Origin of the sequence: Pseudomonas sp. M2 (genome assembly GCF_015751845.1) — a bacterium.
GTDB classification, from domain to species: domain Bacteria; phylum Pseudomonadota; class Gammaproteobacteria; order Pseudomonadales; family Pseudomonadaceae; genus Aquipseudomonas; species Aquipseudomonas putida_E.
The window spans coordinates 385,821-501,163 of the sequence record NZ_JADOUD010000001.1; the positions used below are offsets into that span (position 1 = coordinate 385,821).

At 63.2% G+C, this 115,343-nt stretch carries 92 protein-coding genes (2 of these 92 cut by a window edge); 65 read left to right on the forward strand and 27 right to left on the reverse strand.

All coding sequences use genetic code 11. The annotated features are described in order from the left end of the window. The 3 genes from IWW33_RS02040 to IWW33_RS02050 form a co-directional block, all read right to left on the reverse strand. A protein-coding gene (locus IWW33_RS02040) for a DUF4174 domain-containing protein (RefSeq protein WP_115275285.1) crosses the window boundary here: on the reverse strand, window positions 1-199 show its 5' end (the start). The gene continues 353 nt to the left of window position 1, outside the view; only the first 199 of its 552 coding nucleotides appear in the window; its start codon is at window positions 197-199; the stop codon falls past the left edge of the window. A 245-nt stretch (window positions 200-444) separates the two neighbouring features. Beyond that, on the reverse strand, window positions 445-2,805 hold the full coding sequence (locus IWW33_RS02045; RefSeq protein WP_174141654.1) for a DNA polymerase II: 2,361 nt from the start codon (window positions 2,803-2,805) through the stop codon (window positions 445-447). 73 nt (window positions 2,806-2,878) lie between these two features. Continuing rightward, window positions 2,879-3,799 carry a LysR substrate-binding domain-containing protein gene (locus tag IWW33_RS02050; protein ID WP_046787225.1) on the reverse strand — a complete coding sequence of 307 codons (921 nt, stop codon included), beginning with the start codon at window positions 3,797-3,799 and terminating at the stop codon, window positions 2,879-2,881. Between the two features lie 159 nt (window positions 3,800-3,958). Between IWW33_RS02050 and IWW33_RS02055 the strand changes: the two genes are divergently transcribed. The 8 genes from IWW33_RS02055 (at window position 3,959) to IWW33_RS02090 (ending at window position 9,566) form a co-directional block, all read left to right on the forward strand. After that, window positions 3,959-4,741 carry a YqcI/YcgG family protein gene (locus IWW33_RS02055; RefSeq protein ID WP_046787226.1) on the forward strand — a complete coding sequence of 261 codons (783 nt, stop codon included), beginning with the start codon at window positions 3,959-3,961 and terminating at the stop codon, window positions 4,739-4,741. A 2-nt stretch (window positions 4,742-4,743) separates the two neighbouring features. Continuing rightward, window positions 4,744-5,370: a LysE family translocator gene (locus IWW33_RS02060; protein ID WP_174141653.1), complete on the forward strand. Its 627-nt coding sequence runs from the start codon at window positions 4,744-4,746 to the stop codon at window positions 5,368-5,370. Between the two features lie 42 nt (window positions 5,371-5,412). After that, window positions 5,413-6,507 (forward strand): hypothetical protein, encoded by a 1,095-nt coding sequence (locus IWW33_RS02065; RefSeq protein WP_174141652.1) that lies wholly within the window; start codon window positions 5,413-5,415, stop codon window positions 6,505-6,507. A gap of 156 nt (window positions 6,508-6,663) precedes the next feature. Then, window positions 6,664-7,359, forward strand: coding sequence for a sel1 repeat family protein (locus IWW33_RS02070; RefSeq protein WP_161871550.1), 696 nt, complete (start codon window positions 6,664-6,666; stop codon window positions 7,357-7,359). 96 nt (window positions 7,360-7,455) lie between these two features. Further along, window positions 7,456-8,157, forward strand: coding sequence for an AzlC family ABC transporter permease (locus tag IWW33_RS02075; RefSeq protein WP_046787357.1), 702 nt, complete (start codon window positions 7,456-7,458; stop codon window positions 8,155-8,157). Then, window positions 8,154-8,468 (forward strand): AzlD domain-containing protein, encoded by a 315-nt coding sequence (locus IWW33_RS02080; RefSeq protein WP_012313792.1) that lies wholly within the window; start codon window positions 8,154-8,156, stop codon window positions 8,466-8,468. The genes IWW33_RS02075 and IWW33_RS02080 overlap by 4 nt, the downstream gene beginning before the upstream one ends. Continuing rightward, entirely contained in the window at window positions 8,465-9,298 is an 834-nt protein-coding gene (locus IWW33_RS02085) for an AraC family transcriptional regulator (RefSeq protein WP_174141651.1), read from the forward strand. The genes IWW33_RS02080 and IWW33_RS02085 overlap by 4 nt, the downstream gene beginning before the upstream one ends. 40 nt (window positions 9,299-9,338) lie before the next feature. Then, a complete protein-coding gene (locus IWW33_RS02090; protein WP_012313790.1) occupies window positions 9,339-9,566 on the forward strand; it encodes a hypothetical protein in 228 nt (75 codons plus the stop codon). A gap of 33 nt (window positions 9,567-9,599) precedes the next feature. Here the strand turns inward: IWW33_RS02090 and IWW33_RS02095 are convergent, their stop codons facing one another. The 5 genes from IWW33_RS02095 to IWW33_RS02115 form a co-directional block, all read right to left on the reverse strand. Further along, entirely contained in the window at window positions 9,600-10,088 is a 489-nt protein-coding gene (locus IWW33_RS02095) for a copper chaperone PCu(A)C (RefSeq protein ID WP_046787231.1), read from the reverse strand. After that, window positions 10,088-10,696 (reverse strand): SCO family protein, encoded by a 609-nt coding sequence (locus tag IWW33_RS02100; RefSeq protein ID WP_012313788.1) that lies wholly within the window; start codon window positions 10,694-10,696, stop codon window positions 10,088-10,090. Before IWW33_RS02100 ends, IWW33_RS02095 begins: the two co-directional genes overlap by 1 nt. A 213-nt stretch (window positions 10,697-10,909) precedes the next feature. After that, entirely contained in the window at window positions 10,910-11,494 is a 585-nt protein-coding gene (nfuA, locus tag IWW33_RS02105; RefSeq protein ID WP_012313787.1) for a Fe-S biogenesis protein NfuA, read from the reverse strand. A 58-nt stretch (window positions 11,495-11,552) separates the two neighbouring features. After that, the gene (locus IWW33_RS02110) at window positions 11,553-12,587 is read right to left on the reverse strand and encodes an acyltransferase (RefSeq protein WP_125923262.1); all 1,035 of its coding nucleotides are present in this window, start codon (window positions 12,585-12,587) and stop codon (window positions 11,553-11,555) included. A 112-nt stretch (window positions 12,588-12,699) separates the two neighbouring features. Further along, window positions 12,700-15,000, reverse strand: a complete 2,301-nt coding sequence (locus tag IWW33_RS02115; protein WP_174141650.1) for a fatty acid cis/trans isomerase — start codon at window positions 14,998-15,000, stop codon at window positions 12,700-12,702. A 169-nt stretch (window positions 15,001-15,169) separates the two neighbouring features. Here IWW33_RS02115 and metH point away from each other — a divergent pair, with 169 nt between their 5' ends. Both metH and IWW33_RS02125 read left to right on the forward strand, forming a co-directional pair. After that, on the forward strand, window positions 15,170-18,877 hold the full coding sequence (gene metH, locus IWW33_RS02120) for a methionine synthase (protein WP_174141649.1): 3,708 nt from the start codon (window positions 15,170-15,172) through the stop codon (window positions 18,875-18,877). 77 nt (window positions 18,878-18,954) lie between these two features. Next, window positions 18,955-19,173: a DUF2970 domain-containing protein gene (locus IWW33_RS02125; protein WP_115275295.1), complete on the forward strand. Its 219-nt coding sequence runs from the start codon at window positions 18,955-18,957 to the stop codon at window positions 19,171-19,173. Between the two features lie 266 nt (window positions 19,174-19,439). Here the strand turns inward: IWW33_RS02125 and IWW33_RS02130 are convergent, their stop codons facing one another. Next, window positions 19,440-20,516 (reverse strand): ABC transporter substrate-binding protein, encoded by a 1,077-nt coding sequence (locus IWW33_RS02130; RefSeq protein ID WP_115275296.1) that lies wholly within the window; start codon window positions 20,514-20,516, stop codon window positions 19,440-19,442. A gap of 215 nt (window positions 20,517-20,731) precedes the next feature. Here IWW33_RS02130 and IWW33_RS02135 point away from each other — a divergent pair, with 215 nt between their 5' ends. Both IWW33_RS02135 and IWW33_RS02140 read left to right on the forward strand, forming a co-directional pair. After that, window positions 20,732-22,384 (forward strand): nitrite/sulfite reductase, encoded by a 1,653-nt coding sequence (locus IWW33_RS02135; RefSeq protein ID WP_046787237.1) that lies wholly within the window; start codon window positions 20,732-20,734, stop codon window positions 22,382-22,384. Beyond that, window positions 22,368-22,862 carry a DUF934 domain-containing protein gene (locus tag IWW33_RS02140; protein WP_115275297.1) on the forward strand — a complete coding sequence of 165 codons (495 nt, stop codon included), beginning with the start codon at window positions 22,368-22,370 and terminating at the stop codon, window positions 22,860-22,862. Before IWW33_RS02135 ends, IWW33_RS02140 begins: the two co-directional genes overlap by 17 nt. Before the next feature lie 72 nt (window positions 22,863-22,934). On the opposite strand, the gene IWW33_RS02145 is transcribed toward IWW33_RS02140, so the two are convergent. Further along, window positions 22,935-28,169, reverse strand: a complete 5,235-nt coding sequence (locus IWW33_RS02145; RefSeq protein WP_174141648.1) for an NEL-type E3 ubiquitin ligase domain-containing protein — start codon at window positions 28,167-28,169, stop codon at window positions 22,935-22,937. 151 nt (window positions 28,170-28,320) lie between these two features. On the opposite strand from IWW33_RS02145, the gene IWW33_RS02150 reads away from it, so the two are divergent. The 18 genes from IWW33_RS02150 (at window position 28,321) to nuoN (ending at window position 49,704) form a co-directional block, all read left to right on the forward strand. Further along, window positions 28,321-29,898, forward strand: coding sequence for a hypothetical protein (locus tag IWW33_RS02150; RefSeq protein WP_115275299.1), 1,578 nt, complete (start codon window positions 28,321-28,323; stop codon window positions 29,896-29,898). Window positions 29,899-30,097: 199 nt separating this feature from the next. Then, the gene (gene dkgB, locus IWW33_RS02155) at window positions 30,098-30,901 is read left to right on the forward strand and encodes a 2,5-didehydrogluconate reductase DkgB (RefSeq protein ID WP_174141647.1); all 804 of its coding nucleotides are present in this window, start codon (window positions 30,098-30,100) and stop codon (window positions 30,899-30,901) included. 75 nt (window positions 30,902-30,976) lie between these two features. Further along, entirely contained in the window at window positions 30,977-32,158 is a 1,182-nt protein-coding gene (locus IWW33_RS02160) for an MFS transporter (RefSeq protein ID WP_115275301.1), read from the forward strand. A gap of 125 nt (window positions 32,159-32,283) precedes the next feature. Next, a complete protein-coding gene (locus tag IWW33_RS02165) occupies window positions 32,284-32,748 on the forward strand; it encodes a DUF1348 family protein (RefSeq protein ID WP_046787243.1) in 465 nt (154 codons plus the stop codon). Window positions 32,749-32,911: 163 nt separating this feature from the next. Beyond that, on the forward strand, window positions 32,912-34,021 hold the full coding sequence (locus IWW33_RS02170; protein WP_231386139.1) for a hypothetical protein: 1,110 nt from the start codon (window positions 32,912-32,914) through the stop codon (window positions 34,019-34,021). Between the two features lie 728 nt (window positions 34,022-34,749). After that, the gene (locus IWW33_RS02175; protein ID WP_003251427.1) at window positions 34,750-35,163 is read left to right on the forward strand and encodes an NADH-quinone oxidoreductase subunit A; all 414 of its coding nucleotides are present in this window, start codon (window positions 34,750-34,752) and stop codon (window positions 35,161-35,163) included. Window positions 35,164-35,173: 10 nt separating this feature from the next. After that, on the forward strand, window positions 35,174-35,851 hold the full coding sequence (locus IWW33_RS02180; RefSeq protein ID WP_012313769.1) for an NADH-quinone oxidoreductase subunit B: 678 nt from the start codon (window positions 35,174-35,176) through the stop codon (window positions 35,849-35,851). 79 nt (window positions 35,852-35,930) lie between these two features. Next, window positions 35,931-37,712, forward strand: a complete 1,782-nt coding sequence (nuoC, locus tag IWW33_RS02185; RefSeq protein WP_115275302.1) for an NADH-quinone oxidoreductase subunit C/D — start codon at window positions 35,931-35,933, stop codon at window positions 37,710-37,712. A gap of 2 nt (window positions 37,713-37,714) precedes the next feature. Continuing rightward, window positions 37,715-38,212: an NADH-quinone oxidoreductase subunit NuoE gene (gene nuoE, locus IWW33_RS02190; RefSeq protein ID WP_012313767.1), complete on the forward strand. Its 498-nt coding sequence runs from the start codon at window positions 37,715-37,717 to the stop codon at window positions 38,210-38,212. Continuing rightward, window positions 38,209-39,570, forward strand: coding sequence for an NADH-quinone oxidoreductase subunit NuoF (nuoF, locus tag IWW33_RS02195; RefSeq protein ID WP_039602696.1), 1,362 nt, complete (start codon window positions 38,209-38,211; stop codon window positions 39,568-39,570). The genes nuoE and nuoF overlap by 4 nt, the downstream gene beginning before the upstream one ends. Window positions 39,571-39,702: 132 nt before the next feature. Further along, on the forward strand, window positions 39,703-42,417 hold the full coding sequence (gene nuoG / locus IWW33_RS02200) for an NADH-quinone oxidoreductase subunit NuoG (RefSeq protein ID WP_046787245.1): 2,715 nt from the start codon (window positions 39,703-39,705) through the stop codon (window positions 42,415-42,417). After that, a complete protein-coding gene (gene nuoH / locus IWW33_RS02205) occupies window positions 42,414-43,421 on the forward strand; it encodes an NADH-quinone oxidoreductase subunit NuoH (RefSeq protein WP_012273297.1) in 1,008 nt (335 codons plus the stop codon). Before nuoG ends, nuoH begins: the two co-directional genes overlap by 4 nt. Before the next feature lie 11 nt (window positions 43,422-43,432). Then, window positions 43,433-43,981: an NADH-quinone oxidoreductase subunit NuoI gene (nuoI, locus tag IWW33_RS02210; protein WP_003251442.1), complete on the forward strand. Its 549-nt coding sequence runs from the start codon at window positions 43,433-43,435 to the stop codon at window positions 43,979-43,981. Between the two features lie 10 nt (window positions 43,982-43,991). Continuing rightward, entirely contained in the window at window positions 43,992-44,492 is a 501-nt protein-coding gene (gene nuoJ / locus IWW33_RS02215) for an NADH-quinone oxidoreductase subunit J (protein WP_012313764.1), read from the forward strand. Between the two features lie 3 nt (window positions 44,493-44,495). Further along, window positions 44,496-44,804 (forward strand): NADH-quinone oxidoreductase subunit NuoK, encoded by a 309-nt coding sequence (gene nuoK, locus IWW33_RS02220; RefSeq protein ID WP_003251446.1) that lies wholly within the window; start codon window positions 44,496-44,498, stop codon window positions 44,802-44,804. Beyond that, window positions 44,801-46,654 carry an NADH-quinone oxidoreductase subunit L gene (gene nuoL / locus IWW33_RS02225; protein WP_046787246.1) on the forward strand — a complete coding sequence of 618 codons (1,854 nt, stop codon included), beginning with the start codon at window positions 44,801-44,803 and terminating at the stop codon, window positions 46,652-46,654. Before nuoK ends, nuoL begins: the two co-directional genes overlap by 4 nt. 40 nt (window positions 46,655-46,694) lie before the next feature. Beyond that, the gene (gene nuoM / locus IWW33_RS02230) at window positions 46,695-48,227 is read left to right on the forward strand and encodes an NADH-quinone oxidoreductase subunit M (protein WP_046787247.1); all 1,533 of its coding nucleotides are present in this window, start codon (window positions 46,695-46,697) and stop codon (window positions 48,225-48,227) included. Window positions 48,228-48,234: 7 nt separating this feature from the next. Beyond that, a complete protein-coding gene (nuoN, locus tag IWW33_RS02235; protein ID WP_115275303.1) occupies window positions 48,235-49,704 on the forward strand; it encodes an NADH-quinone oxidoreductase subunit NuoN in 1,470 nt (489 codons plus the stop codon). Window positions 49,705-49,778: 74 nt separating this feature from the next. Here nuoN and IWW33_RS02240 read toward each other — a convergent pair whose 3' ends face one another. Beyond that, on the reverse strand, window positions 49,779-50,054 hold the full coding sequence (locus IWW33_RS02240) for an ogr/Delta-like zinc finger family protein (protein WP_080952154.1): 276 nt from the start codon (window positions 50,052-50,054) through the stop codon (window positions 49,779-49,781). 201 nt (window positions 50,055-50,255) lie between these two features. On the opposite strand from IWW33_RS02240, the gene IWW33_RS02245 reads away from it, so the two are divergent. After that, window positions 50,256-50,642 (forward strand): helix-turn-helix domain-containing protein, encoded by a 387-nt coding sequence (locus IWW33_RS02245; protein WP_196914180.1) that lies wholly within the window; start codon window positions 50,256-50,258, stop codon window positions 50,640-50,642. Here IWW33_RS02245 and IWW33_RS02250 read toward each other — a convergent pair. After that, window positions 50,639-51,001, reverse strand: a complete 363-nt coding sequence (locus IWW33_RS02250; RefSeq protein ID WP_115275305.1) for a hypothetical protein — start codon at window positions 50,999-51,001, stop codon at window positions 50,639-50,641. The genes IWW33_RS02245 and IWW33_RS02250 overlap by 4 nt on opposite strands. 7 nt (window positions 51,002-51,008) lie before the next feature. Beyond that, window positions 51,009-51,257, reverse strand: coding sequence for a helix-turn-helix transcriptional regulator (locus IWW33_RS02255; protein ID WP_119688648.1), 249 nt, complete (start codon window positions 51,255-51,257; stop codon window positions 51,009-51,011). Window positions 51,258-51,487: 230 nt separating this feature from the next. Here IWW33_RS02255 and IWW33_RS02260 point away from each other — a divergent pair, with 230 nt between their 5' ends. Beyond that, window positions 51,488-53,554: a TonB-dependent receptor gene (locus IWW33_RS02260; protein ID WP_174141645.1), complete on the forward strand. Its 2,067-nt coding sequence runs from the start codon at window positions 51,488-51,490 to the stop codon at window positions 53,552-53,554. 27 nt (window positions 53,555-53,581) lie between these two features. Here IWW33_RS02260 and IWW33_RS02265 read toward each other — a convergent pair whose 3' ends face one another. After that, window positions 53,582-54,646 carry an AI-2E family transporter gene (locus tag IWW33_RS02265; RefSeq protein WP_046787253.1) on the reverse strand — a complete coding sequence of 355 codons (1,065 nt, stop codon included), beginning with the start codon at window positions 54,644-54,646 and terminating at the stop codon, window positions 53,582-53,584. Between the two features lie 128 nt (window positions 54,647-54,774). Between IWW33_RS02265 and yegQ the strand changes: the two genes are divergently transcribed. The 9 genes from yegQ (at window position 54,775) to IWW33_RS02310 (ending at window position 63,575) form a co-directional block, all read left to right on the forward strand. After that, entirely contained in the window at window positions 54,775-56,136 is a 1,362-nt protein-coding gene (gene yegQ, locus IWW33_RS02270) for a tRNA 5-hydroxyuridine modification protein YegQ (RefSeq protein WP_115275307.1), read from the forward strand. Between the two features lie 116 nt (window positions 56,137-56,252). Then, complete coding sequence (locus IWW33_RS02275) at window positions 56,253-56,681, forward strand: DUF411 domain-containing protein (RefSeq protein ID WP_115275308.1); 429 nt, start codon at window positions 56,253-56,255, stop codon at window positions 56,679-56,681. Continuing rightward, window positions 56,681-57,118, forward strand: a complete 438-nt coding sequence (locus tag IWW33_RS02280; RefSeq protein WP_039604685.1) for a YqaA family protein — start codon at window positions 56,681-56,683, stop codon at window positions 57,116-57,118. Before IWW33_RS02275 ends, IWW33_RS02280 begins: the two co-directional genes overlap by 1 nt. Before the next feature lie 75 nt (window positions 57,119-57,193). Continuing rightward, a complete protein-coding gene (locus IWW33_RS02285; RefSeq protein WP_119688646.1) occupies window positions 57,194-58,192 on the forward strand; it encodes an alpha/beta hydrolase in 999 nt (332 codons plus the stop codon). Between the two features lie 250 nt (window positions 58,193-58,442). Then, window positions 58,443-59,732, forward strand: coding sequence for an FAD-binding oxidoreductase (locus tag IWW33_RS02290; protein ID WP_174141644.1), 1,290 nt, complete (start codon window positions 58,443-58,445; stop codon window positions 59,730-59,732). Beyond that, window positions 59,725-60,276 (forward strand): XRE family transcriptional regulator, encoded by a 552-nt coding sequence (locus IWW33_RS02295; RefSeq protein ID WP_012313746.1) that lies wholly within the window; start codon window positions 59,725-59,727, stop codon window positions 60,274-60,276. The genes IWW33_RS02290 and IWW33_RS02295 overlap by 8 nt, the downstream gene beginning before the upstream one ends. Before the next feature lie 9 nt (window positions 60,277-60,285). Next, window positions 60,286-61,638 (forward strand): glutamine synthetase family protein, encoded by a 1,353-nt coding sequence (locus IWW33_RS02300; RefSeq protein ID WP_174141643.1) that lies wholly within the window; start codon window positions 60,286-60,288, stop codon window positions 61,636-61,638. Window positions 61,639-61,756: 118 nt separating this feature from the next. Beyond that, window positions 61,757-62,587 carry an alpha/beta hydrolase gene (locus IWW33_RS02305; protein WP_174141642.1) on the forward strand — a complete coding sequence of 277 codons (831 nt, stop codon included), beginning with the start codon at window positions 61,757-61,759 and terminating at the stop codon, window positions 62,585-62,587. Between the two features lie 208 nt (window positions 62,588-62,795). After that, window positions 62,796-63,575 (forward strand): TSUP family transporter, encoded by a 780-nt coding sequence (locus tag IWW33_RS02310; protein WP_115275313.1) that lies wholly within the window; start codon window positions 62,796-62,798, stop codon window positions 63,573-63,575. On the opposite strand, the gene nudC is transcribed toward IWW33_RS02310, so the two are convergent. Then, entirely contained in the window at window positions 63,543-64,373 is an 831-nt protein-coding gene (nudC, locus tag IWW33_RS02315; RefSeq protein ID WP_119688642.1) for an NAD(+) diphosphatase, read from the reverse strand. The genes IWW33_RS02310 and nudC overlap by 33 nt on opposite strands. A gap of 33 nt (window positions 64,374-64,406) precedes the next feature. Next, window positions 64,407-65,219 (reverse strand): crotonase/enoyl-CoA hydratase family protein, encoded by an 813-nt coding sequence (locus tag IWW33_RS02320; RefSeq protein ID WP_174141641.1) that lies wholly within the window; start codon window positions 65,217-65,219, stop codon window positions 64,407-64,409. A 206-nt stretch (window positions 65,220-65,425) separates the two neighbouring features. Here IWW33_RS02320 and IWW33_RS02325 point away from each other — a divergent pair, with 206 nt between their 5' ends. Both IWW33_RS02325 and IWW33_RS02330 read left to right on the forward strand, forming a co-directional pair. Continuing rightward, complete coding sequence (locus IWW33_RS02325) at window positions 65,426-65,992, forward strand: lipocalin family protein (RefSeq protein ID WP_174141640.1); 567 nt, start codon at window positions 65,426-65,428, stop codon at window positions 65,990-65,992. Between the two features lie 62 nt (window positions 65,993-66,054). Continuing rightward, entirely contained in the window at window positions 66,055-67,020 is a 966-nt protein-coding gene (locus tag IWW33_RS02330; protein ID WP_046787269.1) for a ribonuclease Z, read from the forward strand. A gap of 76 nt (window positions 67,021-67,096) precedes the next feature. Here the strand turns inward: IWW33_RS02330 and IWW33_RS02335 are convergent, their stop codons facing one another. Together IWW33_RS02335 and IWW33_RS02340 are read right to left on the reverse strand one after the other, a co-directional pair. Further along, window positions 67,097-68,380 carry a Zn-dependent hydrolase gene (locus IWW33_RS02335; protein WP_174141639.1) on the reverse strand — a complete coding sequence of 428 codons (1,284 nt, stop codon included), beginning with the start codon at window positions 68,378-68,380 and terminating at the stop codon, window positions 67,097-67,099. A 13-nt stretch (window positions 68,381-68,393) separates the two neighbouring features. Beyond that, window positions 68,394-69,896 carry an NCS1 family nucleobase:cation symporter-1 gene (locus IWW33_RS02340; RefSeq protein WP_046787271.1) on the reverse strand — a complete coding sequence of 501 codons (1,503 nt, stop codon included), beginning with the start codon at window positions 69,894-69,896 and terminating at the stop codon, window positions 68,394-68,396. A 616-nt stretch (window positions 69,897-70,512) separates the two neighbouring features. Here IWW33_RS02340 and hydA point away from each other — a divergent pair. The 3 genes from hydA (at window position 70,513) to preA (ending at window position 74,755) form a co-directional block, all read left to right on the forward strand. Continuing rightward, window positions 70,513-71,952, forward strand: a complete 1,440-nt coding sequence (gene hydA, locus IWW33_RS02345) for a dihydropyrimidinase (RefSeq protein WP_046787272.1) — start codon at window positions 70,513-70,515, stop codon at window positions 71,950-71,952. 160 nt (window positions 71,953-72,112) lie between these two features. After that, window positions 72,113-73,480, forward strand: a complete 1,368-nt coding sequence (locus tag IWW33_RS02350) for an NAD(P)-dependent oxidoreductase (protein ID WP_174141638.1) — start codon at window positions 72,113-72,115, stop codon at window positions 73,478-73,480. After that, window positions 73,481-74,755, forward strand: coding sequence for an NAD-dependent dihydropyrimidine dehydrogenase subunit PreA (preA, locus tag IWW33_RS02355; protein WP_174141637.1), 1,275 nt, complete (start codon window positions 73,481-73,483; stop codon window positions 74,753-74,755). It abuts the gene before it with no gap. A gap of 77 nt (window positions 74,756-74,832) precedes the next feature. On the opposite strand, the gene IWW33_RS02360 is transcribed toward preA, so the two are convergent. The 4 genes from IWW33_RS02360 to gnd all read right to left on the reverse strand — a co-directional run bounded on the left by IWW33_RS02360 (window position 74,833) and on the right by gnd (window position 79,939). Further along, window positions 74,833-75,453 carry a TetR/AcrR family transcriptional regulator gene (locus tag IWW33_RS02360; RefSeq protein WP_012313733.1) on the reverse strand — a complete coding sequence of 207 codons (621 nt, stop codon included), beginning with the start codon at window positions 75,451-75,453 and terminating at the stop codon, window positions 74,833-74,835. Window positions 75,454-75,573: 120 nt separating this feature from the next. Next, entirely contained in the window at window positions 75,574-77,370 is a 1,797-nt protein-coding gene (locus IWW33_RS02365; RefSeq protein ID WP_119688637.1) for a glycoside hydrolase family 15 protein, read from the reverse strand. 47 nt (window positions 77,371-77,417) lie between these two features. Further along, window positions 77,418-78,923 (reverse strand): glucose-6-phosphate dehydrogenase, encoded by a 1,506-nt coding sequence (zwf, locus tag IWW33_RS02370; protein ID WP_115275321.1) that lies wholly within the window; start codon window positions 78,921-78,923, stop codon window positions 77,418-77,420. Continuing rightward, window positions 78,920-79,939 carry a phosphogluconate dehydrogenase (NAD(+)-dependent, decarboxylating) gene (gnd, locus tag IWW33_RS02375; RefSeq protein WP_323613676.1) on the reverse strand — a complete coding sequence of 340 codons (1,020 nt, stop codon included), beginning with the start codon at window positions 79,937-79,939 and terminating at the stop codon, window positions 78,920-78,922. Before gnd ends, zwf begins: the two co-directional genes overlap by 4 nt. Window positions 79,940-80,106: 167 nt before the next feature. On the opposite strand from gnd, the gene IWW33_RS02380 reads away from it, so the two are divergent. The 12 genes from IWW33_RS02380 to IWW33_RS02435 all read left to right on the forward strand — a co-directional run bounded on the left by IWW33_RS02380 (window position 80,107) and on the right by IWW33_RS02435 (window position 97,857). After that, window positions 80,107-80,274 carry a DUF6026 family protein gene (locus tag IWW33_RS02380; protein WP_168216561.1) on the forward strand — a complete coding sequence of 56 codons (168 nt, stop codon included), beginning with the start codon at window positions 80,107-80,109 and terminating at the stop codon, window positions 80,272-80,274. Window positions 80,275-80,401: 127 nt separating this feature from the next. Continuing rightward, window positions 80,402-80,911: a sigma-70 family RNA polymerase sigma factor gene (locus tag IWW33_RS02385; RefSeq protein WP_174141636.1), complete on the forward strand. Its 510-nt coding sequence runs from the start codon at window positions 80,402-80,404 to the stop codon at window positions 80,909-80,911. Then, the gene (locus tag IWW33_RS02390; RefSeq protein WP_119688635.1) at window positions 80,908-81,837 is read left to right on the forward strand and encodes a DUF4880 domain-containing protein; all 930 of its coding nucleotides are present in this window, start codon (window positions 80,908-80,910) and stop codon (window positions 81,835-81,837) included. Before IWW33_RS02385 ends, IWW33_RS02390 begins: the two co-directional genes overlap by 4 nt. 65 nt (window positions 81,838-81,902) lie before the next feature. Further along, window positions 81,903-84,230, forward strand: coding sequence for a TonB-dependent siderophore receptor (locus IWW33_RS02395; RefSeq protein WP_231386140.1), 2,328 nt, complete (start codon window positions 81,903-81,905; stop codon window positions 84,228-84,230). Between the two features lie 15 nt (window positions 84,231-84,245). Next, complete coding sequence (locus tag IWW33_RS02400) at window positions 84,246-85,076, forward strand: alpha/beta hydrolase-fold protein (protein ID WP_196914181.1); 831 nt, start codon at window positions 84,246-84,248, stop codon at window positions 85,074-85,076. A 535-nt stretch (window positions 85,077-85,611) separates the two neighbouring features. Next, window positions 85,612-87,171 (forward strand): glycogen synthase GlgA, encoded by a 1,560-nt coding sequence (gene glgA, locus IWW33_RS02405; RefSeq protein ID WP_115275324.1) that lies wholly within the window; start codon window positions 85,612-85,614, stop codon window positions 87,169-87,171. A 14-nt stretch (window positions 87,172-87,185) separates the two neighbouring features. After that, window positions 87,186-88,928: a malto-oligosyltrehalose trehalohydrolase gene (gene treZ / locus IWW33_RS02410; protein WP_174141634.1), complete on the forward strand. Its 1,743-nt coding sequence runs from the start codon at window positions 87,186-87,188 to the stop codon at window positions 88,926-88,928. Further along, on the forward strand, window positions 88,925-90,994 hold the full coding sequence (gene malQ / locus IWW33_RS02415; protein WP_119688632.1) for a 4-alpha-glucanotransferase: 2,070 nt from the start codon (window positions 88,925-88,927) through the stop codon (window positions 90,992-90,994). The genes treZ and malQ overlap by 4 nt, the downstream gene beginning before the upstream one ends. Next, on the forward strand, window positions 90,991-93,765 hold the full coding sequence (locus tag IWW33_RS02420; protein ID WP_174141633.1) for a malto-oligosyltrehalose synthase: 2,775 nt from the start codon (window positions 90,991-90,993) through the stop codon (window positions 93,763-93,765). Before malQ ends, IWW33_RS02420 begins: the two co-directional genes overlap by 4 nt. A 14-nt stretch (window positions 93,766-93,779) precedes the next feature. Beyond that, window positions 93,780-94,064 carry a DUF2934 domain-containing protein gene (locus IWW33_RS02425; protein ID WP_046787285.1) on the forward strand — a complete coding sequence of 95 codons (285 nt, stop codon included), beginning with the start codon at window positions 93,780-93,782 and terminating at the stop codon, window positions 94,062-94,064. A 144-nt stretch (window positions 94,065-94,208) separates the two neighbouring features. After that, on the forward strand, window positions 94,209-96,362 hold the full coding sequence (gene glgX / locus IWW33_RS02430) for a glycogen debranching protein GlgX (protein ID WP_046787286.1): 2,154 nt from the start codon (window positions 94,209-94,211) through the stop codon (window positions 96,360-96,362). 418 nt (window positions 96,363-96,780) lie between these two features. After that, window positions 96,781-97,857 carry an autotransporter outer membrane beta-barrel domain-containing protein gene (locus IWW33_RS02435; protein ID WP_046787287.1) on the forward strand — a complete coding sequence of 359 codons (1,077 nt, stop codon included), beginning with the start codon at window positions 96,781-96,783 and terminating at the stop codon, window positions 97,855-97,857. Window positions 97,858-97,913: 56 nt separating this feature from the next. On the opposite strand, the gene glgB is transcribed toward IWW33_RS02435, so the two are convergent. From glgB to IWW33_RS02450, 3 genes are read right to left on the reverse strand one after another with little or no spacing between them, the layout of a single operon-like run. Beyond that, window positions 97,914-100,124: a 1,4-alpha-glucan branching protein GlgB gene (gene glgB / locus IWW33_RS02440; RefSeq protein WP_115275329.1), complete on the reverse strand. Its 2,211-nt coding sequence runs from the start codon at window positions 100,122-100,124 to the stop codon at window positions 97,914-97,916. Continuing rightward, window positions 100,125-103,442 (reverse strand): maltose alpha-D-glucosyltransferase, encoded by a 3,318-nt coding sequence (gene treS, locus IWW33_RS02445; RefSeq protein ID WP_174141632.1) that lies wholly within the window; start codon window positions 103,440-103,442, stop codon window positions 100,125-100,127. Between the two features lie 42 nt (window positions 103,443-103,484). Next, on the reverse strand, window positions 103,485-105,503 hold the full coding sequence (locus IWW33_RS02450) for an alpha-1,4-glucan--maltose-1-phosphate maltosyltransferase (RefSeq protein ID WP_046787290.1): 2,019 nt from the start codon (window positions 105,501-105,503) through the stop codon (window positions 103,485-103,487). Between the two features lie 139 nt (window positions 105,504-105,642). Between IWW33_RS02450 and IWW33_RS02455 the strand changes: the two genes are divergently transcribed. After that, window positions 105,643-105,804 carry a hypothetical protein gene (locus IWW33_RS02455; protein ID WP_012313715.1) on the forward strand — a complete coding sequence of 54 codons (162 nt, stop codon included), beginning with the start codon at window positions 105,643-105,645 and terminating at the stop codon, window positions 105,802-105,804. 86 nt (window positions 105,805-105,890) lie between these two features. Here the strand turns inward: IWW33_RS02455 and IWW33_RS02460 are convergent, their stop codons facing one another. Further along, a complete protein-coding gene (locus IWW33_RS02460; protein WP_174141631.1) occupies window positions 105,891-107,573 on the reverse strand; it encodes an AMP-binding protein in 1,683 nt (560 codons plus the stop codon). 216 nt (window positions 107,574-107,789) lie between these two features. Between IWW33_RS02460 and IWW33_RS02465 the strand changes: the two genes are divergently transcribed. The 4 genes from IWW33_RS02465 to IWW33_RS02480 are packed head-to-tail and all read left to right on the forward strand — an operon-like array spanning window position 107,790 to window position 113,348. Then, window positions 107,790-108,953 (forward strand): isovaleryl-CoA dehydrogenase, encoded by a 1,164-nt coding sequence (locus tag IWW33_RS02465; protein WP_174141630.1) that lies wholly within the window; start codon window positions 107,790-107,792, stop codon window positions 108,951-108,953. Between the two features lie 19 nt (window positions 108,954-108,972). After that, a complete protein-coding gene (locus IWW33_RS02470; RefSeq protein WP_115275334.1) occupies window positions 108,973-110,580 on the forward strand; it encodes a carboxyl transferase domain-containing protein in 1,608 nt (535 codons plus the stop codon). Between the two features lie 3 nt (window positions 110,581-110,583). Next, on the forward strand, window positions 110,584-111,399 hold the full coding sequence (locus tag IWW33_RS02475; RefSeq protein WP_012313711.1) for a gamma-carboxygeranoyl-CoA hydratase: 816 nt from the start codon (window positions 110,584-110,586) through the stop codon (window positions 111,397-111,399). Next, window positions 111,396-113,348 (forward strand): acetyl/propionyl/methylcrotonyl-CoA carboxylase subunit alpha, encoded by a 1,953-nt coding sequence (locus IWW33_RS02480; protein ID WP_174141629.1) that lies wholly within the window; start codon window positions 111,396-111,398, stop codon window positions 113,346-113,348. Before IWW33_RS02475 ends, IWW33_RS02480 begins: the two co-directional genes overlap by 4 nt. A 33-nt stretch (window positions 113,349-113,381) precedes the next feature. On the opposite strand, the gene IWW33_RS02485 is transcribed toward IWW33_RS02480, so the two are convergent. After that, complete coding sequence (locus tag IWW33_RS02485) at window positions 113,382-114,044, reverse strand: S24 family peptidase (RefSeq protein WP_174141628.1); 663 nt, start codon at window positions 114,042-114,044, stop codon at window positions 113,382-113,384. 130 nt (window positions 114,045-114,174) lie between these two features. Here IWW33_RS02485 and IWW33_RS02490 point away from each other — a divergent pair, with 130 nt between their 5' ends. Beyond that, a complete protein-coding gene (locus IWW33_RS02490; protein ID WP_046787295.1) occupies window positions 114,175-114,486 on the forward strand; it encodes a hypothetical protein in 312 nt (103 codons plus the stop codon). Window positions 114,487-114,923: 437 nt separating this feature from the next. Continuing rightward, window positions 114,924-115,343, forward strand: the 5' portion of a protein-coding gene (locus IWW33_RS02495; RefSeq protein WP_174141627.1) for a DUF4880 domain-containing protein. Its footprint extends 96 nt past the window's final position; 420 of the gene's 516 nt are visible here — the first part of the coding sequence; the start codon lies at window positions 114,924-114,926; the stop codon falls past the right edge of the window.

Sequence of the window (115,343 nt, forward strand, 5' to 3'; positions counted from 1 at the left end):
CCTTGAACGCAGCCTGGGTGGCAGGGTCTTTCAAGGCATCGTTCAACCCCCGCAAGGTCGGGTCGGCGGAACTGGGGGCAATGATCACCAATGGTCGTGCCTTGCCCAGTTCCTTGGCCAGCGGAGCGTCGCTGTCGGCGGCGAACAGAGGGCCAGTGACGGCGAGCAGGGTGGCGAGGGTCAGTGACCGGACGAGCATACGCATCTCCTTATTGTCTCGATAAAACAGTGACTACAGATCACGGAGAAAAATCCGACCCGGAGCCTAAACCACTTCGAACATCAGAGGGCCAGGGAAAAGTAACTGGCAGTTTCCAATGGTGACCGATACCAGGATGGCAGCCTTTTCGGAAACGGCCGATACCCAAACTCAGCATAGCCCAAAGCCACTAACGGCAACCTGCGCTCCCTCCCGCTCGCCTGAAGGGGCGCTTGAGCCGGCACTCAGAACAGCAACAGCTGACGGTCGGTCAACGCCGCAAAGTCATCACCGACAAAGGGCAGGATGGCATCGGCCACAGGCTGTAACTGGCGGCTGAGGTAGTGGTCGTAGTCGATCGGCGACTGCAGGTTTTCCATGGGTTCAGGGCCGGCTGTGGTGATCACGTAACTGATCCAGCCGCCATTCTGATATTGCCGGGCACGCCCCAGGCGGCTGTTGTACTCATCGGCCAGGCGTGCTGCGCGTACATGTGGCGGGACATTGCGCAGGTAGTCGGCCAACGGGCGGCGCAGGCGTTTGCGGTAGATCAGCAGCTCATCCAGCTCACCGGCCAGGGTCTGTTGGACGAACCCGCGTACATAGTCACGGTACGGCTCGCCCCGGAAGATTCGCCCATATAACGCCTGCTGGAACTGCCTGGCCAAGGGCGACCAATCCGTGCGCACCGACTCCAGGCCTTTGTACACCATGTCCTCGCCGCCGTCGGCGCGCTGAACCAGGCCGGCGTACCGCTTCTTGCTGCCCTCGTCGGCGCCGCGGATGGTCGGCATCAGAAACCGCCGATAATGGGTCTCGAACTGCAACTCCAGCGCGCTTTCCAGGCCCAAGGTTTCACGCAGGTGCTGCTGCCACCACAGGTTGACCTCGGCCACCAGCGCGCGGCCGGTGCGCGCCGCCGCCTCTTCACCCTGTGCACCCTTGAGCCAGACGAAGGTGGAATCGGTGTCGCCGTAGATAACGTCGTAACCTCGTGCCTCGATCAGCGCGCGGGTCTGGCGCATGATCTGGTGCCCGCGCATCGTGATCGAAGACGCCAGGCGTGGGTCGAAGAAGCGGCAACCGCTTGAGCCGAGCACCCCGTAAAACGCATTCATGATGATCTTGAGTGCCTGCGATAGCGGCGCGTTGCCTTCACGCTTGGCCTCCTCCCTGCCCTGCCAGACCCGTTCGACGATCGCGGGCAGGCAATGCCGGCTGCGCGAGAAACGCCCGCCGCGAAAGCCTTCGACGGAGTGCGTGTCATCCGGCTGGCGCAGGCCTTCAACCAGGCCTACCGGGTCGATCAGGAAAGTACGGATGATCGAGGGGTACAGGCTTTTGTAGTCGAGCACCAGCACCGAGTCATAGAGCCCCGGGCGCGAGTCCATGACAAAACCACCCGGGCTGGCTTCATCCGGGCGACTGCCCAGATTGGGCGCGACGAAGCCCAGCCGATGCATCTGCGGGATATACAGGTGACAGAACGCTGCCACCGAGCCACCGCTGCGGTCTACCGCCAGCCCGGTCACCGATGAGCGCTCCAGCAGAAACTCCAGCAGCCGGGTATGCGCAAAAATACGCGTCACCAGCTCGCAGTCCTTGAGGTTGTAACGCGCCAACGACGGCTTGTCCTCGGCGAACATGCGGTTGATCTCGTCCATGCGCTGGTAAGGCGTGTCGATCGCCTTGCCTTCCCCCAGCAATGCCTGAGCGACGTTTTCCAGGCTGAACGAAGGGAAGCTCCAAGTGGCCGAGCGCAGCGCTTCGATGCCGTCGATCAACAAGCGGCCGGGCGCATCGGCGAACACATGGCTACGGTTGGCGTGGGCGCGCACAGTCATGGGCGCACCGTTACGCCCCAGGTTCAACGGCACCTGAAGCAGCTTGGCGTGCTCATGCAACAGGCGCAGGTCAAATTGCACCAGGTTCCAGCCGATGATCGCATCCGGATCATGCCTGGCCATCCACTGGTTCAGGCAGTCGAGCAGTGCCGCCCGGTCGTTGCAGTAGTGCAGGTCGAAATCCACGGCGTCGGGCTGGCCATTGGCGGGCCCTAGCATGAACACCTGCCGCTGGCCGCAGCCTTCCAGCGCAATGCTGTACAACTCGCCGCGCTCGCTGGTCTCGATGTCCAGCGATACCAGGCGCAGCGGCGGGCGGTAGTGCGCCAAGGGTTTGAGCTGAGCCTCGCAGATGACACCCTGGGCATCAGGCTGGCCGGTAAACTGCACGGCGGCGGTGATGAAGCGCTCCATCAGGTAGCGTTCGGGGGGGCGGATATCAGCTTCGAACACCTCGACGCCGGCACCGCGCAAGCGCTGTTCCAGTTGCATGAGTTGCCGGTGCTGACGGCAATACACGCCCAGCACCGGACGATGTTGGAAATCCTGCAGGCGCAGGGGCCTGATTTCGACACCGGCCTCGCCCGCCAGCAACAGCCGCGCATGCTCGACCTGCGCCTGCAGGATGAACGCCACCGACTCCTGCGGGGCCAGGCGCAACAGCCGCGGCCCCTGGTCGGTGGCCAGCCAGAACTCCACGCAGGTGCCTTGGGGCGTGTCATGCCAATGCCGGGTCAGGACAAAGCCCTGCTGCAACTCCACTGCGTTGTCCTCGGTGCGACGGATAGGTCGGATGCGACGATTCTACCCTTGCGCGGGGGGCCTGTGCGGGCAATCAGCCATACAGGTAGTTGATGTCCTTGTAGGCCAATGGCGGCACCTGCCCCAGCAGAAAATCGCGCAGCTTGTGCATCTGCCGCGCCTTGGGGCTGGACTTGAGCCAGGTCATGTAATACCCGTCTCCGGTCGCCACTGCATGCTTGAACGGGGTGACCAGGCGCCCTGCGGTCAGGTCGGCACTGGCCAGCACCAGGTCGACCACGGAAATCCCCAAGCCCTGCTGGGCCGCAGAAATGCCCTGGTCGAGGGTGTCGAACACCTGGCCCTGATCGATGCTGATGTCCAGGGCATCCATGCGCGCCAGCCAGCGCCGCCAGTCGCGCCGATCCGACGAAGGATGCAGCAGTTCACACTGGCGCAGGTCACCCAGTGCCGGCTGCTCATGCGCCATGTAGTCCGGGTGGCACACCGGAATCAGCCATTCGTCGAACAGCTTGAAACTCTCGATGTCGGCGGCAAACCGGCCGTTGGACAAGAGGAAGGCGCAATCGTAGGGCTCGGAGTAAAAGTCCACCGTGTCGATGTCCATCCAGACGCTCGACAATTGCACGCTGCAGCTGTCATCGACTTTCTTGAAGGCATCCAGCGCCCGCAACAACCAGCGAACTGTCAGCGTCGAGGGCGCCTTCAAGCGCAGGCCGTAGCGGTCCTGGCGCAACAGTGCACAGGCGTTTTCGATGATCTTGAAGCCGACCTTGAGCTCCTGGGCCAGCAGGCGCCCATGTTCGGTGAGGCTCAACTTGGGCCCACGTCGCTCGAACAGGTCGCAGCCGAACAGGCCCTCGAGGGTCTTGATGTGGTGGCTGACGGCGCCTTGGGTCAGTGCCAGCTCTTCGGCCGCGCGGGTGAACGACCCGTAACGTGAGGCGACTTCGAAGGCACGCAGAGCGTGCAACGCCTGGATCCGTTCCGACATGATTCCCCCGAAGCATGAGTGAGACTAATAGTAGGTCATAGTACCACGCGTTTTACAACGTAAGGTACGCCTCAGAAAATGCAGGTAAACAACCAAGATAAGCCAATAACCTGCCTGCATGTGTCTTGAACTTTCTGCTAATTCACGCCTGGGGAAATCATGTTTACGGGTTATGGAAACTGCTATCGCCTGGATGCGCTAGAGCTGGCCGCTGAACATGTCCGGAACACGCATCACTGGACGCACAAAACCATACAGCATTTTCGCAACATCCTCGCAAACCCTGACTTTCCGTGCCTGTTCGGGCGCAAGGCGGTGGCCGGTGAATCCTGCCACATCCTTTTCGCCCGCGCCGAACAGCTCGCCGATGACATCGCACAAGGCCTGGCCGAATACGTGCGCACCATAGCACCGGTGCCGGTCAAGCAACGCATTGGCAGCCCGCTGGTGGTGTTCCTCGAAACGGCCGCCGACAGCAGCCTGGCCGAACAGCAGGCGCTGGCCTGGAAGGTGCTGCGCGGCGTCCATGCCCGTGACCCGCACCCGTGGCCGCAAGCGATCCCGGCCGACCCGCACGACAGTGGCTGGTCGTTCTGCTACGCCGGCATGGCGCTGTTCATCAACATGAACTTTCCCGGCCACCATCAAATGAAAAGTCGCAACCTGGGCAATCACATCACCTTCGTCATAAACCCGCGGGAAAACTTCGACGAAGTGGCCAATGCCGGCACCGAAAGCGGCAAGCGCATCCGAGCCCGCATCCGTGAACGCGTGCAGCACTACAACGACGGCGTGATGCCCGACAGCCTGGGCTTCTTCGGCCAGGCTGACAACTTCGAATGGAAGCAATACCAACTGCAGGAAGCAGGCTCGCTCAACCCGTCGCGCTGCCCCTTTCATGCCCACGTCCACGCAACAACCGACACCCAGATCGAGAACTGACCGTGAATACCGCCCTGACCGCTACCTACGCCCTGACCGTACTGCTGCTGATCGCCACACCAGGCCCGGTGGTGGCATTGATCGTCAACACCGCCGCGGCCTCTGGCTCACGCAAGGCCATGTTCACCGCCGTGGGCACCAACTGGGCTTCCCTGGTGCTGATCGGCGCCGCGGCCTGGGTCATCCTCACCAGTGCAGCCATCGACAAGGCCTGGCTCAGCGGCATGAGCCTGCTCGGCTGCCTGTTCATCGGCTACATCGCCGTAGGTACCTTGCGCGAATGCCTGCAGGCGCCTGCCTGCGAGACGCTGACGCAAACGCCCAAAGCGGGGCGTGGCGGATTGTGGCAAGGCTTCATGGTCGGTATTTCCAACCCCAAGGACATCATCTTCTTCATCGCCTTCTTCCCACAGTTCATCCAGATCACCGAATCGTTCGGCAAAAGCATGATGGTGCTGTCCCTGTTGTGGGTAGCCATCGACTTCGCCGTGCTCAGCCTTTACATCTTTGCCATCGGCAAGATCGCCTCGCAGCGTAGCAACCGGATGATTTCGCTGGCCTCGGGGGTTGCCCTGTTGCTGATCGCCGTCGGCGGCCTGGCCTACAACATCAAAGAGCTGGCGGGCTGACGCCTCGGTGCGAGACGCCACGCCGGACAACAAGGAGCGCCCATGAGCCCGCCCAATACCGCAACATTCGGCCCGGGCCTCCCTGCGCCGCTGTCGCTCGACTACCAGCGCTTCCTGCAACTGGGCAGCCGCCGTGCCCCGCACACCCTGCACGTGCACGAAAGCGGCTACCGTTCCGGCACCATCAACACCGATGCGCTCGGTTTGCGCTACAGCCATTGCGCCGGCAAGCGATTCTCGGCCGCCGAGTATGGCGGCACCGGCCGTGTCAACTTGCTCGTCGGCGGTTCGACCGCATTGGGCATCGGTGCCAGTTCCGATGAGAATACGGTGGCGTCACACCTGTCGATGCTCACCGGGGAAGTGTGGTTGAGCCTGGCTGGCTGTGGGCTCAATGCGAGTCAGGAACTGCTGCTGTTTCTCACCCATCAGCACCGTTTTGGCGAAGTCGGCCACGTGGTGGTGCTCAGCGGGATCAATACCTTGGCCCACGAGGGCCTGGGTGAGGTGCTGGGCGGCCCACACGCTGCACTGCACGCCAAGGCCTATCAGCAATACCTCAACAGTTTCAACGAAGGCATGCTGCCTACCGGCCCGGCACGCCAGGACTCGCTGTGGCAACGCCTCGGCCAGGCCCTTGCCCCGCGCCGGCCCACGCCGGTGCCCGCCTGGCCCTTGTCCGCCCCGCAGAAGCGCCTGGCGCATGCTGCCGACAGCATTGGCCGCACCTTGCGCCAGTGGGAACGCATGCTTGCCGACAGCCACGCCACCCTTACCTTCATTCTTCAACCGCTGCTGCCATGGTGCCGTGAAACGCTGCCTGCCGGAGAGCGAGCCATGCTGTCGGCATTGGAACAGCAACCGACCAACTTCGACCGACTGCTTGAAGGCGCCTTCGACAGTCAACTGCACATGGCCTTCTTCAGGCGCATCAAGAGCCAGGCAGATCCGGTGCCGTGTTACGACATGAACAGCATGCTCAGCAGCTCCCCTGTATTCGGGGCCGAGCTGTTCATTGATCGCTTGCACCTGAACGATTTGGGCAACAATGCGCTGGCCAAGGTGATCACCGCCAAACTGGGCCTGGCCCAGGAAAAACATGCTCAACGCAAGGTCACACCGATCAAGCTCGTCTGACAAATGTGCGTTGCCCTTTCGGTCGGGGCTTCCGGTTGGCTAGAATAGGCCGTCGTTCCGATACGCCAGAGGCGAACGTGTACTTGTCATGAACACCCGAGCCGTCTACCAGTACCTTTCCACTTATCCGGGCTGTGGTGCCAGTGAGGCCTGCCTGTGAGTGGTTTCGCCCGCGTGCCCGCACTACTCATCTCGCTGATGCCGTTTGCCGCACAAGCGCTCGACGTGCGTATCGACCCGCATGCCGACCTGCTTTATCGCCAAGCCCTGCCATTGCTGGAGCAGGCCGATAACCAGGACGATAACGCCAACACGCTGCGCACTGCCATTGGCGGCGATCCGGAACTCAAACGCCAGGGCCAGGCCATGGCCCGTACGCTTCCAACTGCGGTAGCCCTGCTTGAAAAGTCAGTGGAACTCGGCCATCCCGTGGCCCAATACCGCCTGGCGCTGTACTACACGACCTACCTGCCAGCGGCGCAAATCCCTGATGCTGCATGCCCCTTGCTCGAGGCCAGCCTACAACAGGGCTTTGCCCCACCCGCGACGGCGATCGCCACCTGGTGCCCACCGTATAACGCCAGCCCCCGTTACCGCCAAGCGCTCGAAGCGATCCCGGGCATGGCCACGCTGTATGCGCCCTACTACCCGCAACCGGCCACTCGGCTGGCTTGCAGCCGCAGCCAGCCACAAGGGCTGGAAATGCAGTGGGGGCGTCAACGCGACTATCAGGCCGAGGTGTATCGGTTGCTGGGCGACCTCGATCCGCAGCACCGCCGGGACTTGCTGCAAAAGGCGGTGGAAATCAATGGTTGCGCAGCAGCACAACGGCGGTTGACCAGCCAGCGTTGAACGTTGTTCTGGCAGTGGCAAACCAGCAAGATCGTTCAAGCCACCTGCCCCGCCCTCTGGCATGCTGCGCTGCCGAACAACAGTGTTGCAGCCATCATGCAAAGCAGTCCGCCTATTGCCCGCCAAGCTTTTCTGCACGGCGCCATCGCCATTGTTCCGTTATCGCTGGCCGTTGCCCCTTGGGGCCTGCTTGCTGGCTCGATGGCCATCGAGGCCAACCTCAGTGCCTGGGAGGGTCAGGGCTTGTCGGCGATCGTGTTCGCTGGCGCCGCGCAACTGGTAGCCATCGGCATGCTCAAGGGCGGCGCCAACCTGCTGTCGATTTTGCTGACCACACTGCTGCTCACCTCGCAGCATCTGCTTTACGGCTTGTCGATGCGCCCGGTGCTGTCGAACCAGCCGCTGCGCTGGCGCCTGGGCCTGGGTTTCCTGTTGACCGATGAGTTCTTCGCGTTGACCAGCCACTATGACCAACAGCAATTCAACCGCTGGTACGCGCTAGGTGTCGGCCTGACCTTCTACGTGGCCTGGAACCTGTTCACCCTGGCCGGGATCGTGCTGGGCCAGAACATCCCGCATCTGGACCAGCTGGGTCTGGATTTTTCCATTGTCGCCACCTTTGTCGCCCTGATCGCCCCACTGGTGCGCAACCTCGCCACGGTAGTGTGCGTGGCGGTGTCGCTGTTCTGTTCAGTGCTTTTCAGCTACTGGCACTGGGAAACCGCGTTGGTAGCCGCTGGCCTGCTGGGCATGGCTGCCGGATTTGTCTGCCAGAAATTTTCCGGAGGCCGCGCATGACCTGGCTACTGATCTTTGCCATGGGCGCCGTAGTGTTCCTCAATCGCTACGCTTTCCTGGAACCGCGCCTACCGCTGCGCCTGAGCTCCAATGCCCGGCAGTTTCTGGGTTTTGCCGTGCCGGGCATGCTCACCGCCATTTGCGGGCCTATCGTCTTCCTGCCCGGCCACCAGCTGGACCTGAGCCCGCTCAACCCCTACCTGCTGGGGGCTGTAGTGGCCATCGTTCTGGTGTTGTTGACCCGCAGTGTATTGCTGAGCATGCTGGTGAGCATGTTTATCTTCTTCCTGCTGCGCAGCTGGCTGACATGAGCACGCCCCTGCGCGAACAAACCCACCTTTGGCAGGCGCCCGCGCTGGGCGATGTCGAGATGCTGCATGCGCGCTACATTCAGCAACGCTTCGCCCCACATGTTCACGAGGGTTACGTGTTCACCGTGATCGAGTCGGGTGCCCAGCGCTTCTGGCACCGCGGCAGCGAGCACCTGGCGCCCGTGGGCAGCATGGTGCTGATCAACCCTGACGAACTGCATACCGGCGCCACAGCCCATGAGGCTGGCTGGCGCTACCGCGGGTTTTATCCGGAGCATGAACGGGTGACCGGCGTGCTCGACGAGCTGGAACTGGGCCGCCACGGCATGCCCTGCTTCAAGGACAGCGTGATCCAGGACCCGGCCCTGGCCATGGCCTTCAGCAAGCTGCATCAGCTGTCCGAAGCCAGCGCCAGTGCCCTGCAGCAACAGACCGCCTGGCGCCAGGCGGTTCTGGCCCTGGTACAACGACACGGGCAATGCGCTGAACCCGCTCCCCCTGGCCACGAACCACTGGCCGTAGCCCGCGCCCGCGAGCTGCTGGAGAGCCAACTGGCAGAACCGCCATCGCTCGAAGCACTGGCGGGCGCGGTTAATCTATCGCCGTTCCATTTCGCCCGGGTGTTCCGCCAGGCCACCGGCCTGCCACCGCATGCCTGGCTGAAGCAACGGCGCCTGGCCCGTGCCCGGGAAATGCTCAAGAGCGGCGTGGCTGCGACCCACGTGGCTTTCAACCTGGGCTTCGCTGACCAGAGCCACTTAAGCCGGCAATTCAAACAGGCCTATGGCGTGACGCCAGGGGCCTATCGCACCGCCTGCCTGCAAAGGTAACTGCTGCTACACTGACATGGCTGAATTGGAGGATCCTGCCATGTCCGAAAGAGAGCTCACCACCCTCATATCGTTGATGAACCAGCGCCAGGCCTGCCTGAGCAGTGCCTGCAAAGAGATCGCCGACTGGATCGACCGGCAGGGTGACGTGCCCGCCGCTGGCAAGATCCGCGCAAGCCTCAAGGCCCTGGAGGCCGACGAAGCCCAGGTCCGCAAGACCTTGACCTCGCTGACCCTGGAAAGGCCGCTGCCGCGTTTTCGCAGCTGAATGAAGTGGGGCCGCTTAGCGGCCCCGGGTCAATCAGTGCTTCATGTGCATGTGGTCGTGCCCACCGCCCATCTCGGCGTTGAGCGCCCGTACCTCTGCCTGCACTTCCAAGGTTTCCTTGCCACCCTTGGCATCTTCCACGGTCAGGGTCAGCGGGACTTTGTCACCCTCCTTCACCTGCTGGGTCAAGCCCATCAACATCACGTGATAGCCATTGGGGTCCAGGCTTACCGGCTTGCCGGCTGGCAGCTGCACGGCCTCGACCTGTTTCATGCCCATCACATCACCGTTCATGGTCATCTCATGCACTTGCACAGTCTTGGCCACAGGCGATGCCACCCCTATCAGCTTGCTGTCGCTGCTGGCAGTCAGGGTCATGAACGCACCGGTGGACTGCTGGTGCGGTACGCTGGCACGTACCCAGGCATCACTGACGGTGGTCTGGGCCAAAGCCGGCAGCGCCAGGCCCAGCAGGGCAATAGCGGCCAGGCCGCGCTTGAACGGGTGCAGTGAAACAGCCATTAGCAGATCTCCATCAGGGTGACCAGGTCCTCGGCGCATTCCTTGGCGTTCAGGGAATGGCCCAGGCTCAGGCGCAGGGTGCCACGCGTGTCGTAGACGTAGCTGGTGGACGAATGTGAGATGGTGTAGGTATCACCGGCCGGGACCTTCTCGTAGAACACCTTGAACTCCTTGGCCACCTCGGCGATTTCCTCCGGGGTGCCAGTCAGGGCCATGAACGAGGGGTCGAAGGCCTTGACGTAGGCGTCGAGCACTTCGGGGGTGTCGCGCTCAGGGTCCAGGGTGATGAACACCACCTGGAACAGATCGCGGTCGCGGCCCCGGAGCTGCTTGCGGATTTGCGCCGCTCGCGCCAGGGTGGTCGGGCAGACTGCCGGGCACTGGGTGAACCCGAAGAAGATCATCGGCATGCTGCCGTAGAAGCTCGACAGGGTGACGTCGTTGCCCTTGGTATCCTTGAGACGGAACTTGCGCCCCAGGATTTCGTTGCTCATGTTCTTGCCGTACTTGAACTCGAGCCCTCGGGCCGGGTTGCAGCCTGCCAGCAGGCCGAGCCCGAGAACGCCCATCCCGGCGACGACTGCGCGCCGGGTCAACAGATCATTCATGGAACCATCCTTTAAAGGGAAGGTGCCGACCCTCGGGACGGGCCGGCCGAAAAACCGGGGCATTCTGGCATGACGCCCCAAGCGCTTCTACCCGACCAAGGCGGTGGTGGCCTGCAGCCCTTTAAACATGGGCTGCGGCCTGTTGTCGCAGGGGTTGAATCCGTAACAGTTTGTTGCTAGGCGCTTGTGGCCAGCCGTTCGCCGAACTACCGATCAGTAGTACGCGTTTTCTTTCTGGGTGTGGTCAGTCACATCCCGCACGCCCTTGAGCTCTGGAATACGTTCGAGCAGGGTCCGCTCGATGCCGTCCTTCAGGGTCACGTCGGCCTGACCGCAGCCTTGGCAACCACCACCGAACTGCAACACGGCAATGCCGTCGTCGACCACATCCACCAGGCTGACCTGGCCACCGTGGCTGGCCAGACCCGGGTTGATCTCGGTCTGCAGGTAGTAGTTGATACGCTCGTTGATCGGGCTGTCTTCGTTGACCATCGGTACTTTGGCGTTCGGCGCCTTGATGGTCAGCTGGCCGCCCATGCGGTCGGTGGCGTAGTCGACCAGCGCGTCTTCCAGAAACGGCACGCTGACGGCATCCAGGTAAGCAGTGAAGCTCTTCAGACCCACGGCGGTGTCGTCAGGTTTTTCTTCGCCCGGCTTGCAGTAGGCAATGCAGGTTTCGGCGTACTGGGTGCCCGGCTGGGTGATGAAAACGCGGATGCCGATGCCAGGCGTGTTCTGCTTGGAAAGCAGATCGGCCAGGTAATCATGGGCGGCGTCGGTAATGGTTATAGCGCTCATGGAAGTTCCTCACAGACTTGCGGCCAAGTGTACGCCAAGCTGGCCTTCGAACAAAGTCCTAGCATTTGACTCGGGAAAGAGCAAACGCCGGCGTTTGCTCCCGCGGTGCCGCCAGCCACGCCTGCATCCGCTGGTACAGGCCCCGTTCCAGCCACTGGTAGCTGAACCACGACATTAGTCCAATGGACGGCACGCACAGCGCAAAGACCAGGTAGGGGTTCAAGTGCAGGCGCTGGCTGGCGAACCAGCCCGCATACAGCACCAGCACGTGGATCAGGTACACCGAGTACGAGCAGTCCCCCAATGCCTTGAGCAGCCGGTTGCCCTGGAAGTACGGCTCAAGCGCTACAAATGCCAGCACTATCAGTGCACCGGGAAGGCCCCAATGCAAGAGCCGTTGGGACGCGTCCAAGTGGTAGATCGCGTAGCCCGCCACGCCCAGCACCGCCAGCGGCAACCACAACCCCTCGCGCACCAGGCCGCGGCGGTACAGCACACCGATGCCGATACCGAGCAGAAATTCGTAGATGATGCCGTTGTTGTAGAAGCGGCTGAGCACGCCAAGGCGGCCCAGCACTTCGCTGACCAGCAGCAGTGCAGCGGTCACCAGCAGCAACTGGTGGCGCTGCCGGACAAGGAATGCCAGGCCAAACAAAAGGTAGAAGAACATCTCGAAGTTCAGCGTCCAGCCAACGTTCAAGGTCGGGTACAGGCCGTAGCCACCGGGGTTCTCTGCCGGAATGAACAGCATCGAGAGCAGCAGGTGATGCCAGGTGAATGCCTGGTGTGGCATCCATTGGCTGAAGGCCAGCAGCAGTAGCGCCATCAACAGGGTGTAGAACCAGTAGGCAGGGACGATGCGCAACGCGCGGTTGAGCAGGAACCGACGCGGCTCAACGGGCTTGTCTCGGGTCGAAAGGTAGATTACCAGCCCGCTGATGACGAAGAAGATGTCGACGCCCACGGCGCCGCGGTCAGTGAGCAGTTGGCCGATGGGGCCAGTGGCATGGAAGTCGAAAAAGATCTGCATGAAATGGTGGCAGACCACCACCCAGGCGGCGAACGCCCGCAGTGCCTGAAGCGAATACAGCATGGATCACCCTGCGATTGCCTTGGTGCATTGAGGCCACAGTGGGGCTGCCTGGCAGCCCCGGACCACCCAACCTTTCCGACCGCAGGTGTGCCGGAAAGGTCAGCGCAACCGATCAGAGGTTCTCGTAGCGGTTCATGTCCAGCACCCCGGACTCCAACGGCTGGGTTTCCTTGATATAGGTGCTCAGGTCGTGGAAGTAACGCCAGAACTGCGGGTGGCTGCGGCGCACGCCCCAGCGCATGACGATACGTTCAAACCTGGCGGCATCGTCGCGCGCGTATTCCATGTCTTCGACGAACTCCGGCACATCCGCCGCCGGGATGTTGAAGATGAAGTTCGGGTAACTGCTGAGCACCCCGGGGTACAAGGTCAGGGTATCGAGCCCCGGCTGGTAGCGCGCGGCCTCGCCCAGCAGGAACGCGACATTGCTGTGTGCACGGTTGCGCAGCAGGCTGTAGACCTGACGCTGGCCGCCTTGCCCTTCGATGCGCAGCAGGGTGGCTTCAGGCAACTGGTTGATCACCTTAAGGCCTGCGGCCGGGCGTGATACGAGACGGCTGAGCGACTGCTCGACGTTACGGAATTCTTCATTCATCTGCGGCCGCGAGCAGTAAGCACCCTGGCAGCGGTTGATCGGGTCGGGCGCAGCGTTCAGGCTGCCGGTGCGCTGCAGCAGCTTGAGGCCGAAGTCGCGCTTGGGGTCGCGTGGGTCGAGCCTGATGCCGCTCGGCGTGTCAGTGTCGATGTCTTCATAGTCGAGCCACATCTTCACTTTGCCGCTGTTCTGGTACCAGTCGCTGAGAATTGCACCACGCTGGTCCGCTGGCATCAGGCGCAGGAAGTTGACCTCGGCACCATTGCGGATCAGGTCGAAGTACAGCCGCGTCTGCAACTGGTGCGAGACATTGCCGAATACATCGAAGTTGACCGCCAGCTGGTAATAGGTGCGTTCGAATAGCGGGTAGTCGAACAGCCACACCGTCAGCGGTACATCGCCGACCAGGCCCTTGGTCACCGAAGCGCTGTCGAAGTGGCGGAAGATGCTGAGCAGCGCATTGTCGTTGCCGGCCCACAGGGTCGACCAGCCCGGCGCCGGCATTTCGGCGTAGGCGTCGCGACGCAGTTTTTCATACTCGTTGCGCTTGTCACGGTAGGCATGCCAGAGGTTGAGCACACTGCCCACGTCATCGATCTGGCCCGGCATGGCGAGCAACGGTGTGGCCTGGCCACGGTACGCCGCATCGGTGACGTAGCGGTCGTGCGCCGGTTCCTGGAACAGCGCCCAGAAGTTATCGCGGATCACATCGGTAGCGATCTGCCCACGGCACACCGGTCCACGGATGAAGGTGCGGACGAAGTACTCGGCGTTGTCCAGCATGAACTGGTAGCGCGCCACCGCCGGGATCGCCTCGAAGGTCTCGAACGGGTTGGCCCGGTGGCGCGGCCCATACCCCGGCAGCGCGCTGGCGTGCCAGTCACCGGCATAGAACAGCTGCTTCACGCGCTTGAGCTTTTGCGGCCCCATCGGGTAGGTGATGTGGGTTTTATGCACGATCACACCCTGCACCGGAATCAACCGGTAATAAAAGTCGGTACCCGGCGGGTCGTTGGGGCGGCGCGTGGCAATCAGGTCGACCGGCTGGCCGCTGGGCGTGCGCGAGCGCACCCACTGGAAGAAGTGGCCCTGCTCGCCGCCGACGAAATGGATGTGCGCCAGGAACAGGTGCTCGTACAGCCAGCGCCCGACCAAGGCCTCGGTAGAGCCCGGTCGATTGAGCAGTTCTTCCCAGTCGGCAATCTGTTTGGCCTCGGCCGCGCTGGGTTGAATGGGCTCATACTCGACCGGCGCACCTGCAGCCAGCCAACCCTGCAGGGTCTGGTATTCCTTATCGGTCAGGCCAGTGACCGCCAGCGGCATACCCTCTTTGGGGTGGGCGCCGGCATAGGCATCGAACTCATGGGGCAACGGGCACATGTTGTTGCGCGCGAGCCCCAGGACGATATCGTCGGGCAGCTTGGCGTTGGGGGTAAGCGGCGCCTTGTGCCCCAGCTCCAGCATGCGTGCCATCAATGCGGCCTGGCTGCCCTGGCCGTCTAGCACGGAATAGAAGCCCTTCTTGCGCCACTGCTCTTCGCTGTGCGCATCGTAGAACAGCCGCGTGGTCGGGACTGCCTTGCTCCTTTCACCTTGGTACACCGGTACCTTGGTTGCACCACGCACTGCGCCTTCGGGGCTCTCCAGCTTCAGCTGGCAGGCGGCGTCGTTGCAGGCATGGCAGGCCACGCACTTCTCGGTGAAAATCGGTTGAATGTCCCGGGTGTAGGAAATTACCGCGCTCGATTGGGGGGCTTGTGCGAGCGCGACGCTGCTGAGCAGCAGCGCGAAAGCGCCGACAAGAAAACGATGCACCATGTGCCGAAAGTCCTGGGTTCTAGAAAAGCCATCACGTTTGCCTGGTCGACCATGGGTGCTTCACGGCGCAACATGAACGAAATTCATGCGAATGGCCAATGCGCCTAAAAACCGCGCAGCTTTGTTATGATTCCGCACCTTCTGATATTCGCCCGACCAGGTAGTTCCTATGTCCGACCGCAGCGCTCGTCTCCAAGCACTCCAGCACGCACTCAATGAGCGCATTCTGATCCTCGACGGCGGCATGGGTACTATGATCCAGAGTTACCGCCTCGAGGAACACGACTATCGTGGCACGCGCTTCGCCGATTGGCCAAGCGATGTAAAAGGTAACAACGACCTGCTGCTGCTCAGCCGCCCCGATGTCATCGCTGCCATCGAGAAGGCGTACCTGGACGCCGGCGCCGATATTCTCGAAACCAACACCTTCAACGCCACGCAGATTTCCCAGGCCGACTACGGCATGGAGTCGCTGGTCTACGAGCTGAACGTCCAGGGCGCGCGCATCGCCCGCCAGGTGGCGGACGCCAAGACCCTGGAGACGCCGGACAAGCCGCGCTTCGTTGCCGGCGTGCTCGGCCCGACCAGCCGCACCTGCTCGATCTCCCCGGACGTCAACGACCCCGGCTACCGTAACGTCACCTTCGACGAACTGGTGGAAAACTACATCGAGGCGACCCGCGGGCTGATCGAGGGTGGCGCCGACCTGATCCTCATCGAGACCATCTTCGACACGCTCAACGCCAAGGCGGCGATCTTCGCCGTGCAGCAGGTGTTCGAAGATGACGGCATCGAACTGCCGATCATGATCTCCGGCACCATCACCGATGCCTCGGGCCGTACCTTGTCCGGCCAGACCACCGAAGCGTTCTGGAACTCGGTACGCCATGCCAAGCCGATTTCCGTCGGCCTGAACTGCGCGCTGGGCGCGAAGGACCTGCGCCCTTACCTTGAAGAGCTGTCGACCAAGGCCGACACCCACGTTTCCGCCCACCCCAATGCCGGCCTGCCGAACGCCTTCGGCGAGTACGACGAAACCCCGGCCGAGATGGCTGCCGTGGTCGAAGAGTTCGCGGCCAGTGGTTTCCTCAACATCATCGGCGGTTGCTGCGGTACCACGCCCGGGCACATCCAGGCCATCGCCGAGGCAGTGGCCAAATACAAACCGCGCCAGATCCCGGAAATCGCCAAGGCCTGCCGGCTGTCGGGCCTGGAACCGTTCACCATCGACCGCCAGTCGCTGTTCGTCAACGTCGGTGAGCGCACCAACATCACCGGCTCCGCCAAGTTCGCCCGGCTGATCCGCGAAGAAAACTACACCGAAGCGCTGGAGGTCGCCCTGCAGCAGGTAGAGGCCGGTGCTCAGGTAATCGACATCAACATGGACGAAGGGATGCTCGACTCCCAGGCAGCCATGGTCCGTTTCCTCAACATGATTGCAGGCGAGCCGGACATCTCTCGCGTGCCGATCATGATCGACTCGTCGAAATGGGAAGTGATCGAGGCTGGCCTCAAATGCATCCAGGGCAAGGGCATCGTCAACTCGATCTCCATGAAAGAAGGCGTCGAGCAATTCAAGCACCACGCCCGCCTGTGCAAACGCTACGGCGCGGCCGTGGTAGTGATGGCCTTCGACGAGGTCGGCCAGGCCGACACCGCCGCCCGCAAAAAGGAAATCTGCCAGCGCAGCTACGACATCCTGGTCAATGAAGTCGGCTTCCCGCCGGAAGACATCATTTTCGACCCGAACATCTTCGCCGTCGCTACCGGCATCGAAGAACACAACAACTATGCCGTGGACTTCATCGAGGCCTGCGCCTACATCCGTGACCACCTGCCACATGCGCTGAGCTCGGGCGGCGTGTCCAACGTGTCGTTCTCGTTCCGTGGCAACAACCCGGTGCGCGAGGCGATCCACTCGGTGTTCCTGTTCCACGCCATCCGCAACGGGCTGACGATGGGTATCGTCAACGCCGGCCAGCTGGAAATCTACGACGAGATCCCGGCCGAGCTGCGCGAGCGGGTCGAGGACGTGGTGCTCAACCGCACCCCCGAAGGTACCGATGCATTGCTGGCCATCGCCGACGACTACAAAGGCGGCGGCGCCACCAAGGAAGTAGAGAACGAAGCCTGGCGCTCACTGCCGGTCGGCAAGCGCCTGGAACATGCGCTGGTCAAAGGCATCACCGCACACATCGTCGAAGACACCGAGGAGTGCCGCCAGCAATGTGCGCGCCCGATCGAAGTCATCGAAGGGCCGCTGATGAGCGGCATGAACGTGGTTGGCGACCTGTTCGGCGCCGGCAAGATGTTCCTGCCGCAGGTGGTCAAGTCGGCGCGGGTGATGAAGCAGGCCGTGGCCCACCTGATCCCGTTCATCGAGGCCGAAAAAGGCGACAAGCCCGAAGCCAAGGGCAAGATTCTCATGGCGACGGTCAAGGGCGACGTGCACGACATCGGCAAGAACATTGTCGGCGTGGTCCTGGGCTGCAACGGCTATGACATCGTCGACCTCGGCGTGATGGTACCGGCAGAGAAGATCCTGCAGACCGCCCGCGACGAGAAGTGCGACATCATCGGTTTGTCCGGCCTGATCACCCCGTCGCTGGACGAGATGGTTCATGTTGCCCGGGAAATGCAGCGCCAGGGCTTCGAGCTGCCGTTGATGATCGGCGGCGCCACCACGTCCAAGGCCCATACCGCAGTCAAGATCGAGCCCAAGTACAGCAACGATGCGGTGATCTATGTGACCGACGCCTCCCGCGCGGTAGGTGTGGCCACCCAGTTGCTGTCCAAGGAACTCAAGCCCGACTTTGTTGAAAAAACCCGCCTGGACTACATCGAAGTGCGTGAACGCACTGCCAACCGCAGTGCCCGCACCGAGCGCCTGAGCTACGCGCAGGCCGTGGCGGCCAAGCCGAAATACGACTGGGCCGCTTATCAGCCGGCGGTCCCTGCCTTCACAGGCGTCAAGGTGCTGGACAACATCGACCTGCGCACCCTGGCCGAGTACATCGACTGGACGCCGTTCTTCATTTCCTGGGACCTGGCCGGCAAGTTCCCACGCATCCTCACCGATGAAGTGGTGGGTGAAGCGGCAACCTCGCTGTACAAGGATGCCCGCGAGATGCTCGACAAACTGATCGACGAGAAGCTGATCAGTGCGCGCGCCGTGTTCGGCTTCTGGCCAGCCAACCAGGTTGCCGATGACGACATTCAGGTCTACGACGACAACGGTCAGCCCCTGGCCACCTTGCACCACCTGCGCCAGCAGACCATCAAGCCCGATGGCAAGCCGAACTTCTCCCTGGCCGACTTTGTCGCGCCCAAAGACAGCGGCGTCACCGACTACATGGGTGGCTTCATCACCACCGCCGGCATTGGTGCCGAGGAAGTGGCCAAGGCTTACCAGGACAAGGGCGACGACTACAGCTCGATCATGGTCAAGGCCCTCGCCGACCGCCTGGCCGAGGCCTGCGCCGAGTGGCTGCACGAGCAGGTGCGTAAAGAGCACTGGGGTTATGCGCGCGACGAGCACCTGGACAACGAGGCACTGATCAAGGAACAGTACAGCGGCATCCGCCCTGCCCCAGGCTACCCGGCCTGCCCGGACCATACCGAAAAAGAAACGCTGTTCCGCCTGCTCGACGGCACAGCCATTGGTGAAACCGGCCCCAGCGGCGTGTTCCTCACCGAGCACTTCGCCATGTTCCCGGCTGCGGCGGTCAGCGGCTGGTACTTTGCTCACCCGAAAGCGCAGTACTTTGCCGTGGGCAAGGTCGACAAGGACCAGATCGACAGCTACAGCGCACGCAAGGGCCAGGATGTCAGCGTCAGCGAGCGCTGGCTGGCACCGAACCTGGGGTACGACAGCTGACGTTCGTGGGGCCGCTTTGCGGCCCCATTTGCCATCTACACTGTCCCTGATTGCCTCTGAATATCCAAGGAGCCAGCATGGACGATTCCAGTCAAGGTAAACCCCCTACCTTCTGGCAGATGCTGCACAGCATCCTGGCCGCCGCGCTGGGTGTGCAGAGCGGCAAGAACCGCGCGCGCGACTTTACCCATGGCAAGGCCAGCCACTTCATCGCGCTGGGCGCACTGTTCACCTTGGTGTTCATCCTGATCCTGATCGGCCTGGTACGACTGGCGCTGCACCTGACCGCCCACTGAAACGCAACCCGCCCGCGTAATTCCCTTGCGCGGGCGGCTCAAGTTGCATCACGGCCTGGAGCTGAGGCTATTGGTGGCTGACCCAGTACACGGCAGTGACCACCACCAGGACGATCAGGCAGAGGATCGCCCAGGCATCGACGCTGCTGTCAGCTTTGCGGACCTTGGTTGTATTTCCCATTGCATTGCCTCTTGTAGTGGTTATGGGAATGCACTTCACAACCAGCAGTTAAGACGAGCAATGCCCTTCTCTCAAGCAGGGTTTTTCAGTAGTCGACAGGTGACGTCAGGAAGGGATACCGGTAAGTCGGCGGGCGTCCTTGGGCGCTGAAACGCTGGAAGTCGACACCATAGTCGTCCTGTTCCGCCAGCTTGAGCCAACGCTTTGCCTTGTCTGGATCGATCGACTGCAAAACCGGCATCACATGGTCGCGCTGACCATCCCGTGCGATATCCACACCATAGGCATCGTCATGCAGCATGACCATGGCCCAGCCGCCGAGACTGAAATGCCCACCCATCAGCACCCCCAGGCGCCCTTCGATACGCGCTCTCAAGGCCTCGGGGGAGCTGTTGACGGCGCTGAACACTACATCTTGCCCAGGCTTGCGCCCCGCAGCCTCGAACGCGCGCATGGCGCCAAAGGCCATTTCGTCGTTGGCCGACCACACCAGCTTGATATCCGGGTAGCGCTGCTGCAACTGCTGCGCCTGTTCAAAGGCGCGCTGGCGGTTCCAGCCACCGTAAACCACCTGCCGCAGGCGCACCTGAGGGAAGTCGGCCAAGGCGCGACGCATGCCTTCTTCACGCAACTGCGAGGCGGGCGTGGTCTTGAGCCCGGCGAAAGCCACCAGGTCCACCGGCTCGTTACTGGGCGGCAGCAAAGCGACCATCTGGTGCAGCATCTGGTAACCGGCCTGCTCGTCATTGGCCGTCAAGGCCCCTAACAAAGCGCCGTACTTTGCGGGCTGGGCTTGAATGCTGCTCGCCTGGCTGGCGGTCAGCCCGTTGTTGACCAGTAACAGCTTGACCCCGCTACCTTGCGCCAGGCGAATGATCTGCGGCGCAACGTACCGCTCGTTGACCAGCACGAGGTATTCCGGGCGCTGCGGGCCCTTGAGCACCGCCCGGGCCTGGCTCAGGGCGCGCTCGGGATTACGGGCGCTGTATTGCACCTGCAGCGCCATGCCCAGGTCATCAGCCGCCGCTTGCATGAAGCGCGAGTAACTGACCCAGAACGTCTCTGCGGGTAGGCCCGGATTGAGGAAAACCACCGAAGCGGCCTGAACGCTGGCTGCCAGCGGCAGGCTCAGGCACAAGCTGTAGCACAATGCCTTGAGCATGCGGTTACATCCTTACCAACAAACCCGCGAGTATAAACCTGCGGCGCTGAGTGACGGATAAACGCCAGTCAATCTCACTTAGTTCGTTTGGTTCTTTTCATATGCAAAAACATCACTTTAGCGCATAAACGCAACCTGATATCGTTTCCCCGCTCCGAACCGGAGTGCGCGGCCGTGCGCGCGAATAGCTGCATGCAGCCTGAGACAGGACTTTTATGTACGTATACGACGAGTACGATCAGCGGATCATCGAGGACCGCGTCAAGCAGTTCCGTGATCAGACCCGCCGCTACCTGGCCGGTGAGCTGAGCGAAGAAGAATTCCGCCCTCTGCGCCTGCAGAACGGCCTCTATATCCAGCGTTTCGCCCCGATGCTGCGTGTCGCCGTGCCCTACGGCCAGCTGAACGCCCGCCAGGTTCGCACACTGGCCAAGATCGCCCGCGATTACGACAAGGGCTATGCCCACATCTCCACCCGCCAGAACGTGCAGTACAACTGGCCGGCACTTGAAGACATCCCGGACATCCTTGCCGAACTGGCCACCGTGCAGATGCACGCGATCCAGACCAGCGGCAACTGCCTGCGCAACACCACCACCGACCAGTTCGCCGGTGTTGCCGCAGACGAAATCATCGACCCGCGCCCCTGGTGCGAGATCGTCCGCCAGTGGACCACCTTCCACCCGGAATTCGCCTACCTGCCGCGCAAGTTCAAGATCGCGATCAACGGCTCGAAAGAAGACCGCGCGGCCATCGAAGTGCACGACATCGGCCTGGAGCCGGTGCGCAACGCTGCCGGTGAGCTGGGCTTCCGCGTGCTGGTCGGTGGCGGCCTGGGCCGTACCCCGGTGGTCGGTTCATTCATCAACGAATTCCTGCCGTGGCAAGACCTGATCAGCTATCTGGACGCCATCCTGCGTGTGTACAACCGTTACGGCCGTCGTGACAACAAGTACAAGGCGCGGATCAAGATCCTGGTCAAGGCCCTGACCCCGGAAGTGTTCGCCGAGAAGGTCGAGGCCGAAATGGCCCACCTGCGTGGCGGCAGCACCACCCTGACCGAAGAAGAAGTACAGCGTGTTTCGCGCCACTTCATCGACCCGGACTACCTGGCCCTGGACAACGTCGACTACAGCGCCCAGGACGCCGAATACCCAGGCTTCGCCCGCTGGCGCTCGCGCAACACCCGCGCCCACAAGCGCCCTGGCTACGTGGCCGTGACCCTGTCGCTCAAGCCCACCGGCGTTGCCCCGGGCGACCTGACCGACAAGCAGCTGGACGCCGTGGCGGACCTGGCAGAGCGCTACAGCTTCGGCTTCCTGCGCACCTCGCACGAGCAGAACATCATCCTCGCCGACGTCGAGCAGCGTCAGCTGCACGCCCTGTGGCTGGAGCTGCGCGAAGGAGGTTTCGCCACGCCGAACATCGGCCTGCTGACCGATATCATCTGCTGCCCTGGCGGTGACTACTGCTCGCTGGCCAACGCCAAGTCGATCCCGATCGCCGAATCCATCCAGCGCCGCTTCGACGACCTGGACTACCTGTTCGACATCGGCGAGATCGACCTGAACATCTCCGGCTGCATGAATGCCTGCGGCCACCACCACGTCGGCCACATCGGCATCCTCGGCGTGGACAAGAAGGGCGAGGAGTTCTACCAGGTGTCCCTGGGCGGCAACGCCGCGCGCGACGCGAGCCTGGGCAAGATCCTTGGCCCGTCCTTCGCCCAGGACGACATGGCCGACGTGATCGAGAAGCTGATCGCCGTGTACGTGGAGCAACGTACCGAGGAAGAGCGCTTCATCGACACCTACCAGCGTATCGGCATCGACCCTTTCAAGGAACGCGTCTATGCAGCGAATCATTAAGAACAACCAGATCGTCGACGAAACCTGGCACCTGCTGCCCAAGGAAACCACGATCGACGAACTGACCAACTGCGACGACTACATCGTCCCGCTGCAACTGTGGCGTGACCATGCCCATATGCTCAAGGCTCGCGACGGTGGCCTGGGCGTGTGGCTGGACAGCGATGAACAAGCGGAAGAGATCGGTGATGACGTGCAGTACTTTCAGGTCATCGCCCTGAACTTCCCGGCCTTCACCGATGGGCGCAACTACTCCAATGCGCGCCTGCTGCGCGACCGCTACCAGTTCAAGGGCGAGCTGCGCGCCATTGGCGACGTACTGCGTGACCAGTTGTTCTACCTGGCCCGCTGCGGTTTCGATGCCTTCGCCATCCGTGCCGACAAGGACCCGGAAGATGCCCTGCAAGGGCTGAAGGACTTCTCGGTGACCTACCAGGCCGCCACCGACGAGCCGCTACCGCTGTTCCGCCGCCGTTGATCGTCTCCCGGCATGGCCCACCGCACGGTGGGCCATGCTCCAGTTCATGCAGCCACCTCGCTGCACGGCTTTTCAACCCCTGCGGTCAATGGGCCTTCTGCTTACCCCCCAGGGATCCAGTTCTGCAGCCCCGTCCCGTTCTGCCCGCAGCCGAGCCATTGCTTCACGCACGCGCTCCATGACCGCCTCACTCAGCTGGTTCTGTTCGAGGTTGACCGTGTGCGGGTGCGCTTCGACCCAGCTCAACGCCTCCTCGCTCAATGTCACGATCCGGTTGCCACGCAAGTCTACGACCAGGTTTGGCTGGCGCTGCAGCAACGCCAGAGGAAAACTGCGAAGGCCCGTGGCACGCAACGACACGTACTGCAGGTGAACGTTGTAGCGCAACTGTGGCGCTACCCCTAATGGGTTAGCGTCAAGGTTTAGCACCTCCAGCCTGGAGAACCATTCCAGCCGCAACTGGCTTTGCGCGTCGAGTGTTATGAGATTGTTCTGCATGAAGAGCTGGGTCAACCTGCCCAGAAGATTCAACTGTGCCGGGACAGTGAGCAAGCGGTTCGCTGCGACATCGAGAGTGCTCAGTTGCACAAGGTTGCCAATACTGTCCGGCAACGCACTCAGGAGATTACCGCTCAATTGCAAGCTTTCAAGGCTTGCCAGTTGCCCAATCCGCCCATCAAGCGCAGCGATCTGGTTGAAGGAGAGGTCCAGATGGGTCAGTTCGGTCAACTGCTCGATGCCAGCCGGTAGATCGGCAAGTTGATTGCCACTGAGGTCCAGAGCGTTCAATTCGCTCAAGTACTGCAACCCCGGCACCGTTTCGAGCATGTTGCCGCCAAGGTTCAATGTGCGCACCCGCGGCAAGTGCTCAAGCCCATCAAGCGTTCGCAAGCAATTGCCAGAGAAGTCGACTGTTTCCAGATTGGGAAAACGACGCAGGAAATCAGCCTCGATAACCGTAATCTGATGGTTGCACACTGACAGGTCACGTATTTGTTCAAACATGATGCCTGGGGGCAGCACGGGTAAAGAACTGACGGTCCACCCTTCGCTGCTCGAACGCCGGGGCGGGACATCATTGCTGTAATCCGACTGCCAGAAATGGCGCAGGACACCCGCCAGATAGGACCGCGCCAGATATTCCGGGTCGCCAGGCTCCCCGCACCACATCGCCAGGCTACTGTCCAGACGCCTCGACAGATGGGCAAACGCGCGCGAGCCAGGACCATGAGGTAGCTCGAGTCGATACCACGTCCGGTAGTTGCCGCGGGCCAGCGCCAGCGTCAACGCGACCTCCTCCTGCGTGCGCTGCTCTGCAATTCCAGCGCCTGCATTGCTCGGTGCCTGCTCTTGCTCGCCATTGGCCGCTAGTGCGGCTTGCCGTTCTGTGTAGGCTTGCCGTATGGCCGCGAACTGATCGGCGTACGCGAGCCGTACATGATCCTGCCAGAATGCCTGCTGAGCCAGGAACTGGCTCAGCGCCTCAGCTGTTTCGGCCTCGTACACCGCGGCCTCGGCTGCGACCAGTTGGTCCGGCGTCACGTTGGCGACATGCTTGAAACTCAGATAGGTCGGTTGGCCGTAGATACCCAGCGACTCTGCAAGCTGTACCCGGAAGGCCAGGTAAATCTCACTTGGCTTGAAGGGCACCGAGCGCTGGCTCAGGCTTTCGATGTACCGCTCAGCGAAGCGGTTCACCTGATCAAGCCTGAACAACTCACGGCCCAGGCTGCGCAGCGCTTGCTCGACTTGCCTACCGCGCACGCCATCGGTGCGCAACGCCACCTGCAGGTGGACGATCAAGGCATCGAGGTCGGCGCCTGCGCCTGGTACCGCTGCCTGATGGAATACCGCCCGTCGAATATGAGCATGGTTGTACATGGCATAAAGCAGCTCACCCACACGACGCCGCATGTCTTCGGTTTCAAGAGCAAATTTTTCGGTCTGCAGCAACGCTGTGAGAAAAGCAAAGAACTCTTCGCAGCCTGGCTCTTGCGCCAGCGCCTGCCAGTACCTGCGACGCGGCGCAGCCTCGCGCTCGGTCAGCCCTTCGAGCCACGGGGCAATGCCCTCTGCGCCCTGCTGGCCGATCGCTTCAGGCTCGATCGCCAGCCGCTCGAGTGCAACCGGTGATAGCGGATTGCCCTGCAAGCTTGCGCAGCCGGGGTTGGCGCGTAACCAGCCGGCCTGCGCTTCACTGATGTCGACGATGCGATTGTTACGCAAATCGAGCTGTTCCAGCTGTGCCAGTGCACTGGTATCCGGTATCGAGGTCAGCCGGTTGGAAGACAAGTCCAGGCGCCGTACATTGGGAAAGCGGGCGAGCAAGCCCTCGCTGAGCGCCGTCAGATCAAGATTGCGCAGTACCAGGGAAGTCACATGGTCGAAGTGAACGCGCTCCGGCAGTTCGGGCAGACTACCCAGGCGTGAACCCTCCAGAATCAACGCAGGATGGCCGTCAGTGTCGTGAGTGCGACGTTGCCAGGCGTGACGAATCCGCCGTGCCATGCGCGCCCGCCGGATCAACTGAATCGGCCCCGACGATTGCCGACGCCACAGCCCCAACGCCTGATCAAGCGTTCGCAGCTCTTCACACAGGCGCAGGTAGTGATTCCAAGGTGTCAGCCCAAGCGTGCGGGCGTTCTGCTCAAACTGCTCCATCGCGCTTTCGTCGAAATCGGGGAACAGCCGTTGAATACCCCGACGCAATGCGCGATTGCTGCTTTCGCCACGGCCACTCAAGGGGTAACCCAGGCGCCCGTCGCCCAGCCGTACCGGCGGCCTGAAACCAAGGCCGACTGGCGCCATGCGCAACAGTGAAGCGGCGAGCTCGCGTTCTTCGCTGGCCCATTGCGACATGGCCTGGGCCAGTGTTTCGGGGGCGTCGCTGGCATCGCCCAACATTCGTTTCTGCCAGGGATCGAGCTGCAGCAACAGGGCCTGGAACAGGCTGTCGTCAGCTCTGGCCAATGGCAACGGGTTTGCGCGCGCATCCAGCGCCTGATACCCCTGGGCCGTTCGAAGCACGGTGCGTACCTCGCTGGCCGCTTGCGCTCCGGCCGACGCAGTCATTTCACCCGACAGCGTGTCACCGCGCAGCTCGATGCGCACTCCTCGCCACGGTGCGCGCTCGGCGATCATGCCCAATGCCAGTTGCTCGGTATCACGATTGATTGCTGCGGTTTGAAGCAGGCCCGCACAAGCGCGGTCCAGGCGCGTATCGCGCACGTACCAGCGCGCCTGCTCGGCCAAGGCCAACGGCACACGCTGGTGCGCGAGCATATGCTCCACCTGGTCCTCGGGCGCATGTTCGATGATCTCACGCGCACCCATTACCGACAGGCCGGGAAAGTCCCGGCGAAGCAGGGTTTCGGCTTCGCCGGGCATGGGCTGCTGAGCCTGCAGCTGCCGCTCGAAGGCCTCCCCGTTCAGCTCTGGCCGCTGAGCGTGCAACTGCTGCCTCTGCACCGCATCGTGCAAGCGCGCCGGCGCCTGTGCCTGTTCCACATGCAAACGGCGCAGTTGGTCCTGGTTGAACCCCGTTGCCCGCATCACCGCGTGTATGGCCTGCTCATCGAGGTGCCCCCAGCCCGCGTCGAGGTCCTGAAACAGCTCAGCGCTGGCGTGCCATTCCTGGGGCGTCTCCAGTTCATGCTGCCAGCAAGCGCCCTCGTTGCCCTCGAGCAGCGGCGCATAAGCATTGGGACGCACGGGATGGCGGATGCGACGCTGCTGCGTTTGAGCTTCCAGGTAGGTCAAATGGCTGGCCAAGGGTGTACGCACATACTCTGCACCTTGCAGACTGATCAACTCACCGACTGCTCCTCGGTCTCGGACGGCATAGCCTGGCAGCCTGGGGTCACTCAACTTCAATGTATGTTCATCCGTGTAGACCGGCACTAGATCTGCGACGCGAGCATCCTCCACCAGGCGGTGCGAAGCCGCGCCTGCGCCGGCATTGACTGCTGTCATAGCCACGGTTTGCGCTACGCAATACAAGTGCTCCAGCGCGCTCTGGCGGTCCCCCAAGCGCCAATCGGCATAGCCCTCGTACACGTCGTCAGCCACCTGCAACGCGGTGATCCCCAGCAATGGCAAAGCCAGTGCAGGTAGCGCGAAGCTCGCCAGGCCCAACGCATCGATGGCAAAGCTCAGGTAGAAATGCAGGCGCCTGTCGCGCTGCTGCGCGTCCACTTCGGCAGTGGGTATGGCGTGCACTTTGGCATTGTCCAAAAGGGTGTCGATCAGTTGGCGGCGCAGGTATTCGAACAACGGCTGCTCGATAGGCTCGTAACGACCATCGAGCTGGACCGGCACATTCTCGGCAGTATCACTCAGCGCCTGGGTCAAGGCACGGGTGTAGGCACTCCGGTCACGCTCACCGATAAAGCGTTGGAAGAATTCGACGTAACCGGGCAAACGGAACTGTTTACCCAACGTCATGAACAGCGATGCCCAAGAGGTATACCAGGTCAGCGGGCCTTGAGGATCATCAGGGATCCAGCACAATATGCCCTCGAACTCGTCACCGGTCGCGCGCTGATGGGTTATCTCGAACGCCACCGCGCCCCGCACCAGCCGGCCGAACACACGCAGTTGCATGGGCCGCAGCCCAGAGATGGAGGGGGGTGTAGCTGAGATCAAGTCAATCAGCGGGGCACAGTGTTCATAGGCATGCCTTGCTATTTCACCATTGACCAGTGCCAGCCTCAGCGCCGCCTCGAGACTCGTGCGATAACCTGCCTCGATCAGCGTGCTCAGTTGTTTCCCCGCTTCACCACCGGGCGTCAACTGCGCGCGCAGGTACGCCTGGTAACGCCCCCCCAGGTCGAGCGAGCGGCACAGGGCAAAGAATGCTTTGGGCGAGAGCGCGCAAGCATTCCCTGATGCATCCAGCACCGCAGTGCCCTGCATGATGCTGGTGGCGAACGTTTCACCTTCGGTAAAGTTATGCAACGCCGATTGCAGCAGGCTGTGCTGGTAGATCTGCTCTTTGACCCCATCCGGCACTTGCGCAACATGCGAGGGATATCGCTGCAGGGTTCTGCGCCGCAGCGTGGCCCGACGCACATCGACACCAAGTTGATGTTCCGCCTGCAGAGCTTCTCGCAGCAGCGGCTCGGCAAATGCATCGAGTGGGGTGATCCGCGCCAGCCATTCGTGCAACTGATGCTGTAGCTGCTGTTGTCGCTGCTGGCTCTGGAGCAAGCTGTTGAGGGTGTCGGACGCAAGTTCGGTCAGCCAGGCGGGCAAGCGACTGGCAATCAAGGCATTGGTGGAGTCATCAGTGAACGGCTGACTGGGCATCGCGGGCTCCTAGGGCGCAAAACAGCGATTGCACCACCGCGTGACGAGGCTTTTGCGTTAACTATTGCAACCTGCCTACGTGACAGACGTTCACGTTTGCACAAGCCCTGCCGATAACAGTTACAACTGCTGACCAGAAAGGAAGCTGGCGATGAACCCGATCACCTCAGTGGTGCGCCTGACCCCTGTCGCCCACATCACCCACCGTGCACCTCAGGTACCAGCCACCCTGCCGACAGAAGCGCCGATGACATCCCCGAGCACGGTGGTAAGCCTTGGCCAGCAAGAAAGCCGCGTCGACACCCAGACCTACACGGCCAAAGGTACCCTCGGTAAAGCGCAGACACAGTATGTGTGGGAGCAGGACGGCATCGACAAACTCAGCATGTACATGCTGAGCGCCATTCAGGCTTCCTCCCCCGCAGCGCGCTTCCAAGGGCTTGGCGCTGCCCTGTTGGAGCAACTGGCGGCCAGCGGTGGCCAGCGTATCTCGCAATCCGGGCTGGCGATCGATGATGGCGCGACAACCGACCCGTTGCTGCTGGCCATGCAGCAGGCCAGGTTGCGCGAACACGCCACCAGCAGCGTCAGCTTCAACCTCACTACCGGCTCAGGCGCCACCGTGACGGTGGGGCTCTACAGCAGCACCAACGGCCTGGCCGTGGATGCCGACGTGCAAGGCGGTACGTTGACCACTGACGAGCTCAAAGGCTTGGCAGCGCTTGCGAACAGCTTCCAGGCTGCCCTCAACGGGCTGACCCAGGAACCACCCAGCCTGCAGCTGGGCGCACTGGTCAAGCTCGACCCGGCGCTGTTCACCGGCTTGCAGTTGAATGCCAAATTGCAGAATGCCGGCGGCGACCAGCAAACCTTCGACCTGCAACTGAACGAAGATTCCCGCAACCTCACACTGCAAGGCGCCAACGGCACGGTCAGGATGAACCTCGACACCCAGGGCGGCGCGCTGCTGGGCAGCCAGGCTCAGCGTCAGGCAGCTGTGGCCAATTACCTGACCCAGTTCGACGCAGCACAAAAGCGCGGCCATGGTGACGCGCAACTGATGGCACTGTTCAAGGATGCCTTCAGCCAGCTCAACAGCGTGGACGATACCAGCAAGCGCCCTGCAGGCCATGACCTGGCGCAGAACACGGCCAGCCGCCTGCTGTTGAGCGGCCTGGCCGACTTCGATGCCGCGATCACGCAGACCGAACAGAAGATCAATCCGATGCGGCCTGAAGAAGTGGACCACTTCGACTACAAGGTTTCGCAATCGACCACTCTGCAAGGCCCGGCAGCGAACCTGGCCGTGGAGCAGGCGCAACAGGCAAGCATGAAAGCCGCCTGGCATGAAGGCTTGAACCCGCTCGTCGGCCTGACCCTGACCCGCGACAACAAAACGCAGAACTACAGCTATCACACGATCGACGACCAATCACGCAGCAGCACTCGCCTGGCGTTCGCCGACAACGCCCTGGTCGAGGCGACCGCGACTCAAGAGGCCAGCCAGAAAGAGCGCGTGCGCACCTATCAGGAGGGCGTGCTGCAGGACGATACGACCCATAGCGCAGCGGCAGCCCAGTCTCGTGAACTGCTGGACATGCTTGACGAGATGCTCAGCCAGGATCGGGCTGCGCGGCGTGCAGGGCTGGCCTCTACGCTGCAAGAGCAAGTGGCTGGCATGGGCCATCTGTGGCGACTGCAGTCGGCTCCTGGGCAGATCACCACGTGAGTCGAGACTGACAGGGCTTATTCACGGCGTTCGAATCACGAGCCCAGGGATGACTCGTGATTTCTGGTCAAAAGACCTTGGCGTTGTGCCGTCTTAATCAAGCCCTGCAAAACTTGCACACTGCTCCCCATTCGAACGAGGTCGGCAGCAGGGCGCCCAAGCTCTGGTTCAACCTCAATCACTCAGCAGGAGCAGCCCCATGAGCATTCCATCCTTCGGCCTTGGCACCTACCGCCTCACCGGCCAGGCCGTCATCGACTCGGTAAAGTCCGCCCTGGCGCTGGGCTACCGCGCCATCGACACCGCGCAGATCTACAAGAACGAAGCCGACGTAGGCCAGGCCATTGCCGAAAGCGGCGTACCGCGCAGCGAGCTGTTCATCACCACCAAGATCTGGGTCGACAACCATGGCGCATACAAGCTTGCCCAAAGCTTGCGCGAGAGCCTTGCCAAGCTGCGTACCGACTACGTCGACCTGCTGCTGATCCACTGGCCAGCCCCAGGCAAGGGCATCGAACTGGCCGAGTACATGACAGCTTTGGCCGAAGCCAAAAAACTCGGCCTGACCCGTCAGATCGGCGTGTCAAACTTCAATATCGAACTCACCCGCCAAGCCATCGAGGTGGTCGGCAAAGACGAAATCGCCACCAACCAGGTCGAGCTCAGCCCCTACCTGCAAAACGCCAAACTGGCTGCCTACCTCAAGGATCAGGGCATCACCCTCACCTCGTACATGACCCTGGCCTACGGCAAAGTGCTGAAGGACCCGGTGCTGGCCGAGATCGCCGCCAAGCACAAGGCCACGGTCGCCCAGGTGGCCCTGGCCTGGGCCATGCAGCAGGGATACGCAGTGATCCCCTCCTCCACCAAGCGCGAGAACCTGGCCAGCAACCTGCTCGCCTGCAGCCTGAGACTGGATGCCGACGACATGGCGCGCATCGCCTCGCTCGAGCGCAATGGCCGTGAAGTCAGCCCGGATGGCCTGGCGCCCGCCTGGGACTGATTACCCGCTGCATGTCGGTACCGGCCTGTTCCTGGCCGGTACCACTGCTCATTGACCTTTGAACCGGAGCTCCTGATGAGCACGCTTTCCCCAAAACGGGTTTTGTTTGCCCTGGCTATCGGCGCCTTCGGCATCGGTACCACCGAATTCACGCCCATGGGCCTGCTGCCGGTAATCGCGCAAGGCGTCGATGTGAGCATCCCCAGCGCGGGCATGCTGATTACCGCCTATGCCATCGGCGTGATGGTCGGTGCGCCGATCATGACCCTGCTGTTCAGCCGCTTTGGCAAACGCGCCGCACTGATGGCGCTGATGGCCATCTTCACCCTCGGCAACCTGCTCTCGGCACTCTCCCCGGACTACTACACCTTGCTCGCCTCGCGGCTGGTCACCAGCCTCAACCACGGTGCCTTCTTCGGCCTGGGCGCAGTGGTCGCCGCCAGCGTGGTCCCCAAGGACAAACAGGCCAGTGCCGTGGCAACGATGTTCATGGGCCTGACCATCGCCAATATCGGCGGCGTACCTGCGGCGACCTGGGTCGGCCAGCAGGTCGGCTGGCGCATGGCCTTTGCCGGTACTGCAGTACTCGGCCTGTTGGCCATGGCCGCCCTGTGGTACGCGCTGCCCAAAGGTGAGCGTGGCAGCGTGCCCCACGTGCGCAAAGAGCTGGCGGTCATCGCCCGCCCCAGCGTGCTGCTGGCGATGGCTACCACCGTGCTTGGCGCCGGTGCCATGTTCACCCTGTACACCTACGTAGCGCCGGTGCTGGCGGAACTGACCGGCGCTTCAAACAGCTTCATCACCCTCGGCTTGGTGCTGATCGGTGTCGGTTTCACCTTGGGCAACAGCCTGGGTGGGCGCCTGGCCGACTGGTCGCTGGACGGCGCTGCGCGCATCTTCCTCGGTGCTCTGGCGCTGATCATGTTGCTGATGCCGCTGCTACTGGGCAGCCACATTGGTGCGGCCGTCGCGCTGCTGGTCTGGGGCGTGTTCACCTTCGCCGTGGTGCCGCCCTTGCAGATGCGCGTCATGACTGCCGCCATCGAGGCACCAGGGCTTGCATCGTCAATCAACGTCGGCGCATTCAACCTTGGCAATGCCGTTGGCGCGGCACTGGGTGGCACGGTGATCAGCCTGGACCTGGGCTATGCCGCAGTGCCCATGGCCGGCGGCGTGCTGGCGGCGGCGGCCCTGGTGCTGGTATGGCTGGGCGGGCGCGGCAAGGCTGTCGACAAGGCCTTGGGCGCCGCGGTTTAGCCGCTGGCGCAAGCGCTGCACTCTTGCAACGGGCGCAATTATGAAGTGCCCGTTGCAGCCATTCCCCCCAATGCCGCTACAGCAGTACTCTCCTCTACGCCAACCACCGCCAAGGAGCCCCCCCCATGTCCCGCCCTCCATTGCCTCCCTTTACCCGCGAAAGCGCCATCGAAAAAGTCCGCCTGGCCGAGGATGGCTGGAACAGCCGTGACGCGGCCAAGGTATCGCTGGCATACACCCCCGATACCGTATGGCGTAACCGTGTCGAGTTCCCGCGGGGCCGTGCCGAGGTCCAAGCCTTTCTGGCCCGCAAGTGGAACCATGAACTGGAGTACCGACTGATCAAGGAGTTGTGGGCATTCACCGACAACCGCATTGCGGTGCGCTATGCCTACGAATACCACGACGACAGCGGTCAGTGGTTCCGTGCCTATGGCAACGAAAACTGGGAATTCGCCGCCGATGGCCTGATGCACAATCGCCACTCGAGCATCAACGAGCAGCCTATCGCCGAAGCGGACCGCAAGTTCCGCTGGCCCTTGGGACGTCGCCCGGACGACCATCCGGGGCTCAGCGAACTGGGGCTCTGACCGCCTTGGGGGCAGAGGGTCGATGCGCCTGCTGGCAATGACATCAGGTCGTCCGCGTGTGGATCATGTCGAACGGCTACTGCCAAAAATGCCAGTTTCCGGCTTCTCTCCCTCCCATTACGCTTTTCTGCGCAACGTTCCCACTCCCACAAGGACAGTGCCCATGGAAAAGCGAGCAATTATCATGCTGGTTGCCGGCCTCGCCGGCGCAGCGCCCCACGCACCGGCAGCTGAACTGCCAGGACGCATTGCAACCGTCGAACATCACACTGCAGCGTGTTTTACCCCTGAAACCTCCGTCAACTGTGAAGTATCGGTAGTGGTTGAGAGCAATGGAAAACTGCTCTTGGCCAACGACAAACGCTTGCCTGCCACGGGGGGGCCGGCCCTGTTCACGCTTGACCTTGAGCAGGGCAAAATCAGTGGTGAGCCTGCGGTGCTGCCTGGGGATGCGTTAAAAGAAGCCGATAAATACGAGGCGCTGACGAAGACGCTGGATGGCCGATACATCATCGCCAGTACCGCCTTCAACAAAGCCGGTACCCAACAAGATCCACGTGCTGACACACTCAGCACCCTCTTGTACTGGCCCGTGGACGATCCTGAAGCTGCAAAACCCTTGTCGCCCTCATCACGAGGCGGGGTAACAAGCTCAATTAGACTGCGCAAACAGATCAGCGAAGCCATTGGTGCGCCTTACTTTCAAATCGAAGGCATTACCATGGCGCCGAGCGAACCGGCGCACGAAAAAGCGGCAGATGGCCAACTGATCATCGGCATTCGCAAACAGGGAAACAGCAGTGCTGACTCGTATTTCGGCTTTCTACTTATTTCAGCGCATGTGAAGTTCAATAATGGAACCATGGAGCTTGTGGAGGCGTTCAAAACCATCCAGAACTTCAACCTCCAGGCGCAAGGCAAGACACTCGGGCTATCAGGTATCGAGTATGACCGGTTCAACAAAGACAGACTCTACGCGGTGACCAGCTTCGAGCAGCAATCCGTTGATGCTGCGGGCAAAAAATCCACTGAAATAGGTGGTTTTCTATGGGCCGTACCGTTCACAGCGGGGAAGCCGGGCACGCCCAAACTTCTGACACGCGAAGACGGGAGTGCGCTGGTGTTCAGCAACAAGCCCGAAGGTGTAGAGGTCCTGGATGCGCACCAGATCATCGTTGTTCACGACGATGACCGCGTTGAGGTGACAACCTCCGAGGCAGGCATCAAACGGGGTGATAATGAGTTTGCCTACAGCAAGATCATTTTCCCGTAAACCCACCCTTGGCCTACCCTGACGCCGGGAGGCCTTTTTTGAGGTTTTCACGCCCTTGACGATGTGGGCGGGCGCCGCATTCCATTCGCTATGCCTCCAACGGCGCCCTCAAGCGCCAAAGGCATCAGCACAAACCGCAAAATAAGGTCTACGCTTGCGACAGCGCAGCAGTACGCCTGGCCATCAGTGCCATGCGCTGACGCGCCCTGGCGTGTGGCAGGCTGCCTGCACCCGGCGCCTGCCTCCTGGTACTGTCGAGCCGCCTGCCCCACCCGCTCATCAGCCGGTCATCGCTAAATCGATAAAGTATTGACCCAGAGCGGCACAAGCCGCACCGCAAGCTGCTAGAACACGAGTCTTTCGCATTTGCAAGCAGAGGGAAATTGCCAGACGAGCTTTACAAGCCACGGAACAGTCAATCAAAAGCACCAGAACAAATGCTATTAATTATCATTACTAAAGTTGCACTTCGTTACTCTTTGCAAGAAACATAATTGACAAAAACGCACGCAATGCCCGAATTTCAAGGCTTTCAGCCAGTTACGAGCGGATTTTGTTCTTAATCCTACGAATAAATTTGCGACAGAAATTTTACTTGCACCGGGTTTACCCATAAAATCAGCGCGATTGATTCAGCTGCGACATTTGGTCACTGCACCTGCGACACCACGTCGCCGCTCTACTTATTTCAGACTGCAGAGCTGGGTCTCTGTATAAGGATCTCTAGCATGTCCGATTCGGCAGGACTCATCGCCCACAACTGGGGCTTTGCCATCTTCCTCCTGGGTGTCGTCGGCCTGTGCGCCTTCATGCTCGGCCTGTCCAGCCTGCTCGGTAGCAAGGCCTGGGGCCGCGCCAAGAACGAACCCTTCGAATCCGGCATGCTGCCCGTCGGCAGCGCCCGCCTGCGCCTTTCCGCCAAATTCTATCTGGTCGCGATGCTGTTCGTGATCTTCGATATCGAAGCCCTCTTTCTCTTTGCATGGTCTGTGTCCGTCCGCGAAAGCGGCTGGACCGGATTCGTCGAAGCGCTCGTTTTCATAGCAATTCTGTTGGCAGGTCTTGTCTACCTTTGGCGCGTCGGGGCACTTGATTGGGCTCCCGAAGGTCGCCGCAAGCGGCAAGCGAAGCTGAAACAATGAGGCTTTGGCAATGCAATACAATCTCACCAGAATCGATCCGGATGCGCCCAACGAGCAGTACCCGGTCGGCGAACGGGAAACCGTTACCGACCAGCTGCTAGAGGACCAGGTCCACAAGAACATCTACATGGGGAAACTCGAAGATGTGCTGCGTGGCGCGGTCAACTGGGGGCGCAAGAACTCCCTCTGGCCGTACAACTTCGGCCTGTCCTGCTGTTACGTGGAAATGACCACGGCCTTCACGGCGCCCCACGACATCGCCCGCTTCGGCGCCGAAGTCATCCGGGCCTCGCCGCGTCAGGCCGACTTCATGGTCATCGCCGGTACCTGCTTCATCAAGATGGCGCCGATCATCCAGCGCCTGTATGAGCAGATGCTCGAACCCAAATGGGTCATCTCCATGGGCTCGTGCGCCAACTCCGGCGGCATGTACGACATCTACTCGGTCGTTCAGGGGGTCGACAAGTTCCTCCCTGTGGACGTCTATGTGCCTGGCTGCCCGCCACGCCCTGAAGCTTTCCTGCAAGGCTTGATGCTGCTGCAGGAGTCGATCGGCCAAGAACGACGCCCGCTTTCCTGGGTCGTTGGTGATCAAGGTATTTACCGTGCCGAGATGCCAGCCCAGAAAGACCTGCGTCGTGAGCAGCGCATTGCCGTAACCAACCTGCGCAGCCCCGACGAAGTCTGATCCAGCGACCTGCCGCCCGCTCCCGAAGGAGCCGGCGGCCTGGCTTCATTCTTAACGTTGACCCAAAGCGACCGAGACCATGACAGCGGACAACGCTATTTTCATTCCGCCTTACAAGGCTGACGACCAGGATGTGGTCGTCGAACTGCACAACCGTTTTGGCGCCGAAGCATTCGTCGCCCAGGAAACCCGCACCGGCATGCCCGTGCTGTGGGTCAAGCGCGCCCAGCTCAAAGAGGTGCTCAGCTTCCTGCGCGGCGTCACCAAGCCATACAGCATGCTGTACGACCTGCACGGTGTCGACGAACGCCTGCGCACACAGCGTCGCGGCCTGCCTGCCGCCGATTTCAGTGTGTTCTACCACCTGATGTCGGTCGAGCGTAACAGCGACGTGATGATCAAGGTGTCGCTCAGCGAAGGCGACCTGAACCTGCCGACCGTGACCGGCATCTGGCCAAACGCCAACTGGTACGAGCGCGAAGTCTGGGACATGTTCGGCATCGACTTTGCCGGCCACCCACACCTGAGCCGCATCATGATGCCGCCGACCTGGGAAGGCCACCCGCTGCGCAAGGACTACCCGGCCCGCGCCACCGAGTTCGACCCCTACAGCCTGACCCTGGCCAAGCAGCAGCTTGAAGAGGAATCGGCACGCTTCAACCCGGAAGCCTGGGGCATGAAGCGTCAGGGCGCCAACGAGGACTACATGTTCCTCAACCTGGGCCCCAACCACCCGTCTGCCCACGGTGCGTTCCGTATCGTCCTGCAGCTGGACGGCGAAGAGATCGTCGACTGCGTACCGGACATCGGCTACCACCACCGTGGTGCCGAGAAGATGGCCGAGCGCCAGTCCTGGCACAGCTTCATCCCCTACACCGACCGTATCGACTACCTGGGCGGGGTGATGAACAACCTGCCGTACGTAATGGCGGTAGAAAAGCTGGCAGGTATTCAGGTGCCGCAGAAGGTCGACGTGATTCGCATCATGCTCGCCGAGTTCTTCCGCATCACCAGCCACCTGCTGTTCCTGGGTACCTACATCCAGGACGTCGGCGCCATGACTCCGGTGTTCTTCACCTTCACCGACCGCCAGCGCGCCTACACCGTGATCGAAGCGATCACCGGTTTCCGCCTGCACCCGGCCTGGTACCGCATCGGCGGCGTCGCTCACGACCTGCCGCGTGGCTGGGACAAGCTGGTCAAGGACTTCGTCGACTGGCTGCCCAAGCGCCTGGACGAATACACCAAGGCTGCCCTGCAGAACAGCATCCTCAAGGGCCGTACCATTGGCGTTGCCGCGTACAACACCAAAGAAGCGCTGGAATGGGGCACCACCGGTGCCGGCCTGCGCGCCACCGGCTGCGACTTCGACCTGCGCAAAGCGCGCCCGTACTCCGGCTACGAGAACTTCGAGTTCGAAGTGCCGCTGGCCCACAACGGCGATGCCTACGATCGCTGCATGGTCCGTGTCGAGGAGATGCGCCAGAGTATCCGCATCATCGACCAGTGCCTGCGCAACATGCCGGAAGGCCCGTACAAGGCGGATCACCCGCTGACCACGCCGCCGCCGAAAGAGCGCACCCTGCAGCACATCGAAACCTTGATCACGCACTTCCTGCAAGTCTCGTGGGGCCCGGTCATGCCGGCCAACGAGTCGTTCCAGATGATCGAAGCGACCAAGGGCATCAACAGTTACTACCTGACGAGCGATGGCGGCACCATGAGCTACCGCACCCGGATCCGCACCCCGAGCTACCCGCACCTGCAGCAGATCCCTTCGGTGATCAAAGGCAGCATGGTCGCGGACCTCATCGCGTACCTGGGCAGTATCGACTTCGTTATGGCTGACGTGGACCGCTAAGCATGAACAGCACGCTTATCCAGACAGACCGTTTCGCCCTGAGCGAAACCGAGCGCTCGGCCATCGAGCACGAGATGCACCACTACGAGGACCCGCGCGCGGCGTCCATCGAAGCCCTGAAGATCGTCCAGAAGGAACGCGGCTGGGTGCCGGACGGCGCCATCTACGCCATCGGCGAAGTGCTCGGCATCCCTGCCAGCGACGTCGAGGGCGTGGCCACCTTCTACAGCCAGATTTTCCGCCAGCCTGTCGGCCGCCACATCATTCGTGTGTGCGACAGCATGGTCTGCTACATCGGCGGCCACGAGTCGGTGGTCAGCCAGATCCAGAGCGAACTGGGCATCGGCCTGGGCCAGACCACCGCGGACGGTCGCTTCACCCTGCTGCCGGTGTGCTGCCTGGGCAACTGCGACAAGGCCCCGGCGCTGATGATCGATGACGATACCTTTGGCGACGTGCAGCCTGCTGGCGTTTCCAAGCTGCTGGAGGGTTACGTATGACCATCACTTCCTTCGGCCCGGCCAACCGCATCGCGCGTTCGGCCGAAACTCACCCGCTGACCTGGCGCCTGCGTGACGACGGCGAGCCGGTATGGCTCGACGAGTACCAGGCCAAGAACGGCTACGCTGCCGCCCGCAAGGCACTGGCAGAAATGTCCGCCGACGACATCGTGCAGAGCGTCAAGGACTCCGGCCTCAAGGGCCGTGGCGGCGCGGGCTTCCCCACTGGCGTGAAGTGGGGCCTGATGCCCAAAGACGAATCCATGAACATCCGCTACCTGTTGTGCAACGCGGACGAAATGGAGCCCAACACCTGGAAGGACCGCATGCTGATGGAGCAACAGCCCCATCTGCTGGTCGAGGGCATGCTGATCAGCGCCCGCGCCCTGAAGGCCTACCGCGGCTACATCTTCCTGCGTGGCGAGTACACCACTGCGGCGAAGAACCTCAACCGCGCCATCGATGAAGCCAAGGCTGCCGGCCTGCTGGGCAAGAACATCCTCGGCTCGGGCTTCGACTTCGAGCTGTTCGTGCACACCGGTGCCGGGCGCTACATCTGCGGTGAAGAAACCGCACTGATCAACTCGCTGGAAGGCCGCCGCGCCAACCCGCGCTCCAAGCCGCCCTTCCCTGCCGCCGTGGGTGTGTGGGGCAAGCCGACGTGCGTGAACAACGTCGAGACCCTGTGCAACGTGCCGGCCATCGTCGCCAACGGCAACGACTGGTACAAGTCGCTGGCCCGCGAAGGCAGCGAGGACCACGGCACCAAGCTGATGGGCTTCTCCGGCAAGGTGAAGAACCCGGGGCTGTGGGAGCTGCCGTTCGGCGTGACCGCCCGTGAGCTGTTCGAAGACTACGCCGGCGGCATGCGCGACGGCTTCAAGCTCAAGTGCTGGCAGCCAGGCGGCGCCGGTACCGGTTTCCTGCTGCCCGAGCACCTCGACGCGCAGATGTACGCCGGCGGCATCGCCAAGGTCGGCACCCGCATGGGTACGGGCCTTGCCATGGCGGTCGACGACAGCGTCAACATGGTTTCGCTGCTGCGCAACATGGAAGAGTTCTTCGCCCGCGAATCGTGCGGCTGGTGCACCCCCTGCCGGGACGGCCTGCCGTGGAGCGTGAAAATGTTGCGTTCCCTGGAAAATGGCCAGGGCCGTGCCGAAGACATCGAGACCCTGCTGGGTCTGGTGAACTTCCTCGGCCCAGGCCGTACCTTCTGCGCTCACGCACCCGGTGCCGTCGAGCCGCTGGGCAGTGCCATCAAATATTTCCGCTCGGAGTTCGAGGCCGGTGTGGCGCCTGAAAGCGCTGGCACCCTGCGCCCGAACCTGGCAAAGCCGATTGTAGTCGGCGCATAAAAAGATAGAACGCGGGTGGTCCGTGCCACCCGCCAGCCTGCAGGCCGGCCCGAACGATTCGCGGCAGGCCGCAGGCTTACAGATTTCCATTAGCCACGCCCGCTCACGCGGGCCAACGAAGAACTTTGAACAATGGCCACTATCCACGTAGACGGCAAAGCGCTCGAAGTCAACGGTGCAGACAACCTGTTACAGGCGTGTCTGTCGCTCGGCCTCGACATCCCCTATTTCTGCTGGCACCCGGCGCTTGGAAGCGTTGGCGCCTGTCGGCAGTGTGCGGTCAAGCAGTACACCGACGAGAACGACACCCGTGGTCGTATCGTCATGTCCTGCATGACCCCTGCCTCCGACGGCACCTGGATTTCCATCGACGATGACGAATCCAAGGCATTTCGCGCCAGCGTCGTCGAATGGCTGATGACCAACCACCCGCACGACTGCCCGGTGTGCGAGGAAGGCGGCCACTGCCACCTGCAGGACATGACGGTAATGACCGGCCACAACGAGCGCCGCTACCGTTTCACCAAGCGTACCCACCAGAACCAGGACCTCGGCCCGTTCATCGCTCACGAGATGAACCGCTGCATCGCCTGCTACCGCTGCGTGCGCTACTACAAGGACTACGCAGGCGGCACCGACCTGGGTGTCTATGGCGCCCACGACAACGTGTACTTCGGCCGCGTTGAAGACGGCGTGCTGGAAAGCGAATTCTCCGGCAACCTGACCGAGGTCTGCCCGACCGGCGTGTTCACCGACAAGACCCACTCCGAGCGCTACAACCGTAAGTGGGACATGCAGTTTGCCCCGAGCATCTGCCACGGCTGCTCCAGCGGCTGCAACATCAGCCCGGGCGAGCGCTACGGCGAGCTGCGCCGGATCGAAAACCGTTTCAACGGTTCGGTCAACCAGTACTTCCTGTGCGACCGTGGCCGCTTCGGTTACGGCTACGTCAACCGCACCGACCGCCCACGCCAGCCACGCCTGGCCGATGGCACCAAACTGGGCCTGGACGCCGCCCTGGACAAGGCCGCCGACCTGCTGCGCGGCCGTACCATCGTAGGTATCGGCTCGCCCCGCGCCAGCCTGGAAAGCAACTACGGCCTGCGCGAGCTGGTCGGTGCCGACTACTTCTACTCGGGTATGGAAGCCGGTGAGCTGGCCCGCGTACGTCTGGCCCTGGACGTGCTGAACAACAGCCCGCTGCCAGTGCCGACCCTGCGCGACATCGAAGACCACGACGCGGTGTTCGTGCTCGGCGAAGACCTGACCCAGACCGCCGCCCGCGTTGCCCTGGCCGTGCGCCAGGCCACCAAAGGCAAGGCTGAAGCCATGGCCGAGGCCATGAAAGTGCAGCCCTGGCTCGACGCCGCGGTGAAGAACATCGGCCAGCACGCGCTGTACCCGCTGTTCATCGCCAGCCTGGCTGAAACCAAGCTGGACGACGTTGCCGAAGAATGCGTGCACGCCGCCCCCGCCGACCTGGCCCGCATCGGTTTCGCTGTGGCCCACGCCATCGACCCGAGTGCCCCGGCCGTTGCAGGCCTGGACGACGAAGCCCTGGCCCTGGCCAAGCGCATCGCCGACGCCCTGGTCGCCGCCAAGCGTCCGCTGGTGGTTGCCGGTACTTCGCTGGCCGACCCGGCGCTGATCGAGGCTGCCGCCAACATCGCCAAGGCCCTGAAGCTGCGCGAGAAAAACGGCTCGCTGAGCCTGGTGGTACCTGAGGCCAACAGCCTCGGCCTGGCCATGCTCGGTGGCGAGTCCGCCGATGCCGCGCTGGATGCGGTCATCAGCGGCAAGGCCGACGCCATCGTGGTGCTGGAAAACGACCTGTACACCCGCGTACCGGCCGCCAAGGTCGATGCCGCCCTGGCAGCTGCGAAGGTCGTGATCGTCGCCGACCACTCCAACACAGCCACCCTGGAGCGCGCCCACCTGGTGCTGCCGGCGGCCTCCTTCGCCGAAGGCGACGGTACCCTGGTCAGCCAGGAAGGCCGTGCCCAGCGCTTCTTCCAGGTGTTCGACCCGCAGTACCTGGACAGCAGCATCCTGGTCCACGAAGGCTGGCGCTGGATGCACGCCCTGCGTGCCACCCTGCTGAACAAGCCGGTCGACTGGACCCAGCTGGACCACGTCACCAGCGCCTGCGCCGAAGCTGCCCCGCAACTGGCCGGCATCGTCAACGCGGCGCCTTCTGCGGCGTTCCGCATCAAGGGCATGAAGCTGGCCCGTGAGCCGCTGCGCTACTCCGGCCGTACCGCGATGCGCGCCAACATCAGCGTGCACGAGCCACGCACCCCGCAGGACAAGGACACCGCGTTCGCCTTCTCCATGGAAGGCTACTCGGGCTCCGCCGAACCGCGCCAGCAGGTGCCGTTCGCCTGGTCGCCGGGCTGGAACTCGCCGCAAGCCTGGAACAAGTTCCAGGACGAGGTCGGTGGCCACCTGCGTGCCGGTGACCCGGGCGTGCGCCTGATCGAATCGCAAGGCGATCGCCTGACCTGGTTCAACACCATTCCGGGCGCCTTCAACCCGGCCCGTGGCACCTGGACCGCAGTACCGTTCTTCCATCTGTTCGGCAGCGAAGAAAGCTCTTCGCGCGCTGCACCGGTTCAAGAGCGCATCCCTGCCGCCTACGTGGCACTGGCCAAGTCCGAGGCCGACCGCCTGGGCGTCAACGAAGGCGCGCTGCTGAGCCTGAACGTGGCCGGTGTGGCCCTGCGCCTGCCGCTGCGCATCAATGAAGAACTGGGCGCTGGCCTGGTCGCGCTGCCCAAAGGCCTGGCCGGCATCCCGCCGGCCATCTTCGGTGCATCCGTCGAAGGTCTGCAGGAGGCAGCACAATGAGCTGGTTCACCCCCGAAGTGATCGATGTGATCATCCAGGTCGTCAAGGCTATCGTGGTGCTGCTGGCCGTAGTGGTCTGCGGCGCCCTGCTCAGCTTCGTCGAGCGCCGCCTGCTGGGCTGGTGGCAGGACCGCTACGGTCCTAACCGCGTCGGCCCGTTCGGCATGTTCCAGATCGCCGCCGACATGCTGAAGATGTTCTTCAAGGAAGACTGGAACCCGCCCTTCGTCGACAAGATGATTTTCACCCTGGCGCCGGTCGTGGCCATGAGCGCGCTGCTGATCGGCTTCTCGATCATCCCGATCACGCCGGGCTGGGGCGTTGCCGACCTGAACATCGGCCTGCTGTTCTTCTTCGCCATGGCCGGCCTGTCGGTCTACGCCGTGCTGTTTGCCGGCTGGTCGTCGAACAACAAGTATGCCCTGCTGGGCAGCTTGCGCGCCTCGGCACAGACCGTGTCGTACGAAGTGTTCCTGGGCCTGGCGCTGATGGGCGTGGTGGTACAGGTGGGCTCGTTCAACATGCGTGACATCGTTGAATACCAGGCCCAGAACCTGTGGTTCATCATTCCGCAGTTCTTCGGCTTCTGCACCTTCTTCATCGCCGGCGTTGCCGTGACTCACCGTCACCCCTTCGACCAGCCAGAAGCGGAACAGGAACTGGCCGACGGCTACCACATCGAGTATGCCGGCATGAAATGGGGCATGTTCTTCGTCGGTGAGTACATCGGCATCATCCTCATCTCGGCGCTGCTGGTGACCCTGTTCTTCGGTGGCTGGCACGGCCCGTTCGGCATCCTGCCGCAAGTGCCGTTCCTGTGGTTCGCGCTGAAAACCGCGTTCTTCATCATGCTGTTCATCTTGCTGCGCGCTTCGATCCCGCGCCCACGCTATGACCAGGTGATGGACTTCAGCTGGAAGTTCTGCCTGCCGCTGACCCTGATCAATTTGCTGGTGACCGCTGCGATCGTGCTTTACAACACGCCAGCCGTCGCGGCCCAGTGAGGATTTGACCCATGTTCAAATATATCGGCGACATCGTTAAGGGCACCGGCACTCAGCTGCGCAGCCTGGCAATGGTGTTCTCCCACGGGTTCCGCAAGCGCGACACCCTGCAGTACCCCGAAGAACCCGTGTACCTGCCGCCGCGCTACCGCGGCCGTATCGTCCTCACTCGCGACCCCGACGGCGAGGAGCGCTGCGTAGCGTGCAACCTCTGCGCGGTGGCCTGCCCGGTCGGCTGCATCTCGCTGCAGAAGGCCGAGACCGAGGACGGCCGCTGGTACCCGGAGTTCTTCCGCATCAACTTCTCGCGCTGCATTTTCTGCGGCCTGTGCGAGGAGGCGTGCCCGACCACCGCAATCCAGCTGACTCCGGATTTCGAAATGGCCGAGTTCAAGCGTCAGGACCTGGTGTACGAAAAAGAAGATCTGCTGATCTCCGGCCCCGGCAAGAACCCTGACTACAACTTCTACCGTGTTGCGGGTATGGCGATCGCTGGCAAGCCGAAAGGCTCTGCACAGAACGAAGCCGAGCCGATCAACGTGAAGAGCTTGCTCCCATAAGGACAGAAAGATGGAATTCGCTTTCTACTTCGCATCCGGGATCGCCGTGGTCTCCACCCTTCGGGTGGTCACTGGCACCAACCCCGTGCACGCCCTGCTCTACCTGATCATTTCGCTGATTTCCGTGGCAATGATCTTCTTCGCCCTGGGTGCGCCGTTCGCCGGCGCCCTGGAAGTGATCGCCTACGCCGGCGCCATCATGGTGCTGTTCGTCTTCGTGGTGATGATGCTCAACCTCGGGCCGGCCTCGGTCGCCCAGGAACGCGGCTGGCTCAAGCCTGGCATATGGGCAGGGCCTGTGATACTCGGCACCCTGCTGCTGCTTGAGCTGCTGTACGTGCTGTTCGTCACCCCGAGCGGGGCCGGCATCAGCGGCACCACCGTGGGCCCGAAAGAAGTGGGCATCAGCCTGTTCGGCCCGTACCTGCTGGTGGTCGAACTGGCCTCGATGCTGCTGCTCGCCGCAGCCGTCACCGCCTTCCACCTGGGCCGCAACGAGGCGAAGGAGTAAATCATGGGTGCTATCCCTCTCGAGCATGGTCTGGCGGTCGCCGGCATCCTGTTCTGCTTAGGTCTGGTTGGCCTGATGGTCCGCCGCAACATCCTCTTCGTGCTCATGAGCCTGGAAGTCATGATGAACGCCTCTGCCCTGGCGTTCGTCGTCGCCGGTGCCCGTTGGGTCCAGCCCGACGGCCAGGTGATGTTCATTCTGGTGATCAGCCTGGCAGCCGCCGAGGCCAGTATCGGCCTGGCGATCCTGCTGCAGCTGTATCGCCGCTTCCACACTCTCGACATCGATGCTGCCAGTGAGATGCGCGGATGAACCTTCTCTTCCTGACTTTCGTCTTCCCCCTGATCGGCTTTTTGCTGCTGTCGTTCTCGCGCGGGCGGTTCTCGGAGAACCTGTCCGCCCTGATCGGCGTCGGCTCGGTCGGCCTCTCGGCCGCCGTGGCGGCCTACGTCATCTGGCAATTCAATGTCGCCCCGCCTGAAGGCGGCGCGTACAGCCAGCTGTTGTGGCAGTGGATGTCGGTGGACGGCTTCGCGCCGAACTTCACCCTGTACCTGGACGGCCTGTCGGTCACCATGCTTGGCGTGGTCACCGGCGTAGGCTTCCTGATCCATCTGTTCGCCTCCTGGTACATGCGTGGCGAAGCCGGTTACTCGCGCTTCTTCTCGTACACCAACCTGTTCATCGCCAGCATGCTGTTCCTGATCCTGGGCGATAACCTGCTGTTCATCTACTTCGGCTGGGAAGGGGTGGGCCTGTGCTCTTACCTGTTGATCGGTTTCTACTACAGCAACCGCAACAACGGTAATGCAGCACTCAAGGCTTTCATTGTCACCCGTATCGGCGACGTGTTCCTGGCCATCGGCCTGTTCATCCTGTTCGTCCAGCTCGGCACCCTGAACGTGCAGGAGCTGCTGGTGCTGGCACCGCAGAAATTCCAGGCGGGCGACACCTGGATGGTCCTGGCAACCCTGATGCTGCTGGGTGGCGCGGTCGGTAAATCGGCCCAGCTGCCGCTGCAGACCTGGCTGGCCGATGCGATGGCAGGCCCTACCCCGGTTTCGGCACTGATCCACGCCGCCACCATGGTGACCGCAGGCGTGTACTTGATCGCCCGTACCAACGGCCTGTTCCTGCTGGCCCCGGACATCCTGCACCTGGTCGGTGTGGTCGGTGGCGTGACCCTGGTGCTGGCCGGTTTCGCCGCGCTGGTGCAGACCGACATCAAACGTATCCTCGCCTACTCGACCATGAGCCAGATCGGCTACATGTTCCTGGCGCTGGGCGTGGGTGCCTGGGACGCGGCAATCTTCCACCTGATGACCCACGCCTTCTTCAAGGCCCTGCTGTTCCTTGCTTCGGGTGCGGTGATCGTTGCCTGCCACCACGAGCAGAACATCTTCAAGATGGGCGGCCTGTGGAAGAAACTGCCGCTGGCCTACGCCAGCTTCGTGGTCGGTGGTGCCGCCCTGGCCGCCCTGCCGATCCTGACCGTAGGCTTCTACTCCAAGGACGAGATCCTCTGGGAAGCCTTCGCCAGCGGCAATACCGGCCTGCTGTACGCCGGCCTGGTCGGTGCGTTCATGACCTCGCTGTACACCTTCCGCCTGATCTTCATCGCCTTCCACGGCGAAGCCAAGACCCAAGCCCACGCCGGCCACGGCATCAGCCACTGGCTGCCGCTGGGCGTGCTGATCGTGCTGTCGACCTTCGTCGGCGCCTGGATCCACCCACCGCTGGCAGGCGTGCTGCCTGAAAGCGCCGGCCATGCCGGCGGTGAAGCCAAGCACTCGCTGGAGATCGCCTCGGGCGCCATCGCCATCGCCGGTATCCTGCTGTCGGCCCTGCTGTTCCTGGGCAAGCGCCGCTTCGCCAGCGCCGTCGCCAACAGCAGCATCGGCCGCGTCCTTTCGGCCTGGTGGTTCGCCGCCTGGGGCTTCGACTGGATCTACGACAAGCTCTTCGTCAAACCTTACCTGCTGATCAGCCACATCCTGCGCAAGGACCCGGTTGACCGCAGCATCGGCCTGATCCCTCGGATGGCCCGTGGCGGCCACGTCGCCATGAGCAAGACCGAGACCGGCCAGCTGCGCTGGTACACCGCCTCGATCGCCGTCGGCGCCGTGCTGGTACTCGGCGCTGTGGTAGTGGCTGCGGTATGACTATGAATCTTGCGACTTTGCCAAAGGAAACCAACCCGTCATGATTTTGCCTTGGCTGATCCTGATCCCTTTCATCGGCGGCTTCCTGTGCTGGCTGGGTGAGCGCTTCGGCTCCACCCTGCCGCGCTGGATCGCGCTGCTGACCATGTCCCTGCTGCTCGGCATCGGCCTGTGGCTGTGGGGCACCGGCGATTACACCCTGGCCCCTGCACCGGGCGCCGAACCTGCCTGGGCACTCGAATACAAAGTCGAGTGGATCAAGCGCTTCGGCATCAGCATCCACCTGGCCCTCGATGGCCTGTCGCTGCTGATGATCCTGCTCACCGGCCTGCTCGGTGTGCTCTCGGTGCTGTGCTCCTGGAAAGAAATCCAGCGCCACGTCGGCTTCTTCCACCTCAACCTGATGTGGATCCTGGGCGGCGTGGTCGGTGTATTCCTGGCCCTGGACCTGTTCCTGTTCTTCTTCTTCTGGGAAATGATGCTGGTGCCGATGTATTTCCTCATCGCGCTCTGGGGTCACAGCTCGGCAGACGGCAAGAAGACCCGGATCTACGCCGCCACCAAGTTCTTCATCTTCACCCAGGCCAGCGGCCTGATCATGCTGGTGGCGATCCTTGGCCTGGTGCTGGTCAACTACAACACCACCGGCGTGCTCACCTTCAACTACAGCGACCTGCTCAAGGCCGAACTGCCGGCTGGCGTCGAATACCTGCTGATGCTGGGCTTCTTCATCGCCTTCGCGGTCAAGCTGCCGGTGGTGCCGTTCCACTCCTGGCTGCCTGATGCGCACGCCCAGGCACCGACCGCAGGTTCCGTGGACCTGGCGGGCATCTTGCTGAAAACCGCGGCCTACGGCCTGCTGCGTTTCGCCCTGCCGCTGTTCCCGAACGCTTCGGCCGAGTTTGCCCCGATCGCCATGACCCTGGGCCTGATCGGTATCTTCTACGGTGCCTTCCTGGCCTTCGCGCAAACCGACATCAAGCGCCTGATCGCCTTCTCCAGCGTCTCGCACATGGGCTTCGTGCTGATCGGCATCTACTCCGGCAGCCAGCAGGCCCTGCAAGGCGCGGTGATCCAGATGCTGGCCCACGGCCTGTCGGCTGCCGCGCTGTTCATCCTGTCCGGCCAGCTGTACGAGCGCCTGCACACCCGTGACATGCGTCAGATGGGTGGCCTGTGGCACCGCATTGCCTACCTGCCCGCCATCAGCCTGTTCTTCGCCGCTGCATCGCTGGGCCTGCCAGGCACCGGCAACTTCGTCGGCGAGTTCCTGATCCTGATCGGCAGCTTCGCCAGCGTGCCGTGGATCACCGTGATCGCAACCACCGGCCTGGTCTTCGGCTCGGTCTACTCGCTGATCATGATCCACCGTGCCTACTTCGGCCCAAGCAAGAGCGACACCGTGCTGGCCGGCATGGACGGCCGCGAGCTGATCATGGTGCTGGGCCTTGCGGTGCTGCTGATCGTGCTTGGTGTGTACCCGCAGCCGTTCCTCGACACTTCTGCAGCCACCATGAGCGGTGTGCAGCAGTGGCTTGGCTCCGCTTTCACTCAACTCGCTTCGGCCCGGTAAGAGCGCTATGGAATTCACCACTCAACACTTCATCGCATTGGCGCCGATGCTGATCACCACCATCACCACGGTGGTGGTGATGCTGGCGATCGCCTGGAAGCGCAACCACTCGCAGACCTTCCTGTTGTCCACCGTGGGCCTGAACCTGGCCCTGCTGTCGATCCTGCCGGCGCTGAAGGTCGCGCCGCTGGCGGTCACTTCGCTAATCACCATCGACAAGTTCGCCTGCCTGTACATGGCCATCGTACTGGTGGCCACGCTGGCCTGCGTCACACTGGCTCACGCCTATCTCGGTGAAGGCTCCAAGGGCTTCCCCGGCAACCGTGAAGAACTCTACCTGCTGCTGTTGATGTCGGCCCTCGGTGGCCTGGTGCTGGTCAGTGCCAACCACCTGGCCGGCCTGTTCATCGGCCTGGAGCTGCTGTCGGTGCCGGTCTACGGCCTGGTGGCGTACGCCTTCTTCAACAAGCGTTCGCTGGAAGCCGGTATCAAGTACATGGTGCTGTCGGCCGCAGGCTCGGCCTTCCTGCTGTTCGGCATGGCGCTGTTGTATGCCGATGCCGGTAGCCTGAGCTTCGACCAGATCGGCAAAGCCCTGGCCGCCACCAGCATGCCAAGCCTGGTGGCTCAGCTGGGCCTGGGCATGATGCTGGTCGGCCTGGCCTTCAAGCTGTCGCTGGTACCTTTCCACCTGTGGACCCCGGACGTCTACGAAGGCGCCCCGGCGCCAGTCGCCGCGTTCCTGGCCACCGCGAGCAAGGTCGCGGTGTTCGCCGTGGTCGTACGCCTGTTCATGCTCTCCCCTGCTGCCAGCAGCGGCGTGCTGAGCACCGTTCTGGCGGTGATCGCGGTCGCCTCGATCCTGGTCGGTAACCTGCTGGCGCTGACCCAGAGCAACCTCAAGCGTCTGCTCGGTTACTCGTCCATCGCCCACTTCGGCTACCTGCTCATCGCCCTGATCGCCAGCAAGGGCCTGGCCATGGAAGCGATGGGCGTGTACCTGGTCACCTACGTGATCACCAGCCTGGGTGCGTTCGGTGTCATCACCCTGATGTCCTCGCCTTACGGCGGCCGTGACGCCGATGCCCTGTACGAGTACCGCGGCCTGTTCTGGCGCCGCCCGTACCTGACGGCAGTGCTGACCGTGATGATGTTGTCGCTGGCCGGTATCCCGCTGACCGCTGGCTTCATCGGCAAGTTCTACATCATCGCCACTGGCGTCGAGTCGCACCTGTGGTGGCTGGTCGGTGCCCTGGTGATCGGTAGCGCCATCGGCGTTTACTACTACCTGCGCGTGATGGTCACCCTGTACCTGGTCGAGCCGAACCTGCGCCGCCACGATGCGCCGCTGAAGTGGGAACAGCGCACTGGCGGCGTCATGCTGCTGGCGATCGCCATTCTCGCCTTCGTACTGGGTGTCTACCCGCAGCCGTTGCTGGAAATGGTCCAGCAGGCTGGCCTGCAACTGATCGGCTGATCGAACAGGCAATAGCAAACACCCCGCTCATGCGGGGTGTTTTTTTATCTGTGCTGCAAACCGTGCCGGCTACGCTACCGTTCCGCTTGCCTGCCTGACGCAACATCGTCACTGCGGCGCAGTGCCGTCCTGCGTAAATCACTGCTGGCCGATGGCAAGTACACATCCGGATTAGGCATTCCACTGGGTGACAGTTCATGGGTCATTTCGAACTCGGCCCTCACCGACCAACCACACGCCTCCGTGGTGCATTGCAAATAGGCCACTCTAAGGAAAATATGGCGACCTTCGCTGGTGCGTATGCGCATCCGGCTATGGCAGTGAGGGCAGACCAGTTTGTAAGTACTCACGGTAGATACCTGTTAAGGCCGAGCAATGGCAGAAGCTGTAAGGTTGATCGTCCATTTGTGTCAGTATTGCCTACTGTATAAGAAAGGCTTTTCATCAAACTGCTGTTCATGCCGATAAAGTTCCTCATATTGCAGGGTTATTATTCATAACGAGTAGTTTAAGCCCAGGGAATGTCATTAAACCAGCAATGGATATCTGTTATGAGTAGCCGTTTTTTCGCCTCGGTGCTGGCCCGCCTCAAGCAACTTACCCAGTCCAAAAGCGACGCTCAGCTGGCCCGAGCGCTTGGTATAAGCCCGCAGACACTGAGCAGCTGGAAGGTACGCGAGAGCATTCCATACTCATTATGCGTAGATATGGCCCGGCAGCATGCCTGCTCGCTGGACTGGCTGCTGATGGGTGAGCGCGAGCGTACCTTGCACACAAGTGAAAGCTGGGAAGATGACATCCTCGAACGTTTGCGCAGCCTTTCATTCGCCGACCGCGAGGCCACGCTGCTGTACATCAAGGACAAACAGCGCATCCAGGAGCTGGAGAAGAAACTGGATGCACTCGCCTACCGTGTGCCGGATACCTCCGAAGGCTAACTGCGACGGCGCCAACGCTGCACGATTTCACGAAGGTCCACCGAGTCCAGCCACACCATGACCTTGAGGCTGATCGGGACCACCACGACCGCCGCCACGAAAGCAGCCATGCCCCGCGAAAGCATGGGGGCCAAAGCTTGCAACAGCGGCTCGAACAGGTAGCCCACGCCAACGGTGAGAAGGGCCAGCAAGGCTTGCTTGCCCAACGTAAGCCGCTTGCGCGAAACGATGACCAGCCGATCACGTGCCGCGCTGACCAATAAAGCGCCCAACACTGCACCGAAAAGCACCCGCCCGTCGCGCTCGAGCCACTCAACAACGCAGGACAGGGCACCATCAATCAATGCGACTTCATTCATGAGTGCCTCACTGCTCTGCAAGCATGCCGTAGCGAATGGCCTTGATCACGGCGGCGACCCGCGTGGATACATCGAATTTGCGCATGATGTTGCCCACATGGAAATTTACCGTCGACTCCTGGCACTGCAGGATCCGACCGATTTCCCACGAACTCTTGCCATAGGCACACCACAGCAATACCTGCTGCTCTCTGGGGGTCAGGCGAATAGGCGTATCCGCATGGCTATCTTCGATCTGTTGCGTGTTGGCACTCATCACCGAACTCCAAAAAATCATCGCCAGTTCACGTCAGCTATCAGGCTGACGCGGTAGGACTCCACCTTACGAATCCCAAAACACGTGTTCCATTCATACGGTTTGTAAATCGCCGTCCTACACACCCGTCCTCAAATGGCTGCTTTCAATTAAGTGAAACTCTCCGTGCTCTGCACGGCGTTTCGCTCGTCACAACGCCGTTGCCTGCCCTTTTCACCTGGAGTTGTACGATGCGCCCCGTGTTGCCCCCCTCACCTTGCCTTGGCCTTGTGGCCCTTTTCACAGTCGCCCAGCACGCGTCAGCTGCACCTGCGGTCGAACTGGGCGAAGTGCTGATCAGTGACGAAGCACATAGCGAACTGGAAGACGCCCGCGCGCGCCTGCAGGCAGTACCCGGCGCCAGCAACCTGGTGGACATGCAGCGTGTGGGGCAAGGACGGGTGGCCAGCAACCAGGACGTGCTGGCCTACCAGCCGGGGGTGTTCGCACAGTCTGCAGGTAACGATGGCATCAAGCTGTCCATCCGCGGGTCAGGCATCAACCGTGCGCCCGGAGCCCACGGCTCAGGGGTGTACACGATGTTCGACGGCCTGCCGCTGACCGGCCCGGGCGGTACACCTTACGAGCTGTTCGAGCCCCTGTGGCTGAGCCGCGCCGAAGTGCTGAGAGGGGCCAACGGTTTCGATCAGGGCGCGCTGGCACTGGGTGGCGCAATCAACTATGTGACGCCTACCGGTTACGACGCCGCGCCATTGCAGGTGCGGTACGAGGCCGGCAGCCGCGGCTATCAGCACAGGCACGTCAGCTCGGGTCAGGTGTTGGGCAACCTCGACTACTACGTGGCCCTCACCGATTCGGAATACGACGGCTACCAGGCGCACAGCAGCGGCAGCGCCAAAGGCATCGCCACCAACGTGGGTTATCGCTTCAACCCCAACCTGGAAACGCGCTTCTACCTGCGCTACCGGGAAACCGAGAATGAGTTGGCCGGGCGCCTGACCAAGGACCAGATCAAGCACGACCCACGTGCCGCAAACGCCGCCTACCTGGCGCGCGACGACAGCCGGCCGCAACCGGGCAGTACCTGGGTGGCCAACAAGACCACCTTCTACCTTGAGGACGATGCCCGGGTGGAAGCCGGGCTGGTGTACCACGACTTCCCCATGGACCTGCGCGAAGGCCCGATGCGCCTGAAGGTCGCCTACACCGATGTCAGCGGCACCCTGAACTACATGCGCCGCGACACCTTGCTGGGCCATCAGAGCAACACCACCGTGGGCTGGCGAACCACCAAGCACCTGCCCAACAGCGGCGCCTCGCAGTTTGCCCGTACCACTGGCGACAACTTCGGCGCACGCAGCCGCGACTTCAGCTATCAGGGGTCGGATACTGTCCTGCATGTCGGCAACGATCTGGAGCTGATCCCGGACCTGTGGCTGACCACCGGCCTGGCGATGATCTATACCCGCCGTGAAAGCGCAGTCACCTATCCACAGAACGGTGGCAAGGTCAGCCAGCATGACTGGGACTACGCACCGCGCCTGGGCCTGCGCTACGACATCAACCCGCAACTGCAGGTGTATGGCAACCTGAGCCGGTCCGTCGAGCCACCCCACCCATGGTCACTGATCTGGAGCTCCACGGTCGCCACGCAGCCGATCGAACTGCAAAACCAGACAGCCACCACGCTGGAACTGGGCGCGCGCGGCGATTCGGCCCTGGGCCGCTGGGACCTGGCCTGGTACTACTCGCAAGTGCGCCATGAACTGTTGGCCGTTGAAATCGAGGCAGGCCTCCCGGCCAAGGAGGTCAATGCCAGCGCCACCGTGCACCAGGGCGTCGAAGCCGGCCTGGACAGCACCCTCTGGGAGCACCCTGGTACTGGCAAGCTCAGCTTGCGCCAGGCCTACACGTTCAGTGATTTCCACTACCGGGACGATGACACCTTCGGCGACAACCGCCTGCCTGGCATTCCCATGCATTACTACCAGGCCGAACTGCGCTACGACTGGCCAAGCGGCTTCCATGCCGGGGTCAACACGCAGATGGCGTCCAAGGTGCAAGTCGATTACGCCAACAGTTACCACGCCGACGCCTACGCCCTGCTCGGTGCGCGCCTGGGCTGGGACTCGCCGAAACAGGACTGGCAGACCTGGCTGGACCTGCGCAACCTGACCAACAAGCGCTATGCGGCGACGGTAACGCCGGGGTACGACGATGCAGGGCAAGACATTGCCCGGTCGACGCCAGGGGAAGGGTTTGGCGTATACGCCGGGGTTTCGTACAGCTTGCGTTGAAACGCTGCAAGGGCTGCGTGGCAGCCCCTATTGAGGCAACTGCACCTGCGGCTTGGTCGCGGCGAAAATCCCCCAGCTCGACATGAACAGCGCCGCGATCAGCGGCCCGATCACAAACCCGTTGAGCCCGAATACGGCCAACCCACCCAAGGTGGACACCAGGATCAGGTAGTCGGGCATACGCGTATCCTTGCCCACCAGGATCGGCCGCAGCAGGTTGTCCACCAGGCCAATCACCAGCACGCCAAACGCGGTCAGGATCACCCCTTGCAAGATCGCCCCGGTCAACAGGAAATACGCCGCCACCGGCGCCCAGACGATCCCCGCGCCCACTGCCGGCAGCAGTGACAGAAACGCCATCATCACCGCCCAGACCAGCGCGCTGGGAATATCCAGCACCCAGAAGATGAAACCACCCAAGGCGCCTTGGGTGATCGCCACCAGCACATTGCCCTTCACCGTGGCGCGCACCACACGGTTGAACTTCAACTGCAGGCGGCGCTTCTGGTGCTCTGGCAGCGGCACGGCCAGGCGTACCCGCCGCGCCACGTCCGCGCCCTCACGCAGAAAGAAGAACAACAGGTAAAGCATGATGCCGAAACTGATCAGAAACTCGAAGGTGCCCTGGCCGAAACTGAAGGCCTGGGTGGCCAGCATCTCGCTGCCCTGGGTGGCCCATTTGGTGATCTTGTCGCGCAGCCCCTCCAGGTTGCCCATGCCCATGCTGTCCAGGCTGTGCTGCATGAAAGGCGGCAGCATGTTCATGCCGCGCTCGACATAGCCGGCGATATCCAGCTGCCCGCTCTCGATCCGCTGGTAAAGGGTGGCGCCCTCCTGCACCAGCAAGGCGCTGGTGATGATCACTGGCAAAATGGCCACCAACAGGCAAATCAGCAAGGTGGTCGCCGCCGCCAGGTTACGCCGCCTGCCAAAGCGCATCAGCAGGTTTCGCTGCAGCGGCGCGAACAGGATGCCGAGGATCACCGCCCAGAAGATGGCGCCATAGTACGGCAGCAGGATCCAGCCGAAGGCAATGGTCACCAGCGCCAGCAATACTGCCAGGGCCTTGTTCTGCAAAGCGGTTTGGTTCATGGCGGTTCCTCGTGAGTGCTGGACATTAGTGCACACCACTTTGGTAAAAGTGCCATGCCCACCTTGATTCAAATCAATACGCGCAACGCAGGCCGGCCTTAGCATCCGCGCCTTTGCCCGGTGCGCACATGAACATCCCCGCCAAGCCTGAACTGCTGGCCCCTGCCGGCACCCTCAAGACCATGCGCTATGCATTCGCCTACGGCGCCGACGCGGTCTACGCCGGCCAGCCCCGCTACAGCCTGCGGGTGCGCAACAACGAATTCGACCATGCCAACCTGGCGCTGGGCATCCAGGAGGCCCATGCACAGGGCAAGCGCTTTTACGTGGTGGTGAACATCGCGCCGCACAACGCCAAGCTCAAGACCTTTCTCAAGGACCTGGCGCCGGTGATCGACATGGCGCCCGATGCGCTGATCATGTCCGATCCCGGCCTGATCATGCTGGTGCGCCAGCACTTCCCGCAGATGCCAGTGCACCTCTCAGTACAGGCCAATACGGTCAACTGGGCCAGCGTGCAGTTCTGGCAGCAACTTGGCCTGAGCCGGGTGATCCTGTCGCGGGAACTGTCGCTCGAAGAGATCGGCGAAATCCGCCAGCACGTGCCTGACATGGAACTGGAAGTGTTCGTCCATGGCGCCCTGTGCATGGCGTACTCTGGGCGCTGCCTGCTGTCGGGTTACCTCAACAAGCGTGATGCCAACCAGGGCACCTGTACCAACGCCTGCCGCTGGAAGTACAACGCGACTCCCGCTACCGAAAACGCTGCCGGCGACATCGTGCGCGAGGTCGAGCCGACGCTGGGCCTGGGCGCACCGACCGATCAGGTGTTCCTGCTGCACGAAAGCAATCGCCCCGGTACAGAAATGCCCGCCTTCGAAGATGAACACGGCACTTACATCATGAATGCCAAGGACCTTCGCGCCATCCAGCACGTCGAGCGGCTGGCTGCCATGGGTGTGCACTCCCTCAAGATCGAGGGCCGCACCAAGTCGCACTTCTACTGCGCCCGTGCGGTGCAGTCGTACCGCCAGGCCATTGACGATGCCGCTGCCGGGCGCCCCTTCGACAGGGCTCTGATGGACAACCTCGAATCGCTGGCCCAACGTGGCTACACCGAGGGTTTCCTGCGCCGCCATGTGCATGACGAGTACCAGAACTACCAGCGGGGCAATTCGCTGTCCGAGCGCCAGCAGTTCGTCGGCGAACTGACCGGTGCACGGGTGGACGGCCTGGCCGAGGTCAAGGTGAAGAACCGCTTCGCAGTAGGCGATCATCTGGAGCTGATGACCCCGCGCGGCAACTATCATTTCGACCTGCACAACCTGTACGGTCGTCAGCAGCAGGCCATCGACGTGGCGCCCGGGGACGGCCATGTGGTCTACCTGCCGATCCCGGAGCAGGTAGCGCTGGAATACGGCTTGCTGATGCGCGACCTGTGCCAGGACGAACTGGCTGACAAAGGTGTAATGTCCAGTTCAGCCAGCTGACAGTTGCTGGCCGATAGCATGCCAGCGCACATCGCGCCTGCAAGCCGCCTGCGCTATCCTGCAGCTCATTTGCATGGCGGGCGGGGCGCCTGCCTACCCATAGGAGTCGTTCGACCATGCTGCATAAACACCTGATCGCACTCGGCCTGCTGGCCATCACCGGCCTGGCACAGGCTGGCGAGACCATCGACGTCTACCGCGACCCCAACTGTGGCTGCTGCAAGGCCTGGATCAGCCACCTTCGTGACAATGGCTTTACCGTCAACGACCACGTCGAGCCGAACATGAGCGCCGTCAAGCAGCGGCTCGGCGTGGCGCCGCGGCTGGCTTCATGCCACACCGGGGTGATCGACGGCAAGTTCGTCGAAGGCCACGTCCCGGCCGAGCAGGTGCGCCTGCTGGCCAAGCGCAACGACCTCAAGGGCCTGGCCGTGCCTGGCATGCCGGTGGGTTCGCCAGGCATGGAAATGGGTGATCGCAAGGACGCCTATCAAGTCATCGGGGTAACCCGGGATGGCCAGGACACCGTAGTCGCCAACTACTGATGCTGAGCCTCTGGGCGCTGTTTCTCAGCGCCTTTGGCGCCGCCACATTGCTGCCGCTGCAATCGGAGGCGGTACTGGTGGGCCTGCTGCTGCGTCAACCCGACGCCTGGCTGACCCTGTTGCTGGTCGCCACCCTGGGCAACGTGCTCGGTTCGGTGGTCAACTGGTTGCTGGGGCGGGCCATCGAACACCTGCGCGACAAGCGCTGGTTCCCGTTCAGCGCTCGTCAACTCGAACGCGCCCAGCAACGCTATCAGCGCTGGGGGCAATGGTCGTTGCTACTGAGCTGGATGCCAGTGATCGGCGACCCGTTGACCCTGATTGCCGGGATCATGCGTGAGCCGTTCTGGCGTTTCGTGCTGCTGGTCACGCTGGCAAAGGGCGGGCGTTACATGGTCGTAGCCGTGATTACCCTGGGTTGGTTTCATGCCTGGTAACACCTTTAACGTTTAAGGTGCCTGTGCGGCTGCTAAAGTCGCCAATTCCTACATGGTCCTACACGGAGTGCCCCCATGCTACGCGCAACCGCCCTGGCCTTTGCCTGCCTCATCGGCGCCCCCGCCATCGCCGCCGAATCACCCACCTACGGCAAGCAGCTCGAAGGCTTCAGCTACCCCCACCCCCTCAAGCATTTCGACTTCCAGTCCCAGGGGCAGAGCCTGCAGATGGGATACATGGACGTGCCTGCCAAAGGCCAGGCCAACGGCCATAGCGTGGTGCTGATGCATGGCAAGAACTTCTGCGCTGCCACCTGGGAAACCACCATCGATGCGTTGAGCCAGGCCGGTTACCGAGTCATCGCGCCCGACCAGGTCGGCTTCTGCACTTCAAGCAAGCCGGGGTATTACCAATACAGCTTCCATCAGTTGGCCAGCAACACCCATGCCCTGCTGGAGCAGTTAGGCGTCAAGCAAGCGATCATCCTCGGCCATTCCACCGGCGGCATGCTCGCCACCCGTTACGCGTTGATGTACCCGCAACAGGTCGAGCGCCTGGCCATGGTCAACCCGATCGGCCTGGAAGACTGGAAGGCCCTCGGCGTGCCCTACCGCACGGTGGACCAGTGGTATGCCCGCGAACTCAAGCTCGATGCCGACGGCGTGCGTGAATACGAGCGCAAGACCTATTACGCCGGGCGCTGGAAACCTGAGTACGAGCGTTGGGTACAGATGCTGGCGGGGCTGAACAAGGGCCCTGGGCATGAAGCCGTGGCGTGGAACTCGGCACTGATCTACGACATGATCTTCACCCAGCCGGTGTACCACGAGTTCAAAGACTTGAAGATGCCAACCCTGCTGCTGATCGGCGACCAGGACAGCACGGCCATTGGCAGTGACATCGCACCGCCCGAGGTCAAGGCGCGGCTGGGCAAGTACAAGGAGCTGGGGCCGCACGTGGCCAAGCTGATTCCACAAGGCGAGCTGGTGACCTTCGAGGGCATGGGGCACGCGCCGCAGATCGAGGAGCCACGGCGCTTCAACAACACCCTGATCGAGTGGCTTGGGCGCTGAGGATATGATGGGGCGCATTGGGTGTCGGGGGCTGCCGGGGGCATGCCACGGGCATTTGCTGCGCCCTTTGGATTGAACGCCGCCCTCGCGGCGCATCGTGCCCCCCCGCGCATTTGTTGCAGCGCGCCACTGATGATAGGCGATGGTTACCATGCCTTGCCTGGTGGGTGCGATTCATCGACTGGCGCAATGAAAATTCCCTGCTAAATTTTCATGAAAATAATCATAAAAAATTTCATGAGGCCAAGGCATGTTCAAGCAATCCGCCCAGCACGTCGCCAGTTATTACGCCCGCACCTACCCTGCCAGCATTCCCCTGCGCCCTACCCTGCAAGGCCGGCACGACACCGACGTGATCATCATCGGCGCCGGCTTCAGCGGCCTGCACACTGCCCTGCGCCTGGCCCTGGCGGGTAAGCGTGTGACCCTGCTGGAAGCCAGCCGGGTGGCCTGGGCCGCATCCGGTCGCAATGGTGGCCAGGCGCTGCTGGGCTGGTCGTGCGACATGCCGCCCATCGAGAAAGCCTTGGGCGTGGAACGCAGCCGACGCCTGTGGGACAGCATGTGCTGGGCTGCCGACGAAATGCGTGAACTGCCGCAGCGGCACGGCTTCGATATCGATTACCGGGCCGGTAGCCTCTGGACCTCGGTGCTGCCACGCCGGGTGAAAATGCTGGAACAAGCCCTGCTTGATGCCGAACAGAAATGGGGCTACCAGGCCCTGCGCCTGATCGGCCGTGACGAGTTGCCCCAGTGGATCGACAGCCCGCGCTACCAGGCTGCCCTGTACGACGCCAAGGGCGCGCACCTCAACCCGCTGAAACTGGCCCAGGGCTTGGCCAGCGCGATCGAGGCTGCCGGCGGGCAGATCTTCGAGCAAAGCCAGGTACTCGACTACCAGCAGAGCGCCAATGGCTATATCGCCCGCACCGACCATGGCGAAGTGCACGGCGAGGTGCTGGTGCTGGCCTGCAACGCCTACATCGACCGCCTTGACCGCAACCTGTCGCGCCGGCTGCTGCCGGTGGGCTCCTATCAAGTGGCCACCACGCCACTGGACGCGGATTTCGCCCGGTCGCTGCTACCACGCAACAGTTGCGTGATCGACAACCAGTTCGTACCGGACTATTTCCGCCTCACCCCGGACCACCGCCTGCTGTTCGGCGGCGGCTGCACCTACCTGGGCGGCATTCCCAAGGACGTGGCCAGCGCCACCCGCCCCTACCTTGAGCGTGTGTTCCCACAACTGGTGGGCGTTGCCATCGACTATGCCTGGGGCGGGCATATCGACTGCAGCATCCAGCGCACCCCGGACATCGGCCGCGACGGCCAGCGCTACTGGCTGCAGGGCTTTTCCGGCCATGGCGTGCTGCCAACCCTGGCAGCGGCGCGCGCGGTCAGCGACGCGATCCTGGGCGACGACGACCTGCTGGCGTTGTACCAGGGCATCGACAATGGCCGTTTCCCGGGCGGTGACCTGTTGGCTGCCCCGCTGGAGGCCGCAGCCAAGGCCTGGTACCGGATGCGCGATCATGTCTGAAGACGCCCAGGGCCTGGCCCTGCTGATTCGTGGCCTGCGCAAGCACCGCGGGCTGACCCTCGGCGAGTTGGCGATCAAGGTCAAGCGCTCGCTGGGCTTTCTGTCCCAGGTCGAGCGCGGCCTGTCGCAGCCGACCGTGGCCGACCTCACTGCGATCAGCGAAGCGCTGCACGTGCCCACCACCTATTTCTACCAGGCCAGCCAACCGCGCGAACTCGACTGGGTCACCCGCCCCGGTGAACGGCGCACGATCTACTACGCCGAAGGCATCAGCGATGTGCTGGTCTCGCCGACCCTCAACGGCAGCTTTGCGATGCTCGAAAGCCACCTGGCACCCGGCGCCAGCAGTGGCGAGGGGCACCTGGACGACAGCGCCGAGCAAGGCGGTTTCGTTCTCGAAGGCGCACTGACCCTGTGGCTGGATGGCCACCCGGACGCCGTCACACTCGGCCCCAACGACAGCTTCCAGCTCCCTGCGCACAGCCATTTCCGCTACGCCAACCTGACTGACCAGACGACCCGTGTCCTCTGGGTCTTCCGATGAGAGCACAGCATGACAACAACGACAGGCTTTGCCGATCTGCTCAGCGAAGTACGTGCCTTCCGCGCCCGTTACCCCGAAGTACGCCACGTCGACCTGCTGAGCCTGGACATCCCCGGGCATTTCTACGGCAAGCGCTACCCCATCGACATGCTCGAAAAGGTTGCCGCCGGCTGCCCGCTGAAACTGCCGCAGAACTGCGTGCTGCTGGGCGTGCAAGGCGGGCTGTTCCCGATTGGCGACTACTGCTTCAACGACGGCGACCCGGACGCCCTGCGGCGCCTGGTGCCCGGCACACTCAAGCCGGTCAGTTGGGAGCGCGAACCGCTGGGCCAGATGCTGATCAGCTCCGACGGCACCGCCTCACCCATCGAGTTCGAGCCCAGGGAGGTGCTCGCCCGTGTGCTGCAGCGCCTGGAACGGCGCGGCATTCGCCCGGTGGTGGCGTTCGAGCTGGAGTTCTACCTGTTCGACCGGGCACTCAAGCAGGGGCTGCCGCAGTTCCCCCGCGACCCGTTCAGCGATGACGCGGACGACCAGCCCAACATGCACATCGAACGGCTGTCGCGGTTCAGCGACGTGCTGCGCGACATGGTCGAAACCGCCAACGCGCAAGGGGTCGACGCCAACGTCATCACCGCCGAGCTCGGCCCTGGCCAGTTCGAGATCAACTTCGGCCACTGCGACGACGGCCTGCGTGCCGCCGACTGGGCCGCCCTGTTCTGCCGCAGCACGCGTGGCGTGGCGCTCAAGCACGGGCTGCGCGCCTCGTTCATGAGCAAACCCTACCTGCAGGCGCCAGGCAGCGGTATGCACGTGCATGTCAGCCTGTACGACAAGGCCGGCAACAACCTGCTGGCGGCCGACCAGCAGCGCCCGCTACGCCATGCAGTGGCCGGTTGCCTGGCCTTGCTGCCGCACTGCATGCCGATATTCGCCGCCAACCACAATGCGTTTCGCCGGTACGGCGCCATGGTCAATGCCGCCAGCCGCGCCAGCTGGGGCTTCGAGGACCGTGATGCGTGCCTGCGCATCCCCGAGTCGGATGCTTGCAATGTGCGTATCGAGCACCGCCTGGCGGGGGCAGATGCCAACCCGTATCTGGTGCTGGCGGCCATCTTGTGCGGTATGGAGCATGGGCTGGATGCCGCGCTGGAGCCAATTGCGCCGCTCAATGACGATCGCGCCAGCGGGGTCGACTTTCCCAAGGACATGCCCAGCGCAGTCGCAGCCATGCGTGGGCACCCGGCCGTAAATGAAGGGCTGGGGGAAGAGTTCGTGATGGTGTATTGCGAGAACAAGCGCCAGGACCACCTGGCGTTCATGCAGGAGGTGAGTGCCCGCGAGTACCGGTGGTTCCTTTGAGACAGATACTGGCCTCATCGCCGGCTTGTCGGCGAAGAGGCCGGTACTGACAAGACAGAAAACTCTCCTATTCTGAATAGCTCACTCGGCAATCCCCCTGCACAGAGGAGACACGACCATGAGCTACGTGACCACGAAGGATGGCGTTCAGATCTTCTACAAGGACTGGGGCCCGCGCGATGCGCCGGTCATCCACTTCCACCATGGCTGGCCGCTCAGCGCAGACGACTGGGACACGCAGCTGTTGTTCTTCCTTGGCCAAGGTTTTCGAGTGGTCGCCCACGACCGCCGTGGCCACGGCCGCTCCAGCCAGGTATGGGACGGCCATGACATGGACCACTACGCCGATGACGTGGCCGCCGTGGTCGAGCACCTGGGTATTCAGGGTGCGGTGCATGTCGGTCACTCCACCGGAGGCGGCGAAGTGGTGCGCTACATGGCCCGCTACCCAGGCGACAAGGTGGCCAAAGCGGTGCTGATCGCCGCCGTACCGCCCTTGATGGTGCAAACGCCAGACAACCCTGGCGGCTTGCCCAAGTCGGTTTTCGACGGGTTCCAGGCACAGGTGGCGAGTAACCGGGCACAGTTCTACCGCGATGTGCCGACCGGCCCGTTCTATGGCTATAACCGGCCCGGTGCCGAGCCGGCCGAAGGGGTCATTGCCAATTGGTGGCGCCAAGGCATGATCGGCAGCGCCAAAGCGCACTACGACGGGATCGTGGCGTTTTCCCAGACTGACTTCACCGAAGACCTGAAGAAGATCCAGCAGCCCGTGCTGGTGATGCATGGTGATGATGACCAGATCGTTCCCTATGAAAATTCCGGCCCGCTGTCGGCCAAGCTGCTGCCCAACGGCACATTGAAGACCTACAAGGGCTTCCCGCACGGTATGCCGACAACCCATGCCGATGTGATCAATGCGGACTTGCTGGCCTTTATCCGAAGCTGACGTGATCTTCCGCGCTGGCCTCATCGCCGGCAAGACAGTTGCTCCCTCAGGACTATCACCGGTCTTGAGTACTGTGCAAAACCTGTGAGGGCGGGCTTGCCAAGCGAAGAGGCCGGCACTGGCAACGCATCCCGCCCGGGATTACCATGGTGCCCTTCTAGCGCGGCAGTTTGCCGCACCCTGCCTGCCTCCTGCCTGCCAGACACCCATGCCCTTCGAACTCACCGTAGAACCACTCACCCTGCTGATCCTCGCCCTGGTCGCCTTCGTCGCCGGGTTCATCGACGCCATCGCTGGCGGCGGTGGCCTGCTCACCACCCCGGCACTGCTCACCGCCGGGATGCCGCCACACCTGGTGCTGGGCACCAACAAGCTCAGCTCGACCTTCGGCTCGGCCACCGCCGGTTTCACCTACTACAAACGCAAGCTGTTCCACCCGGCGCAATGGCGCCCGGCCTTGTTCGCCACCCTGGTCGGCGCGCTGATCGGCGCGGTCGTCGCCCACTACATGCCGGCCGAATGGCTGAACAAGATGCTGCCGGTGATCGTCTTCGCCTGCGGCATCTACCTGCTGTTCGGGGGTACGCCCAAAGCGCCGCTGGATGCCGATGCCCCGATCAAGAAGAAGTGGCAGTTCCCGCAGGGCTTCACCCTGGGCTTCTACGATGGCGTGGCCGGGCCCGGCACCGGTGCTTTCTGGACCGTGAGCACGCTGCTGCTCTACCCCATCGACCTGGTCCGCGCCAGCGGCGTGGCGCGCAGCATGAACTTCGTCAGCAACATCGCGGCGCTGACGGTGTTCATCATTTCCGGGCAGGTGGATTACGTCGTCGGCCTGTGCATGGGCCTTTCGGTGATGGTGGGTGCGTTCTTCGGCGCACGCACGGCGATCAGCGGCGGCAGCAAGTTCATCCGCCCGGTGTTCATCACCGTGGTGCTGGCGCTGACCGTGCGCCTAGCGTGGCAACACTGGTTCGGGCAGGCCTGAACGCCTGGCGACATACAGATCGATCAGGTACCGGGCGATGGAGCGTCCGGCTGGCAGCGGTGGAAGGTCGTGCACGTTGAACCACCTGGCGTCTTCGATCTCGTCCGGCTGCATGACGATCTCGCCGCCGGCATACTCGGCGTGGAAGCCCAGCATCATCGAATGCGGGAACGGCCAGCACTGGCTGCCGACGTACTGGATGTTGCGCACCTCCACCGCCACTTCTTCGCGCACTTCGCGCACCAGGCAGTCCTCGGCCGATTCGCCTGGTTCGGCAAAGCCTGCAAGGGTGCTGTAAACGCCAGTGACGAAGCGCGGCGACCGGGCCAGCAGGATTTCGTCGCCACGGGTCACCAGCACGATCATGCTCGGCGAAATGCGTGGGTAGCTGCGCAGGTCGCAGGGCTGGCAGTACATCGCCCGCTCCCAGCGGATCTGCATCATCGGTTGGCCGCAGCTGCCACAGAAACGGTGCTCACGCGCCCAGGTGCCGATCTGCGCGGCGTAGCCAAGCACTTTATAAAGATCGAAATCACCTTCGAGCATGAATGCCCGCAAGCCGCGCCAGCCGCAACCGGGCACCTCGGCGGCGCTGCGCAGCTCCAGCAGGAACACCGGCTCGCCGTCGAAATGGCCGATGCCGTGCTCGGCCAGCACATCCAGGTCCTGGCGCTTGAGCCAGTCGCGGGGGAACAGCGCGCCATTGGCGTCCACCAAAAACCCTTCCGGGCTGCGGGCGACAGCCCAGCCCCCGGTGATCTGCGGGTCGAGTACTGCGCTAGTCCAGCGTGCTGACATGTCGGGGTTCCTTTACTGCGTCCCCCGGCCCGGTCAGTCGGCGAACGTCGGTTTCTGTTTGCTCATGTGCGCCGCCACAGCCACGCGCAAATCTTCGGACTGCAGCATGGCGGCGTTCCAGGTGGCGATGTACTCCAGGCCATCATCGATGCGATGGTCACGCATGTAGCTGAGCATCTCCTTGGTGCCCGCTACAGCGATCGGTGATTTTGCGGCAATCTCGCGGGCAATGGCAAAGACCCCGTCGAGCAATGCAGCATGATCATCATAGACCCGGTTGACCAGGCCGATGCGCAGCGCCTCGTCGGCCGCAACGTTACGCCCGGTGAAGGCCAGCTCGCGCATGATGCCGTCGCCGATGATACGTGGCAAACGTTGCAGGGTGCCGACGTCTGCGGCCATGCCCATGTCGATTTCCTTGATCGAGAACTGCGCGTCCGTGCTGCAATAGCGCATGTCGCAGGCCGACACCAGGTCGATGGCACCGCCAATGCAGTAGCCCTGGATGGCCGCCAGCACGGGCTTGCGGCAGTTGTCCACGCCATTGAAGGAGGCCTGCAGGCGCAGGATGGTACGGCGCAGCAGGCGCGCGTTGCGGCCAACGTCCTTGCCCATCTGGCCGGCCAGCGAGGCCAGCATCATCAAGTCGATACCCGAGGAAAAATGCTTGCCCGCGCCGCTGATGACCACGGCGCGCACCGCATCGGTGTCGTCGACCCACTGGAAGATATCGACGATCTCTTCCCAGAAGGCAGCATTCATGGCGTTGATCTTCTCAGGGCGGTTGATCTGCACATGGGCGATGTTGTCGGTCAGTTCGACCTTGAATGCGCTGTACTCGGTCACGGGCTGCACTCCTGCGGGGATAAAGGTTCACTGCGCGGATGTTAACCCAGCCTGGTTGCCGTACTTGTGCCAAAAGCGGGACTTGCCCGGGTTGCTCAGGCGCCTGCGACAGAGGTTTGCCCTGCACAAAAAAACCCATACAACTTTTGCCCCGCACACGCATCGAAACACAGGTAAGCTCTTCATCCCTTCCCAAGAGGTTTGCCATGGCGATGCGTACAGCCCTGATTGTTTCCTGCATGACACTGGCCCTGACGGGCTGCGCCGGTTCGAGCGATGAGCATCGTGCGCCACCGGCCACACAGCAGGTCGACCTGCAGCGCTACCAGGGCACCTGGTACGAGCAGGCGCGCTTGCCGATGTTCTTCCAGCGCAACTGCGTGCAGTCCGAAGCCAACTATGGCTTGCGCGAAGACGGTCGCATCGATGTGACCAACCGCTGCAAGGAAAAGGACGGCCAATGGAACGAGGCCAAGGGCATCGCCGAGGCGCAGCAGCCGGGCAAGACCGACAAGCTGTGGGTCACCTTCGACAACTGGTTCAGCCGCCTGGCGCCAGGCTTGACCAAGGGTGAATACTGGGTGCTGTATCACGACAAGGACTATCGCGTAGCGCTGGTCGGGCACCCCAACCGCGAATACCTGTGGCTGCTGTCACGCACCCCGGTCATCAACGACCAGACCCGCGAACAGATGCTGGCCATTGCCCAGAAACAGGGTTATGACACCAGCGAGCTGATCTGGCGGCAGGGCGATGATGCAGTAAAACCCTGATTCATCGACGCCCTGGTTCGCTCGGGCCAGGGTGAGCGCCTAATCAAACTTGGAGTCAGTCATTGGACCTGCTGTTTCTGGGCACCTCGGCCGGGGTGCCCACCAAGGCGCGCAACGTCAGCGCCACCGCCGTGATCGAAGCCAGCGGCAGCCACTGGTACCTGGTCGATTGCGGCGAAGGTACCCAGCATCAACTGCTGCATACCCCGTTGTCGGTCCGCGACCTGCGCGCCATTTTCATCACCCATGTGCACGGCGACCATTGCTTCGGCCTGCCGGGCCTGCTGGCCAGCGCCGGCATGAGCGGGCGCACGGCGCCGCTGGACCTGGTGCTGCCGGCCGCCTTGCACGACTGGGTGCGCCTGAGCCTGGCTGCCAGTGATACCTTCCTGGCGTTCGAACTGCGTTTGCTGGCGGTCGAGCAACTGGGCGAATGGCGCAGCGATACCCTTGCCGTCAGCACCGTACAGCTGTCGCACCGGGTGCCCAGCGTTGCTTTCGTGTTCACCGAGCTGAACCCCGAGCCGCGCCTTGACGTGCAGCGCCTGGCTGCCGAAGGTATCCCGCGCGGCCCGCTGTGGGGCGACCTTGCCAAGGGCCTCACGGTGGAGCATGCCGGGCACGTGCTGCATGGCCGCGACTACCTGCGCGCCTCGCGGCCGGCACGGCGGGTGATCGTCTGCGGCGACAATGACAACCCCGACCTCTTGGCCGAGGCGGCAAAAGACGTTGATGTACTGGTGCACGAAGCGACATTCACACAACCGATCATCGCCCGCACAGGTGTCAGCTTCGGCCACAGCAGTGCGGCAGCGGTGGCGCGCTTCGCCGAAACGGCCGGTGTGCGCAACCTGGTGCTGACGCACTTCAGTGCCCGCTATCAGCCGGACCCTCGGCGCAGCCCATGCATCGACGAGGTAAGGGAAGAGGCGCAGGCCCATTACAGCGGCAACCTGACCCTGGCCCAGGACCTGCAGCGTTACCATATCGGGCGCGATGGGTGCCTGGGCCGCGTCACGGGTACCTAGCAAATCCCAAGCGACATGATCGCGCTGTTCTCCATCGGTTTTGTGATCTGCGGGCCGGCGATGGGACGCTCAGGCATCAAGCCGCCAGCCGCCCGCTGGCGATCGCCTCCGACGCCGCCAGCATGGCCCGCAGCAACACCGCACAGCCCGCTGCCAGGTCTTGCGGGGTGGCGTTCTCGATTTCGTTGTGGCTGATGCCGTTTTCACAAGGCACGAAGATCATCCCCGCCGGCCCCAACTCGGCCAGGAAGATCGCGTCATGCCCTGCCCCGCTGACGATATCCATGTGCGGCAGGCCCAAGGTCTGCGCAGCATCGCGCACGGCATCGACGCAACTGCGGTCAAAGTACAGCGCTGGGAAGTCGGCCGTGGGGACCAGTTCATGGCTCAGCCCGTGCTTGTCACAGGTGGCCTCAATCACTGCCCGCACGTCGGCGATCATCGCGTCCAGCCGCTCACCTTCGAGGTGACGAAAGTCCAGGGTCATGCGCACTTCCCCCGGAATCACGTTGCGTGAACCGGGGTAGGCCTGCAGGCAACCGACCGTGCCACAGGCATGCGGTTGATGGCCCAGCGCCGCCCGGTTGACCGCCTCCACCACTGCCGCAGCGCCGACCAGTGCATCCTTGCGCAGGTGCATCGGCGTAGGGCCGGCATGGGCTTCAACGCCGCGCAGGGTCAGGTCGAACCACTTCTGCCCCAACGCCCCAAGCACCACACCGATGGTCTTGCCCTGGTCTTCAAGGATCGGTCCCTGCTCGATATGGGCTTCGAAATAAGCGCCTACCGGGTGGCCAAGCACTGCCCGCTGGCCGGCGTAGCCGATGGCAGTCAACGCCTCGCCCATGCTCACGCCCTGGGCGTCACGCTTGGCCAGGGTTTCCTCCAGGGTGAATTTGCCGGCAAACACCCCCGAGCCCATCATGCAGGGCGCAAAGCGCGAGCCTTCCTCGTTGGTCCATACCACCACTTCCAGCGGTGCTTCGGTCTCGATGCCCAGGTCATTGAGGGTGCGGATCACCTCAAGGCCCGCCATCACCCCGAAACAGCCATCGAACTTGCCCCCGGTGGGCTGGGTGTCGATGTGGCTGCCGGTCATCACCGGTGGCAGCTTGGGATTGCGCCCAGGGCGGCGGGCAAAGATGTTGCCGACGGCATCTACACTGACGCTGCAACCGGCAGCCTCGCACCACTCGACGAACAGGTCGCGGGCCTGGCGGTCAAGGTCGGTCAGCGCCAGGCGGCAGACACCACCCTTGGGTGTGGCACCGAGGCGGGCGAGGTCCATCAGCGATTGCCACAGGCGCTCACTGTTCACATGGCGTTCAGTCGATAGCAGGGCTTGTTGGGCTGCGGTCATGGGTCAGGCCTCCTCAGGCGTTTTTGTTGTCTGCATTGATCACAGGCTGCACTGGCCCACGCACCGCCAAGCCGCCCAGGGCGTAGTACAACGCCCCGCCAAGCAGCGACCCGGTGAACCAGCCATAGTCGTAGAACCAGCTGAAACTGCTGTTACCAATGGCCATCACGGTCAGTGCCACAGGTAGCGCAAAGGCGGCAAACCCTGCCCAGTTCCAGGCCGGGTAAACGTCATCACGGTACAGGCCGGCCAGATCCAGCTTCTGCCGACGGATCAGGAAGTAGTCCACCACCATGATCCCGGCAATCGGCCCAAGCAGGCTGGAGTACCCCAGCAGCCAGTTGGAATAGACACTCTCCAGGCTGATGTCGGAAACGATCCAGCCGAGTTTTTTCAGCAGCTCGTGGCTCATCAGCGCCAGGCCGATGAAGCCTGTCAGCCACACGGCGCGTGTACGCCCGATCAGGCGCGGGGCAATGTTCTGAAAGTCGTTGGTCGGCGAGACGATGTTGGCCGCGGTGTTGGTCGACAGCGTAGCGATGACGATCAGCGCCATGGCCAGTGCCACCCAGCCCGGGCTCTGGATCTTGCCGATCAGGCTCACCGGGTCGGACACCGTTTCACCCACCAGCGACGCCGAGGCGGCGGTCATCACCACGCCCAGGGAGGCGAACAGGAACATGGTCAGTGGCAGGCCGAAGATCTGCCCGAGGATCTGGTCCTTCTGGCTCTTGGCGTAGCGGCTGAAATCCGGAATGTTCAGCGATAAAGTGGCCCAGAAACCAACCATCGCGGTAAGCCCGGCGCAGAAATAGCTCACTACGCTCGCCCCTTCCGGGCGCTTGGGCGGCTGGGCCAGCAGCTCGGTCATCGACATGTGCGGCAACGCCCAGAACAGCAGGCCGAAGCCGACCGCCACCAACAGCGGCGCCGACAGGGTTTCGAGCCATTTGATCGATTCGGCGCCGCGCAACACCACCCACAGGTTGAGGGCCCAGAACACCATGAAGCCGATCACTTCACCGGTGCCACCGAGCGCTTTCCAGTCATCGAAGATCGAGCCCAGGAACAGGTGAATGGCCAAGCCGCCGAACATCGTCTGGATGCCGAACCAGCCACAGGCAACCACCGCGCGTATCAGGCAGGGTACGTTGGAGCCGAAGATACCGAACGATGAGCGCAGCAACACAGGGAAGGGAATGCCGTACTTGGTGCCGGGGAAGGCGTTGAGGGTGAGCGGGATCAGCACGATGAGGTTGGCCAGCAGGATCGCCAGCAACGCCTCGCCCACGCTCAGGCCAAAGTAGGCCGTGAGCACGCCGCCCAGGGTGTAGGTGGGCACGCAGATGGACATGCCCACCCACAGTGCGGTGATGTGCCATTTGTTCCAGGTGCGCTGGTGCACTTTTGTGGGCGCGATGTCGTGGTTGTAGCGCGGGCTGTCGAGTACGTCACTGCCTGCGGACAGCTCGAACAGGCCATCCTGCTCGATCACTTGCGATCTGCTCTGTTGCATGGGGCCTTCTCCAGATTTTTCTAATTGTCTGCTCATCGGGCTAACGCGATGGCCGGAGTACATACACCACCAGTACTGCTCCTGCGGTCCGGCCTGGCGGTTGTGGCCGTACTCAAAATACGTGCCGGGCTGGCCTTCGGCTGCCCGTCCGGCCGCCGCCGACCGCAGGTAATCAACTGATCTGCAAGGCATTGATCCGCTTGCCGCGATGGCACGGTCATGCCTTCGCCTGCCGCTGTCAGCGCCATGGGCCGGCCCTGGCCCCTGCATCAGGTTTCAAACTGGTGCAGCCTGGTTTTTCAGTGGCGCGCCTTGCGCCTCCCGGCCAGGTTTCAAGCAGCTGATTTTGCATGGAAAATCTTGACCAATTTGGCTTCTTGTCAAGTGCGTCAAAATGGTGAAAGGCCTCACCATTTTGGTGATTAATGAAATTAATCGTTAAAAAACAATTAGTTGTAGAGGTTATAAGCTCATAAATTATTTTCTTGAACAATCCACAATGAGCATCTAGATTCCATTCTTGTCAGGACTGACAGGATTGAAATTCATCCTCCAGCCACTGGCGCATAACAATTGAAGAACCGGCACAGACCGGTCAGCCTGCGAGGAAGACGGCATGTCCCTGTTGATCCGTGGCGCCACCGTGGTCACCCACGAAGAGAGCTACCCCGCTGATGTCCTGTGTGTCGATGGCCAGATCCGCGCCATTGGCAAAGACCTGCAAGCCCCTACCGACTGCGAGATCCTCGACGGTAGCGGCCAGTACCTGATGCCCGGCGGCATCGACCCGCACACCCACATGCAGTTGCCCTTCATGGGTACAGTGGCCAGCGAGGACTTCTTCAGCGGCACTGCCGCCGGGCTGGCCGGCGGCACCACTTCGATCATCGACTTCGTCATCCCCAACCCGCAGCAGTCGCTGCTGGAGGCCTTTCACACCTGGCGTGGCTGGGCGCAAAAGAGCGCGTCCGATTACGGCTTTCACGTTGCCATCACCTGGTGGAGCGAGCAGGTCGCCGAAGAAATGGGCGAGCTGGTCACCCAACATGGCGTGAACAGCTTCAAGCACTTCATGGCCTACAAGAATGCGATCATGGCGGCCGACGACACCCTGGTCGCCAGCTTCGAGCGTTGCCTGCAACTGGGCGCGGTCCCCACCGTGCACGCCGAGAACGGCGAGCTGGTCTACCACCTGCAGCAAAAACTGCTCGCCCAAGGCCTGACCGGCCCCGAGGCGCACCCGCTGTCGCGCCCTTCGCAAGTCGAAGGCGAGGCTGCCAGCCGCGCCATCCGCATCGCCGAAACCATTGGTACGCCGTTGTACGTGGTACACATCTCCAGCCGTGAAGCGCTGGACGAAATCACCTATGCCCGGGCCAAGGGCCAGCCGGTCTACGGTGAAGTGCTGCCCGGGCACCTGCTGATCGACGACAGCGTCTACCGCGACCCGGACTGGGCCACCGCCGCAGGCTATGTCATGAGCCCACCCTTCCGCCCGCGCGAGCATCAAGAAGCCCTGTGGCGCGGCCTGCAATCGGGCAACCTGCACACCACGGCCACCGACCACTGCTGCTTCTGCGCCGAGCAGAAAGCCATGGGCCGCAACGACTTCAGCCGCATCCCCAACGGCACTGCCGGCATCGAAGACCGCATGGCGGTGTTGTGGGACGCTGGCGTCAACAGTGGGCGGCTGTCGATGCATGAATTCGTCGCGCTGACCTCCACCAACACCGCGAAGATCTTCAACCTGTTTCCGCGCAAGGGCGCCATCCGCGTCGGCGCCGATGCCGACCTGGTGCTGTGGGACCCACAGGGCACGCGCACCATCAGCGCGCAAACCCACCACCAGCGTGTTGACTTCAACATCTTCGAAGGCCGCACCGTGCGCGGTATTCCCAGCCACACCATCAGCCAGGGCCGCGTGGTCTGGGCCGATGGCGACCTGCGTGCCGAACCTGGCGCGGGGCGTTACGTGGAGCGCCCGGCGTATCCCTCGGTGTACGAGGTCCTGGGCCGCCGCGCCGAGCAGCAGCGCCCGATACCCGTCCAGCGCTGAAGCTGTTGGGGCTGCTGCGCAGCCCATCGCCGGCAAGCCAGCTCCTACAGGGGCGGCATCACTCCCAGGGACATCACTGTACCTGTGGGAGCCGGCTTGCCGGCGATTGGGGCGCATGGCGCCCCCCGCCCAAGCCCTAAAAAAAAGAGAGGCTACAACCGTGATCGATGCCCTGAACCACTTGCCGCGCCCCCTGGCCGGCGCCGACCAGCTGGCCGAGCAATTCAGTGACCTCGCGCCACCCCTCACCGCCCGCCAGGCCGCAGTGGAAAGCGCCCGCTGCCTGTATTGCTACGACGCGCCCTGCGTGAACGCATGCCCGAGCGAAATTGACATCCCCTCGTTCATTCACCGTATCAGCGACGAGAACCTGCAAGGTGCCGCCGAGCGCATCCTTTCGGCCAACATCCTGGGCGGCAGCTGCGCCCGCGTGTGCCCTACCGAGATCCTTTGCCAGCAGGCTTGCGTGCGCAACAACGCCCAGGAATGCGCACCGGTACTGATTGGCCAGCTACAGCGCTATGCCCTGGACAATGCCGGTTTCACCGAGCACCCGTTCAAACGCTCGCCAGCCACCGGCAAACGCATCGCCGTGGTCGGCGCAGGCCCCGCCGGGTTGTCCTGCGCACATCGCCTGGCCATGCATGGCCACGAGGTGGTGGTGTTCGAGGCCTGCGACAAGGCCGGCGGCCTGAACGAGTACGGCATCGCCCGCTACAAGCTGGTGGACGACTATGCCCAGCGCGAAGTGGAATTCCTGCTCGGTATCGGCGGCATAGAAATGCGCCACGGCCAACGCCTGGGCGACAACCTGAGCCTGGCAGAGCTGCGTGATCAGTACGACGCGGTATTCCTCGGCCTTGGCCTGAACGCCATACGCCAGCTCGGCCTGCCTGGCGAAGAGGCGCCCGGCATGCTCGCCGCCACCGACTACATCCGTGAGCTACGCCAGGCGGATGATCTTTCGCAACTGCCGTTGGCAGAGCGTTGCCTGGTGATCGGCGCAGGCAACACCGCCATCGACATGGCCGTACAGATGAGCCGCCTGGGTGCCCGCGATGTCAACCTGGTATACCGCCGCGGCTACGCCGACATGGGCGCCACCGGCCACGAGCAGGACATCGCCAAGGCCAACCAGGTGCGTCTGCACACCTGGGCGCGCCCCGACGCCGTGCTGCTGGACGACGACAACCGCGTGCGGGGCATGCGCTTCGCCCGCACCGAACTGGCCGATGGCCGCCTGCGCGACACCGGTGAGACCTTCGAGCTGGCCGCCGATGCCATCTTCAAAGCCATCGGCCAACGCTTCGACGAACAAAGCCTTAACGACCCGCTGGCTGCGCAACTGGCCCGCGACGGCGAGCGCATTCGCGTCGACGAGGGCATGCGCACCAGCCTGCCGGGCGTCTACGCCGGTGGCGACTGTACCGCCCTGGGCCAGGACCTCACCGTCCAGGCCGTGCAACATGGCAAGCTGGCCGCCGAAGCTATCCATGCCCAACTCATGCTCAATGTGGAGGCTGCATAAATGGCCGACTTGTCTATCGTGTTCGCCGGCATCAAGGCGCCCAACCCCTTCTGGCTGGCCTCCGCACCGCCAACCGACAAAGCCTACAACGTGGTCCGCGCCTTCGAAGCCGGCTGGGGCGGCGTGGTCTGGAAGACCCTGGGCGAGGACCCGGCAGCGGTCAACGTGTCGTCGCGCTACTCGGCGCATTACGGCGCCAACCGGCTGGTGCAGGGCATCAACAACATCGAGCTGATCACCGACCGCTCGCTGGAAATCAACCTGCGCGAAATCACCCAGGTGAAGAAGGACTGGCCAGACCGTGCGCTGATCGTCTCGCTGATGGTGCCGTGCATTGAAGAATCATGGAAATTCATCCTGCCGCTGGTGGAAGCCACCGGTGCCGACGGTATCGAACTGAACTTCGGCTGCCCGCATGGCATGCCCGAGCGCGGCATGGGCGCGGCGGTCGGCCAGGTGCCGGAGTATGTGGAAATGGTCACCCGCTGGTGCAAGACGCACTGCGCGTTGCCGGTGATCGTCAAGCTCACGCCCAACATCACCGACATCCGCCAGTCGGCGCGTGCGGCACATCGCGGTGGCGCCGATGCCGTGTCGCTGATCAACACCATCAACTCCATCACCAGCGTCGACCTGGACCGCATGGTCGCCCACCCGATCGTCGGCGATCAGAGCACCCACGGTGGCTACTGCGGCTCGGCGGTCAAACCCATCGCCCTGAACATGGTCGCCGAGATTGCCCGCGACCCGCAAACGCGCGGGCTACCGATCTGTGGCATCGGGGGTATCGGCAACTGGCGTGATGCGGCCGAGTTCATTGCCTTGGGCAGTGGCGCGGTGCAGGTGTGCACTGCGGCGATGCTGCACGGTTTTCGTATTGTCGAAGACATGCAGGACGGTTTGGCGCGCTGGATGGACCAGCATGGGCACCACAACCTTGAAGCATTCTGCGGCCAGGCCGTGGCGCACACCACCGACTGGAAGTACCTGGACATCAACTACAAATCGGTGGCGCACATCGACCAGGATGCCTGCATCGGTTGCGGGCGCTGCCATATCGCCTGTGAGGACACCTCGCACCAGGCCATTGCCAGTACGCTGAAGGCTGACGGGACCCATGCCTACAGCGTGATCGAAGACGAATGTGTGGGCTGCAACCTGTGCCAGATCACCTGCCCGGTGGAAGATTGCATCGAGATGGTGGCGCAGGATACCGGCAAGCCATACCTGAACTGGACGCAGGACCCGCGCAACCCCTACCGCGAAGCGAGCTGACGCCTGGGAATCGCCGGGGCCGCTTTGCGGCCCTTTCGCGACACAAGGCCGCTCCTACACGACCCGCGATGCACTTATCAAGGCTCCAGGCCGATACCGCGCAGGATCACACTCGTCACCGTCTGTACCGCACTCTCGAACGCCAGGTCCGACAGCGGTTCTCCGCCATTGAGCACCGCCACCTGGTAGCCGAAGTCGGCATAGTGCTGGGTCGAAGCCCAGATCATGTACAGCAGCGCCGAAGGCTCCACCGGCAGGATGCGCCCCTCCTCCACCCAGCGGCGAATCTTGTCTACCTTCAGCTTCGCCCAGGGCACCAGGCTGTCATCCAGGCTCACCCCAAGCAGCGGCGCGCCATGCAGCATCTCTTCGGCCCAGATCTTCGAGCCCAGCGGCCGTGAGCGCGAATGGCCCATCTTGGCGCGAATGTAGCTGGTCAGCACCACCCGGGGGTCGTCGAAGTTCTCGAAGCACAGTGCGTCCTGCTTCCACACATCCAGCAGGTCCTGCAGCACTGCGCGGAACAGCTCATCCTTGGTGCTGAAGTAGTAATGCAGGTTGGAGCGCGGCAGCTCGGCCTGTTCGGCGATATCACCCATGGACGTTGCGCCGTAGCCCTTCTCGGCGAACACTTTTTCTGCGGCCACGAGGATCTTCTCGATATTGCGACGGCGAATTTCGATCTTGTGGTTGGCCATCAGAATTGCGATGCCCTGGCTGCCAGCTCATGGCGACGAACGCTCATGCGTATTCCTTGTCGATTGCTCTTGGCACTAGTCTACTCCGGTCATTTCGCTGAATACGAGTAGCCATGCCCTTCAACCACACTGGGCCCGATCCCTTGCCGGGCACTGCGCCCGGTGCAGGTTCAGCGCCGTGTTGATGATGCCGATGTGGCTGAACGCCTGGGGGAAGTTGCCCAGCATGCGCTTGCCTGCCGGGTCGTACTGCTCGGCCAGCAAACCCACGTCATTGCACAGCCCGGTCAGCTTCTCGTACAGCGCCTGCGCCTCGCCCTGGCGCCCCAACAGCACATACACATCGGCCAACCAGAACGAACAGACCAGGAACGTCCCTTCACCCGGCGTCAGGCCGTCACTGCAGCGGTCACTGTCATAGCGCATCAGCAAACCGTTTTTCAGCAGGCGCTGCTCGATCTGTTCGAGCGTGCGCAGAAACCGCTCATCCTGGGCCGGCAGGAACCCGGTGAGGGCGATCTGCAGCAGGCTGGCGTCCATTTCGCTCGAGCCATAGGCCTGGACGAAATGCAGGCCTTTGGCATCGAGCCCCTGCTCACACACCTCGCGGCGGATTTCATCTGCCACCTGCCGGTAATACTGCCCGCGCTCGCTGCCCTCCTCGGTGGTCTCAGCCAACCCTGCCGCGCGGTCGAATGCGACCCAGGCCATGACCTTGGAATGCACGAAGTGCTGCCTGCCACCACGCACCTCCCAGATGCCTTCGTCCGGCTCACGCCAGATGCGCTCCAGGTAGGGCATGATCAGGCGGGAAATCGCCGCACTGCGTGGGTGCCTGGGCAACCCGCCCTTTATCGCCTGGGCCATGGCGTCGGCGACCTCGCCGTAGATGTCCAGCTGCCGCTGTTGAGCGGCAGCGTTGCCCACCCGCACCGGCTGCGAGTGCTCATACCCGGCCAGCCACGGCAGGGTGTATTCCTGCAGGTCTCGCTCCCCTGCCAGGCCGTACATGATCTGCATCTGCTCCGGGTTGCCGGCCACCGAACGCAGCAGCCACTCACGCCAGGCCTGCGCTTCGTCGAAGTAACCCAGGTTCATGAACGCCAGCAGGGTCATGGTGGCATCGCGCAGCCAGCAGAAGCGATAGTCCCAGTTGCGCTCGTGGCCGATGCTTTCGGGCAGCGAGGTGGTGACGGCCGCAACGATGCCACCGGTAGGGGCATACGTCATGGCCTTGAGGGTGAGCAATGAACGGCGCACGCTCGCGCTGTAGGGGCCGACATCCGGGCAGCGGGCAGCAAAGGCCTGCCACTGGCTGACGGTATGCGCCAGGGCATGTTCGATATCGCAGTCGGGCTGTACCGGCAGGTGCGAAGGTTGATGGCGCAGGCTGAACACCTGGCGCTCACCGGCGCACACCCGAAAGCGCGCGACAGTGTGGTGGTCGCGGGCGTGCGAGGCCACCGTGCTGCACAGGATCAGCCGGTCGGGGCCGGCGACGGCGCTCAGGGTCAGGGGGTCGAGCTTTTCCACCCAGGGTACGCTGCGCCCGTAGTCGAAGCGCATCACCAGGTCCATTTCAAAGTTGGTTTCGCCGGCAATGCCATCGACGATGCGCACGACCGAATTGACGTCGTCCAGCGGCATGAAGTCCAGCACACGGGCGCGGCCACTGGCAGTCACCCAGGTGGTTTCCAGCACCAGGGTATCTTGCTGGTAGCGCCGGCTGACATGCTCGATGGAGTCGCTGGGGGCCAGGCGCCAGCGACCGTTTTCTTCATTGCCCAGCAGCGCCGCGAACACGGCGGGGGCATCGAAGCGTGGCAGGCACAGCCAGTCGATGGAACCGTCACGGCTGACCAGGGCGGCGCTGCGGCAGTTGCCGAGCAGCGCATAGTCTTCGATGTGGGCAGGCATTGGATCTCCTTAATGCAACTGTCTGGCCCACACAGTGGGCCGTGCGATCATCCCAACCGGTGCCACTCGCGCTTGTCACGGGCCAGCAACTCATTGCCGGCCGCTGGCCCATCCTCGCCCGCCGGGTACTCATGCACCTCGCCGTCCTGCGCCCAGGCATCCAGAAACGGCTGCACCGCACGCCAGCCGTTCTCGATGTTGTCGGCACGTTGGAACAAGGTCTGGTCGCCGGTCAGGCAGTCGTAGATCAAGGTCTCGTACCCCGTGGCCGGGGTCATCTTGAAGAAGTCCTTGTAGGCGAACCCCAGCTCGACGTTTTCCATCACCAGTTCCGGGCCCGGGCGCTTGGCTTGCAGGTCGAACCACATGCCTTCGTTGGGCTGGATCTGGATCTTCAGGTAGTTGGGCTTGGGCCGCTCCAGCTCCGATTCGCGAAACTGCGCGTAGGGCGCAGGCTTGAAGCAGATGGCAATTTCGGTGTCGCGCACGCTCATGCGTTTGCCGGTACGCAGGTAGAACGGCACGCCGGCCCAGCGCCAGTTGTCGATCATCACCTTCAGGGCCACGTAGGTTTCGGTCTGGCTGTCGGCCGCCACCCTGTCCTCCTGGCGATACCCGGCCAGGCGCTTGCGGCCCTGCTTGCCCGCGGTGTACTGGCCGCGCACGGAGTTCTTCAGGGCCATCTTCGTCGACCAGGGACGGATAGCGCCGATCACCTTGGCTTTTTCGCCGCGCACGGCATCTGCGCCAAAGGCTGCAGGCGGTTCCATGGCAACCATCGCCAGCAACTGGAACAGGTGGTTGGGCACCATGTCGCGCAAGGCACCGGTGTGGTCATAGAACCCACCGCGAGTCTCGACGCCCACCGTTTCGGCGGCCGTGATCTGCACATGGTCGATGTAGTGGTTGTTCCAGAACGACTCGAACAAGCCATTGGAAAAACGGCTGACCAGGATGTTCTGCACCGTCTCCTTGCCCAGATAATGGTCGATGCGGTAAATCTGCCGCTCACTCATCACTTTGAGCAGGCAGGCATTGAGCGCCTCGGCACTGGCCAGGTCGGTGCCGAAGGGCTTTTCCACCACGACCCGGCGATAGCCCCCGCCAGACTCGTCGAGCAAACCGGCATCCCCCAGGCGCTGGGCAACCTCGGGGAAAAAGCGTGGCGAGGTAGCCAGGTAGAAAATGGCGTTGCCATGGCTGGTCTTGTCGATGCGCTTGGCCAGCGCGGTATAGGTGGCCGGGTCCAGGAAGTCGCCGGTCTGGTAGTCCAGGCGCTTGGCCAGGCGCGCCCAAAGTTTTTCGTCCAGGCACTTGGCTGCGCCCTCGCCGCCCTTGTCGCGTTCACGCATGAACGCGTGCAGGCGTTCGGCGAATTCATCGGCAGTGGCGGCATTATGGTCCACACCAACGATGCGCAGGTTGCGGTCGAGCAGGCCGTCCCGGCCCAGGTTGTACAGCGCCGGCATCAGCAGGCGCTTGACCAGGTCACCGTTGGCACCGAACAGGAACAAGGTACAAGGGCCGGCTGCAGGAGTGGTCTGTCGGGTCATTGGCCTTTCTTCTCGACGTGGCCACCGAAGCCCAGGCGCATGGCCGAGAGGACCTTGTCGCCGTAGGTGCCCTGCTGCTGGCGTGAGCGGAACCGGGCGAACAACGCACTGGACAGGACAGGTACCGGCACGGCCTGCTCGACTGCTGCGTCGATCGTCCAGCGGCCTTCGCCACTGTCCGATACCGAGCCGCTGAACTGCGCCAGGTGCGGGTCGGCCACCAGGGCATCGGCGGTGAGGTCGAGCAGCCAGGAGGTGACCACGCTGCCACGGCGCCATACCTCGGCGATTTCGGCGACGTTCAGGTCGAAGCGCTGTTCTTGCGGTAGCTCATCGCCGCCTTTGCTGCGCAGCAGGTCAAAGCCTTCCGCGTAGGCCTGCATCAACCCGTATTCGATGCCGTTGTGCACCATCTTCACGTAGTGCCCGGCGCCGGGCGGGCCTGCATGGATGTAGCCATGTTCGGCGCGGTCGTGCTCACCTTCGCGCCCCTGGGTGCGCGGAATGTCGCCAACGCCCGGGGCCAGCGCCTTGAACAAAGGCTCCAGGCGCTCGAACACGTCCTTCTCACCGCCGATCATCATGCAGTAGCCACGGTCCAGGCCCCACACACCGCCAGAGGTACCGACGTCCAGGTAATGCAGCCCGCGCTTGGCCAGCTCGGCGGCGCGGCGCATGTCGTCCTTGTAGAAGGTGTTGCCACCGTCGATGATCGCATCGCCCGGTTCCAGCAGTTCGGCCAGCTGCGCGATGGTCTGCTCGGTAGGTTCGCCCGCCGGCAGCATTACCCATACCGCCCGCGGCGCCTTGAGCTTCTGCACCAGCGCGCCAAGGTCGTGAGCCCCTTGGGCGCCCTCGCCTTCCAGCCCGACGACTGCATCACGGTTACGGTCGTGCACGACCGTGCGGTGCCCGGCGCGCATCAGCCGCCTTGCAATATTGCCGCCCATGCGGCCCAGCCCGACGATTCCCAGTTGCATGAGCCGATGCTCCCCTTGAAAAATGAATGACAACACAGTCCAGCGTTTCAGATTAGTCCAGCACACCGCCCGAGGGTTCAGCGACGAACGGCGAGACAACGTTAAACAAAAAAGTTCCAATGAGCAGTGAAAGAATTCAGAATGCCCGCCGCGTGAAGCGACTACGCTTTGATTGTCACCAGCCAAAACCGCGAGGTGTTTACATGGGTACCTTGATGCCTGCCACTCCAACCCAGACCCTCTATGTCTCCGTGCGCCGTGATGAGCTGCGTAAATTGAAGGACGAACGCGACCAACTGCGCCAGCAAGTCGCTCAGTTGCACATGCAGCTGGAGCGGGCGCGCTCCGGCGATGAACCTGTAAGCCTCTGATTCATTCTCCCCCTGGTGGGAGCGTTAACGCTCCCACACTGCTGGCCCCCACAGAAAAAAGTTTGAATTGGGAACGATTCGCGTTTATCGTGCGCGCTTTCTCCATTCACCTGGCCCGGGGCGTTGCATGGCAGTGCATGAAACGGATGCGATCATTCCGCTTGAGGTCCTGTACGACACCCAGCGCGGCTGGCTGCACAGCTGGCTGAAGCGTTCGCTGGGCTGCTCGCAACAGGCCGCAGACCTGGCCCAGGACACGTTCGTACGCCTGTTGGTGCGCAACCAGCCGATCAGTACCCAGGCGCCCCGCGCTCTGCTGGTACGCATCGCCCGCGGCCTTGTGGTCGACCATTGGCGGCGCGATGCACTGCAGCGCGCCTACCTGCAAACCTTGGCGCAGTTGCCCGAGGCCTGCTACCCCTCCCCGCACGTGCGCCACGAGGCCATGCAGTGCCTTGAGCGCATCGCGCAATTGCTCGATGGCCTCAAACCCACCGTGCGCGACGCCTTCCTGCTGTACCAGCTGAGCGGCCTGACCCATGCGCAAATAGCCGAACGGCTGGGAGTTTCCAGCCGCACGGTAGAGCGCCACGTGGCCAACGCGCTACTGCACTGCTACCGGCTGTGCTTCGAGTGACCGCCGCGCCAGAGCGGCTGCCTGAAGCCATCGTGCGTACGGCCATCGAGTGGCAGATGCGCTTGCGGGCCAGCCCGGGCAATGTCGAGGTGTTCAGCCAGTTCAATGCCTGGCGGCTGCGTGATACACGGCATGACCTGGCCTGGCAGCGCATGCAGCAGGTCAGCGGGCACTTCCACAACGGGCACCTGCCCGATGCCACTTGCACGGCTGCCGTGCTGCGCCAGGCCGACGTCGACCTGAGCCGCCGCCGCACCCTCAAGCTGCTGGGCCTGGGCCTGACAGCGGGCGGCGCCACGCTGCTGATCGGCACTGCGCCCACCGCGTGGCGCAGTGACTTGACCACCGGTGTCGGCGAACAGCGGCAGTTGCGCCTGAACGGCGACCTTGAGTTGCAATTGAACACTGACAGCGCCGTTGACCTGCATGGCAGGGAAATCCGCCTGCGCAGTGGCGAAATGCTGGTCGATGGCGCCGACTGGCGCGTGCGCTGCCAGCAGGGCGTTTGCCAAGGCCACCAGGCGCGCGCCGTGCTGCGCGAGCGCGATGGTTACAGCGAGTTGCACGTCGAACGCGGTGAAGTGCTGGTGACTGCCGCTGCGGGCTCGCAGCGGGTGCAGGCTGGCAGCGGCCTTGCGCTCTACCCCTCGCGACTGGCGCCTCTGGGCGGCGGCGCCCTGGATCCGTTCGCCTGGAGCCGCGGCCTGCTGATCGTCAACGATATACCCCTGGCCGACTTCCTCGCCGAGGCCGCTCGCTACCGCCGTGGCTGGCTGCGCTGCGACCCGGCAGTGGCCGACCTGCGCCTGTCGGGCGTGTTCCACCTCGACCAGCCGGGGGCACTGCTGGACAACATCGCCCACCTGCTGCCTGTGCGTATCGACCAACGCACACGCTGGTGGGTGCGTATTTCATCCCAGGCATGAAAAAACTGTCGGACTTCACGCGCTCATCCGGTTAGGGATGATCACCTCCTCGAATGGATCGCTTCATGCTGCCTGCCCGACCGCCCCGCTGCTCCCGAACCTTGTCACGTGCCGTGTACCTTGCGTTGGCCCTGCACGCCGGCGGTGCGCTGGCCGCCACAGCGACCGCGCCGAGCATCCCGGCAGGCCCCTTGGGGCAGGCGCTGAGCACCTTCGCTGAACGTGCCGGGATCACCCTGTCCTTCTCGCCGGAGGCCGTGCGCGGCCTGAACAGCCCAGGGCTGGCCGGTGGCGGCCCGCTGGAAGACGGGCTGAACCAACTGCTCAGTGGCAGTGGCCTGCAACTGCACAAGTCCAGCGCCGGCTATGTCGTGCTGCCAGGCCAGGGCGACGCCAGCCTGCAGCTGGAGCCGATCAGCATCGACGCAACCGCCTCGCAAAGCGCCTTCGCGCCCGTCGAGGGCTACTTCGCCAGCAACGCCAGCAGCGCCACCAAGACCGACCGGCCCATCCTGGAAACCGCGCAGAGCATCAGCGTGGTCACCGCCGAGCAGATCGCCGACCGCAAGGTCGACCGCGTCGAGGATGCCGTGGCCTACACTGCCGGTGTACGGGTAGGCGCATCAGGCCTGGACCCACGTTTCGACATGATCAGCATCCGTGGCTTCGAAACCACCATGGGCGCGGACTTTCTCGATGGCCTGCGCCAACCCGGCAGCGGCTGGTTGTCGCTGTACCAGACCGAAGCCTACAACCTGGAACGCATCGAAGTGCTCAAAGGCCCGTCGTCGGTGATGTACGGGCAGATCAGCCCCGGCGGCATGGTCAACCGGGTCAGCAAACGCCCTGGCCTGCAGGCAAAAAACGAAGTGCAGATCCAGTCGGGCAACTACAACCACCAACAAGGGCAATTCGACCTGGGTGGCAAGCTGAACGAGTCCGGCGACCTGCTATACCGCGTTGTGGGTGTGTACCGCGATGCCGAAAACTATATCGAGCAGTTGAACAACGACGTGCGCCTGATCGCACCCTCGCTGACCTGGCAGATCGACCCAGACACCAGCCTGACACTGCTGGCGCAATACCAGGAACGCGAGACAGCCGCCTCACCGATGCTCTACCAGCAGGGCGATCACCTGACCGATTTCTGGCAGGGTGACGAGTACTTCGACAAGCTGCAACAGCGCCAATGGACCTTCGGCTACGAATTCGAGCACACCTTCAACGACACCTTCAGCTTCCAGCAGAACCTGCGTTACGGCCAGGTCGATACCACCAACCAGTACCTGCAACCCTATCAGGAGCGCGAGGGGCACATCCTCGATCGCGATGCCATCGGTGTGTACGAAGACATGTCGAGTGTCTCGGCCGACACGCGCCTGGTCAGCCGCTTTGCAACAGGTACCCTGCACCACACCTTGCTGACCGGCGTGGACTACGGCTGGATCGACACCTCATTGTTGTATGCCAGCGGCCCGGCGCCGTCGATCGACCGCTTCGCGCCCGACTACCACCAACCGGTGGCCAAACCGGGTACGCCGCTGGCGGACGAAGATGGCCTGGAGCAACGCACCGGCCTGTACCTGCAGGACCAGATCGACCTCGACCGCTGGCGGCTTTCGGCCGGCTTGCGCCGCGACTTCGTGCACGTGCGGCGCAGCGACAACCTCAGCGGCATCAACCGCAAGACCAGTGACTCAGCCACCACTGGCTCGGTCGGCGCGCTCTACCTGTTCGACAACGGCCTGGCACCCTACGCCAGCTACGCCACCTCGTTCCAGCCACAGAGTGGCAGCGGTGCCTACAAACCCACCGAAGGCGAACAATACGAAGTGGGCTTGAAGTACCAGCCACCAGGCAGCGCAACGATGCTCACCGCCTCGCTGTACCACCTGACCCAGAAGAACGTGCTGACCCGCGACCTGGCCAACCCGATCAACAGTATCGCCACTGGCGAGCAGGTCTCCAAGGGCTTGGAACTGGAAGCCGTTTCCGACCTCAGCGACCGGCTGAAGATGACCGCCAGCTACAGCTTCAACGACCCCGAAGTGACTGAAAGCAACGATGGCAATGAAGGCAAGCAGCCACTGGACGTTCCCCGCCATCTTGCTTCTGTCTGGCTCGACTACCGCCTGCCGATGGGCGTAGGCGTCTCTGGCGGTGCCCGCTACACCGGCAGCAACTACGGCGATGCACAGAACACCGTGAAGAACGAAGGCTACACACTGGTCGATGCTGGCGTGCACTACGACTTCGGCGGCGGCCTGGACGGCGTTCGCCTGGCGCTCAATGCGCGCAACCTGTTCGACAAACGCTATATCAACTGCCAGCAGGGCTACTGCTACCGGGGTGAAGCGCGCAGCGTGGTCACCAGTCTGAGTTATCGCTGGTAAAGGGGGGGGATGAACATGCGCACATTGATGATCTGGCTGGGCACTGCGCTGCTTGCCAGCCTGGCCCACGCCGCGCCGGTGACGCTGGACGGCACCGAGCAATGGTCGATGAAAAGTGCCGAGGGCCGCGAATACCGGATCATGATCAGCCTGCCGGAGGGCGATGTGCCCTGGACCGGCGGCTACCCGGTGATCTACCTGCTTGACGGCAACGCCTACTTCCCGGCGTTTCATGCTGCCAAGCGCGCTCAGGACCGGCTGCGCGGCGCGATACTGGTCGCCATCGGCTACCCCAGCGACACCCCACTGGACTTCGAACGCCGCGCCTTCGACCTGTCGCCACCGCAACCTGCCGAGCGCAACAAACCACCCCAAGGTGGCCAGGACCTGTTCCTGGACTTCATCGAAAAACGCCTGATGCCAAAGGTCAATGCCCGCTTCAAGGTCGATCAGGACCAGCGCAGCCTGGTCGGGCATTCGTTCGGCGGCATGTTCGGCGTGTATGCGCTGTTTACCCGACCGCAACTGTTCCAGCACGTGATCGCCATCAGCCCGAGCCTGTGGTGGCGTGACCGCTACCTGATGGCCCATGAGCGGACATTCACGCAGCGTGCCCACGCCGGGCAACTGGACCTGACCCATAGCAGCCTTATGCTGTTGATCGGTGACCGCGAGATGCCCCAGGAGATTCAGGATGCCCGGGCCCTGCAATTGCGTCTGGAGGCACTGTCGCAGTACGGGCTGCGCAGTGATTTCCAGCTCGAGGCTGGGGAAGATCACATGTCGGTGCCGTTCAGGGTGCCGACACGGGTCCTGGATGAGTTGATCAGTACCCGCAGGTTCTAGCTGCAGGTGTCGGCCTTTTCGCAGATCGACCTGCGAGAAGGCCAAAATGGGCAAGCCCCAGAATGCACCATAACGGTGCATACACCCTTTTTCGCCACAAAATGGCCCCCCGAAATTTGCCTGCGCCCTCTCTTGGAACACCCCTTCTCAAAGCGATGACACACGCCAACGTTTGCGTCTATCTCGCGTCATAACGAAAGTGACCAGTGGGTCACCTTTTTTACTTCCGGTCTCCTACACTCAGCTTTCGGCCCGCGATTTGCTCAGGGAAGAGGCGACATGAAAAAAGTCGAACTTTTGCAAAAGGCGACGGGTCAGGAACTTTAAGTAGGCCAAAGCAATGGGATACCCCTCGCTGCAGCCCGCTCACTCCTTCCAGACCAAACGCTTTCGGCGGGAATGCCGATCGCGCCGTGCCTGCGCGCACGACCTTGGGGCAAGGACCGCACTACGAAGACACGAAACAGAGATAACCAGCACGAAATAAAGCAAACGGGTGCCAGCACTCGGCCACACCATAGGGACGGAGAGAAGTATGATCAGTGCCGCTGTCGAACCTCACGTAGATTCATTCAAACCGGAAAACCGCGAACCGCTCACCCCGGATTTCGCCACGACAGTCAAGGCACCCGGCGCCCAGCGCCAGCACAACCCCAACAAACGCAAGATCCTGTTCGTCACCTCCGAAATTGCCGACCTGATCAAGACCGGCGGCCTGGGTGACGTTTCGGCTGCACTGCCGCGGGCATTGGCGCACCTGCACGATGTCCGTGTGCTGATCCCCGGCTACAGCCAGGTGATGGAAAGCGACAACCCCATTCATATCGTCGGCGAACTCGGCGGCCATGCGGCCCTGCCGCCGTGCAAGATCGGCCGCATGGACATGGCGGACGGCCTGGTCATCTACGTGCTGATCTGCCCTGAACTGTACCAGCGCGACGGCACACCCTATGGTGCCAACAACGGTCGCGACTGGCCCGACAACCACATCCGCTTCGCCCGCCTTGGCCTTGCCGCGGCCGAGATTGCCGCCGGTGAAGGCAAGATCCACTGGAAGCCCGAAGTGGTGCACGCCCATGACTGGCCGGCAGGCCTGGCCCCGGCCTACATGCACTGGCGCGGCCTGAGCACCCCGACCCTGTTCACCATTCACAACCTGGCCTACCAAGGTGTGTACAGCCGCGCCTGCAGCCCGGAGCTGGCGATCCCTGACCATGCCATGCAGCAGGAAGGCATGGAGTTCTACGGCAAGCTGTCCTTCCTCAAGGCCGGCCTGGCCTACTCCAGCCACATCACCACCGTCAGTGCCACCTACGCCCGCGAAATCACCACGCCGGAATTCGGCTGCGGCCTGGATGGCTTCCTCGCCAGCAAGGCCCAGCAAGGCCTGCTCGGCGGCATCCCCAATGGCATCGACGAAAGCTGGGATTCGGCCACCGACCAGCATCTGCAGCACAACTTCAGTATCAACGACTGGGATGGCAAGGCGCGCAATGCCGAAGCAGTCCGCCGCCTGTTCGAACTCGAGCCAAGCGAAGGGCCACTGTTCGCCGTAGTCTCGCGGCTGGTGTTCCAGAAAGGCCTGGACCTGACCTTGGGCGTGGCCGACTACATCGTCGAACAGGGCGGGCAGATCGCGATCATCGGCCGTGGCGAGCCTGAAGAAGAGCAGGCCATGCGCGAACTGGCCCTGCGCCATCCCGGCCGCATCGGCGTGCGTATCGGCTTCAACGAAACCGATGCGCGGCGGATGTTCGCCGGCAGCGACTTCCTGCTGATGCCATCACGCTACGAGCCCTGCGGCCTGAGCCAGATGTATGCGCAGCGTTTTGGCTCACTGCCCGTAGCGCGCAACACCGGAGGCCTGGCCGACACGATCGAGAATGGCGTCACCGGTTTCCTGTTCGATGAGTCGACCGTGGAGAGTTACCGCGAAGCGCTGAGCCGTGCCTTCTATGTCTACGGCAAGAAAAACCTGCTCAACGCCATGCGCTGCCTGTCGATGACCCAGCCGTTCAACTGGTGCCAGGCGGTCGAACCCTACGCCCGCCTCTACGAGGACCTGGTCAAACAGGCACAGTTGAGCCACTACTGAGCGGGGAGTCGAAGATGCACAGGCATGGCGCACACCTACTGGACGCCACGTCGGCGCGCTTCGCCCTATGGGCGCCGGATGCGCGCAGCGTGAGCTTGGAACTGGAGCAGCAGCCGCCGATCGAGCTGCTGCCCGACGCAGATGGCTGGTATACCGGCGTTGCCCCGTGCCAGGCCGGTGACCGTTACCACTATCGCATCGACGGCGAGCTGCGGGTGGCCGACCCGGCCTCGCGTTACCAGCCCGAAGGCGTGCAGGGCCCGAGCCAGGTGGTCGACACCCAGGCTTACGCCTGGCAACACCCCTGGCGAGGCCGCCCTTGGCACGAAGCGGTGATTCAGGAACTGCACGTCGGCGTGCTCGAGGGCTACCCTGGTGTCGCCCGGCATCTGCCGCGCCTGGCAGAGCTTGGCATCAGCGCCATCGAGCTGATGCCGCTGGGGCAGTTCCCTGGCGAGCGTAACTGGGGCTACGACGGCGTGCTGCCATTCGCGCCGCAGCACAGCTATGGCAGCCCAGAGCAATTGTGCGCGCTGGTCGACAACGCCCACGGCCAGGGCCTGATGGTAGTGGTGGACGTGGTCTACAACCACTTTGGGCCGCACGGCAACTACCTGCACCAGTACGCCAGCCCGTTCTTCCGTGAGGACCGGCAGACGCCCTGGGGCGCAGCCATTGACTTCCGCCGGCCAGAGGTGCGTGAGTTCTTCATCCAGAACGCTCTGATGTGGCTGTGCGACTACCGCTGCGACGGCCTGCGCCTGGATGCAGTGCATGCCATCGACCAGCCCGACTTCCTGGTCGAGCTGGCGCAACGGGTACGCGCTGCGGTGGAACCTGGCCGGCAGGTATGGCTGATGCTGGAGAATGAACACAACCAGGCGTTTTTGCTGGAACAGGGCTTTGATGCCCAGTGGAACGACGATGGTCACAATGCCCTGCACGTGCTGCTCACGGGTGAAACCGAAGGGTACTACGCCGACTATCAGCAACAGCCAATCAACAAGCTGGCCCGCTGCCTGTCCGAAGGGTTCGTGTTCCAGGGCCAGGCCAACCGCCATGGCCAGCCGCGCGGCGAACCAAGTGGCCACCTTGAGCCCAGTTCGTTCGTACTGTTTCTACAAAACCACGACCAGATCGGCAACCGCGCCCTGGGCGAACGTTTGACCCGCCTGTGCCCGGTCCCTGCCCTGCGCGCCGCTACCGGCCTGTTGCTGCTGTCGCCGATGATCCCGCTGTTGTTCATGGGTGAAGAGGATGGCAGTTGCCGGCCGTTTCTGTTCTTCACCGACTTCCATGACGAGCTGGCCGATGCCGTGCGCGAAGGTCGGCGTGGCGAATTCGCCCACTTCACCGCGTTTGCCGATCCCGAGCAGCGCGAGCGCATCCCCGACCCCAATGCCGAACAGACATTCCAGGCCTCACGGCCACAGCGTCAGGAAGTGATCGCCGGCTGGCACGGCCTTTATCAGCAACTGCTCGAGCTGCGCCGGCGCCATGTCATACCGTACCTGCCTGGCAGCCGTGCGCTGGGCACCGACGTGCTGGGCGACAAGGCACTGACCGCACGCTGGCGCCTGGGCAATGGCAACACCTTGCGCATCGACCTGAACCTGGCCGCCACGCCACAGCCGGTCGAACTGCCCGCAGCCGAACACCGCCTGTTCGACAGTAGCGATACCACGCACCCCGACACCGCACTGTCTGCGTACAGCTGCGTGGTCAGCCTGCTTGCACCTGGCCAGGAGCGCCCATGAGTGAAACTGCATTACACCGCCTGGCCGCCCGCGTAGGGCTGGCCCGCGACTGGATCGACGCCAACAACAGGCCACAACAGGTCAGCGACGACGTGCTGCGCAAGGTCCTTGAAGCGCTTGGCCACCCGGCCAGTGACGACCGCGCCCTCCAGGACAGCCTGCGCGCCGTGGACGCCGCCGAAGACAGCGAACACTTACCGCCGCTGTTGACTGCCGACCTGGGCCGGCCACTGGCACTGGCGCGTTACTTCAGCGCAGGCAGCGCCGCCCGCTGCACCCTGGAAGACCACAGCCAGCTCGACCTGACCCTCGACAACCAGGCACAACTGCCTGGCGCATTGCCCTTGGGCTATCACCGCGTCGATATCGATGGCCGTACTTTCACAGTGGCCGTGGCGCCGCTGCGTTGCCACAGCCTGGAGGACGCTGTCGAACAGCCGCCACCGCGCTGCTGGGGCATTGCGGTGCAGCTTTACAGCCTGCGCCGCCCAGGTGATGGCGGCTACGGCGACTGCCTGGCCCTGGAGCAACTGGCGCGCAGCGCCGCAGAGCGTGGTGCCGACGCCCTCGCCATCAGCCCGATCCACGCCCTGTCGGCGTTCGACCAGCAACACTACAGCCCCTACTCACCCTCCAGCCGCCTGCTGCTCAACCCCTTGTACGCCAGCCCCGCTGCCGTGCTCGGTGAACGTGCCGTGCGCATGGCCGTCGTGGCCTGTGGCCTGGAGCAAACCCTGGAAGACCTCGAGCAACGCCCGCTGGTCGACTGGCCACGCGCCGCCGACGCCCGCCTGCGCCTGCTCGACGCCCTGTACCAGAATTTCATCCAGGCTGATCACCCCCTGCGCAAAGACTTCGAGAGCTTCCGCGAGGCCGGTGGCCAGGCGCTGGAGCACCACTGCCGCTTTGAAGTGCTGCAGGCACAAGCCGTGGACGACGGCCTGGGCGCCGACTGGCGCAACTGGCCGAGCGCCTGGCACGACCCCTATCACCCAGAAGTGGAGGCCTTCGCCAGCGCGTATCCCGCCAAGGTCGAGTTCCATGCGTTCTGCCAGTGGCTGACCGAGCGCAGCCTGCAGCGCGCGCAGGAAGCCGCCCGTGGCAACGGCATGGCGGTCGGCCTGATCGCCGACCTGGCGGTGGGCGCCGACGGAGCCGGCAGCCAGGCCTGGAGCCGCCAGGACGAGTTGCTGGCCAACCTGAAGGTTGGCGCCCCGCCGGACATCCTCAACCGCAGCGGACAGGACTGGGGCATCTGCGCGTTCTCGCCCGAAGGCCTCAAACGCAATGGCTACCGCGCCTTCATCGAAATGCTGCGGGCCAACCTGGCCCATGCCGGCGGCCTGCGCATCGACCATGTGATGGGCCTGCGCCGCCTGTGGCTGATCCCCCGTGGCTGCAAGCCCGACGAAGGGGCCTACCTGCAGTATCCGCTGGAGGACCTGCTGCGCCTGCTGGCCCTGGAGTCGGTGCGGCACCAGGCAATCATCCTTGGTGAAGACCTGGGCACCGTGCCTGAAGGCCTGCGCGAACAACTGGCGGACAAGGCCGTGCTGGGCATGCGCGTGCTGCCTTTCGAGCAGGCCCAGCCCGGCCACTTCACGCCGATTCTCGACTGGCCGGACAAAGCCTTGGCCACCACCGGCACCCACGACCTGGCGCCCTTGGCCGGCTGGCTGCAAAGCCGCGACATCGACTGGAGCCAGCGCCTGCAACTGATCGATGACGCCACCGAGCTGCACTGGCGCCAGGCGCGACAGAAAGAGCGTGACGGCCTGCGCCGCACCCTGCAAGCCAATTACGGCCCACTAAAGGACAACGACCACTTGATCGATGCTGCCATCCGTTACGTTGGTCACACCCGCGCACCGCTGGTGCTGATCCCGCTCGAAGACCTGCTCGGCAGTGAAGAGCAACCCAACCTCCCTGGCACGACCGAAGGCCACCCCAACTGGCGCCGGCGGTTCGCGCCCCCGGTGCGCGAACTGCTCGACGATGAAGATGCCGCGCGCCGCCTGGAGCTGTTGGCCCAGGCCCGCGAACAAGCCTGGGAGCGTGACCGATGAAGCCGTTGTCCGCCACCCTGCGTCTGCAGTTGCACAGCGATTTCACCCTCGACCATGCACTGCCGCTGGTGCCCTACTTTGCCCAGCTGGGCATCAGCCACCTGTATGCCTCGCCGATCCTCAAGGCCCGCGCCGGCTCGCGCCACGGTTACGATGTGGTCGACCCGACCCAGGTCAACCCGGAGCTCGGTGGCGAGGCCGCCCTGGAGCGACTGGTGGCCGCCTTGCGCCAGCACGGCATGGGCCTGATCCTGGACACCGTCTCCAACCACATGGCCGTCGGCGGCGCCGACAACCCCTGGTGGCAGAGCTTGCTGGCGTGGGGCCGGCGCAGCCCCTACGCCGAGTTCTTCGATATCCAGTGGCACTCCAGCGACCCCCTGCTGGCCGGCCAGCTATTGCTGCCGTTTTTGGGCTGTGACTATGGCGCGGCGCTGAAAAATGGCGAAATTCCGCTGGAGTTCGACGAGCAACACGGCGTGCTGCAGGTGGCCCATTACGAGCACCGCTTCCCGATCTGCCCGGTTGACTATGGCTGGATTCTTTCCCTGAGCCCCGAGCCTGCCCTGCAGCGCCTGGCCGAGCACTTCACCGCACTGAACGATGCAGCCGACCCGCTGGCAGCGGCTTTGCCGGTGCAAGCCGAACTGGCCCGCCTGGTGCGCGAGGGCGCCGACCTGCAGTCTGCACTGCTCGCCTTCGACAGCCGCACCGAAAGCGGCTTCAAACGCCTGCACCTGCTGCTGGAACGCCAAACCTACCGCCTGGCCAGCTGGCGCACTGCCGCCGACGACATCAACTGGCGGCGTTTCTTCGACATCAACGAGCTGGGCGGTCTGCGCGTAGAGCGCTCGGTGGTATTCGAGGCGACCCATGCCAAGCTGTTCGAGCTGATTGAGCGAGGGTTGGTCGATGGCCTGCGTATCGATCATATCGACGGCCTGGCCGACCCACGCGGCTATTGCCGCAAGCTGCGCCGGCGGGTCGACGGTCTGCTTGCCAGGCGCCCCCTCAATGCGGCGCTTGAGCATTTCCCGATCTACGTCGAGAAGATTCTCGGCACCGATGAACACCTGCATCGCGACTGGCTCACCGACGGTACCACCGGCTACGAGTTCATGAACCAGGTCTCGCTGCTGCAGCACGACCCCGCCGGCGAAGCGCCGTTGACCGAGCTGTGGGCCACTGTCAGCGAGCGCCCGGACTTTCCGGAGGAAGTCCGCCAGGCCCGGCATCTGGTGCTCAATGCCAGCCTGGCCGGCGACTGCGAGTCGGTGGCCCAGGCGCTGCTGCACGTCGCGCGCGACGACTTGATGACCCGCGACCTGACCCTTGGGGCGATCCGCCGCGCGTTGCAGGCGCTGGTTGCCCACTACCCGGTGTACCGCACGTATTTCAATGCCTGCGGCCGCCCGGCCGAAGACGAGAAATTCTTCCAGCAGGCCTTGGCCAATGCCCGCCACGACCTCAGCGAAGCCGATTGGCCGCTGCTCGAGCAGCTTGAACAATGGCTCGGCGGCCAGGCATGGCGCGCACTGCCCCCCGGCCGGCCGCGCAAGCACCTGCGCCATGCCTGCGTGCGCTTTCAACAGCTCACCGCGCCCAGCGCCGCCAAAGCCGTGGAGGACACCACCTTCTATCGCTCGGCCCGCCTGCTGTCGCGCAATGACGTAGGCTTCGAGGCCGAGCGCTTCAGTGCCGGCCCCGAACACTTCCACAACGAGGCCCAGCGCCGCCTGCGCGACTTCCCCGACAACCTGCTGGCCACCGCCACCCATGACCACAAACGCGGCGAAGACACCCGCGCGCGGCTGGCCGTGCTGAGCGAACGCGGCCCCTGGTTCGCCAGCCGCGTGGAGCACTGGCGCGAGCTGGCTGCTCCGCTGCGTGAACAGCTGGACGACGGCGTTGCGCCGAGCCCGGGCGACGAGTTGCTGCTGTTGCAGACGCTGTTGGGCAGTTGGCCCCTGGACCTTGACCTGCACGACGATAACGCCCTGCAGCACTATGCCGGGCGCATCCGCCAATGGCAGCAGAAGGCGCTGCGCGAAGCCAAGCTGCGCAGCAGCTGGAACGCGCCGAACGAAGCCTACGAGGCCGCCTGCGCCGCCTATGTCGATGGCCTGTTGCTCGACCGCGAGAACCAGCAGTTACGCCAGTCCCTGGCCGACGCGGCGCAGTCGATCGCCACCCCCGGCGCCCTCAATGGCCTGGTCCAGGCCTTGCTGCGCAGCACCGTGCCCGGCGTGCCAGACCTTTACCAGGGCAATGAGTACTGGGATTTCAGCCTGGTCGACCCCGACAACCGCCGCCCCGTGGACTACGCTTGCAGGCGTCGCACGCTGGACGACGCCCTGCCCGTGGCAGAGCTGCTGGCGCACTGGCGCGACGGCCGCATCAAGCAGGCGCTGCTGGCGCGGCTGCTGGATTGCCGGCAGGCCCACGCCGAGCTGTTCCGCCGCGGTGCCTACCTGCCGCTGAACGTGCAGGGCCGCCATGCCGACAAGGTCGTGGCCTTTGCCCGGCTGGGTGAGGAACACCGCGCCATCGTCGTCGCCCCGCGCCTGGCCAGCGGCCTGTTGGGCGGCGCTGCTACACCGTTGATCCCGGCACAGAACTGGGACGACACCCGGGTGATTCTGCCGTTTGCCTTGTCGCCTGCCAACTCGATGGGACTTTTCCCAAGTGCGGTGGTCAGCCCTTCAAAGGAGCTGATGTTGAGCGCCGTGCTGTCGGAATTTCCGGTCAATGTGTTGATACAACAATCTTGAGCATCAGGAGCGTCATGATGAGTGTCGATGAAAAACGTATTCGCGAATTTGCCTACCAGATCTGGGAGTCTGAAGGTAAGCCTGTAGGCGAGGAAGAGCGCCACTGGGACATGGCCCGCAAGCTGGCCGAGGCCGAGGCACTGGCGCCCAAGGCTGCGCCGCGCAAGAAGGCCGCCGCCAAGCCCAAGGTCGCGGCGGCGCCAAAAGCACCTGCCGAGCCCAAGGCTGCGGCGCTGCCAGGGGTGAAACCGGCCGCTGCGAAAAAGCCCAAGACGGTGAAGAAGCCGGCTGCTGGCTAAGCCGGTCCCGGCCCTATCGCCGGCAAGCCGGCTCCCACAAAGATCTCAAAGACCCTGGGATTGCGGTGAGAGCCGGCTTGCCGGCGATGGGGCCGCGACTGAAGGACCATCCGTCCCCTTCCCTACGGCCATCCGAGGACCGCCATGAGCCCCCGCATTCCCAAGAAAACCCGCTCCATCGCACCATCCCGCCTGCGCGAGGGCATGCCCTTCCCGCTCGGCGCCACCTGGGATGGGCTGGGGGTCAACTTCGCCCTGTTCTCAGCCAACGCCACCAAAGTCGAGCTGTGCCTGTTCGACTCCACAGGCGAGCAGGAACTCGAGCGCATCGAGCTGCCGGAGTACACCGACGAGATCTACCACGGCTACCTGCCTGACGCCCACCCAGGCCTGGTATACGGCTACCGTGTCTACGGCCCCTACGAGCCAGAGAACGGCCACCGCTTCAACCCCAACAAACTGCTGATCGACCCCTACGCCAAGCAACTGGTCGGCAGCCTGAAATGGTCCGAGGCACTGTTCGGCTACACCATCGGCCATCCCGACGGCGACCTGTCGTTCGACGAGCGCGACAGCGCGCCCTTCGTACCCAAATGCAAAGTCATCGACCCGGCCTTCACCTGGGGCCGCGACCAGCGCGTACAGATCCCCTGGGAGCGCACCATCCTCTATGAAGCGCATGCCCGCGGCATCAGCATGCGCCACCCTGCCGTGCCGGAAAAACTGCGCGGCACGTTCGCCGGCCTTGCCAACGACGAGTTGCTCAAGCACATCAAGGACCTTGGCGTTTCAAGCATCGAACTGTTGCCGATCCACGCTTTCGTCAATGACCAGCACCTGCTGGACAAAGGCCTGAACAACTACTGGGGCTACAACAGCATCGCCTTCTTCGCCCCGCACCCGCGTTACCTGGCCAGCGGCAAGATCGCCGAGTTCAAGGAAATGGTCGCGCACCTGCACGACGCCGGCCTCGAAGTGATCCTCGATGTGGTCTACAACCACACCGCCGAGGGCAACGAGCGTGGCCCGACGCTGTCCATGCGCGGTATCGACAATGCCTCGTACTACCGGCTGATGCCCGATGACAAACGCTATTACATCAACGATTCCGGCACCGGCAACACCCTGGACCTCAGCCACCCGTGCGTGCTGCAACTGGTGACCGACTCGCTGCGCTACTGGGCTGGCGAGATGCACGTGGACGGCTTCCGCTTCGACCTGGCGACCATCCTGGGCCGTTACCACGACGGCTACAGCGAACGCCACGGGTTCCTCGTCGCCTGTCGTCAGGACCCGATGCTCAGCCAGGTCAAGCTGATCGCCGAGCCATGGGACTGCGGCCCAGGCGGCTATCAGGTGGGCAACTTCGCACCGGGCTGGGCGGAATGGAACGACCGCTTCCGCGACACCGTGCGCGCCTTCTGGAAAGGCGACGAAGGCCAGCTGGCCGACTTCGCCTCGCGCATGACCGCCTCGGGCGACATGTTCAACAACCGCGGCCGGCGCCCTTATGCCTCGGTCAACTTCGTCACTGCCCACGACGGTTTCACCCTGCGCGACCTGGTGTCGTACAACGGCAAACACAACGAAGACAACGACGAGAACAACCAGGACGGTACCGACAACAACCTGTCGTGGAACTGCGGCGCGGAAGGGCCCACCGACGACCCTGAAATCAATGCCCTGCGCATGCGCCAGATGCGCAACTTCTTCGCCACCCTGCTGCTGGCCCAAGGCACCCCTATGATCGTCGCTGGCGACGAGTTCAGCCGCACCCAGCACGGCAACAACAATGCCTACTGCCAGGACAGCGAGATCGGCTGGGTCAACTGGGACCTGGACGAAGAAGGCAAAGGCCTGCTGGCCTTCGTCAAGCGCCTGACCCGCCTGCGCCTGGCCTACCCGGTGCTGCGCCGCTCACGCTTTCTGGTCGGCGACTACAACGAGGCGATCGGGGTTAAGGACGTGACCTGGCTGGCGCCCGACGGCAGCGAGATGAGTGTGGAGCAGTGGGAAGACCCGCATGGGCGCTGCCTGGGCATGCTGATCGACGGCCGCGCCCAGGTCAGCGGCATCGCCCGGCCGGGTTCGGAGGCGACGGTGCTGCTGATCGTCAATGCGCACCACGATGTGGTGCCGTTCCTGCTGCCGACGGTACCGGACGGTGACTACTGGAGCTGCCTGGTGGACACCGACCGGCCGGAACTGCGCAAAGGGCAACACTTGCCATTCGACAGCACGTTCCAGGTCCAGGGGCGCTCGTTGCTGCTGATGGTGCTGCAGCGCGAGGAGGACTGAACCGGGGTTGGCTCAACCGGCCCTGGACCGAACGGATCTCAGGGCCGGCTGCGCCTGGCCACCTTGGACGCACGGCTCGCACCCGGCGTAACAGCGGCGCTAGCAATGTTTCGGCATAGCCAGGGTGCAGGAAATAGCGAACGCCGCTATGCGCGTAGTGTTTTCGCCAGAAATCATGATGTTAACTCTGCGCCCTGAAGCTCCCCGCCTGTTTAACACTTTCTTGACGCAAGCCCTTACCTCTCCTTAGCTAAAGATTATCTAGTCGTAAAAAAATTGCGCCGGGCCTTTAGCTCGCGCCTTCGTGCGTGCTTGAGAAAGCTGGCGTACTGGTTTGGGTCGCCCTGTGTTTAGCCGTACAGCTCGTGACAACAGGCCAGGTCCTTGGGCTGTACAACAAAAACACAGGAGATCCGCCATGAAAAGCACCTCGAACCCGTTGCGCTTCGACCGTATTTTCTACGCGGTTTCCACGTCGATGCTTCTGGCAACCCCGGTGGAAACCTTCGCCTCCCCATTGCTGGACGACCCCAGCTCCCCCCTGTTCCTGCAGCAGCCGGCAATGGCTCAGCTGTCGCTTGACCCCGTCAGCGCCAGCGGCCTGAGCCTGGGTACACTGACAGCCTTCAGCAACAAGATGGCCGAACGCCATGGCCCGCTGGCGCCCGACCTGATAGCCAGCCAATGGGCGCAGTTTTTCCCGGGCACACCTCGCCCGGGTGCGCAGGCCCCCGAGCAGCTGGAAGCACCCAGCCAGCAACTGACGATTGGCCCGGACCTGTTCGTGCGTGAAACCAGCGGCGGCAATGTGCACCGCGCGGGCATTTTCGTGGGGCATAACAATCTGCAAAGCAGCTTGAAGGGCAGCCGTGTGATGCTCGGCGACAAGCAGCGCAATGCAGTGAACCTCAGCGGCGAGAGCCTGGGGGTGTACTGGAGCATGACCCATGATCAGGGCTGGCACGTGGACGCTGTAGCCATGGGCACGCGCATCGATGTGCTGGGCCGGGGCGAGACGGGCCAGCGGGTGAACGACAGCGGCCATGCGATGACGTTTTCCGTGGAGGGGGGGTACCCGATCCGCCTGGGTGGCAGTTGGGTGATCGAACCCCAGGCACAGTTGATCAACCAGCAGTTCTTCCCTGGCAACCAGGTGCAGGAAGAGACGCTGCAGGCGTTCGACAGCCAGCCAACCTGGAGCGGCCGGGTCGGTGCCAAGTTGTCCGGGCGCTACGAAGTGCGGGGCATGCCCATCGAACCGTATGTGCGGACCAACGTCTGGTATGACTTCAGCGATGCCGACGAGGTCAAGCTGGACCAGGTCGACAAGATATCCGGCTCGCGCTATTCGACCACGGTGGAACTGGGGTTGGGCCTGGTGGCGCGGGTGACACCTTCCATGGCGTTGTTTGTCAGTGCCGATTACAGCAGTGATGTGGATGACAACGATCTGAATGGGTTGATCGGCAGCCTGGGGGTCAGGATGCGCTGGTGATCAGTGTGGCCTCTTCGCGGGACAAGCCCGCCAAGAGGCCAACTCAGGCCCAAGGATCAGGCGGGTTTCATCACCAGTACACCCAGCGGCGGCAGGTTCAGGGCCAGCGAAAGCGGTTGCCCGTGGCTGGCGACCTCGTCACTCTCCACCGCGCCAAGGTTGCCCACATTCGACCCGGCATACAACTCGGCGTCGCTGTTGAGCAGCTCTTGCCAGCGCTCACCGAACGGCACGCCGATCCGATACCCCTCGCGCGGTACCGGGGTGAAGTTGGCCACCACCAGCAATGGCTCACCGTTGCTGCTCCAGCGCAGCCAGGCATACACACAGTTTTGCGCGTCATCACCGATCAGCCACTGGAAACCTTGCGGCTGGCAATCTTGCTCATGCAATGCCGGCAGGTCACGGTACAGCCGGTTCAGGTCACCCACCAGGCGTTGCACGCCCTGGTGCTCGGGGTACTGCAGCAGGTACCAGTCCAACTGGTGGTCATGGTTCCATTCCCGCCATTGGCCGAACTCACAGCCCATGAACAACAGCTTCTTGCCCGGGTGAGTCCACATGAAGGTCAGGTAAGCCCGTAGGTTGGCGAACTTCTGCCAACGATCACCGGGCATCTTGTCGATCAGCGAATGCTTGCCGTGCACCACTTCATCGTGGGAAATGGGCAGGATGAAATGTTCGGAATAGGCATAGATCAGGCCGAAGCTCATCTCGTTGTGGTGATAGCTGCGGTGCACCGGGTCGTTCTGGATGTAGTGCAGGGTGTCGTGCATCCAGCCCATGTTCCACTTGTAGGCGAAGCCCAGGCCACCTTGCTGGGTGGGCTGGCTGACACCCGGCCAGGCAGTGGATTCTTCGGCGATGATCAGCGCGCCCGGCGCTTCATGGGCGGCCACACCGTTGAGGTGGCGGATGAAATCGATGGCCTCCAGGTTCTCGCGCCCACCATGGCGGTTGGGCACCCATTCGCCAGCCTTGCGCGAATAGTCGCGGTACAGCATCGAGGCCACCGCATCGACCCGCAGGCCATCGATATGGAAGTGCTTGAGCCAGTGCAGTGCCGAAGCCAGCATGAAACCGCGTACTTCGTTGCGGCCCAGGTTGTAGATCAACGTGTTCCAGTCCTGGTGGAAGCCCTCCAGGGGGTTGTCGTACTCGTAAAGAGCGGTGCCGTCGAAGCGCGCCAGGCCATGCTCGTCCGTAGGGAAATGCGCCGGCACCCAGTCGAGAATCACACCGATACCGCCCTGGTGGCAGGCGTCGATGAACGCGGCAAAGTCTTCTGGCGTGCCGTAGCGCGAGGTCGGCGCGAACATCGACAAGGGCTGGTAGCCCCAGGAGCCACCGAACGGATGCTCCATGATCGGCAGCAACTCGATGTGGGTGAAGTTGAGCTTCTGCACATAGGGCACCAGGCGCTCGGCCAGTTCGCGCCAATTGTAGAAGCGTGACACTTCACCCAGGTCATCCAGCTCGCACTGCCAGGAGCCTGGGTGCAGTTCATAGATCGACAGCGGCGCACTGTAGGCATGGCGCTGGGCGCGGTGTTCCATCCACTCCTGGTCTTGCCATGAATGGCTGAGTTCGCCGGCCACCTTCGATGCGGTGCTGGGCGGCAGCTCAGTGGCGCGGGCAAGCGGGTCGGCCTTCAGCGGCAGCACGCCCTCCTTGCCCAGCACCTCGAATTTGTAGGTTTCGCCTACGCCCAGGCGCGGCACGAACAGTTCCCACACCCCGGCACTGTGCCGTAGGCGCATCGGGTGACGACGGCCGTCCCAATTGTTGAAGTCGCCCACCACCGACACGCGCCGCGCATTGGGCGCCCATACCGAAAAGCACACGCCATGGACGCCGTCGACCTCAATGGGCTGGGCGCCGAAGCGCCCGGACAAGTCGCGGTGGTTGCCCTCGGCAAACAGGTGGAGGTCCATGTCGCCCAATTGCGGGCCGAAGCTATACGGGTCTTCGGTCACTTGCTCGCCACCGGCCCAGACGATCTGCAGCAGGTACGGCTGTGCATCATCCAGGTGCGCGGTGAACAGCCCGGGCAAGCTGCCCTGCTGCATTTCGGCAAGCACACGCCCGTCATCGCGGGCCAGCACCCGGGCGCTCAGGGCAGTTGGCAGGTAGGCGCGGACCCACAGCCCGCCCGCGCCATCGCCATGGGGGCCAAGTACTGCAAAAGGATCGGCGTGCTCGGCGCGGGCAAGGGCATCGAGCTCCCGCTGCCGAAGGCCACCGTTATCACGCGTGGTTGCATTCATCTATGACTCTCCCCAGGTACTGATCAATCCATGCAAGCCATGCAAAGGCACGGCCAGCCAACTTGGCCGGTTTTCGGCTTCATAAGTAATCTCGTAGGCGGCCTTTTCCAGGCAGAACAGTTCCAGTGCGGCGCGTTCGCCCTCGGCCTGTTGCCAGGCGTGAGGCATGGCGGCGGTGGCCAGGCCATAGGCTTCGACGAAGGCGTGGCGCGACTGGTGCAGGTACTGCCGGGCGACCCGCTGACGAGCCTGCCGTGCCGCCTCGGAAGCGTCTACCGCCGAGGCGCTGCGCAGGATCATCGCAGCAGCATAGTCGAAGGATCGCAACACGCCGCTGACATCCTTGTACGGGCTGTGCTTGGCCCGCCGCTCTTGCAGCGCACGCGAAGGCTCGCCTTCGAAATCGATGAGGTAGGCATCCCCTTGCACCACCAGCACCTGACCCAGGTGCAGGTCGCCGTGAACCCGCATCAGCAGGCCACCCTGGGCCTGCCTGGCCAGGTTTGCGATGTGCTGGGCAAGGCCTTCACGTTGCTGTTGCAGGTCGTCGACCAACGCCTGGCTGTCGTTGTCCAGGTTGTCGCGGTGCTGCGCCAGCAAGTCCAGGGCATGGCAGAGCTCGCTGCTGATCTGTTGGGCCCAGCGCTCGCTGTCTTCACCATCGCTGCTGCGCGGCCGGAAGGCGGGGTCGTCGGTCGGGGCGGCCAGCAACAGATGCATCTCGCCCAGACGCTGGCCAAGCAAGGCAGCAAAACCGTTGAGCTCGGCCAGTGCGTCGGTATGCGCTTCACCATCGTTGCTGGATGGCTCCATCTCGTCGCGGATGGCCCGCTCCAGCGTGTTCTGGGTCCAGGCCCAGGCGTCGCCCTGGTTACTCAGATAACCCTGGGCGATCATCAGCAGGTGCGGTGCGTCCATTTCATCCACCCGGCTGACCCAGGCCAGCAGTGGCGAGATATTGGCGAACCCGGCGGCGGTGAGGTAGGCGCTCATTTCCAGCTCCGGGTGAACCCCCGGGTTGACCCGGCGGATCAGCTTGAGCACCACGCGATCGCCCACCACTACCGAACTGTTGGACTGCTCGGCGCTCAGGTAGCGCACAGCGCTGTCTTCATCGAGGCCCAGGCCGGCCAGCGGTTCGGTGCAGTGGAAGCGCAACTCGCCCTGGCCATTGCCACAGGGCAGGCACAGGCCGTCCTGGCAGGCGCGCAGCACAGCGCGAATGAAGGGTTCGAGCACAAAGGCATCGGTGATCAGGCCCACCTGACGGCCACGGCGTACCCGCGACAGCGCCAGTTGTTGCGGCAACGCGCTGCTGATCTGGTCTTCAGGCAGCAGCCCGAACGGCAACTGGTAACGGTTGGCCACGCCATCGCCCAGCACTTCGATTTCGCTGAGCAGCACGGGTGTCGTGGCGGTGCCCAAGCGCACGCCGTAACACAGGCGCACCTGGTCGACAGGCCCTTCCTTGCCGGCGAACCAGCGCCGTTTGGGCAGGTATTGCGGCAGAATCGCGCCTTGCAATGTATCGCTCGAAGGCGTTTCGAGCAGCTCTTCCATGCGTTTGCGCAGCACTAGCGTAGTCAATTCCGGCAACCCCTCGGTAGCTTGAACATGCCAGCTGGGCATGCGGTCGTGCGCTGCCAGCAAGAACCAGTAGAAGGCATAAGGCGGCAACGTCAGCAGGAACGGCAGCTGGCCGATCGGCGGGAAGGCGCTGCCGCCGAGCATCTCCACTGGCACCTTGTCGGCGTACTGGGACAATTCAAGTTCTGCGGCCTGCGCCGCACGCGACACATTGGCAACACACAGAATGACTTCGCTGTTGCCCTCGGCATCGGTGTACTCGCGGATGTACGCCAGGATGCGGCGATTGCTCGGGGTGAGCGTACGCAAGGTGCCGCGGCCGAAGGCTTTCTGCTGGTTGCGCACCGCCAGCAGGCGGCGGTTCCAGTTGAGCAGCGAATGCGGGTCGTGGGCCTGCGCCTCGACGTTGACAGTCTGGTAGCCGTACAGCGGGTCCATGATCGGCGGCAGTACCAGGCGCTGCGGGTCGGCCTTGGAGAAACCGCCGTTGCGGTCCGGCGACCACTGCATGGGGGTACGCACACCGTCACGGTCGCCCAGGTAGATGTTGTCGCCCATGCCCAGTTCGTCACCGTAGTACAGGGTCGGCGTGCCGGGCATCGACAGCAGCAGGCTGGTGAGCAGCTCGATGCGCCGGCGGTCGCGTTGCAGCAACGGCGCCAGGCGGCGGCGAATACCCAGGTTGATGCGCGCGCGACGGTCTTGGGCGTAGTAGTTCCACAGGTAGTCGCGCTCGCGATCGGTGACCATCTCAAGGGTCAGCTCATCGTGGTTGCGCAGGAAGATGGCCCACTGGCAATTGGCCGGGATTTCCGGGGTCTGGCGCAGGATGTCGGTGATTGGGAAGCGGTCTTCCATGGCCAAGGCCATGTACATGCGCGGCATCAGCGGGAAGTGGAAGGCCATGTGGCACTCGTCGCCATCGCCTTCGCCAAAGTACGGGCGCGTGTCCTCGGGCCACTGATTGGCCTCGGCGAGCAGCATGCGGTCGGGGTAATTGGCATCGATCTCGGCACGAATCGCCTTGAGCACCTTGTGGGTCTCGGGGAGGTTCTCGTTGTTGGTACCATCGCGCTCGATGAGGTAGGGGATGGCGTCCAGGCGCAAGCCGTCGACGCCCAGGTCCAGCCAGAAGCGCATCACCCCGATCACGGCCTTGAGCACTTGCGGGTTGTCGAAATTCAGGTCCGGCTGGTGCGAGTAGAAGCGGTGCCAGAAGTACTGGCCGGCCACCGGGTCCCAGGTCCAGTTGGACTTCTCGGTGTCGAGGAAGATGATCCGCGTACCGTCGTATTGCTGGTCGTCATCCGACCACACGTAGAAGTCGCGGGCCTTGCTGCCGCGCTTGGCATGGCGGGCGCGCTGGAACCAGGGGTGCTGGTCGCTGGTGTGGTTGATGACCAGCTCGGTAATCACCCGCAACCCGCGCTTGTGCGCCTCGGCGATGAAACGCTTGGCATCGGCCATGCTGCCGTAGTCGGGATGTACGGCTTTGTATTCAGCGATGTCATAACCGTCGTCGCGCCGTGGCGAGGGGTAGAACGGCAACAGCCAGAGGGTGTTGACGCCAAGATCGGCGATGTAGTCGAGCTTGCTGATCAGGCCGGCGAAGTCACCTATACCGTCGTTGTTGGCATCGAAGAACGACTTGATGTGCAACTGGTAGATCACGGCATCCTTGTACCACAGCGGGTCGTCGAGGAAGGCTGCCGGGCGGGAACGCTTGGCCATGTGCGACTCCTTTCAATTGCGGGTTCAGCACCGCCCAGGGGCTTATCGGGCCTTTTCTATGCGCCAGATACCAAATGGCTGATGCCACGGTTCGATACGCATCCATTGGGTCTTGCCATGCCAGGTCCAGCGGTGGCCGTTCATCAGGTCTTCGCCCAGGGTGTCGGCGTCATCGTCCAGCCCCAGCTCCCACAGCGGCAGTTCGAAGCTGGCCTCCTGGGCGTTGTGCGGGTCGAGGCTGACCGCTATCAGGATGTAGTTGTCGCGCTCGGGCGTGCGCTTGGCGAAATACAGGATGTTGTCGTTCCAGCAGTTGAAGAACGCCACGCCCAGGTGCGTCTGCAGGGCGCGGTTCTGCCGGCGGATGCGATTGAGTTGGGCGATTTCGGCAATGATGTTGCCGGGCTGGGTAAAATCGCGCGGGCGGATCTCGTACTTCTCCGAATCCAGGTACTCTTCCTTGCCCGGCAGGGGTGTGCCTTCGCACAGCTCGAAGCCCGAGTACATGCCCCACAGCCCCGACCCCATGGTCGCCAGCGCGGCGCGGATCAGAAACCCCGCACGGCCGCTGGTGTGCAGGAAGAACGGGTTGATGTCCGGCGTGTTGACGAAGAAGTTGGGCCGGTAGCACAGGCTCCAGGGCGGCTGATTGAGCTGCTCGAAATACTCGCGCAGTTCCTGTTTGGTATTGCGCCAGGTGAAATAGGTGTAGCTCTGGGCGTAACCCACCTTGCCCAGGCGCGCCATCATCGCCGGTTTGGTGAAGGCTTCAGCCAGGAAGATCACGTCCGGGTACTGGCTGCGCACATTGGCGATCAACCATTGCCAGAACGGCAGCGGTTTGGTGTGCGGGTTGTCGACGCGGAAGGTCTTTACCCCCTCCTCGACCCAGCCCACCACCACATCGCGCAGGGCCAGCCACAGCGACGGCACGGCGTCAGCGGCGTAGAAATCGACGTTGACGATGTCCTGGTACTTCTTCGGCGGGTTTTCGGCATAGCGGATGGTGCCGTCGGGGCGCCAGCTGAACCAGCCGGGATGTTCCTTGAGCCACGGGTGGTCCTGGGAGCACTGGATGGCGAAGTCCAGGGCGATCTCCAGCCCGTGCTCGGCGGCGGCGGCCACCAGGCGGCGGAAGTCCTCCCGGGTGCCCAGCTGCGGGTGTATGGCATCGTGCCCGCCCTCGGGGCTGCCGATGGCGTAGGGGCTGCCCGGGTCGTTGGGCTCAGCACGCAAGGCATTGTTGCGGCCCTTGCGGTGCTGCTTGCCGATCGGATGAATGGGCGGGAAATACAGCACGTCAAAGCCCATGTCACGAATCATCGGCAAACGCTCGTGCACGTCGTTGAAGGTACCGTGGCGCTCAGGGCTGTCGGTGATCGAACGCGGGAACAGCTCGTACCAGCTGGCGAACTGCGCGGCCGGGCGGTCGACATCGACCGGGAATTCGCGGCTGCAGGTGAGGTAGCTGCGGTGCTCGGCCTCGGTCATCAGGCGCGACGCCTGCGCATCCAGCAGCAGCGCCACCTGGTCAGCCTGGGCCAACGTGGGCAACTGAGCCTGCAGTGCCTCGATCTGCTTGCGCAGTTCGCCCTCGCTGCGCTCTGCGCCTTTGCCGAGCAGCTGGCGGCCCTCTTCCAGTTCCAGCTTCACGTCGACGCCGGCGTGGAACTTCTTCTCCAGGTCGTGGCAATAAGTGGCGAACGGATCGATCCAGGCCTCGATACTGAACAGGTGCGGGCCGAGTTCGGTGGGGGTGAATTCGGCCAGCCACAGGTCGTTGCCCGGCGAATGCATGGGCACGCAGTGCCAGCGCCGGCCATGGGCCTGCCGCCATTTGAGCATCACAGCCAGGCGATCGTGGCCATCGCTGTAGACCTTGCTGCTGACTGCAACCGGCAGGCCGCTGATGGCCTTGACGGCGAAACCGCCACCGTCAAGTGCGGGCTGGGTATCCTCGATCACGATGCGCGGCGCCAGCAGCGCCTGGGACAGGCTGATGGCCTGGTCGGGGTGATCGTTCGCCATTGGTACGCTTTCGAAGGGCTCGTTGCGCGACATCGGTCCTGGCTCCCTGTTGGCATTGGCGGTAAGGGTTCAGAGCCATCGTCCACGCAGGGGGTTCAAAAAAATTGAGCAAACGGCGCAGCCACGTATCAAAGCCTGCACCACCCTCTCATTCACCCTGCGAGGTCAGGCCATGAACATTCCCATTCCACCAGAGACACCCGACCCCAACATCGACGACCCGAGCCTGCCGCCGCCCGTGCCGGAAGAGGACCCGGACGAGCTGCCGATCAAGCCGACCGAGCCGCCGACGGTCGGCGACCCGCCGAGCCAGGAGCCACCGGTGAAGGCTTAAGGATAGACGAGGGAAAGCGATGCACCTGCAACGGTGCTGCCGGCCGTGCACGGGTATCACTCGGCGCGGCCAGCGCCCTGGCTGAATTACCCAGCCGGTACTGCTGAAAGCGAGGCCGCGCTGATTTCGCGCATCTTGAACTTCTGCACCTTGCCGGTCACCGTCATGGGAAACTCGTCAACGAAACAGAAGTGCCGTGGCACCTTGTAGTGCGCGATGCGCGCCTTGCACCAGCCCTGCAATTCTTCAGCCGTTGCGCTGTGGCCGGGATGCAACTTGATCCAGGCCACCACTTCCTCGCCATACCTATCGCACGGGATGCCGATCACCTGGGCGTCCGCCACTGCAGGGTGGGTATAGAAGAACTCCTCGAGCTCGCGCGGATAAATGTTTTCGCCACCGCGAATGATCATGTCCTTGTTGCGCCCGACGATGCGCACATGGCCATCTTCATCCATCACAGCCAGGTCGCCCGAGTGCATCCACCCTTCAGGATCGATGGCATCCGCCGTGGCCTGTAGGTTGTCCCAGTAACCGAGCATCACGCTGTAGCCACGGGTGCACAATTCGCCGATCTCGCCCCTGGGCACGATGCAGCCGTCGGCATCCACCAGTTTGGTCTCCAGCTGGGGCTGGGTACGGCCAACCGTGGTCACGCGCAGCTCCAGGTCATCGTCGGGGCCGGTCTGCAGGGACACCGGGCTGGTTTCGGTCATGCCATAGGCAATTTGCACCTGGGCCATGTGCAGTTGGTCGATGACCCGGCGCATGACCTCGATCGGGCAGGTGGCACCGGCCATGATGCCGCTGCGCAGGGTCGAAAGGTCCAGGTGCTGGCGCGACGGGTGGTCGAGCATGGCGATGAACATGGTCGGCACGCCATAGAGGATGCTGGCGCGCTCCTCGGCGACCGCACGCAGAGTGAGCTCGGCATCGAAGGCGTCGCTGGGGTAGATCATGGTGCTGCCATGGGTGATGCAACCAAGGTTGGCCATGACCATGCCGAAGCAGTGGTACAGCGGTACCGGGATCACCATGCGGTCGGTGCTGGTCAGGCCCAGACTTTCGCCAACCATGAAACCGTTGTTGAGGATGTTGTAATGACTGAGCGTCGCCCCCTTGGGCGCGCCAGTGGTGCCGGAGGTGTACTGGATGTTCACCGGCTGATCGAACTGCAGGCTGCGCTGGCGAGCCTGATAAGCCTCAACAGCCGTCTCCCCTGCCCGCTCGCCAAGCGCATGCCACGCCAGAAAACCTGGGGGCGGGTTGCCGGCCAGGCTGATCACCCCGCGCAGCTCGGGCAGGCGCTCGCTGGCCAAGTCACCGGGCAGCACTGCAGCCAGCCCCGGTATCAGCTCCTTGACCATGGCATGGTAATCGGACGTCTTGAAGGCATCGGCGCACACCAGCCAGCGGCAGCCGGACTGGCGCAACACGTACTCCAGCTCGCCCACCCGGTAGGCCGGGTTGATATTGACCAGAATCGCACCGACCTTGGCGCTGGCCAGCTGCAGGATGCACCACTGGGCGCAGTTGGGTGACCAGATGCCGACCCGGTCCCCCCTGTCGACACCCAGGGCCATCAACGCCCGGGCATGGACATCGACCTGTTCGGCCAACTGCTGCCAGGTGAAACGCAGGCCCTGCTGGCGCACCACCAACGCTTCGCCATCGGCGTAACGGGCCACGGTCGCATCGAAGGCCTGGCCAATGGTCAGGGTCAGCAAGGGTAGGTCCTGACGACCTTGGGTGTAGCTGGGTTGACTCATGGGTGTCCCTTCTTGTGGTTGTTCTGGGCACGGCTCAAGCAAGCGACAAATACTGTGGCGCAGATTTACGTTTACGTAAAGGTGATGACCGGATTGACACCGACGGATCGCAGGTTTACGTTAACGTAAAGGTGAAAACGACATAGCGCTCATAGTCAATGGCTACCGCTTGCTGAGCTACGGTGTTTCCTAATTTCAAGAACAAGAAGGTGCCCCATGCATTACCCCTCCCTGAACTTCGCCCTGGGCGAAACCATCGACATGCTCCGTGACCAGGTGCGCACCTTCGTCGCCGCCGAGCTGGCGCCACGCGCCGCACAGATCGACCACGACAACCTGTTCCCTGCCGACATGTGGCGCAAGTTTGGCGACATGGGCCTGCTGGGCATCACGGTACCGGAAGAATACGGCGGCGCCGGCCTGGGCTACCTGGCCCACGTGGTGTCGATGGAAGAAATCAGCCGTGGCTCAGCCTCGGTGGCGCTGTCCTACGGCGCCCACTCCAACCTGTGCGTCAACCAGATCAACCGCAACGGCACCCATGAGCAGAAGCTCAAGTACCTGCCCAAGCTGATCAGCGGTGAACACATCGGCGCGCTGGCCATGAGCGAGCCAAACGCCGGCTCCGACGTGGTGTCGATGAAACTGCGCGCCGAAAAGCGCGGCGACCGCTACGTGCTCAGCGGCAGCAAGACCTGGATCACCAACGGCCCGGATGCCAACACCTACGTGATCTACGCCAAGACCGACCTGGACAAGGGCGCCCACGGCATCACTGCGTTCATTGTCGAGCGCGACTGGCAAGGCTTCAGCCGCAGCAACAAGTTCGACAAGCTGGGCATGCGCGGCTCCAACACCTGCGAGCTGTTTTTCGATGACGTCGAAGTGCCGGAAGAAAACATCCTCGGCCAGCTCAACGGCGGCGTGCGCGTACTGATGAGCGGCCTGGACTACGAGCGCGTGGTGCTCTCCGGTGGCCCCACCGGCATCATGCAAAGCTGCATGGACCTGGTGGTCCCGTACATCCACGACCGCAAGCAGTTCGGCCAGAGCATCGGCGAGTTCCAGTTGATACAGGGCAAGATCGCCGACATGTACACCCAACTGAACGCCAGCCGCGCCTACCTGTACGCCGTGGCCCAGGCCTGCGACCGTGGCGAGACCACACGCAAGGACGCCGCCGGGGTGATCCTGTACACCGCGGAGCGCGCCACGCAGATGGCCCTGGAAGCGATCCAGATTCTCGGCGGCAACGGCTACATCAATGAATTCCCGGCGGGCCGCTTGCTGCGCGACGCCAAGCTGTACGAGATCGGCGCCGGCACCAGCGAAATCCGCCGGATGCTGATCGGCCGCGAACTGTTCAACGAAACCCGCTGAGCACAAGGGACGGGCGCACATGGCTACCTTGCACACCCAGATCAACCCGCGTTCGGCGGAATTCGCCGGCAACAGCGCGGCCATGCTCGAACAGGTCCAGGCCCTGCGCGGCCTGCTCGCCCACATTGCCCAAGGCGGCGGGCCCAAGGCCCAAGAACGGCATACCTCCAGGGGCAAACTGCTGCCGCGTGAGCGTATCGATCGCCTGCTGGACCCGGGCTCGCCATTTCTCGAAATCGGCCAGCTGGCCGCCCATGAGGTGTACGGCGAAGACGTGCCCGCTGCCGGCGTCATCGCGGGCATCGGCCGCGTCGAGGGCGTGGAATGCATGATCGTGGCCAACGACGCCACAGTGAAAGGCGGTTCGTACTATCCGCTGACGGTCAAAAAGCACCTGCGTGCGCAAACCATCGCCCAGCAGAACCGTCTGCCGTGCATCTACCTGGTGGACTCGGGCGGCGCCAACCTGCCGCGCCAAGATGAAGTGTTCCCCGACCGCGAACATTTCGGGCGGATCTTCTTCAACCAGGCCAACATGAGCGCGCTGGGCATCCCGCAGATCGCCGTGGTCATGGGCTCGTGCACCGCAGGCGGCGCCTATGTGCCGGCCATGGCCGACGAAGCGATCATGGTCCGCCAGCAGGCGACCATCTTCCTGGCGGGCCCGCCACTGGTGAAAGCCGCCACGGGTGAGGTGGTGAGCGCCGAAGACCTCGGCGGTGCCGATGTGCATTGCCGCACCAGCGGCGTGGCTGACCACTATGCCGACAATGATGAACACGCCCTGGCCCTGGCCCGGCGCAGCGTGGCCAACCTCAACTGGCACAAGCTCGGCAAGCTGCAACGCCAGGCGCCGGTTGCGCCGCTGTATCCCGCCCAAGAGCTGTACGGCGTGGTGCCGGCTGACGCCAAGCAACCGTTCGATGTGCGTGAGGTGATTGCGCGTCTGGTCGACGGGTCGGGTTTCGATGAATTCAAGGCACTGTTCGGCACCACACTGGTGTGCGGCTTTGCCCACCTGCACGGCTACCCGGTGGCGATACTGGCCAACAACGGCATCCTGTTCGCCGAAGCCGCGCAAAAAGGCGCGCACTTCATCGAACTGGCCTGCCAACGCGGCATCCCGCTGCTGTTCCTGCAGAACATCACCGGCTTCATGGTCGGCAAGAAATACGAAGAAGGCGGCATCGCCAAGCACGGCGCCAAGCTGGTCACCGCCGTGGCCTGCGCCCAGGTGCCGAAGTTCACGGTGATCATCGGTGGCAGCTTTGGCGCTGGCAACTACGGCATGTGTGGCCGCGCCTATGATCCGCGCTTCCTGTGGATGTGGCCCAACGCGCGGATTGGCGTGATGGGGGCCGAACAGGCCGCCGGGGTGCTGGCCCAGGTCAAGCGCGAGCAGAGCGAACGCAGCGGCCAGGCCTTCAGCGCCGAGGATGAGGCCAGGCTCAAGCAGCCCATTCTCGACCAGTACGAACACCAGGGTCACCCCTACTATTCCAGCGCCCGGCTATGGGACGACGGCGTCATCGACCCGGCGCAGACCCGCGACGTGCTAGGCCTGGCGTTGTCCGCCGCGCTGAACGCACCGATCGAACAGAGCCGCTTCGGCATTTTCCGGATGTGACCCATGAGCGATTTCAGCACCCTCGAAGTGATCCGCGACCCGCGCGGCTTCGCCACCCTGTGGCTGAGCCGCGAGGACAAGAACAACGCCTTCAATGCACAGATGATCCGCGAGCTGATCGTCGCCCTCGGCCAGCTGGCCGACGACGCCAGCCTGCGCTTCATGCTGCTGCGCGGCCGTGGCCGCCATTTCAGCGCCGGCGCAGACCTGGCGTGGATGCAGCAATCGGCACAGCTGGACTTCAACACCAACCTCGATGACGCCCGTGAACTGGGCGAACTGATGTACGCCCTGCACCGCTTGAAGGTACCCACCCTGGCCGTGGTGCAAGGCGCGGCCTTTGGCGGCGCCCTGGGGTTGATCAGTTGCTGCGACATGGCCATCGGCGCCGAGGATGCACAGCTGTGCCTGTCCGAAGTGCGCATCGGCCTGGCCCCGGCGGTGATCAGCCCGTTCGTGGTCAAGGCCATCGGTGAGCGTACCGCGCGCCGTTATGCCCTGACCGCCGAACGCTTCAGCGGCGTACGGGCCCGGGAACTGGGGCTGTTGGCAGAGGTGTATCCGGCCAGTGAGCTGGAAGTGCAGGTACAGGCCTGGGTGGACAACCTCTTGCAAAACAGCCCGCAGGCACTGCGCGCCACCAAGGACCTGCTGCGCGAAGTCGATGACGGTGAGCTCAGCCCTGCCCTGCGCCGCTACTGTGAAAACGCCATTGCCCGTATCCGTGTCAGCGCCGAAGGCCAGGAGGGCCTGCGCGCCTTCCTGGAAAAACGTCGCCCCGCCTGGCAAACCGAGCCCAACAAGGAGCCGCGCCCATGAGCCGCCCGCCATTGACCACGCTGCTGGTCGCCAACCGTGGCGAAATCGCCTGCCGGGTGATGCGCACCGCCAAGGCCATGGGCCTGACCACCGTGGCCGTGCACAGCGCCACCGACCGCGATGCCCGCCACAGCCGCGAAGCGGATATCCGTGTCGACCTGGGTGGCAGCAAAGCCGCTGACAGTTACCTGGTGATCGACAAATTGCTCGCTGCGGCCAAAGCCAGCGGCGCCCAGGCCATTCACCCAGGCTACGGCTTTCTTTCGGAAAACGCAGGGTTTGCCCGAGCCATCGAAGACGCCGGGCTGATCTTCCTTGGCCCGCCGGCCAGCGCCATTGATGCAATGGGCAGCAAATCGGCAGCCAAGGCGCTGATGGAAGCGGCCGGCGTACCGCTGGTGCCGGGTTACCACGGCGACGCCCAGGACCTGGAAACCTTCCGCGCCGCCGCCGAGCGCATCGGCTACCCGGTGCTGCTCAAGGCCAGCGCCGGGGGCGGCGGCAAGGGCATGAAAGTGGTGGAGGAAGAAAGCCAGCTGGCCGATGCCCTCGCCTCGGCCCAGCGTGAAGCGCAGTCGTCGTTCGGCGATGCGCGCATGCTGGTGGAAAAGTACGTGCTCAAGCCCCGCCACGTCGAGATCCAGGTGTTCGCCGATCAGCACGGCAACTGCCTGTACCTTAATGAGCGCGACTGCTCGATCCAGCGCCGCCATCAGAAAGTGGTCGAGGAAGCGCCTGCGCCGGGGCTCTCCCCTGAATTGCGGCGGGCCATGGGCGAAGCGGCGGTGCGCGCCGCCCAGGCCATCGGTTATGTCGGTGCCGGCACCGTGGAGTTTCTGCTCGATGCCCGTGGCGAGTTCTTCTTCATGGAGATGAATACCCGCCTGCAGGTAGAGCACCCGGTGACCGAAGCTATCACCGGCCTGGACCTGGTGGCCTGGCAGATCCGCGTCGCCTGCGGCGAGCCGCTGCCGATTACCCAGGCGCAGGTGCCGCTGATCGGCCATGCCATCGAGGTGCGCCTGTATGCCGAAGATCCGGGCAATGAGTTTCTGCCGGCCACAGGCACCCTGACGCTGTACCGCGAGTCGGCACCTGGCGAAGGTCGCCGGGTGGACAGCGGGGTAAGCGAGGGAGACCAGGTCTCATCCTTTTATGACCCCATGCTTGGCAAGCTGATCGCCTGGGGCGAAAACCGTGAACAGGCACGCCTGCGCTTGCTGGCGATGCTGGACGAGTTCGCCATCGGCGGGCTGAAGACCAACATTGCCTTCCTGCGCCGCATCCTCGCCCATCCCGCATTCGCGGCGGCCGAGCTGGATACAGGCTTTATTCCACGTCATCAGGAGGTACTGCTGCCGGTACCGCAGCCATTGCCCGCAGGCTTCTGGCAAGCCGCAGGAGAAGCCTGGCTGCAGGGCCAGGCGCCGCATCAGCGTGACGACGATGACCGCTCCCCCTGGGCTGGGCGCACGGGTTTGCGCCTGGGCCTGCCAGCGCACAGCAGCCTGCATTTGCGCAGCGGCGGCGAAAGCCAGGCAGTTACCCTTGAGCACGGCGCTACTTTGGCCTGGCAGCTGGACGGCGAACAGCTCGGGCATGATCAAGGCGGCGTGCGCAGGCGTTACCTGGCAGTGCGCTGCGGTGGCACGCTATACCTGCGCTGGGATGGTGAAGTGCATGCCATCGAGGCCTTTGACCCGATCGCTGAGGCCGAAGCCAGCCACAGCCATCAGGGCGGGCTGGGCGCGCCCATGAATGGCAGCATCGTGCGGGTACTGGTGGAGCCGGGCCAGGCGGTGGAAGCAGGGACTGCGCTGGTGGTGCTGGAGGCGATGAAAATGGAACACAGCATCCGCGCTCCGCAGGGCGGGACGGTGAAGGCGTTGTTTTGCCAGGAAGGGGATATGGTCAGCGAAGGAACAGTGCTGGTCGAACTGGTGGAGTGATGCAAGCAAGGGCCGCTTTGCGGCCCCGGCAATCTAGAAGGAGCCGTGCACCCGCACAACCACCCCCAGAAACTCACACCCTGGCTCACACAAAACCGTCGGATAACGGGTATTCAGGGGCTTGAGCATCCGCTCCCCACCCTCTTCGATCAATTGCCGCAAGACCGCCAAGCGCCCCGGCTGCCTGGCAATCACCAACTTGCCCGGCTGCGCCTCGAGCCCCGTATCGATCAGGATACGCATACCTTCCGGCACGCTCTTGCCACTGGCGGCGTTCATCGAGTCGTTTTCCACTGCCAGCCAAAATGCATTACCCGCCGGCATATAGTCAGTCTGTTCGTGCAGGTCGCTCTTTTCAGGTAAAGGCCCCTGCAGATCAGCCCAGCTCAGCACAGGGAAACGGAAGCTTGCATATCGCAGCGCCTCAACCGACAAAGGCCGTGCGGGGGCGTAGGTGCCCCTGGATTCACGCGTGAGATCATTGACCTCACGTTCAACCACCATGACCTGGGCCTCCAGGTACACCAACCCGAGCTTTTCCAGTTTCTCGTTGATGGTGATCAGCGTTGGCCGCCGCGTCCCACGCAGCCAATGGCCCACGCCGCCCTGAGTCATGCCCAGACGTTCGGCCAGCTTGAGCTGGCTGAGATTATGTTCGCGCTTGTAGCGCTTGAGAAATGCGTTCCAGTTTTCCATGAGCGGCAACAATACGGACTGTATTAGCCGCTTCAATACACACTCTGAATTATTTGTGACAGGATTAATAGTACAGATTGACCTATGCTCTGATTTCATTGTGTTTGAAGGGAAATCAGAAGGTATCGCGATGAAACCACCGAAAAACGACGAAACAGAACTCGACAGCGAAGCAGCCCGCCGCGCCCTCGACTACTACCTCAACCCCAACCCGCCGCGCCCCAGCATCGACAACAAGATCTGGACACTCCACGAAGGCGTCACCGCAGACCAGGCCCAGGAGCACGCCATCGCGCTGCTGCGCTGCGCGGCCGCCACCGCCCATGAAACCGCCACCCATCAGGAAGGCAGCCACCGCGAGCTGACCTTTGCACTGATGCACATGATGGACATGGCCAGGGCGCTGCTGGAGCACAAGCGGACCGTGCAGAGCGGTCTTTAGACTGGAACTGGAATAGGGAGAGACGTGGTGGCCAGGTAACGGCAAGGGGCCCCGATTGCCGGGACAAGGGAGTGCTCCAGCAAAAGTTTTTACCGGATAGGTGAAAAATCATTTGACTGGCAAATGATAACGATTATTATTGCACTCAGCTGATCGCGAGATCTGCTGGATAACCTGGAGCTTAGGTCGCTCTCAGATTATCTCCTCATCAGGCTAATCACGGTTTTTGACCCGGCTTTTTGCCGGGTCTTTTTTTTTGGCTCTTCAGGCTAATGAAGATCTTTGATGGCCGCGATGATAGCAAAAGTGTGTCAGGGCGTGAACGCTCATTACAAAACTTTGCGGAATCAGCACTTGAGAATCAATCTCGTTTCTACTAAGCTGGTTTCGCATCACGGAAGATGCCCCCACCCCTACTCTTGAGCAAGGAGCTGACCATGAGCCGCCTGCTGCTGCCTTTTGAGCACCCAACGCCCGCTACCGGCCACGACGCCGAGGATGCCCTGCTGCACGGGCTCAAGCGCTTGCCACGCCGCGTTCAGCAAGTGTTCCTGCTCAATCGCCTGGACCAGCTGGACTTCGCCGTTATCGCCAGGCGCCTCGACTTGCCCTTGCTGAGCATCGAACGGCACATGAACCAGGCCCTGCAAACGGCCCGCCCGCACGGTGATGCTGTGGCCAGCGCTGCCAGCCAATGGTATGTACGGTTGCAGAGCCCTGAGGTCACCACCTGCGAGCGCATTGATTTTCGGCGCTGGCTGGACGCCGATGCAGCGCACCTGCAAGCCTTCCATGACACCGAACTGCGCTGGCGCAGCCTGCTCGCCCCAGCGAGGGAGCTGGGGCACGATGGCTGG

Bases quoted from the DNA above. Each gene is read 5' to 3' on its own strand.
- nuoE (WP_012313767.1), top strand. From the start codon at position 37,715: ATGAACAGCACGCTTATCCAGACAGACCGTTTCGCCCTGAGCGAAACC.
- IWW33_RS02470 (WP_115275334.1), top strand. From the start codon at position 108,973: ATGGCTACCTTGCACACCCAGATCAACCCGCGTTCGGCGGAATTCGCC.
- IWW33_RS02480 (WP_174141629.1), top strand. From the start codon at position 111,396: ATGAGCCGCCCGCCATTGACCACGCTGCTGGTCGCCAACCGTGGCGAA.
- yegQ (WP_115275307.1), top strand. From the start codon at position 54,775: ATGAACATCCCCGCCAAGCCTGAACTGCTGGCCCCTGCCGGCACCCTC.
- IWW33_RS02095 (WP_046787231.1), bottom strand. From the start codon at position 10,088: ATGGCTGTTTCACTGCACCCGTTCAAGCGCGGCCTGGCCGCTATTGCC.
- IWW33_RS02380 (WP_168216561.1), top strand. From the start codon at position 80,107: ATGGGTACCTTGATGCCTGCCACTCCAACCCAGACCCTCTATGTCTCC.
- IWW33_RS02365 (WP_119688637.1), bottom strand. From the start codon at position 77,370: ATGCCTGCCCACATCGAAGACTATGCGCTGCTCGGCAACTGCCGCAGC.
- IWW33_RS02065 (WP_174141652.1), top strand. From the start codon at position 5,413: ATGAGCCCGCCCAATACCGCAACATTCGGCCCGGGCCTCCCTGCGCCG.
- IWW33_RS02300 (WP_174141643.1), top strand. From the start codon at position 60,286: ATGACAACAACGACAGGCTTTGCCGATCTGCTCAGCGAAGTACGTGCC.
- IWW33_RS02490 (WP_046787295.1), top strand. From the start codon at position 114,175: ATGAAACCACCGAAAAACGACGAAACAGAACTCGACAGCGAAGCAGCC.
- nuoM (WP_046787247.1), top strand. From the start codon at position 46,695: ATGATTTTGCCTTGGCTGATCCTGATCCCTTTCATCGGCGGCTTCCTG.
- IWW33_RS02180 (WP_012313769.1), top strand. From the start codon at position 35,174: ATGCAATACAATCTCACCAGAATCGATCCGGATGCGCCCAACGAGCAG.
- IWW33_RS02340 (WP_046787271.1), bottom strand. From the start codon at position 69,896: ATGCAACAGAGCAGATCGCAAGTGATCGAGCAGGATGGCCTGTTCGAG.
- IWW33_RS02295 (WP_012313746.1), top strand. From the start codon at position 59,725: ATGTCTGAAGACGCCCAGGGCCTGGCCCTGCTGATTCGTGGCCTGCGC.
- zwf (WP_115275321.1), bottom strand. From the start codon at position 78,923: ATGACCCGACAGACCACTCCTGCAGCCGGCCCTTGTACCTTGTTCCTG.
- IWW33_RS02050 (WP_046787225.1), bottom strand. From the start codon at position 3,799: ATGTCGGAACGGATCCAGGCGTTGCACGCTCTGCGTGCCTTCGAAGTC.
- IWW33_RS02125 (WP_115275295.1), top strand. From the start codon at position 18,955: ATGGACGATTCCAGTCAAGGTAAACCCCCTACCTTCTGGCAGATGCTG.
- nfuA (WP_012313787.1), bottom strand. From the start codon at position 11,494: ATGAGCGCTATAACCATTACCGACGCCGCCCATGATTACCTGGCCGAT.
- IWW33_RS02450 (WP_046787290.1), bottom strand. From the start codon at position 105,503: ATGTCGCGCAACGAGCCCTTCGAAAGCGTACCAATGGCGAACGATCAC.
- IWW33_RS02280 (WP_039604685.1), top strand. From the start codon at position 56,681: ATGCTGAGCCTCTGGGCGCTGTTTCTCAGCGCCTTTGGCGCCGCCACA.
- malQ (WP_119688632.1), top strand. From the start codon at position 88,925: ATGAGTGAAACTGCATTACACCGCCTGGCCGCCCGCGTAGGGCTGGCC.
- nuoJ (WP_012313764.1), top strand. From the start codon at position 43,992: ATGGAATTCGCTTTCTACTTCGCATCCGGGATCGCCGTGGTCTCCACC.
- nuoK (WP_003251446.1), top strand. From the start codon at position 44,496: ATGGGTGCTATCCCTCTCGAGCATGGTCTGGCGGTCGCCGGCATCCTG.
- hydA (WP_046787272.1), top strand. From the start codon at position 70,513: ATGTCCCTGTTGATCCGTGGCGCCACCGTGGTCACCCACGAAGAGAGC.
- treZ (WP_174141634.1), top strand. From the start codon at position 87,186: ATGCACAGGCATGGCGCACACCTACTGGACGCCACGTCGGCGCGCTTC.
- preA (WP_174141637.1), top strand. From the start codon at position 73,481: ATGGCCGACTTGTCTATCGTGTTCGCCGGCATCAAGGCGCCCAACCCC.
- IWW33_RS02255 (WP_119688648.1), bottom strand. From the start codon at position 51,257: ATGAGTGCCAACACGCAACAGATCGAAGATAGCCATGCGGATACGCCT.
- IWW33_RS02150 (WP_115275299.1), top strand. From the start codon at position 28,321: ATGAACCCGATCACCTCAGTGGTGCGCCTGACCCCTGTCGCCCACATC.
- nuoC (WP_115275302.1), top strand. From the start codon at position 35,931: ATGACAGCGGACAACGCTATTTTCATTCCGCCTTACAAGGCTGACGAC.
- IWW33_RS02290 (WP_174141644.1), top strand. From the start codon at position 58,443: ATGTTCAAGCAATCCGCCCAGCACGTCGCCAGTTATTACGCCCGCACC.
- IWW33_RS02305 (WP_174141642.1), top strand. From the start codon at position 61,757: ATGAGCTACGTGACCACGAAGGATGGCGTTCAGATCTTCTACAAGGAC.
- IWW33_RS02465 (WP_174141630.1), top strand. From the start codon at position 107,790: ATGCATTACCCCTCCCTGAACTTCGCCCTGGGCGAAACCATCGACATG.
- IWW33_RS02130 (WP_115275296.1), bottom strand. From the start codon at position 20,516: ATGCTCAAGGCATTGTGCTACAGCTTGTGCCTGAGCCTGCCGCTGGCA.
- IWW33_RS02360 (WP_012313733.1), bottom strand. From the start codon at position 75,453: ATGGCCAACCACAAGATCGAAATTCGCCGTCGCAATATCGAGAAGATC.
- nuoN (WP_115275303.1), top strand. From the start codon at position 48,235: ATGGAATTCACCACTCAACACTTCATCGCATTGGCGCCGATGCTGATC.
- IWW33_RS02090 (WP_012313790.1), top strand. From the start codon at position 9,339: ATGTCCGAAAGAGAGCTCACCACCCTCATATCGTTGATGAACCAGCGC.
- IWW33_RS02325 (WP_174141640.1), top strand. From the start codon at position 65,426: ATGGCGATGCGTACAGCCCTGATTGTTTCCTGCATGACACTGGCCCTG.
- IWW33_RS02485 (WP_174141628.1), bottom strand. From the start codon at position 114,044: ATGGAAAACTGGAACGCATTTCTCAAGCGCTACAAGCGCGAACATAAT.
- IWW33_RS02135 (WP_046787237.1), top strand. From the start codon at position 20,732: ATGTACGTATACGACGAGTACGATCAGCGGATCATCGAGGACCGCGTC.
- IWW33_RS02075 (WP_046787357.1), top strand. From the start codon at position 7,456: ATGCAAAGCAGTCCGCCTATTGCCCGCCAAGCTTTTCTGCACGGCGCC.
- IWW33_RS02140 (WP_115275297.1), top strand. From the start codon at position 22,368: ATGCAGCGAATCATTAAGAACAACCAGATCGTCGACGAAACCTGGCAC.
- nuoG (WP_046787245.1), top strand. From the start codon at position 39,703: ATGGCCACTATCCACGTAGACGGCAAAGCGCTCGAAGTCAACGGTGCA.
- IWW33_RS02400 (WP_196914181.1), top strand. From the start codon at position 84,246: ATGCGCACATTGATGATCTGGCTGGGCACTGCGCTGCTTGCCAGCCTG.
- IWW33_RS02275 (WP_115275308.1), top strand. From the start codon at position 56,253: ATGCTGCATAAACACCTGATCGCACTCGGCCTGCTGGCCATCACCGGC.
- IWW33_RS02055 (WP_046787226.1), top strand. From the start codon at position 3,959: ATGTTTACGGGTTATGGAAACTGCTATCGCCTGGATGCGCTAGAGCTG.
- glgB (WP_115275329.1), bottom strand. From the start codon at position 100,124: ATGAATGCAACCACGCGTGATAACGGTGGCCTTCGGCAGCGGGAGCTC.
- IWW33_RS02250 (WP_115275305.1), bottom strand. From the start codon at position 51,001: ATGAATGAAGTCGCATTGATTGATGGTGCCCTGTCCTGCGTTGTTGAG.
- IWW33_RS02260 (WP_174141645.1), top strand. From the start codon at position 51,488: ATGCGCCCCGTGTTGCCCCCCTCACCTTGCCTTGGCCTTGTGGCCCTT.
- IWW33_RS02175 (WP_003251427.1), top strand. From the start codon at position 34,750: ATGTCCGATTCGGCAGGACTCATCGCCCACAACTGGGGCTTTGCCATC.
- nudC (WP_119688642.1), bottom strand. From the start codon at position 64,373: ATGTCAGCACGCTGGACTAGCGCAGTACTCGACCCGCAGATCACCGGG.
- IWW33_RS02100 (WP_012313788.1), bottom strand. From the start codon at position 10,696: ATGAATGATCTGTTGACCCGGCGCGCAGTCGTCGCCGGGATGGGCGTT.
- IWW33_RS02160 (WP_115275301.1), top strand. From the start codon at position 30,977: ATGAGCACGCTTTCCCCAAAACGGGTTTTGTTTGCCCTGGCTATCGGC.
- glgA (WP_115275324.1), top strand. From the start codon at position 85,612: ATGATCAGTGCCGCTGTCGAACCTCACGTAGATTCATTCAAACCGGAA.
- IWW33_RS02385 (WP_174141636.1), top strand. From the start codon at position 80,402: ATGGCAGTGCATGAAACGGATGCGATCATTCCGCTTGAGGTCCTGTAC.
- IWW33_RS02455 (WP_012313715.1), top strand. From the start codon at position 105,643: ATGAACATTCCCATTCCACCAGAGACACCCGACCCCAACATCGACGAC.
- IWW33_RS02335 (WP_174141639.1), bottom strand. From the start codon at position 68,380: ATGACCGCAGCCCAACAAGCCCTGCTATCGACTGAACGCCATGTGAAC.
- IWW33_RS02265 (WP_046787253.1), bottom strand. From the start codon at position 54,646: ATGAACCAAACCGCTTTGCAGAACAAGGCCCTGGCAGTATTGCTGGCG.
- dkgB (WP_174141647.1), top strand. From the start codon at position 30,098: ATGAGCATTCCATCCTTCGGCCTTGGCACCTACCGCCTCACCGGCCAG.
- IWW33_RS02285 (WP_119688646.1), top strand. From the start codon at position 57,194: ATGCTACGCGCAACCGCCCTGGCCTTTGCCTGCCTCATCGGCGCCCCC.
- IWW33_RS02115 (WP_174141650.1), bottom strand. From the start codon at position 15,000: ATGGTGCATCGTTTTCTTGTCGGCGCTTTCGCGCTGCTGCTCAGCAGC.
- IWW33_RS02435 (WP_046787287.1), top strand. From the start codon at position 96,781: ATGAAAAGCACCTCGAACCCGTTGCGCTTCGACCGTATTTTCTACGCG.
- IWW33_RS02085 (WP_174141651.1), top strand. From the start codon at position 8,465: ATGAGCACGCCCCTGCGCGAACAAACCCACCTTTGGCAGGCGCCCGCG.
- IWW33_RS02425 (WP_046787285.1), top strand. From the start codon at position 93,780: ATGATGAGTGTCGATGAAAAACGTATTCGCGAATTTGCCTACCAGATC.
- IWW33_RS02475 (WP_012313711.1), top strand. From the start codon at position 110,584: ATGAGCGATTTCAGCACCCTCGAAGTGATCCGCGACCCGCGCGGCTTC.
- IWW33_RS02170 (WP_231386139.1), top strand. From the start codon at position 32,912: ATGGAAAAGCGAGCAATTATCATGCTGGTTGCCGGCCTCGCCGGCGCA.
- metH (WP_174141649.1), top strand. From the start codon at position 15,170: ATGTCCGACCGCAGCGCTCGTCTCCAAGCACTCCAGCACGCACTCAAT.
- IWW33_RS02080 (WP_012313792.1), top strand. From the start codon at position 8,154: ATGACCTGGCTACTGATCTTTGCCATGGGCGCCGTAGTGTTCCTCAAT.
- IWW33_RS02310 (WP_115275313.1), top strand. From the start codon at position 62,796: ATGCCCTTCGAACTCACCGTAGAACCACTCACCCTGCTGATCCTCGCC.
- IWW33_RS02245 (WP_196914180.1), top strand. From the start codon at position 50,256: ATGAGTAGCCGTTTTTTCGCCTCGGTGCTGGCCCGCCTCAAGCAACTT.
- nuoI (WP_003251442.1), top strand. From the start codon at position 43,433: ATGTTCAAATATATCGGCGACATCGTTAAGGGCACCGGCACTCAGCTG.
- glgX (WP_046787286.1), top strand. From the start codon at position 94,209: ATGAGCCCCCGCATTCCCAAGAAAACCCGCTCCATCGCACCATCCCGC.
- IWW33_RS02110 (WP_125923262.1), bottom strand. From the start codon at position 12,587: ATGCTGTATTCGCTTCAGGCACTGCGGGCGTTCGCCGCCTGGGTGGTG.
- IWW33_RS02460 (WP_174141631.1), bottom strand. From the start codon at position 107,573: ATGAGTCAACCCAGCTACACCCAAGGTCGTCAGGACCTACCCTTGCTG.
- IWW33_RS02395 (WP_231386140.1), top strand. From the start codon at position 81,903: ATGCTGCCTGCCCGACCGCCCCGCTGCTCCCGAACCTTGTCACGTGCC.
- treS (WP_174141632.1), bottom strand. From the start codon at position 103,442: ATGGCCAAGCGTTCCCGCCCGGCAGCCTTCCTCGACGACCCGCTGTGG.
- IWW33_RS02165 (WP_046787243.1), top strand. From the start codon at position 32,284: ATGTCCCGCCCTCCATTGCCTCCCTTTACCCGCGAAAGCGCCATCGAA.
- nuoH (WP_012273297.1), top strand. From the start codon at position 42,414: ATGAGCTGGTTCACCCCCGAAGTGATCGATGTGATCATCCAGGTCGTC.
- IWW33_RS02145 (WP_174141648.1), bottom strand. From the start codon at position 28,169: ATGCCCAGTCAGCCGTTCACTGATGACTCCACCAATGCCTTGATTGCC.
- nuoF (WP_039602696.1), top strand. From the start codon at position 38,209: ATGACCATCACTTCCTTCGGCCCGGCCAACCGCATCGCGCGTTCGGCC.
- nuoL (WP_046787246.1), top strand. From the start codon at position 44,801: ATGAACCTTCTCTTCCTGACTTTCGTCTTCCCCCTGATCGGCTTTTTG.
- IWW33_RS02420 (WP_174141633.1), top strand. From the start codon at position 90,991: ATGAAGCCGTTGTCCGCCACCCTGCGTCTGCAGTTGCACAGCGATTTC.